This is a genomic window from Sphingopyxis sp. HIX (assembly GCF_001468285.1).
Classification (GTDB): Bacteria; Pseudomonadota; Alphaproteobacteria; order Sphingomonadales; family Sphingomonadaceae; genus Sphingopyxis.
This window is the reverse complement of the sequence record NZ_LNSB01000001.1, coordinates 1-115,343: the sequence shown is the minus strand read 5'-3', so window position 1 is coordinate 115,343 and position 115,343 is coordinate 1. Positions and strand designations below refer to the sequence as shown.

General features: G+C 65.8%; 94 protein-coding genes, 4 tRNA genes and 1 pseudogene (1 of these 99 running past the window's edge). 45 read left to right on the top strand and 54 right to left on the bottom strand.

The features are described 5' to 3' along the window. A protein-coding gene (locus ATE62_RS00470) for a CC_3452 family protein (protein WP_058806644.1) crosses the window boundary here: on the top strand, positions 1 to 36 show its 3' end. The gene continues 294 nt to the left of window position 1, outside the view; the window shows 36 of its 330 coding nt (coding positions 295–330); its start codon lies off the left edge, out of view; the stop codon is at positions 34 to 36. 469 nt (positions 37 to 505) lie between these two features. Here ATE62_RS00470 and ATE62_RS00465 read toward each other — a convergent pair whose 3' ends face one another. Further along, positions 506 to 1,390, bottom strand: a complete 885-nt coding sequence (locus ATE62_RS00465; RefSeq protein WP_082662540.1) for a glycosyltransferase family 2 protein — start codon at positions 1,388 to 1,390, stop codon at positions 506 to 508. Between the two features lie 126 nt (positions 1,391 to 1,516). Here ATE62_RS00465 and ATE62_RS00460 point away from each other — a divergent pair, with 126 nt between their 5' ends. Both ATE62_RS00460 and ATE62_RS00455 read left to right on the top strand, forming a co-directional pair. After that, a complete protein-coding gene (locus ATE62_RS00460; protein WP_058809503.1) occupies positions 1,517 to 3,610 on the top strand; it encodes a RelA/SpoT family protein in 2,094 nt (697 codons plus the stop codon). Next, the gene (locus ATE62_RS00455; RefSeq protein WP_156420624.1) at positions 3,607 to 3,957 is read left to right on the top strand and encodes a hypothetical protein; all 351 of its coding nucleotides are present in this window, start codon (positions 3,607 to 3,609) and stop codon (positions 3,955 to 3,957) included. Before ATE62_RS00460 ends, ATE62_RS00455 begins: the two co-directional genes overlap by 4 nt. Here ATE62_RS00455 and ATE62_RS00450 read toward each other — a convergent pair. Genes ATE62_RS00450 through gdhA form a run of 6 tightly spaced genes read right to left on the bottom strand, consistent with a single transcriptional unit; the run spans position 3,954 to position 15,803 of the window. Beyond that, positions 3,954 to 4,520: a hypothetical protein gene (locus ATE62_RS00450; RefSeq protein ID WP_058809501.1), complete on the bottom strand. Its 567-nt coding sequence runs from the start codon at positions 4,518 to 4,520 to the stop codon at positions 3,954 to 3,956. The two genes, ATE62_RS00455 and ATE62_RS00450, sit on opposite strands and share 4 nt — an antisense overlap. A gap of 53 nt (positions 4,521 to 4,573) precedes the next feature. After that, positions 4,574 to 8,902 carry a hypothetical protein gene (locus ATE62_RS00445; protein ID WP_058809523.1) on the bottom strand — a complete coding sequence of 1,443 codons (4,329 nt, stop codon included), beginning with the start codon at positions 8,900 to 8,902 and terminating at the stop codon, positions 4,574 to 4,576. An 8-nt stretch (positions 8,903 to 8,910) separates the two neighbouring features. Beyond that, the gene (locus ATE62_RS00440) at positions 8,911 to 10,878 is read right to left on the bottom strand and encodes a hypothetical protein (protein WP_058809500.1); all 1,968 of its coding nucleotides are present in this window, start codon (positions 10,876 to 10,878) and stop codon (positions 8,911 to 8,913) included. 3 nt (positions 10,879 to 10,881) lie between these two features. Beyond that, positions 10,882 to 12,900 (bottom strand): heme-binding protein, encoded by a 2,019-nt coding sequence (locus ATE62_RS00435; RefSeq protein ID WP_058818404.1) that lies wholly within the window; start codon positions 12,898 to 12,900, stop codon positions 10,882 to 10,884. A 9-nt stretch (positions 12,901 to 12,909) separates the two neighbouring features. Further along, positions 12,910 to 14,397, bottom strand: a complete 1,488-nt coding sequence (locus ATE62_RS00430; RefSeq protein ID WP_058807351.1) for a multiheme c-type cytochrome — start codon at positions 14,395 to 14,397, stop codon at positions 12,910 to 12,912. A 50-nt stretch (positions 14,398 to 14,447) separates the two neighbouring features. Next, positions 14,448 to 15,803, bottom strand: a complete 1,356-nt coding sequence (gene gdhA / locus ATE62_RS00425) for an NADP-specific glutamate dehydrogenase (protein WP_058807350.1) — start codon at positions 15,801 to 15,803, stop codon at positions 14,448 to 14,450. Between the two features lie 160 nt (positions 15,804 to 15,963). On the opposite strand from gdhA, the gene ATE62_RS00420 reads away from it, so the two are divergent. Beyond that, a complete protein-coding gene (locus ATE62_RS00420) occupies positions 15,964 to 16,914 on the top strand; it encodes a tetratricopeptide repeat protein (protein WP_231736020.1) in 951 nt (316 codons plus the stop codon). Positions 16,915 to 17,094: 180 nt separating this feature from the next. Here ATE62_RS00420 and putA read toward each other — a convergent pair whose 3' ends face one another. After that, complete coding sequence (gene putA, locus ATE62_RS00415; RefSeq protein ID WP_058807364.1) at positions 17,095 to 20,184, bottom strand: bifunctional proline dehydrogenase/L-glutamate gamma-semialdehyde dehydrogenase PutA; 3,090 nt, start codon at positions 20,182 to 20,184, stop codon at positions 17,095 to 17,097. 98 nt (positions 20,185 to 20,282) lie between these two features. On the opposite strand from putA, the gene ATE62_RS00410 reads away from it, so the two are divergent. Beyond that, on the top strand, positions 20,283 to 20,753 hold the full coding sequence (locus ATE62_RS00410) for an Lrp/AsnC family transcriptional regulator (protein ID WP_058807349.1): 471 nt from the start codon (positions 20,283 to 20,285) through the stop codon (positions 20,751 to 20,753). Here the strand turns inward: ATE62_RS00410 and ATE62_RS00405 are convergent. Continuing rightward, entirely contained in the window at positions 20,750 to 21,694 is a 945-nt protein-coding gene (locus ATE62_RS00405; protein ID WP_058807348.1) for an acyl-CoA dehydrogenase family protein, read from the bottom strand. The two genes, ATE62_RS00410 and ATE62_RS00405, sit on opposite strands and share 4 nt — an antisense overlap. After that, complete coding sequence (locus tag ATE62_RS00400) at positions 21,694 to 22,797, bottom strand: acyl-CoA dehydrogenase family protein (protein ID WP_269433353.1); 1,104 nt, start codon at positions 22,795 to 22,797, stop codon at positions 21,694 to 21,696. The genes ATE62_RS00405 and ATE62_RS00400 overlap by 1 nt, the downstream gene beginning before the upstream one ends. A 533-nt stretch (positions 22,798 to 23,330) precedes the next feature. On the opposite strand from ATE62_RS00400, the gene ATE62_RS00395 reads away from it, so the two are divergent. The 6 genes from ATE62_RS00395 (at position 23,331) to ATE62_RS00370 (ending at position 30,374) form a co-directional block, all read left to right on the top strand. Next, a complete protein-coding gene (locus tag ATE62_RS00395) occupies positions 23,331 to 25,553 on the top strand; it encodes a TonB-dependent receptor (protein WP_058807346.1) in 2,223 nt (740 codons plus the stop codon). A gap of 2 nt (positions 25,554 to 25,555) precedes the next feature. After that, positions 25,556 to 26,767, top strand: a complete 1,212-nt coding sequence (locus ATE62_RS00390; RefSeq protein ID WP_058807345.1) for a cytochrome P450 — start codon at positions 25,556 to 25,558, stop codon at positions 26,765 to 26,767. 9 nt (positions 26,768 to 26,776) lie between these two features. Next, a complete protein-coding gene (locus ATE62_RS00385) occupies positions 26,777 to 27,661 on the top strand; it encodes a helix-turn-helix domain-containing protein (protein WP_058807344.1) in 885 nt (294 codons plus the stop codon). Positions 27,662 to 27,673: 12 nt separating this feature from the next. Then, positions 27,674 to 28,786 carry an NAD(P)-dependent alcohol dehydrogenase gene (locus ATE62_RS00380; protein ID WP_058807343.1) on the top strand — a complete coding sequence of 371 codons (1,113 nt, stop codon included), beginning with the start codon at positions 27,674 to 27,676 and terminating at the stop codon, positions 28,784 to 28,786. 11 nt (positions 28,787 to 28,797) lie between these two features. Next, entirely contained in the window at positions 28,798 to 30,231 is a 1,434-nt protein-coding gene (locus ATE62_RS00375; protein ID WP_058807342.1) for an aldehyde dehydrogenase family protein, read from the top strand. Between the two features lie 68 nt (positions 30,232 to 30,299). Further along, a tRNA-Thr gene (locus ATE62_RS00370) sits at positions 30,300 to 30,374 on the top strand. A gap of 239 nt (positions 30,375 to 30,613) precedes the next feature. On the opposite strand, the gene ATE62_RS00365 is transcribed toward ATE62_RS00370, so the two are convergent. The 4 genes from ATE62_RS00365 to ATE62_RS00350 form a co-directional block, all read right to left on the bottom strand. After that, positions 30,614 to 31,411, bottom strand: coding sequence for a phosphosulfolactate synthase (locus ATE62_RS00365; protein ID WP_197411630.1), 798 nt, complete (start codon positions 31,409 to 31,411; stop codon positions 30,614 to 30,616). A gap of 32 nt (positions 31,412 to 31,443) precedes the next feature. After that, positions 31,444 to 32,838: an MFS transporter gene (locus ATE62_RS00360; RefSeq protein ID WP_058807340.1), complete on the bottom strand. Its 1,395-nt coding sequence runs from the start codon at positions 32,836 to 32,838 to the stop codon at positions 31,444 to 31,446. Then, positions 32,838 to 34,364, bottom strand: a complete 1,527-nt coding sequence (locus ATE62_RS00355) for a carboxylesterase/lipase family protein (RefSeq protein WP_197411629.1) — start codon at positions 34,362 to 34,364, stop codon at positions 32,838 to 32,840. Before ATE62_RS00355 ends, ATE62_RS00360 begins: the two co-directional genes overlap by 1 nt. 157 nt (positions 34,365 to 34,521) lie before the next feature. Continuing rightward, positions 34,522 to 36,963, bottom strand: a complete 2,442-nt coding sequence (locus ATE62_RS00350; protein ID WP_197411628.1) for a TonB-dependent receptor — start codon at positions 36,961 to 36,963, stop codon at positions 34,522 to 34,524. A gap of 250 nt (positions 36,964 to 37,213) precedes the next feature. Between ATE62_RS00350 and ATE62_RS00345 the strand changes: the two genes are divergently transcribed. Then, positions 37,214 to 37,807: a TetR/AcrR family transcriptional regulator gene (locus ATE62_RS00345; protein ID WP_058807337.1), complete on the top strand. Its 594-nt coding sequence runs from the start codon at positions 37,214 to 37,216 to the stop codon at positions 37,805 to 37,807. On the opposite strand, the gene ATE62_RS00340 is transcribed toward ATE62_RS00345, so the two are convergent. From ATE62_RS00340 to ATE62_RS23095, 4 genes are all read right to left on the bottom strand, one after another. Further along, complete coding sequence (locus ATE62_RS00340; protein WP_156420471.1) at positions 37,804 to 39,156, bottom strand: alpha/beta hydrolase domain-containing protein; 1,353 nt, start codon at positions 39,154 to 39,156, stop codon at positions 37,804 to 37,806. The two genes, ATE62_RS00345 and ATE62_RS00340, sit on opposite strands and share 4 nt — an antisense overlap. Positions 39,157 to 39,264: 108 nt before the next feature. After that, positions 39,265 to 40,680 (bottom strand): alpha/beta hydrolase domain-containing protein, encoded by a 1,416-nt coding sequence (locus tag ATE62_RS00335; RefSeq protein WP_156420470.1) that lies wholly within the window; start codon positions 40,678 to 40,680, stop codon positions 39,265 to 39,267. 23 nt (positions 40,681 to 40,703) lie between these two features. Continuing rightward, positions 40,704 to 42,125 carry an alpha/beta hydrolase domain-containing protein gene (locus ATE62_RS00330; protein ID WP_058818402.1) on the bottom strand — a complete coding sequence of 474 codons (1,422 nt, stop codon included), beginning with the start codon at positions 42,123 to 42,125 and terminating at the stop codon, positions 40,704 to 40,706. A 97-nt stretch (positions 42,126 to 42,222) separates the two neighbouring features. Further along, positions 42,223 to 42,828, bottom strand: coding sequence for a hypothetical protein (locus tag ATE62_RS23095; protein ID WP_156420468.1), 606 nt, complete (start codon positions 42,826 to 42,828; stop codon positions 42,223 to 42,225). A gap of 119 nt (positions 42,829 to 42,947) precedes the next feature. Between ATE62_RS23095 and ATE62_RS00320 the strand changes: the two genes are divergently transcribed. Then, positions 42,948 to 43,169, top strand: coding sequence for a helix-turn-helix domain-containing protein (locus ATE62_RS00320; protein WP_058818410.1), 222 nt, complete (start codon positions 42,948 to 42,950; stop codon positions 43,167 to 43,169). 328 nt (positions 43,170 to 43,497) lie between these two features. On the opposite strand, the gene ATE62_RS00315 is transcribed toward ATE62_RS00320, so the two are convergent. The 9 genes from ATE62_RS00315 to ATE62_RS00275 all read right to left on the bottom strand — a co-directional run bounded on the left by ATE62_RS00315 (position 43,498) and on the right by ATE62_RS00275 (position 61,716). Beyond that, positions 43,498 to 43,836: a hypothetical protein gene (locus ATE62_RS00315; RefSeq protein ID WP_058807331.1), complete on the bottom strand. Its 339-nt coding sequence runs from the start codon at positions 43,834 to 43,836 to the stop codon at positions 43,498 to 43,500. Positions 43,837 to 44,249: 413 nt separating this feature from the next. Further along, positions 44,250 to 45,026: an HNH endonuclease gene (locus ATE62_RS22670; protein ID WP_082662537.1), complete on the bottom strand. Its 777-nt coding sequence runs from the start codon at positions 45,024 to 45,026 to the stop codon at positions 44,250 to 44,252. 3 nt (positions 45,027 to 45,029) lie between these two features. Beyond that, a complete protein-coding gene (locus tag ATE62_RS00305; protein WP_156420467.1) occupies positions 45,030 to 46,964 on the bottom strand; it encodes a hypothetical protein in 1,935 nt (644 codons plus the stop codon). Beyond that, positions 46,942 to 51,444 carry an N-6 DNA methylase gene (locus tag ATE62_RS00300; RefSeq protein ID WP_058807328.1) on the bottom strand — a complete coding sequence of 1,501 codons (4,503 nt, stop codon included), beginning with the start codon at positions 51,442 to 51,444 and terminating at the stop codon, positions 46,942 to 46,944. The genes ATE62_RS00305 and ATE62_RS00300 overlap by 23 nt, the downstream gene beginning before the upstream one ends. Then, positions 51,444 to 54,044: a DEAD/DEAH box helicase gene (locus ATE62_RS00295; RefSeq protein WP_231736018.1), complete on the bottom strand. Its 2,601-nt coding sequence runs from the start codon at positions 54,042 to 54,044 to the stop codon at positions 51,444 to 51,446. Before ATE62_RS00295 ends, ATE62_RS00300 begins: the two co-directional genes overlap by 1 nt. Before the next feature lie 155 nt (positions 54,045 to 54,199). Further along, entirely contained in the window at positions 54,200 to 59,269 is a 5,070-nt protein-coding gene (locus ATE62_RS00290; protein ID WP_058807326.1) for a DEAD/DEAH box helicase, read from the bottom strand. 470 nt (positions 59,270 to 59,739) lie between these two features. Beyond that, positions 59,740 to 60,363: a hypothetical protein gene (locus ATE62_RS00285; protein WP_058807325.1), complete on the bottom strand. Its 624-nt coding sequence runs from the start codon at positions 60,361 to 60,363 to the stop codon at positions 59,740 to 59,742. 281 nt (positions 60,364 to 60,644) lie between these two features. Continuing rightward, a complete protein-coding gene (locus ATE62_RS00280) occupies positions 60,645 to 61,112 on the bottom strand; it encodes a hypothetical protein (RefSeq protein ID WP_156420466.1) in 468 nt (155 codons plus the stop codon). Positions 61,113 to 61,152: 40 nt separating this feature from the next. Further along, positions 61,153 to 61,716 (bottom strand): helix-turn-helix domain-containing protein, encoded by a 564-nt coding sequence (locus ATE62_RS00275; protein ID WP_058818400.1) that lies wholly within the window; start codon positions 61,714 to 61,716, stop codon positions 61,153 to 61,155. Between the two features lie 41 nt (positions 61,717 to 61,757). Between ATE62_RS00275 and ATE62_RS23495 the strand changes: the two genes are divergently transcribed. The 3 genes from ATE62_RS23495 (at position 61,758) to ATE62_RS00265 (ending at position 63,265) form a co-directional block, all read left to right on the top strand. After that, entirely contained in the window at positions 61,758 to 61,952 is a 195-nt protein-coding gene (locus tag ATE62_RS23495) for a hypothetical protein (RefSeq protein WP_156420465.1), read from the top strand. Beyond that, on the top strand, positions 61,949 to 63,043 hold the full coding sequence (locus ATE62_RS00270) for a tyrosine-type recombinase/integrase (protein WP_156420464.1): 1,095 nt from the start codon (positions 61,949 to 61,951) through the stop codon (positions 63,041 to 63,043). Before ATE62_RS23495 ends, ATE62_RS00270 begins: the two co-directional genes overlap by 4 nt. Before the next feature lie 148 nt (positions 63,044 to 63,191). Beyond that, positions 63,192 to 63,265: transfer RNA gene (locus ATE62_RS00265), tRNA-Gly, on the top strand. Between the two features lie 98 nt (positions 63,266 to 63,363). On the opposite strand, the gene ATE62_RS00260 is transcribed toward ATE62_RS00265, so the two are convergent. Continuing rightward, positions 63,364 to 64,140, bottom strand: a complete 777-nt coding sequence (locus ATE62_RS00260; protein ID WP_058807321.1) for a transglutaminase-like domain-containing protein — start codon at positions 64,138 to 64,140, stop codon at positions 63,364 to 63,366. 96 nt (positions 64,141 to 64,236) lie between these two features. On the opposite strand from ATE62_RS00260, the gene ATE62_RS00255 reads away from it, so the two are divergent. Continuing rightward, entirely contained in the window at positions 64,237 to 65,475 is a 1,239-nt protein-coding gene (locus ATE62_RS00255; RefSeq protein WP_058807320.1) for an MFS transporter, read from the top strand. Here the strand turns inward: ATE62_RS00255 and ATE62_RS00250 are convergent. Continuing rightward, complete coding sequence (locus ATE62_RS00250; protein WP_058807319.1) at positions 65,448 to 66,209, bottom strand: competence/damage-inducible protein A; 762 nt, start codon at positions 66,207 to 66,209, stop codon at positions 65,448 to 65,450. The two genes, ATE62_RS00255 and ATE62_RS00250, sit on opposite strands and share 28 nt — an antisense overlap. Before the next feature lie 103 nt (positions 66,210 to 66,312). Between ATE62_RS00250 and ATE62_RS00245 the strand changes: the two genes are divergently transcribed. Then, positions 66,313 to 66,954, top strand: a complete 642-nt coding sequence (locus ATE62_RS00245) for a glutathione S-transferase family protein (protein WP_058807318.1) — start codon at positions 66,313 to 66,315, stop codon at positions 66,952 to 66,954. A gap of 8 nt (positions 66,955 to 66,962) precedes the next feature. On the opposite strand, the gene ATE62_RS00240 is transcribed toward ATE62_RS00245, so the two are convergent. After that, positions 66,963 to 67,661, bottom strand: coding sequence for a DUF2785 domain-containing protein (locus ATE62_RS00240; protein WP_058807317.1), 699 nt, complete (start codon positions 67,659 to 67,661; stop codon positions 66,963 to 66,965). Positions 67,662 to 67,937: 276 nt separating this feature from the next. Then, the gene (locus ATE62_RS00235; RefSeq protein ID WP_058807316.1) at positions 67,938 to 68,666 is read right to left on the bottom strand and encodes a Bax inhibitor-1/YccA family protein; all 729 of its coding nucleotides are present in this window, start codon (positions 68,664 to 68,666) and stop codon (positions 67,938 to 67,940) included. A 140-nt stretch (positions 68,667 to 68,806) separates the two neighbouring features. On the opposite strand from ATE62_RS00235, the gene thpR reads away from it, so the two are divergent. Next, positions 68,807 to 69,412 carry an RNA 2',3'-cyclic phosphodiesterase gene (gene thpR, locus ATE62_RS00230; RefSeq protein ID WP_058807315.1) on the top strand — a complete coding sequence of 202 codons (606 nt, stop codon included), beginning with the start codon at positions 68,807 to 68,809 and terminating at the stop codon, positions 69,410 to 69,412. Here the strand turns inward: thpR and ATE62_RS00225 are convergent. Further along, positions 69,331 to 69,810 carry a low molecular weight protein-tyrosine-phosphatase gene (locus tag ATE62_RS00225; protein WP_058807314.1) on the bottom strand — a complete coding sequence of 160 codons (480 nt, stop codon included), beginning with the start codon at positions 69,808 to 69,810 and terminating at the stop codon, positions 69,331 to 69,333. The genes thpR and ATE62_RS00225 overlap by 82 nt on opposite strands. Positions 69,811 to 69,917: 107 nt before the next feature. Between ATE62_RS00225 and ATE62_RS00220 the strand changes: the two genes are divergently transcribed. Next, positions 69,918 to 71,507: a spinster family MFS transporter gene (locus ATE62_RS00220; RefSeq protein ID WP_058807313.1), complete on the top strand. Its 1,590-nt coding sequence runs from the start codon at positions 69,918 to 69,920 to the stop codon at positions 71,505 to 71,507. Positions 71,508 to 71,544: 37 nt separating this feature from the next. Here the strand turns inward: ATE62_RS00220 and ATE62_RS00215 are convergent, their stop codons facing one another. From ATE62_RS00215 to ATE62_RS00190, 6 genes are all read right to left on the bottom strand, one after another. Continuing rightward, positions 71,545 to 72,120, bottom strand: a complete 576-nt coding sequence (locus ATE62_RS00215) for a superoxide dismutase family protein (protein ID WP_058807312.1) — start codon at positions 72,118 to 72,120, stop codon at positions 71,545 to 71,547. Between the two features lie 77 nt (positions 72,121 to 72,197). Beyond that, positions 72,198 to 73,508, bottom strand: a complete 1,311-nt coding sequence (locus ATE62_RS00210; RefSeq protein ID WP_058807311.1) for a UDP-glucose dehydrogenase family protein — start codon at positions 73,506 to 73,508, stop codon at positions 72,198 to 72,200. Between the two features lie 150 nt (positions 73,509 to 73,658). Continuing rightward, positions 73,659 to 74,084 carry an ExbD/TolR family protein gene (locus tag ATE62_RS00205; protein ID WP_058807310.1) on the bottom strand — a complete coding sequence of 142 codons (426 nt, stop codon included), beginning with the start codon at positions 74,082 to 74,084 and terminating at the stop codon, positions 73,659 to 73,661. A 32-nt stretch (positions 74,085 to 74,116) separates the two neighbouring features. Continuing rightward, positions 74,117 to 74,638 carry an ExbD/TolR family protein gene (locus ATE62_RS00200; protein ID WP_058807309.1) on the bottom strand — a complete coding sequence of 174 codons (522 nt, stop codon included), beginning with the start codon at positions 74,636 to 74,638 and terminating at the stop codon, positions 74,117 to 74,119. Between the two features lie 94 nt (positions 74,639 to 74,732). Continuing rightward, the gene (locus ATE62_RS00195; protein ID WP_197411627.1) at positions 74,733 to 75,539 is read right to left on the bottom strand and encodes a MotA/TolQ/ExbB proton channel family protein; all 807 of its coding nucleotides are present in this window, start codon (positions 75,537 to 75,539) and stop codon (positions 74,733 to 74,735) included. Positions 75,540 to 75,606: 67 nt separating this feature from the next. Further along, positions 75,607 to 76,263 carry an energy transducer TonB gene (locus tag ATE62_RS00190; protein ID WP_058807308.1) on the bottom strand — a complete coding sequence of 219 codons (657 nt, stop codon included), beginning with the start codon at positions 76,261 to 76,263 and terminating at the stop codon, positions 75,607 to 75,609. Between the two features lie 267 nt (positions 76,264 to 76,530). On the opposite strand from ATE62_RS00190, the gene ATE62_RS00185 reads away from it, so the two are divergent. The 3 genes from ATE62_RS00185 to ATE62_RS00175 all read left to right on the top strand — a co-directional run bounded on the left by ATE62_RS00185 (position 76,531) and on the right by ATE62_RS00175 (position 79,903). After that, on the top strand, positions 76,531 to 77,412 hold the full coding sequence (locus tag ATE62_RS00185; protein ID WP_058807307.1) for a hypothetical protein: 882 nt from the start codon (positions 76,531 to 76,533) through the stop codon (positions 77,410 to 77,412). A 211-nt stretch (positions 77,413 to 77,623) separates the two neighbouring features. Further along, positions 77,624 to 78,943, top strand: coding sequence for a homoserine dehydrogenase (locus tag ATE62_RS00180; protein WP_058807306.1), 1,320 nt, complete (start codon positions 77,624 to 77,626; stop codon positions 78,941 to 78,943). Between the two features lie 126 nt (positions 78,944 to 79,069). Further along, positions 79,070 to 79,903 (top strand): hypothetical protein, encoded by an 834-nt coding sequence (locus ATE62_RS00175; protein ID WP_058807305.1) that lies wholly within the window; start codon positions 79,070 to 79,072, stop codon positions 79,901 to 79,903. On the opposite strand, the gene ATE62_RS00170 is transcribed toward ATE62_RS00175, so the two are convergent. Beyond that, on the bottom strand, positions 79,900 to 80,394 hold the full coding sequence (locus tag ATE62_RS00170) for a hypothetical protein (RefSeq protein WP_058807304.1): 495 nt from the start codon (positions 80,392 to 80,394) through the stop codon (positions 79,900 to 79,902). The two genes, ATE62_RS00175 and ATE62_RS00170, sit on opposite strands and share 4 nt — an antisense overlap. A gap of 54 nt (positions 80,395 to 80,448) precedes the next feature. Here ATE62_RS00170 and glpX point away from each other — a divergent pair, with 54 nt between their 5' ends. Beyond that, the gene (gene glpX / locus ATE62_RS00165) at positions 80,449 to 81,420 is read left to right on the top strand and encodes a class II fructose-bisphosphatase (protein WP_058807362.1); all 972 of its coding nucleotides are present in this window, start codon (positions 80,449 to 80,451) and stop codon (positions 81,418 to 81,420) included. A 224-nt stretch (positions 81,421 to 81,644) separates the two neighbouring features. Continuing rightward, on the top strand, positions 81,645 to 82,397 hold the full coding sequence (locus tag ATE62_RS00160) for a hypothetical protein (RefSeq protein WP_058807303.1): 753 nt from the start codon (positions 81,645 to 81,647) through the stop codon (positions 82,395 to 82,397). A gap of 4 nt (positions 82,398 to 82,401) precedes the next feature. Here ATE62_RS00160 and ATE62_RS00155 read toward each other — a convergent pair whose 3' ends face one another. Then, on the bottom strand, positions 82,402 to 82,887 hold the full coding sequence (locus ATE62_RS00155) for a flavodoxin family protein (RefSeq protein WP_058807361.1): 486 nt from the start codon (positions 82,885 to 82,887) through the stop codon (positions 82,402 to 82,404). 65 nt (positions 82,888 to 82,952) lie between these two features. Here ATE62_RS00155 and ATE62_RS00150 point away from each other — a divergent pair, with 65 nt between their 5' ends. From ATE62_RS00150 to ATE62_RS00130, 6 genes are all read left to right on the top strand, one after another. Next, entirely contained in the window at positions 82,953 to 84,914 is a 1,962-nt protein-coding gene (locus tag ATE62_RS00150; RefSeq protein WP_058807302.1) for an alkyl/aryl-sulfatase, read from the top strand. A gap of 24 nt (positions 84,915 to 84,938) precedes the next feature. Then, complete coding sequence (locus ATE62_RS23820) at positions 84,939 to 85,472, top strand: PH domain-containing protein (protein WP_231736016.1); 534 nt, start codon at positions 84,939 to 84,941, stop codon at positions 85,470 to 85,472. Continuing rightward, positions 85,469 to 87,037: a PH domain-containing protein gene (locus tag ATE62_RS00145; protein WP_231736014.1), complete on the top strand. Its 1,569-nt coding sequence runs from the start codon at positions 85,469 to 85,471 to the stop codon at positions 87,035 to 87,037. The genes ATE62_RS23820 and ATE62_RS00145 overlap by 4 nt, the downstream gene beginning before the upstream one ends. After that, the gene (gene recJ, locus ATE62_RS00140) at positions 87,034 to 88,800 is read left to right on the top strand and encodes a single-stranded-DNA-specific exonuclease RecJ (protein WP_058807300.1); all 1,767 of its coding nucleotides are present in this window, start codon (positions 87,034 to 87,036) and stop codon (positions 88,798 to 88,800) included. The genes ATE62_RS00145 and recJ overlap by 4 nt, the downstream gene beginning before the upstream one ends. Before the next feature lie 80 nt (positions 88,801 to 88,880). Continuing rightward, a tRNA-Glu gene (locus tag ATE62_RS00135) sits at positions 88,881 to 88,956 on the top strand. A 17-nt stretch (positions 88,957 to 88,973) separates the two neighbouring features. Then, positions 88,974 to 89,048 (top strand) — tRNA-Glu (locus ATE62_RS00130). A 272-nt stretch (positions 89,049 to 89,320) separates the two neighbouring features. On the opposite strand, the gene ATE62_RS00125 is transcribed toward ATE62_RS00130, so the two are convergent. The 3 genes from ATE62_RS00125 to traA form a co-directional block, all read right to left on the bottom strand. After that, positions 89,321 to 89,923, bottom strand: a complete 603-nt coding sequence (locus ATE62_RS00125; RefSeq protein WP_058818399.1) for a glutathione S-transferase family protein — start codon at positions 89,921 to 89,923, stop codon at positions 89,321 to 89,323. 113 nt (positions 89,924 to 90,036) lie between these two features. Continuing rightward, positions 90,037 to 90,741: a DUF6118 family protein gene (locus tag ATE62_RS00120; protein WP_156420463.1), complete on the bottom strand. Its 705-nt coding sequence runs from the start codon at positions 90,739 to 90,741 to the stop codon at positions 90,037 to 90,039. Positions 90,742 to 90,750: 9 nt separating this feature from the next. Continuing rightward, positions 90,751 to 93,690 carry a Ti-type conjugative transfer relaxase TraA gene (gene traA, locus ATE62_RS00115; protein WP_058807297.1) on the bottom strand — a complete coding sequence of 980 codons (2,940 nt, stop codon included), beginning with the start codon at positions 93,688 to 93,690 and terminating at the stop codon, positions 90,751 to 90,753. 171 nt (positions 93,691 to 93,861) lie between these two features. On the opposite strand from traA, the gene traD reads away from it, so the two are divergent. Together traD and ATE62_RS00105 are read left to right on the top strand one after the other, a co-directional pair. Then, positions 93,862 to 94,167, top strand: coding sequence for a conjugal transfer protein TraD (traD, locus tag ATE62_RS00110; RefSeq protein WP_058807360.1), 306 nt, complete (start codon positions 93,862 to 93,864; stop codon positions 94,165 to 94,167). A 37-nt stretch (positions 94,168 to 94,204) separates the two neighbouring features. Beyond that, positions 94,205 to 94,426, top strand: coding sequence for a conjugal transfer protein TraD (locus tag ATE62_RS00105; RefSeq protein WP_058807296.1), 222 nt, complete (start codon positions 94,205 to 94,207; stop codon positions 94,424 to 94,426). Positions 94,427 to 94,432: 6 nt separating this feature from the next. Here the strand turns inward: ATE62_RS00105 and ATE62_RS00100 are convergent, their stop codons facing one another. Genes ATE62_RS00100 through ATE62_RS22665 form a run of 3 tightly spaced genes read right to left on the bottom strand, consistent with a single transcriptional unit; the run spans position 94,433 to position 96,518 of the window. After that, a complete protein-coding gene (locus ATE62_RS00100; RefSeq protein WP_231736012.1) occupies positions 94,433 to 95,326 on the bottom strand; it encodes an NYN domain-containing protein in 894 nt (297 codons plus the stop codon). Between the two features lie 9 nt (positions 95,327 to 95,335). After that, positions 95,336 to 95,923, bottom strand: coding sequence for a hypothetical protein (locus ATE62_RS00095; RefSeq protein ID WP_058807295.1), 588 nt, complete (start codon positions 95,921 to 95,923; stop codon positions 95,336 to 95,338). Between the two features lie 10 nt (positions 95,924 to 95,933). After that, positions 95,934 to 96,518, bottom strand: coding sequence for a hypothetical protein (locus ATE62_RS22665; RefSeq protein ID WP_082662535.1), 585 nt, complete (start codon positions 96,516 to 96,518; stop codon positions 95,934 to 95,936). 159 nt (positions 96,519 to 96,677) lie between these two features. On the opposite strand from ATE62_RS22665, the gene ATE62_RS00085 reads away from it, so the two are divergent. Beyond that, positions 96,678 to 96,923, top strand: a complete 246-nt coding sequence (locus tag ATE62_RS00085; protein ID WP_058807293.1) for a hypothetical protein — start codon at positions 96,678 to 96,680, stop codon at positions 96,921 to 96,923. A 15-nt stretch (positions 96,924 to 96,938) separates the two neighbouring features. Here ATE62_RS00085 and ATE62_RS22660 read toward each other — a convergent pair whose 3' ends face one another. The 4 genes from ATE62_RS22660 to ATE62_RS00075 form a co-directional block, all read right to left on the bottom strand. Next, positions 96,939 to 98,294: a tetratricopeptide repeat protein gene (locus ATE62_RS22660; RefSeq protein ID WP_082662534.1), complete on the bottom strand. Its 1,356-nt coding sequence runs from the start codon at positions 98,292 to 98,294 to the stop codon at positions 96,939 to 96,941. Positions 98,295 to 98,402: 108 nt separating this feature from the next. Continuing rightward, on the bottom strand, positions 98,403 to 99,320 hold the full coding sequence (locus ATE62_RS23090; protein WP_156420462.1) for a hypothetical protein: 918 nt from the start codon (positions 99,318 to 99,320) through the stop codon (positions 98,403 to 98,405). Continuing rightward, positions 99,317 to 99,649: a helix-turn-helix domain-containing protein gene (locus tag ATE62_RS00080; protein WP_058807292.1), complete on the bottom strand. Its 333-nt coding sequence runs from the start codon at positions 99,647 to 99,649 to the stop codon at positions 99,317 to 99,319. Before ATE62_RS00080 ends, ATE62_RS23090 begins: the two co-directional genes overlap by 4 nt. After that, positions 99,627 to 100,067, bottom strand: a complete 441-nt coding sequence (locus tag ATE62_RS00075) for a type II toxin-antitoxin system RelE/ParE family toxin (protein WP_231736009.1) — start codon at positions 100,065 to 100,067, stop codon at positions 99,627 to 99,629. Before ATE62_RS00075 ends, ATE62_RS00080 begins: the two co-directional genes overlap by 23 nt. A gap of 401 nt (positions 100,068 to 100,468) precedes the next feature. Here ATE62_RS00075 and ATE62_RS00070 point away from each other — a divergent pair, with 401 nt between their 5' ends. Both ATE62_RS00070 and ATE62_RS22655 read left to right on the top strand, forming a co-directional pair. After that, positions 100,469 to 100,702, top strand: coding sequence for a helix-turn-helix transcriptional regulator (locus ATE62_RS00070; protein WP_439512233.1), 234 nt, complete (start codon positions 100,469 to 100,471; stop codon positions 100,700 to 100,702). Then, entirely contained in the window at positions 100,699 to 100,893 is a 195-nt protein-coding gene (locus ATE62_RS22655; RefSeq protein WP_082662533.1) for a helix-turn-helix domain-containing protein, read from the top strand. Before ATE62_RS00070 ends, ATE62_RS22655 begins: the two co-directional genes overlap by 4 nt. Here ATE62_RS22655 and ATE62_RS00065 read toward each other — a convergent pair. Both ATE62_RS00065 and ATE62_RS00060 read right to left on the bottom strand, forming a co-directional pair. Beyond that, entirely contained in the window at positions 100,868 to 102,064 is a 1,197-nt protein-coding gene (locus tag ATE62_RS00065) for a tyrosine-type recombinase/integrase (RefSeq protein ID WP_082662532.1), read from the bottom strand. The genes ATE62_RS22655 and ATE62_RS00065 overlap by 26 nt on opposite strands. Before the next feature lie 283 nt (positions 102,065 to 102,347). After that, positions 102,348 to 103,874, bottom strand: coding sequence for an AMP-binding protein (locus tag ATE62_RS00060; RefSeq protein ID WP_058807291.1), 1,527 nt, complete (start codon positions 103,872 to 103,874; stop codon positions 102,348 to 102,350). 149 nt (positions 103,875 to 104,023) lie between these two features. Between ATE62_RS00060 and ATE62_RS00055 the strand changes: the two genes are divergently transcribed. Beyond that, positions 104,024 to 104,662: a response regulator transcription factor gene (locus ATE62_RS00055; protein WP_231736007.1), complete on the top strand. Its 639-nt coding sequence runs from the start codon at positions 104,024 to 104,026 to the stop codon at positions 104,660 to 104,662. Between the two features lie 185 nt (positions 104,663 to 104,847). Here ATE62_RS00055 and ATE62_RS00050 read toward each other — a convergent pair whose 3' ends face one another. Next, the gene (locus ATE62_RS00050; protein ID WP_058807290.1) at positions 104,848 to 105,894 is read right to left on the bottom strand and encodes a hypothetical protein; all 1,047 of its coding nucleotides are present in this window, start codon (positions 105,892 to 105,894) and stop codon (positions 104,848 to 104,850) included. Continuing rightward, a complete protein-coding gene (locus ATE62_RS00045) occupies positions 105,891 to 108,092 on the bottom strand; it encodes a dehydrogenase E1 component subunit alpha/beta (protein WP_058807289.1) in 2,202 nt (733 codons plus the stop codon). The genes ATE62_RS00050 and ATE62_RS00045 overlap by 4 nt, the downstream gene beginning before the upstream one ends. Before the next feature lie 164 nt (positions 108,093 to 108,256). Between ATE62_RS00045 and ATE62_RS00040 the strand changes: the two genes are divergently transcribed. From ATE62_RS00040 to ATE62_RS00005, 8 genes and pseudogenes are all read left to right on the top strand, one after another. Further along, on the top strand, positions 108,257 to 108,961 hold the full coding sequence (locus tag ATE62_RS00040; protein WP_058807288.1) for a DUF4129 domain-containing protein: 705 nt from the start codon (positions 108,257 to 108,259) through the stop codon (positions 108,959 to 108,961). Then, the gene (locus tag ATE62_RS00035; protein WP_058807354.1) at positions 108,958 to 110,196 is read left to right on the top strand and encodes a DUF4350 domain-containing protein; all 1,239 of its coding nucleotides are present in this window, start codon (positions 108,958 to 108,960) and stop codon (positions 110,194 to 110,196) included. Before ATE62_RS00040 ends, ATE62_RS00035 begins: the two co-directional genes overlap by 4 nt. A gap of 85 nt (positions 110,197 to 110,281) precedes the next feature. Beyond that, positions 110,282 to 111,178 carry an AAA family ATPase gene (locus ATE62_RS00030; protein ID WP_156420472.1) on the top strand — a complete coding sequence of 299 codons (897 nt, stop codon included), beginning with the start codon at positions 110,282 to 110,284 and terminating at the stop codon, positions 111,176 to 111,178. Continuing rightward, positions 111,175 to 112,506, top strand: a complete 1,332-nt coding sequence (locus ATE62_RS00025) for a DUF58 domain-containing protein (protein WP_058807287.1) — start codon at positions 111,175 to 111,177, stop codon at positions 112,504 to 112,506. The genes ATE62_RS00030 and ATE62_RS00025 overlap by 4 nt, the downstream gene beginning before the upstream one ends. Further along, entirely contained in the window at positions 112,506 to 113,543 is a 1,038-nt protein-coding gene (locus tag ATE62_RS00020) for a stage II sporulation protein M (RefSeq protein ID WP_082662547.1), read from the top strand. The genes ATE62_RS00025 and ATE62_RS00020 overlap by 1 nt, the downstream gene beginning before the upstream one ends. Further along, positions 113,540 to 114,409, top strand: a complete 870-nt coding sequence (locus ATE62_RS00015; protein WP_058807286.1) for an RDD family protein — start codon at positions 113,540 to 113,542, stop codon at positions 114,407 to 114,409. Before ATE62_RS00020 ends, ATE62_RS00015 begins: the two co-directional genes overlap by 4 nt. Beyond that, positions 114,396 to 115,097: a nitroreductase gene (locus tag ATE62_RS00010; protein ID WP_058807285.1), complete on the top strand. Its 702-nt coding sequence runs from the start codon at positions 114,396 to 114,398 to the stop codon at positions 115,095 to 115,097. The genes ATE62_RS00015 and ATE62_RS00010 overlap by 14 nt, the downstream gene beginning before the upstream one ends. Further along, positions 115,094 to 115,343 (top strand): annotated as a pseudogene (locus ATE62_RS00005) (hypothetical protein); the annotation flags it as partial. The gene ATE62_RS00010 and the pseudogene ATE62_RS00005, both read left to right, overlap by 4 nt.

The following is a 115,343-nucleotide window of genomic DNA, read 5'->3' as shown; positions in this document are numbered from 1 at the left end:
GCCGAAGACCTGGCGCGCTGCAACGGCGCAGCCTGACCGGCCGGGCGGGCGGCTCTCCCCTCCCCCTGCCGCCCCGTCCGGTCCTAGAGAGGACCGCCCGCCGCCCTCCCTCCCGGGGCGGTGCGGCGGTCCTTTTTCGTTGGGTTTGGGGGATGTCCGGAATCGGGCGGGAGCTGCCTTTGGGGGGCTAAACTATTTTCTCCTCCCGCTTGCGGGAGGGGCAGCGAGACTTGGGCGCTTGCGCCCTAGTCGCAGCGGGGTGGGCCATTGCAGCGTTGCTGCCCACCCCCAACCCCTCCCGCAAGCGGGAGGGGAGATCGACGTCCGCTTCCCACCCCAAAGCCGCCGCCGTTAAAAAAAGGCTTTCCTACATTATCCGGCTATGCAAGCGTCGATCCCAGTTGTTCCACCCGGTGAATAACGCAGTCACCGAAGTCTCTGTCGGCAGGCACACGGGGCTGAACTTTCCTGAACTTTGGAATGAGGCAGCGGCAGCATATCGCCCTTAAGCCGTCATCCGGTTGCGCGCGACGACGAGGGTCCAGCGTGCGAGCGCGGGCAGGCGCGCGGCGACCGAGGGCGGGTGCGCGGCGAGCGCGCGGCGGACGAGGTCGAAGCGCCAGCGGCGTTGGGTCTTGAGCGCGAGGCCGAGCAGGATTTCGCTGCGGCTGCGCGGCGGCAGCTGGTCGGGCAGCGCGCGCTCGACGATGAGCGCGGTGAGCGCCTGTATCTGGTCGGCGCGCTTGCTCGTCAGGCTGCCGCCATGCTTGCGGTAGCGGTAGAGATCCTCGTGCAGCTCGACGAAGGCGAAGCGCTGCGCCGCGCGCAGCCAGAAATCATAATCCTCGACCCCGAACAGCCCGATGTCGTAGCCGCCGAGCGCCTCGGTCACCTCGGCCCGATAGAGGAAGCAGGCGCCGATATTGTTGCCGTGGAGCAGCCGTTCGACCGGTCCGACGCGCGAATAGCCGAGATCTTTCCCCTCGTCGTCGATGAGCGTGAAGTCAGCGAAGGCAACCCCGGCTTCGGGATGAGCGTCGAGCGTCGCGACGAGCCGGTCGAGCATCGCCGGGCGCAGCAGATTGTCGTCCGAGGTCCAGCTGTGCAACTGCCCACGCGCCTGCGCAAAGCCATGGTTGAGCGCCGCCGGCAGCCCGACATTGGTGTCGAGCCGGACATGGCGGATGCGCGGGTCGCGCGCGGCGGCGGCGGCCATGATCGCCGGGCTGTCGTCGCGCGAGGCGTCGTCGACGAGGATCAGCTCGAAATCGGCGAAGCTTTGCGCCAGAACCGAGTCGATCGCCTCTTCGAGCCAGCGCGCACCATTGTGCACGGGCATCACCATCGACACACGCGGTGCGGCCGAATCGGAAGGCGCGGTCCCTGTCATCGTCCCCGCTTTATCGCGCGCGCACGATGCTTCCAAAGCCGTTTACCAATATTGCGGGGCAGGGCGGGTGCCGCGTAACCAAGTTTCGCATTGCATTTATGCCCGCATGCACGACATTGGGACAGGATGCTGCGTCAATATGAACTTGTCGAGCGCGTGCGCGCTTATGATCCCGACGTCGATGAGGCGCTGCTGAACCGCGCCTATGTCTTCACCGTGCAGAAGCACGGTAGCCAGAAGCGCGCGTCGGGCGACCCCTATTTCAGCCATCCGGTCGAGGTCGCGGGCATTTTGACCGACCTGCACCTCGACAGCGAGACGATCGTCACCGCGCTGCTCCACGACACGCTCGAGGACACGCTGACGACGCCCGACGAGATCGAGCGGCTGTTCGGCGCCGACGTCGGGCGACTGGTCGATGGCGTGACCAAGCTCAGCAAGATCGAGGCGCAGACCGAGAATGAGCGCGCCGCGGAAAACTTGCGCAAATTCCTGCTCGCCATGTCCGACGACATCCGCGTGCTGCTGGTCAAGCTCGCCGACCGGCTGCACAATATGCGGACGCTGCATTTCATCCAGAACCCCGACAAGCGCCGGCGCATCGCCAGGGAGACAATGGATATCTATGCCCCGCTCGCCGAGCGCATCGGCATGTATGAGTATATGCGCGAGATGCAGCTGCTGGCGTTCCGCGAGCTCGAGCCCGAGGCCTATGCCACGATCACCGGGCGCCTCGCCAAGCTGACCGCGGGCGGCAAGGACAAGGTCGCGGCGATCACGCGCGAGTTCAAGGAGCTCTTGGCGAAGAACGGGATCGAGGCCGATATTTCGGGGCGCGAGAAGCACCCCTATTCGATCTGGCGCAAGATGCAGGAGCGGCACGTCAGCTTCGAGCAGGTGACCGACATTATCGCCTTCCGCATCATCACCCCGACCGATGCCGACTGCTATGCCGCGCTGGGGCTGCTGCACCGCAAGTGGAAAATGGTCCCCGGGCGCTTCAAGGACTATATCTCGACGCCGAAGCGCAACGGCTACAAATCGCTGCACACGACGATCATGCACCAGCAGAATATGCGCATCGAAATCCAGATCCGCAGCCTGGGCATGCACCAGCAGTCCGAGTTCGGGCTCGCCGCGCATTGGGCGTATAAACAGGGCGGCGCGGTGCCCGACGGGCAGGCGGGGTGGATTCGCGACCTGCTCGAAATCCTCGAGCAGACGCACGACCCCGACGAGTTCCTGGAGAATACGCGCATCGCGATGTACCAGGACCGCATCTTCGCCTTCACCCCGAAGGGCAGCCTGCACCAGCTGCCCAAGGGCGCGACCCCGGTCGATTTCGCCTATGCCGTGCATACGGGGCTCGGCGACCGCACCGTGGGGGCCAAGGTCAACGGCCGGCTGGTGCCGCTGCGCACCCAGCTCGCCAACGGCGACACGGTCGAGATATTGTCGTCGGACAAGCAGACCCCGCAGCCGGCCTGGCTGGGCTTTGCGGTGACCGGCAAGGCGCGCGCCGCGATCCGCCGCCATGTCCGATCGAAGGAAAAGGTCGAACTCGCCGCACTCGGCCGCAAGATGTACGACGAGATCGTCGCGCGGCTGCCCGGCAAGGTCGGCGACAAGGCGCGCGAGGCGGCGCTCAAGCGGCTGAAGCTCGACGACGACACCTCGCTCTATGTCGCGATCGGCAAGCGCCGCCTGTCGGACAATGCAGTGCTCGAGGCGCTGGTCCCCGGCATCACCGCCGAGATGAAGTCGAAGCCGGGCAAGCTGGCGCAAGGCGCCGCGGTGTCGATCGAGGGGCTGACCCCGGGGGTCGCCTATCAGCTCGCCGATTGCTGCCACCCGGTGCCCGGCGATCGTATCGTCGGGCTCGCGCGGCCGGGCGAGGGGATCGAGGTGCATGTCATCGACTGCCCGAGCCTCGCCGACGGGGTCGACGCCGACTGGATCGATCTCAGGTGGCAGGAGGATAGCGAGGGCGGCAATGCGCGGCTGTGCGTAGTGATCCTCAACGAACCCGGCACGCTCGCCGAAATGTCGGGTATCCTCGCCGCCAATATGGCGAACATCACCAATTTGCGGCTGTCGAACCGCGAGGGCGGCTTCCATACCTATGACGTCGTCGTCGAGGTGCGCGACGTCCACCACGTGATGCGCATATTGTCGGCGCTGCGCGCGTCCGACACGGTAGTGCAGGCCGAGCGGCTTTGAGGCAGGAAGCGGCCCAGCCCGATCCCGTCATTCGCGCCGAGATTCGGTTGCTCACTCGCGATGAAGGCGGACGCAAATCGCCGCTGATCGCCGGTAGCCGCTATCGTCCGAATCATAATTTTTTTGGCGCGCATGATATCAATATGTCGGTCGGTGAAATTCGCATCCCCGAGGACCGTGACATCCATGGCGGCGAAACCTTCGAGGCAACCATCCGCCTCCTCCATTGGCCGGGGCTCGATGAGATCATCCGGGTGGGCCGAACATGGCGTATCCAGGAGGGGCACCAACTGGTCGCGACGGGTCGCATATTGGAGATGCTCGCGCCGGTCTGGCCGGGAACCTAGCCCCCCGGGCGCATCGAGCCGTCGGCGAAATCGGAGAGCCCGCATTCGCCGACCGGCACCGCGGGATTGCCGCCGACGATGGTGTTCCGCGCGACGTCCTTGATCACCACCGCGCGCGCCGCGGCGACCGCGCCGTCGGCCAGCGTGACGCCGGGGCCGATGAAGGCGTCGGCGGCGACCCAGGCGTTGCGGCCGATCGCGATCGGGGCCGCGGTGAGCGCGAAACCGGGGGCGTGGATGTCGTGGCTGGCGGTGCAGAGATAGGCGCGCTGGCTGACCACCGACCAGGGGCCGAGCGTCACGCGCGCGACGCTGTAGATTTCGCTGTGCGGCCCGAGCGTGCTGCCCGCGCCCATCTCGAAATTCCACGGCGCCCAGATGCGCGCGCTGGGATAGGGCCGCGCGCCCGCGCCGATGCTGGCGCCGAACAGGCGCAGCAGCAGGCGGCGCAAAGCGTGCAGCGGGATCGGGCTGGGGCGATAGAGCAGGAGCCAGACGGCGTTCCAGACCGCGCGGCGGAGCTTGTCGCCGAGGCTGGGGTGGGGAATGACCTGGGGTCGCATGCTCTGCGTCTCGCACAAGCCGTGGGCGGCGCCAAGGGGGTTAACCCCGCGCCTCAGTTCGCGAAGACATCCCCCGCGCGCCAGCCTGTCTGGTCGACCTCGTCGCGGACCTTGTAGACGAGGCCCTGGCGGTTGAGGAACAGCCGCTCCATCTCGGGGCGGGTGAAAGGGCGCGAGCCGAGGCGGCCGAACACCGCCATCTGGCCGCCGGTCTCGTCGACCGCGCGGTCGCGGTCGAGACCCTTCGACAGCGCGAGCGCCGGCGAGGGGGTCTTCGCCCAGGCGATCAGTTCGGGGGTCGGTTTGGGCGAGAAGCCGTAGAGGCCGGGGTTGTCGGGGCTGGTCAGCTGGATCACCTTGATGCCGTTCCGGCCGTCGGCGACATAACCGAAGAGCGAGGCGTTGGTCGAGGCGACGATGACGTCCTCGGCATCGGTCATCGCGCCGCCGAAGGTGAGTGCGGGCCAGACCTGCGGCGCCGCGGGGCGCGTGACGTCGACGATGACGAGCCCGTCCGCCTTCGCCGCGACATACATATAGGTGCGCGCGAGATAGATCTTCCGCGCATTGGCGAGCCGCACCGTGCCCTCGGGCACCGGCACCGGCTGGGTGAGCCGCGTGACGTCGAACAGCTTCACGCCCTCGGCGTCGGTGACCCAGAGGTAGCGGAACTGCACCGCGCTGGCGCGCGCGTCGGTGAGCGGAAGCTGCGCGGTGACCTTGGGCGTCAGCGGATCGGTCAGGTCGAGCACGACCAGCCCCGCGTCGGTGGTGATATAGGCGATGCTGCCCGCGAGCGTGATGTGCCGTGCCCCGGCGAGCACATTGCCCTCGTTCCAGGTCAGCGCCCGCGTGAAGCGGTTGTTGCGGAATTCGCCGTCGGCCAGCGTGTCGATATCGACGAGGATCAGCCCCTCGACGCTGTCGGTGATCACCGCATAGCGATAGATGGGGTGCATCGCCTGTTCGTGGTTCTCGGGGAAATTCTTCACGATATTGTCGTTGCGGCTGACGCTGATCGGCTGGGTCGTCGCGATCGCCATGCAGGTCGCATTCTTCGTCTTCACATGCGTGCTGTGGCCGAGCCCGGCGAAAGGCGCGCGGATGATGCGTTCGGAGAAGCCCTTGTTGCCGATCGACGCGACGTCATAGACGCGGAAGCCGCCCTTGCCCTCGGCCACGAACATATATTCGCCGCGCTGCTGCAGGCAGTTCACCCGGCCGCTGGTATCCTGGACGATGTTCGCGAATTCCTCGAGCGCCTGGGTTTCGCCCGAGAATTTCTTGTCGAAGGTCTTGCCGCGCACCCAATTCTTGAGTTCGCGGCCATTCTGTTCGACGTGCAGCTTCCAATAGTCGGGATAGGCATATTTCTGGAGATAGCTGCCGATCACCGCCTGCGGCTCGTCCCATTCGGTGACGCGCGTCGCCTGGAAACCGTCCTCCATCCCCGACCAGACGTTCAAGCCCACGAAGTTGACGAAATTGGTGCCGAGCAGATTGAGCTGCGCCATGATCGCATTATTGTCGTCGTTCGCCGACAGGTGGCAGTCCGAGCATTGCTTGGTTTCCTGTCGCCGCACGGTGTGCGGGAAGTGCGGCGCGAAGGCCTGGCTGGAATAGCCCGCGGAACTGATCGGCGGCTGCTGCACATAGATGCGCTCGCGGTTGATGTTGGTCGACGACAGCACCAGCGCCGAGGTCGAGCGCACCGGGGTGATGATGCCGCGCACCTCGCCGTCGGGACCCGGCTCGCCGGGCTTGGTCAGTTGGTGTCGGCCGAGCTGGAACATCTCGTCGCGCGCCACTTGCGGGTTGTAGGTCGCGAAGTTGCGCGTCTCCTCCCCTTCGAAATGGTGCATCTTGGTCTTCCAGTTCGCCTCGATCGGCAAATGGCAGCCGCCGCAGCTGGTGGTCCACGACAGATGACAGGTGAAGCAGGTCATCTTGTCGTCGCCGTGCGCGCGCTCCTCCTTCGCGACGCCGGGGCCCCATTGGAACTGGCCATCCTCGGCGCCCGACCGCGCCATCAGCTTGGCGCGTGCCGCCTTGGCGTTGAAATGCGGTCCCGGGGTCACCGCCTGCTTGACCAGGCTGACCTGCCATTCGAGCTTGGGATCGACGATCGAGCGCTGGATCAGCCCGGTGACGTCGCCATTGTCGTTATACTGGAATTCGAAGCGGCGGCGCCCGTCGGGGTTGCGCAGCAGCGCGAGGTTGGTGCCCTGCGGCCGCGCCGCGACGTTCGACGTCAGCAGGTTGGGCAGCGCGTCGGCGGTGCCGTGGCAATCCTTGCAGCCGATCTCGACCGCGTTCGCGACCTCGCCCTGGATATAGCCGTTGCCGTGGCTGTCCTGGCTGAAGTGGCAGTCGGCGCATTGCATGCCCTTTTCGGCGTGGATGTCCATCATATGGACCGCCTTGCCGGGGTTGAGCCCGGGCGGGACGAACTTGCCCTCGACGCCGGGCCGTCCCGGGTCGGCGCTGGCGAGGCAGAGTTCGCGCTGCTTTTCGTCGATGTAGCTGGCGCAGCTCTTGCGCCATTTCTCGGGGTCCTTCGGGTCGATGATGTTGGCGGTGTCGGTGCCATAGGTCGACATATTGCCGTCGGCGGTCAGCAGGTTTCCGTTGCGGTCGCGCTTGAAAATGGCGCGGAAGTTCCAGCCGTGGCCGTGATAGTCGGCGAACTGCGTGTCCTCGTTTGTATCGTTGACGTCATAGACGTCGCGCAGGAATTCGACATCGGCCCAGAGCCCGCGTGCCGCCGCGGCCTCGGGGTTGCGCTCGAGGACCTGATGCACCTCGGCGGCGGTCGGATAGCGCTGCTGCTTGAACTTCTTCTGATACTCCGCGTCGCTCATCCCCTCGGGGCGCGGCGCCGTGTTGTGGGGGCCGGGCCACATCTGCGGCGCGTCCGATTCATAGTCCCACATCGTGTAGCCGAGGTAGGAGTTCAGGAAGATGTTCGGCTGGTGCATGTGGCACGACATGCACTGCGAGGTCGGGATCGAGCGCGTGAAGGCGTGCTTGATCGGGTGGCCCGATTCGAGCCGTTCCTTCTTGGCGAAGACCTGCGGCCCCGCCTTGGCATCGGCGGGATCGATCAGCGCGCCATGCTGGTCGGGGTCGGGGGCGTGCTTGGCGGCGTCGCCGTGGCCCGACTCGCCGCCGCCATGGCCGTCGTCGGCCTTGTGCTTGCGGTCCTTGATCGTCGGGTCGACCGTCGCGGTTTCGCCGTCGCGGCCATATTTCGAATAGGTCAGGCTGTGTCGCGGCTCGCGGTCGTTGGCGTAGATGACGTGGCAGCCCGAACAGCCCGAATGACGATAGTCGCCCGGCTGGTCGTTGGTGCCCATGAACCACATCAAGGGATCGTTGAGGCGCGTCTTGTGGATGTTGAGCACCGGGATCGATACGCGGAGGCCCGTGCCGGGGCCGCGGTTCGACTGCTTGAGGTCGGGGCGGCCGGGCTCTTCCAAACGCTGGATGCTGCCGGTCGGGTTGGGCAGGCCGATTTCGGGGAATTGCGTGTTGATGTTGCGCCCGCCGCGCTCGAACACGCGGAAGACGTCGCCCGGCGGGAGCACGCTCCAGCGCGGCAGTGGATACATCTTGCCGAGCGCGCCGCGCGCGCGTTCCTTGTCTGACAATATCTTGTCCGAGGGCACCCTGGGATCGCAGGCCTTCTTGTAGTCTTCGGCGCTCATCGTCGTCGTCGGCGACAGGATGCAGGCGGGATCGCCGCCGCGCGTATAGGCCTCGCCGAACAGATAATTCTTATAGGGGACGATGCCGTTGTTATACGCCGCGCCGCCCCACAGCATCGCGCCGGTCGACATCATCGACCGCTCGGTCGCCTCGATCACCTCGAGGTGGCACGACCCGCACGCCTCGCGCGCGACGCGATAGTCGCTGGGGTTGATGAAGCGGATGAACTCGGGCGATTCCTTGTTGAGCAGGGTGTAGCTGCGCTTGGGGTTCGCCGAGCTGTGCCCCCAGCTGTTCGGCAGCGTCGGCTGCGGGTGCGCGATCTTCATCGCCGCGAGATTGTACGGATTGTCGTAGCCGAGCTTGGGGTTGCCGAAGGCCGCGGCGCTTTCGGCGTCGCCGCCGTGGCAGTCGGTGCAGCCGAGCTGGACCGCCGGCGTCGTGTGCATCGACGGCGCGTCGGTCTGGGTGTGGCAGCTGTAGCAGCCCTTCGACTTTGAGAGCACCGCCGCCTCGCGCTCCTCGAAGGTCGCGCCGGGCTGCTCGCGCGGCGCGGGGGGCGAGAAGCGATATTCGACCTTCACCGGCTTTTCGCCCTCGGCGGCGCGCACCATCGAGATGGCGAGGCTCGCGCCCATCAGGACGAAGGCGATAAGGGCGAAGAGCTTGCGCATCGGCATCGTCAGAAACTCAAGATCGCGTTGGCGAGGATCGACACATAGACATCCTCGCGCTGTTTGTTTTCGAACAGGTCCTTGAACCCCTTGCCCGGGACGAGCACCGCGGCGCTCAACCGCCCGACGATATTCTGCGTCGCCTTGGGCCGCCAGATCGTCGCGACCGACAGGTCCCAGCCGATATCCTTGGGGATCGAGCCCTCCATGCGCAGCGCCTGGAGCGAACTGGTGTTGGCGAACCACAGATGGTTGACGTTGGTGCTGACGCGGAACTGCGGCGAGATGTCGAAATCGGCGCCGGCGCCGACGAAGACGGTGCCGGGGTTGTTGAAGTTCGACTGCCCCTCTTCCTTCGATGAGCGCAGCGAATTCAATATGCCGTTGCGGCCCGAGATCGCGATGACGCGCCCGCCGCCCGCGAAGGGAATGGTCTGGCGAATCCAGTAGCTGGTGTCGGCGCCGCCGAAGATCGGGTTCTCGAAGATCGCGTCGAAGCCGCCCTCGGTATTGTTATACGGATCGCGGTCGCCGGTGGCGTAGAGGCCCGACAGGCGAAAGCGCATCCAGTCGTGATCGTAGCTGAGCTCGACCGCGCCGAAACCCCCACGAATCTCGGCGGGCTTGCTGGTGAAGAAGCTGTTCCGGTCCTCGCCGAGCGCGGCGTAGAAGCTGGCGGTCAGGTTGATCCGCCCGATGCGTCCGTCGGCGCTGTAGCCGAGGTACACGACATCATATTCGCGGCCCTTGAGGTCGCCGAGCAGCGCGGGGCGCACCGGGAAACCATTATGGTCGATCTGGATGTCGTTCTTTTCGCGGTTCATGTTGTACGTCACGCTGACCTGGCTCGTCAGCCCGACGAAGGGGAAATCCTGGCGATAGAGATTGCCAGTGAAGATGAAGTCGTCGCGTGGCGTCTGGGTGATGTCGTTCAGGCCCGAGTTGGTGTCCTTTTCGAGCCGCCAGAAGGCCGCGAGATTATATTGGAAGCGGTTGTTGTCGCGATTGCCGAACAGGCGGATGCCGAGCTGCGAATCCTGGAACAGGAAGCCGCGAAAATCGCTCTGGAACGGCTGGATGCCGACGCGGATCGAATAAAAGTCGTAGCGGTCCGACGTGTTGCCGAGGTGCTTGTCGACGAACAATTCCTGCACGCCGATAAAATGGTCGAAGCGGTTGCTCTTCTTCGACGGGCGCACGTCGAGCACGCGCCGTTCGGGCACGTCGACATAGTTCGCCTGATAGGCGAGCGTCAGGCGATATTCGATGTCGGGCGGCTTGAACGCGGTCGAGCCCTTGATCAGCGCGGCGCCGACGATGAAGGTCTGCGCCGCGACGAAGCTGCGGTTCTTGCCGAAGACATCGAGGCTGCCCGGCCGCGAGGTCGTCTGGACGCCGACGGGGATCGGGAAGGTGCGCGGTTCGAACACGCTGTCCGAGACGGCGTTGACGACGAAGAACCAGTCCTCGCCCTTCAATCCCAGGAATTTCGGGGTCTTGCAGCGCGCCTCGCCGCCACGTGTGCGAAGTTCCTGTGCTTCCTTGGTCGGGATGCAGAGCGCCCGGTCGCCCTTGTAGGTGTTCTGGTGATAGGGGTCGAACCAGCGTTCCTTGACCACCCCCAGGCTCTCGATCAGGCGCCAGCGGTCGGGGACCGGCAGCTGGTCCTCCATCCCCGGAAAGGCCTCGGGCGGCGGCGGACGGAGCGCGCCGACATTGTCCTGCGTCAGCTGGTCCGGCAGGTCGGGGCGGTAACCCGGGCGGCGGCGGCCGTCGATGATCTGGGTCATCAGATCGTCGCTCATCATCTCCTGCCAGTCGACCGGCGGCGGCGGCGGCGTGAGGTCGTCGAGCGAGGGTTCGTCCGCAGGAGCTTCGGCCTCGGCCGCGGGCGCAGGCTCGGCCGCAGCCTCGGGCGCGCCCTGCGCGGCGAGGCTGGCGATGATCGGCCAAAGGCTGCTTCCCGCGAGGCTCATCGTCTAGAGCCCGTCGCAGACATTTTGCTGCGCCGTGTCGAGGAAGGGCGCGAAGGGGCAGGAGACGTAGCGCAGCCGCACGCTCGCGCCGCCCGACAGGTTGACGACGACGCGGTCGGCGCGGATGCCGGTCGGCGCATTGCCGATACCGCCGATACGCGCGCCGCCATTATGCGTGCCAAGGAAGCTCACCATATCGTCCTGGTCGATGCCGTCGCCCGACACGCCGACCGCGCCGACCAGCGTGCTGCCGCGATAGATGGGGACCGATCCCGGGAAGATCTGGATGCCGTTCGCCAGCCTTTTATGCCCCGGGGTGACGTCGGGGATCTGCGTGCATTGCTGCGCCGTGTCGGGGCTTGCGCCGCCGCTGGCGACGAAATTGAGGTGCTGGACGATGTTGAGCGCGACGAGATCGACCTGCAGCCCGACCGCGAAGGGGCTGAACTGCGCCGATTGCTGGACCGACAGCGGCCCCGGCGGGCGCGAGACTTCGCCGTCGGGGAAATAGGGACGCGCGAGATTGCCGCCCGAGCGGTCGGCGAAGGCGACCGTGCCGGTGAGCGCCGCGGGATCATTGAGGAAGCTGCGCACGCGCGGGACATAGGCGGCGACGTCGGCGACGCCCGGGATCGCCGGCGTCGCGGACAGTTCGGGCGCGGCGTGGCTGCCCGAGAAGAAGGCCGCGGTGCGCGCCTTTTGCAACGAGACGTCGGTGCCGAAGATCGGGCCGTCGGGCGAGCGCACGATGCCGAGAATCTCGCCGCGCGTGTCGACGAGGCTGATCGTCGCCTGCATCCGGCTGTCGAGCGGGCGGCGGATTTGCGCGCGCGCCCGCGACAGCACGGTGAACGCCTCTTCGAGCACCGCGCGCACCTCGGCGGCGGTGAGCGGCTGCGCGACCGCGGCGCCGTCGGTGCCGGCGCGGATCGGATAGCGCGGATTGCCGTTGCCGTCGGTGAGGACGAAGGCATCGCGGTTCGAGAATTCGGCCGGCGTGCTCGCGCGGATGCCCGACGCCTCGCTGCCGTAGACGGTGCCGGCAACCAGCGTGCCGTCGGTATAGCCGGTGACCGCGATCAGCGCGCCCTGCGTGCCGTTGATCGCGCCGAAATTGGTCTGGAGCGGCGCGAGGCTGGCGGTGGTCGCGTCGCTGAAGCGCAGCGAGGTGCCGTCGACGGTGATCCTTTCGGCGCGGATTGCCTCGGCGGCGGCGTAATTCTGCGTGCCGGCGAAGGCGATCGCTTCCTCGTCGTCATTTTCGGTGTCGAGGATATTCTGGTCGAAGCCATAATCGCCGTCGGCCATCACCCCGATGCCGCCGACGACGACGCCATTTTTGTAGAGCGGGAAGCCGCCGGCATCGGCGGCAAGGCCGAGCGGCGAGCGCTTCGGCCCGATCAGCGCGCCCGTGCCGCCGCCGGGGACGAAGCGCCGCGACAGGTCCGAGCAGGGCAGCTGGCTGAACTGCACCCCAAAGAGCGGCCCGCTTTCGAGCCCGACGGTAGTCGGCGCAGGCGGAAAATGTTCCTGGACGATCTGGCTCGCGGTGCGGCTGGAGAAGGCGTTGCCCCCGCTCGAAAGATAGGCGCCGGTGATCGCCTTGGCGATCGCGGCGGCGGCGGCGGGGATCGTCGCGCCCTGCAGCGCGATCTCGCTGCCCATCGGCGCGGGGCCGCCGATGCGCTTGCGGCTGACCACCGCGGTGTCGGGCGCGCCGGTCATGCGGAAGACCGCGAGGACGTTGCCGACGCGGTCGGTCACCGCGATGATCGACGGACGGCTGCGCGCGCGCGCCTCGCCCACCGCCTGCGCGATGATCTGCTGGACGTCGGCGCTGCTGAGCGACTCGGCGGCGGGCGGCGTGAAGAGCCCGCCGGTCGGGGTGGGCGTGGGGGTCGGCGTGGGCGTCGGGGTCGGCGTGCCGCCGCCTCCCCCGCCGCCACCGCCGCACGAGGACAGGAGCAGCGCGGCCATGGCGGCAAAGGCACTCGAGCGGAAGAGGCGGGTTCGGTTCTGCATATCTTGTCGTCAGCGCAGCGCCCGGATCGCGCGCACGGCGTTGCCGAGCGACTGCTGGAATTGCACGGGCTTATAGGCGTTGGGGTCTTTCACCGCGGCATAGGCGCGGTCGATGTCGCCGCGGATGCCCGCCGCCGCACCGACGGTGACGCGCCCCGACGAGACCATCGCGTTGAGCAGGGTGTCCACCCCCATCACCGCCTGCTGCGAGCCCGAGAAGTCGGTGAAGCGGTCGCTGATGGCGGTCGCCGAGATCGCATCGACGAGCGCGAAGGCGTCGGTGCCCGAGAAACTCCGCGAGGCGAAGGCGCGCTTCAGCGCCGCGACGGTCTGGCCCAATTGCGCCGCCGCCGCCTTGGCGCTGTCGCGGTCGACCGCCATCGCGCGGTGGAAGGCCGCGGTGCGCGTCGCGAGCTGGTCGGCGAGCCCCGGCGCCGCGATCCGCGCCGCGGCAGCCAGCATGATCAGATTTTCGTCATTATAGGGCGGCATGCCCTCGGGAATCTGGCGCCCCGGATTGTTCAGGCTGGTCTTCACCGGCTTCGCCTGGTCGAAGATCGGCCGATGGCAGCTGTGGCAGTCGAGGAAGTAGAATTCGGGGAACATGCCCTCGGTCCCGCGCTTCGACTGGAAGAGCTGGAGGCTGCGCTCGAGTGCCTCGGCCTGCCCGACCGCCCACATCTGGACATGGTCGGTGCGCGCATTCGCGACGCCGAACTTGCGCCAGCTATAGTCGCCATCCTCTTGGTGATGCGCCTGGAGCGAGGAGAAGAGGTCGAGTTCGAAGGCGATGCGCGGATGCCCCGCCGCCATGATACGGTGGGTGACGAACTGGCCTTCGCCCGACGAGCCGAAGTGGCAGTCGACGCACACCCCCGCGCGCACGACGGGATCTTCGAGCTTTTTGAGCCCCGCCGACAGGTTGGCGAGATGCTTGTCGCGCATTTCGCGGTCGGGATCGGCGTTGGTGCCCACCCCCGCATAGTGGCTGGCGATCCAGCCGCCCGCGGGCCCGTGGCACGATTCGCAGCCGACGCCATCCTCGAGCGGCACGGTGCCGCGCATCGCGCCGCCCGCGGCGTCGATCGCACCCTTGGTGCTGTGGCAGCCGAGGCACATCGGCGCGGTCGCCGCGTCCTTGAGGCCGAGGTTGCGCGCGATGAACTGGCTGCGGCTGTTGCTGAGCACCGCCCAGGCGCGGCTGTGTGCGCCGCCGGGGGTCGAGGGCTCCTGCCATTTCATCAGCTCGTCCTGGCGGACGACGGTGCCGTCGCCTTCCATCCGGCCGTGGCAGGTCGAGCCCGCGCACGAGGCGACGCCGGTGTAGCGATCGGCGACCTCGCCCTGCGACCGCGCGGGCGGGGCTGCAATGACGGCGGCCACGGCAAGCGTCGCCAACATCAGCACAAGGGCGGCAAGTGCCGCGAGCGGACGCCGGACGGCGGCCAAGGCCGCCGAGGGCCGATCGCGGCGCTCCTGTCCAGCGTGCGTCGTCATCGCAGAACCCCTTTTACCCCGCCGGGCGCTTTTGCGCCTCGACCGCCGTCTTACACCACTCCGAACGCGAGCATCGCGTCGGCGACCTTCTTGAAGCCCGCGATATTGGCGCCCTTCACATAGTCGATATAGCCGCCGCCCTGATCGCCATAGGTCAGGCAGCTCTTGTGGATGCCCGCCATGATGTCCTTGAGCATCTGCTGCAGCTCTTCTTCCTTCCAGCTGCGGCGTTCGCTGTTCTGGCTCATTTCGAGGCCCGACACCGCGACGCCGCCGGCATTGGCGGCCTTGCCCGGCGCGAACATGATCTTGGCATGTTTGAAGACATGCACGCCGTCGAGGTTGGTCGGCATGTTCGCGCCTTCGCTGACCGCGATCACGCCATTGGCGACCAGCGCCTTGGCGTCGTCGCCGAGCAGCTCGTTCTGCGTCGCGCAGGGCAAGGCGACGTCGCATTTGACGCCCCACGGGGTCTTGCCCGCGGTGAAGCTCGCGCCCTTGAACTCGTCCACATATTCCTCGATCCGGCCGCGGCGGTGCGTCTTGTGCGCCTTCACCCAGTCGATCTTTTCCTGGGTGATGCCGTCGGGGTCGTGGATGAAGCCGCCCGAATCGGACAGCGTCAGCACCTTTCCGCCCAGCTGAACGATCTTTTCGGCGGCGTGCGTCGCGACATTGCCCGATCCCGAGATGACTGCGGTCTTGCCGACCAGGTCCATGCCCTTCACCGCGAGCATGTTCTGGAGGAAATAGACCGCGCCATAGCCGGTCGCCTCGGGCCGGATCAGCGAGCCGCCCCATTCGATGCCCTTGCCGGTCAGCACCCCGGTGAATTCGTTGGTGATGCGCTTGTACTGGCCGAACATATAGCCGATCTCGCGCCCGCCCACGCCGATGTCGCCCGCGGGCACGTCGACGTCGGCGCCGATGTGGCGATAGAGTTCGGTCATGAAGCTCTGGCAGAAGCGCATGATCTCGCGCACGCTCTTGCCCTTGGGGTTGAAGTTCGAGCCGCCCTTGCCGCCGCCCATCGGCAGCCCGGTCAGCGCGTTCTTGAACGTCTGTTCGAAGGCGAGGAATTTGAGCACCGATTCGGTGACCGACGGGTGGAAGCGGATACCGCCCTTGTACGGGCCGATGGCATTGTTGTTCTGGACGCGCCAGCCGCGCTGGACGCGGACATTGCCGTTGTCATCCTCCCAGCAGACGCGGAACGAGACGACGCGGTCGGGCTCGGCGATGCGCCGCAGGATCTGCTGCGCGTGATATTCTTCCTTGTCGGCGATGAAATCGAAGATGTCCTCGGCGACTTCCTGGACAGCCTGGACGAACTCCGCCTGCCCCGGGTTGCGCTTCGACACCCCTTCCATGAACGTCTTGAAATCGACGTGATCTGAAACTGCCATGCACCCCTCCCCTGTTGGCCGGGAAAATTTCGGTGCGACCCCTTTTGCGATTTAATCGTTGACCGACCTCGCCCCTCAAAGGCTACACCATCGGGGAGCAAAGGCAAGCCGGGACCGCGCGAGGCGGTTATTTTTTCGCACGCGCACAAGAGGGGCAAAAATGAACGAGAGCAAAGAGATGGCCAAGCCCGCCGGCACTGGCCTGACGCGCATGAACGGCCTGATCCTGATCGCTGCCTTCCTGCTTCTGGCGGGCGCGATCGGCTATGCGATCTGGCGCGACCGCGCGCCCGAAGCTCCCGCGGCCGCCGCAGAAGCCGGGACGCTGCCCGGCGACCAGCTCGCCGCGCTCGAGGCGCGGACCAAGGCCGAGCCGAACAGCGCCGACGCATGGATGCAGCTCGGCGCGGCGCGCTTCGACCTCGGCGATTTTGCCGGCGCGGCGGCCGCCTATGAGAAGGCGACCGCGCTGTCGCCCGATTCGGCGGGGCTCTGGTCGGCGCTCGGCGAGGCGCGCGTGATGGCGAGCGAGCGCGAGCCGATGCCCGCGGAGGCGCTGCAGGCATTCGAAAAAGCCGTCGCGCTCGACGCGAAGGATCCGCGCGCGCGCTATTTCATGGCGGTGAAGAAGGATATCGGCGGCGACCACAAGGGCGCGATCGAGGACTGGTTCGCGCTGCTCGCGGACACACCGCAGGGGGCGCCGTGGGAGGCGGACCTCCGCCGCACGATCGAACAGGTCGGCGCGATCCACAAGATCGCAGTCGCAGACCGGCTGGCAAGCACCCGGCCGCGCCCGCTGACCGCCGACGAAATGCCCGTCGCCGCACGCGCGATCCCGGGGCCGAGCCGGTCGGACATGGAAGCCGCGTCGCAGCTGCCCAAGGGCCAGCAGGATGCGATGATCCAAGGCATGGTTGACGGGCTCGAAGCCAAGCTGAAGGCCAATCCCGCCGACGTCGACCGCTGGATCATGCTGATGCGCAGCCGCATAACGCTTGGCGAGACCGCGAAAGCGGCGCAGGCGCTGAAGGACGGCATCGCGGCCAATCCCGGCGCCGCGGCGCGGCTGAAGGCGCAGGCGCAGCTCCTGGGCGTGCCGGGGGCTTAACGAAGACTCGCACAAAGCCACGAAGCCACAAAGAAGGGCTCCTCGATCCCCGTTCGCCCTGAGCTTGTCGAAGGGCCGTTCTTCCCTCGGACACCAAAGGAAGGACAGTGCTTCGACAAGCTCAGCACGAACGGAGTTTACTATTCCCTTTGTGGCTTCGTGGCTTTGTGCGAGCCAATTCTATCCCGCCATCAGCGCCGCATTGCCGCCCGCCGCGGTAATGTCGGTCGAGATCGACTTTTCCTCGGCGAAGCGGAACAGATAGTGCGGGCCGCCGGCCTTCGGGCCGGTGCCCGACAGGCCGCGGCCGCCGAAGGGCTGCGAGCCGACGATCGCGCCGATCTGGTTGCGGTTCACATAGACGTTGCCGACCGCCGCGCGCGCCGCGACATGCGCCGCGACGCCGTCGATGCGCGTGTGGACGCCGAGGGTGAGGCCATAGCCCGAGGCGTTGATCGCATCGATCAGCGCGTCGAGCTCGCCGCCCTTCCACGTCGCGACGTGCAGCACGGGGCCGAAGATCTCGCGCTTCAAATCGGTAACATGGCCCAGGCGAATCAGCGCCGGGCGGACGAAATGACCGCCAGGGGGCAGCTCGCCGCCGGCCTCGGCGAGCACGCGGCCCGCGGCGCGCGCATCGGCGACGTAAGTGGCGATATTGGCCTGCGCTTCCTCGTCGATGATCGGGCCGGTGTCGGTCGCGAGCTTTGCCGGGTCGCCGATCGCGAGTTCGGCCATCGCGCCCGCGACCATCTCGATCACCCCTTCGGCGACATCCTCCTGCACGCACAGCAGCCGCAGCGCCGAGCAGCGCTGGCCCGCCGACTGGAAAGCGCTGGCGACGGCGTCGCGCGCGACCTGTTCGGGGAGCGCGGTCGAATCGACGATCATCGCATTGGCGCCGCCGGTTTCGGCGATCAGCGTCGCGATCGGGCCGTCGCGCATCGCGAGGCTGCGGTTGATGAGGCGCGCGACCTCGGTCGAGCCGGTGAAGGCGACGCCGATGACGTCGTCATGCCCGGTGATCGCCGCGCCGACGGTCTCGCCGCCGCCGGGGAGATAGTGCAGGATTTCCACGGGGATGCCCGCTTCGTGGAGCAGTTCGACCGCGGCGTGCGCGATGAGCGGGGTCTGTTCGGCGGGCTTGGCGAGCACGGCATTGCCCGCCGCGAGCGCCGCCGACACCTGCCCCAGGAAGATCGCGAGCGGGAAGTTCCACGGGCTGATGCAGGCAAAGATGCCCTTGCCCTCGAGCATCAGCTCGTTGCGCTCGCCGGTCGGGCCGGGGAGCGGCAGCGGGTGGGTGAAATGCGCGCGCGCCTGCGCCGCATAATAGCGCAGGAAATCGACCGCCTCGCGTATCTCGGCGACGGCATCGACGAGCGTCTTGCCCGCCTCGTCGATCGCGAGGCCGAGGAACAATGCGTCGCGCTCCTCGAGCAGGTCGGCGGCGCGTTCGAGCCGTTCGGCGCGGAAGGCACCGCCTGCGAGGCTCCAATCCTCCTGCACCGGGTTCGACGCGGCGACGGCGGCGTCGACCGCGGCGGCATCGGCCTCGATCACCGAGCCGATGACGGCGCCGGTTGCGGGGTTGTGGACGGGCAGGGCGGTGCCGGTCAGCGTGCGGCCCGCGACGATCGGAGCCGCGACCGGGTTCGCGCGGCGCGCCTGGGCGATCGCGGCCATCAGTGCCTCGGGCACGCCCGGCTCGCCGAGGTCGTAGCCGCGCGAGTTGCGGCGCTCGGGATCGAGCAGGGTACGGCCGGTGGCGATCGTCGAGGCCTTGCTCGCGATGCTGCGCGGATCGACCGCGAGCTGCTCGGCGGTCACGTCGGGGTCCGAGAATTGGTGCACGAAACTGGAGTTCGCGCCATTTTCGAGCAGGCGGCGGACGAGATAGGCGAGCAGGTCGCGGTGAGTGCCGACGGGGGCATAGACGCGCACCGGGCGCGGCGGCGGGAAGAGGCCGACGATGGCATCGTGGGCGCCCTCGCCCATGCCGTGCAGCCGCTGCAGCTCGTAGTCGGCGCCCGCGAACAGCTCGGCGACGAAGGCGAGCGTCATCGCATTGTGGCTGGCGAAGGCGGGGAAGATCGCGTCCTGCGCGTCGCGGAGGATCTGGGCGCAATGCATATAGTTGAGGTCGGTGTGGTTCTTCGCGGTGAAGACCGGGAAGTCGGCGAGGCCCATGGTCTGGGCGCGCTTGATCTCGGTATCCCAGTACGCGCCTTTCACCAGCCGCATCGACAGCTTGACGCCGCGCGCGCGCGCCTTGGCGGCGACCCAGCGGATCACCTCGGGCGCGCGCTTCTGATAGGCCTGGATCACGATGCCGAGCCCGGTCCAGCCGTCGGCGATCCCGGCGTCGATCAGCGCTGCATAGACGTCCATATGCGGCTCGAGCCGGTCGCTTTCCTCGGCGTCGATCATCAGCGGGATATTCACCGCGCGCGCGGCGCGGGCGAGTTCGATCACGCGCGGGATCAGTTCCTCGCGGGTGCGGGCAGGCTGGAGATATTCGTAGCGCGGGTGGAGCGCGGAGAGCTTGATCGAGATGCCGTGGTTGGCGTGCGGGTCGCCCGCCCTCGCATGTTTCCCGATGCGCGTAATGGCACCCGCATAGCTGTCGTAATAGCGCTTTGCGTCTTCCGCCGTGCGCGCAGCCTCGCCGAGCATGTCGAAGCTCGCGAGTTCGCTCTTTTCCTTGTCGGCGCGCTTGACCGCGGCGTCGATCGTCTCGCCCATCACGAACTGCTGGCCGAGCATCTTCATCGCCGCGAGCGAAGCCTGGCGGATCACCGGCTCGCCCGAGCGGCGGATCATCGATTTGAGCAGCGCGAGCGGGTTGGCCTTGCTGCCCATCGCGCCCAGCATCAAAGTCGCCGACCCCAGCGACAGGCCGCGCGCCGAGAGCGCGACGATCAGCGGGCTGTCCTCATCCTCGCCCTCGTTCCAGCGGCGCCCGGCGATCTTGTCGCGGATCAGCGCATTGGCGGTCGCGCTGTCGGGGACGCGCAGCAGCGCCTCGGCGAGGCACATCAGCACGACGCCTTCCTCGGTCGACAGGCGGTAGCGGTTCATCAGCTGCGCGACGAGTGTCTCGCGCTCGCCCTCGGCCTTCGCCTTGCGGATGAGCGCGAGCCCACGCGCGGTGGTGGCGTCTACCGTGGCGCGCGAGCGCGCGAGCTCGGCGCGCAGGTCCGCGACGATATCGGCTTCGGGGCGGCGGGCGAGGGCGCGGATGGCAGCGCGATCGATGGGCTGGGTCATGGCGACTCCATAGCAGAATGCGCGAAGTCGATTCGACTTCATTGCGCTTCATTGATATATATTTTGACCAAAGATATTTAAAATCTTAGTCTGAACATATGAAAAATGCAGTACCCCTGGTCGATCTGGACGAATTCGACCGCAAGATCCTGACCATCCTCGGCCGCGACGGGCGGATCACCTACACCGATCTCGCGGCGCAGGTCGGGCTGTCGAAGACGCCGTGCCAGGCGCGCGTGAAGCGGCTGGTCGACAGCGGGCTGATCACCGGCTTTCGCGCGATCGTCGATCCGGCCAAAGTCGGCCTCGACCATGTCGCCTTTACCGAGGTCAAATTGTCCGACACGCGCGAAGACGCGCTGCGCCGGTTCAACGACGCGGTGCGGCAGATCCCCGAGGTCGAGGAATGCCATATGATCGCGAGCAGCTTCGACTATCTGCTCAAGGTTCGCACCCCCGACATCCGCCGCTATCGCATCGTGCTGGGCGAGAAGATCTCGAGCCTGCCACATGTCGCGAGCACCTCGACCTTCGTGGCGATGGAAACGATCCTCGAATCGGCGCGCTAGGCGAAGGCCTCGCGCACATAATCGACCGAGCGGCCGGGATCGGCCAGTCGCGCCGCGCCGAGAAGGCGATTCCAATAGTTTTGCGACCCGTCGGCGAGGCGCCATTCGTGGAGGCGGCGGGTGAAGCGCTGGAGGTCGTGCTCCTCGCTGATCCCGATCGCGCCGTGCACCGCATGCGCGGTCGCGGCGACGCGCGCGGCAGCCTTGCTCGCGACCGACTTGGCAGTGGCCGCAGCGACGAGCGAGGGCGGGAAGCTGCCCGCGCAGCCGAGCTGCGAGGCGATGCGGGCGGCGACCATTTCCTCGGCCATCACCGCCATCTGCTGCTGCAGGGCCTGCTGGCGGCCGATCGGCTTGCCGAACTGGATGCGCTCGTTCGCATAGGCGGCAGTCATTTGCGTGAGGCGTTCGGCGGCACCGGCGATCAGCGCCGCGCGAAGGATCGCGGCGAGGCTGCGGAGGCCGCCTTCGGGTGCGGGCGCGACAGGCGCGGGCAAGCGGCCGGTATCGAACCGCGCGGCGAGGCTGGCGGGTACGCCGGTTGCGTCGCCTTTCGTCGCGACGAAGTGGAGACCAGCCGCCGATTCGATCAACAGCTGCGCCGCGACGAGGCCACAGGGCACGACGGTGCCCGCGCCATCAGCGACCGTCAACGCGATCGGGCCGTCGGGCGCATCGGCGAGCAGCGCGCGCGCGATCATCGTCTCGCCGACCGGCAGCGGCACCGCATGGCGACCGAGCGCCATCCACAGCGGATGCGCGTCGGCGAGCGACAGACCCGCGCCGCCGCGCTCCCCGGGCACCAGTGCGTCGAGGAAGCCCGATTCGGCGAAGGCGCCCCACATCGCATGGGTGCTGCCGCCATGCTCGATCGCACGCACCGCGGCGGGGGGCGCCACATCCTCGAGCATGCGCTCGAAGGGTTCGAGAAATTCGCTCATCAACGTAGCCCCATTCCGCGCGCGATGATGCCGCGCAGCACCTCGCGCGTACCGCCGCGCAGCGAGAAGCTGGGCGCCACATAAGTGACGAACATCAGGGTGCGATAGAGTTCGGCATCGACCGCTTCGTCCGGATGCGCCGCGAGATCGTCACCGATCGCCACTGGCAGCTCCTGTTCGAAGGCTGTGCCGAGGTCCTTGACCAGCGAGGCCTCGGTCACCGGGCTTTCGCCGAGCGCGAGCCGCGCGGTGCAGGCGATCGACATCGCGCGCAGCGTGGCGAGGCGCGCGGTGAAATCGCCGACGAGCGCCAGCGTCGCGCTGTCGGCGCGGCCGACGGCGCGCAGATGCGCGATCCACGCGTCGAGCAGGACGACGCTCGAATAGATGCGCTCGGGCCCGCTGCGTTCGAAGGCGAGTTCGGCGGTGACCTGTTTCCACCCCTCGCCTTCGTTGCCGATCAGCGCGTCGGCGGGCAGGTCGACATTGTCGAAGAAGACCTCGGCGAAATGCGCGTCGCCCGCGAGGTCGGTGATCGGACGGACGGTGACCCCGGGCGCCTTCAGGTCGATGATCAGTTGCGACAGCCCGGCGTGGCGATCCTCGCTGGTGCCCGAGGTGCGGAGCAGCGCGATCATATAATCGCCGTGCATCGCGTTGGTGGTCCAGATCTTCTGCCCATTGACGCGCCATCCGGTTTCGGTGCGGTCGGCGCGCGTGCGCACGCTCGCGAGGTCCGAGCCCGAGCCCGGTTCGCTCATCCCGATGCAGAAAACCAGCTCGCCGCGGCAGATACGCGGGATGTAGAAATCGCGCTGCGCCTCGCTGCCATAGTTCAGCATCAGCGGCGCGCTCTGGCGGTCGGCGATCCAGTGCGCGGCGACCGGCGCACCCGCCGACAGCAGCTCCTCGACGACGACGAAGCGCGCGAAGGGGCCGCGCTCCTGCCCGCCATAGGCCTTGGGCAGGGTCAGGCCGAGGAAGCCGGCGGCGCCGAGGCGGCGGCTGAAGCCGGGATCGAACCCCGACCATGAGCGCGCGCGGACATCGGCAGGAGCATTGGCGGCGGCTTCGTCGGCGAGCGCGCGGATCGCGGGGCGCAGCGCCTCGTCGGCCGCGGGCAGGCTCGCCAGGGTGAGCGTATCGAACAGCGGTCGTCCCCTTCCCTTTGTTTTCGCCTGTGCGCCTATTGCGCCGGGGGGCGGGCGGCAAGGGTCTATGTGAATAGTGGCCTGTGAGGATGGCGGCTTTGGGGGTGGGGAGCTGCCACTTGTCCGGTCGTCATCCCGGGCTTGACCCGCGACCCGCCTTCCTTTTTCCGTCGTCGGATCAAAGAAAAGGCAGGCCCCGGGTCAAACCCGGGGTGACGAAAGTGGGTTACGCCAACGTCGCGTTTCGCCCGAAGCCGGCCGAACCGCACTTGTGAAATGAATTCGCGCAGAGGCGCAGAGGCCGCAGAGAGGAAAGGCCCTCCTTCTCTGCGCCTCTGCGCGAATAGGAAATAGCCTGCAGCGACTCCCGCCCCCGCGCAAGAAATGTCAAAACTCGTTGCAAGCGGGGCTAAAGCCAGCGGGAGGGCGAGCGGCTAATTTCCTGAAGATCAGGCTCGCAGAAGCCGGTTTACGGGAGAATTTTCATGGCCGTTTCGCCCCACGCGCGTGCATTTCTTGCGGCGCTTTCGCTTTCGACATCGACGTTGGCGCTCGCGCAGGAGGCACCGCCCGCCGAGGATGGCGCGGCGAGCGACGGCGATATCGTCGTCACCGCGCAGCGCCGCGAACAGTCGCTGCTCGACGTACCGCTCGCGGTCACCGCGCTCGGCGGCGACAGCTTGGCCGAGCGCGGGATCACCAACTCGGCGCAGCTCGGCGATGCGGTGCCGAACCTGCAGATCAACAGCCCCTATGGCGACACCCAGCCCAATTTCTCGCTGCGCGGGATCGGGGTCGCGAACGAATATAACAGCAATCAGGCCTCGCCGGTCGGCGTCTATCTCGACGACGTCTATCTCGCGCCGCGCACGAGCCACGGCATGGGCCTCTTCGACCTCGACCGCATCGAGGTGCTGCGCGGGCCGCAGGGGACGCTGTTCGGGCGCAACACCACTGGCGGCGCGATCAACTTCATCACGAAGAAGCCCGATCTCGCGGGCACCAATGGCTATGCGCAGATCGGTTACGCCAATTTCGACACCTTCACCGCACAGGGCGCCGCCGAAGCGACGCTCGCAGAGGATGTCGCGGGGCTTCGCCTCGCGGTCAATTATGCCAAGGGCGACGGGCAGATAAAGAACGTCTTCCCCGGCGGGCGCGACGCCGCGTCGGTCGATACGCTGCAGGGCCGCGCGTCGCTCCGCGTCAAACCCACCGAAACGCTCGACGTGGTGCTGCGCGCCTATGCCGGGCGCGACCGCGGCACGCAGGCCGCGGTCCATGGGCTCGGGGCCTTCCGCACAGGGCTCGATTTCTTCGAGACCAACGAGAATCGCATCGGCGAGAACCGCACCGACGCCTGGGGCTTTTCGGCGAATATCGCGCTCGAACTTTCGGACACGCTCAGCCTGACCTCGATCACCAGCTTCGACGGCGGCAAGCAGAACCTGCAGCAGGCCGCCGATGGGGCGCCGCTCGACATCCTCGACATCAACTGGCGCTCGAAATATCGCCAGTTCAGCCAGGAGTTGCGCGCCAATTACGAGGGCGACGGGATCAATTTCGTCGGCGGCCTCTTCTACGGCTGGGACCGCAATATCACCGACAACAGTTTCAACCTGCCGCTGCCGCCGGCGGGGGGCTTCTTCCAGCATTACCGGCAGGTCCGGAAGAGCTATGCCGTGTTCGGGCAGGCCGATATCGACCTGACCGAGAAGCTCGTGCTGACGCTCGGCACGCGCTACACCAAGGACAAGTCGCGCTACGACGACGCCTTCGCCTATCTGTTCGTCGGCGGGGTCGACGATCCGCAGACGCCGATCGCGACGACGGTACCGTGCCCGGGCGTCGCCGGCACCTGCGCCTATGATCCCGCGGCGCGCTTCGCGCTCGCCGACACCAACAATGCGCTGACCGGGCGGATTGCGCTCAGCTACACCTTCGACGACGGCCCGCTGGTCTATGCGAGCTACAACCGCGGCTATCGCGCGGGGGCCGTCAACGGCGGCGGCTACACCTCCTCGTCGGGCATCGGCTATATCGAGCCCGAACGCGTCAACGCCTATGAGATCGGGATCAAGGGGCGCACCGCCGACCGGCTGCTGACTTACGCGGCCTCGGCCTTCTATTACGACTATTCGAACCAGCAGCTGCAGGACACGCGCGCCGGGCCGGTTTCCTTCCTGGTCAATGCGCCGTCATCCGAGGTCTATGGCCTCGAAGTCGAAACGACCTTGCGGCCCACCGACGGTCTTCGCGTCAACGCGTCGCTCGGCTGGCTGCATTCGAAATATAAGGAGCTGACGCTGCAGGGCGCCGACCTCTCGGGCAACGAACTGCCCTTCGCGCCGAAGCTCACTGCGCAGCTCGGTTTCGAATGGGATGTGGTCGAGGTCGCGGGCGGCACGATCACCTTCGCGCCGAGCATGGCCTATTCGAGCCGGCAATATTTCTCGCCGTTCAACGACATCGACGCGCCGGGCACGCCGCAGGTCAACAGCGAGCTGCAGCAGGGCGCCAATGCCAAGGTCAATGCTTCGCTCGGCTGGTCGAACGACGCGCTGACGATCCGCGCGTTCGCGAACAATATCTTCGAACGCAAGACCTATGGCTATGGCCTCGACCTGCGGGGGGCGGGTTTCCCGTACAACTTCCTCGTGCCGTCGGCGCCGCGCACCTATGGCGTGTCCCTGCGCTACAGCTTCTGACGATGACCGACCTGAAGGACCCCGATCTCTACGTCGGCGGCATGCCCTATGCCGAGCTCGCGGCCTTGCGCGCCGCGGGCCCGGTCCACTGGAACCCCGAGAGCGATGGCGCGGGCTTCTGGGCGGTGCTGGGGTTCGAGGAGATCAACCTGGTATCGCGGCAGGCCGATCTCTTTTCGTCGGCGCACGAAAATGGCGGGCACCGCATCTTCAACGAAAATGAGGTTGGGCTGACCGGCGCGGGCGAATCGGCGATCGGCATCCCCTTCATCTCGCGCGATCCGCCGACGCACACGCAGTACCGCAAATTCGTGATGCCCGCGCTCTCGCCCGCGCGTCTCGAAGGGATCGAGGCGCGAATCGCCGAACGCGTCGAGCGGCTGTTTTCAGAGGTGCCGCTGAACGAGACGGTGAGCATCCTGCCGCTCCTCACCGTGCCCCTGCCGCTGCTGACGCTCGCCGAACTGCTCGGCGTGCCAGCGGAGATGTGGCACGATCTGCACCGCTGGACCGACGCCTTCGTCGGCGAGGACGACCCCGATTTCCGCCAGTCGCCCGAAGCGATGGCGGCGGTGATGGGCGAGTTCATCGCCTTTGCTTCGGCCCTGTTCGAGGAACGCCGCGCCAATCCCGGCCCCGACATTGCTTCGTTGCTCGCGAACACGGAAATCCATGGCCAGCCCGTCCCGCTCGGCGACTTTATCGGCAACCTCATCCTCGCGCTCGTCGGCGGCAACGAGACGACGCGCAATTCGATCAACCACAGCCTGATCGCCTTCGCGGCCAACCCCGAGCAATGGGATGCGATCCGCGCCGACGCCGCCCTGCTGCCGAATGCGGTCAAGGAGATGGTGCGCCACGCGAGCCCGGTGATCCATATGCGCCGCACCGCGACGCGCGATACCGAGCTGGGCGGGCAGGCGATCCGCAAGGGCGACAAGGTCGTCGTCTTCTACCCCGCGGGCAACCGCGATCCCGCGGTGTTCGAAAATCCTGACGCCTTCGACATTGCGCGCCCGATCCGCCAGCATCTGGCGTTCGGCGCGGGGGTGCATGTCTGCGTCGGATCGCGGCTCGCCGAGATGCAATTGCGACTCGCCTTTGCCACCATGGCGCGCCATGTTCGGCGGATAGAGATCATGGGAGAGCCGGTCCGCGTGCGGTCGAACTTCATCAACGGCTTCAAGCGGCTCGAGGTCAGGCTGGTGGCCTGAGGAAGAAGAATGCAGACCGAGAGCATCTGGGACAACAAGGCGATCATCTGCGACGTGCTGGGCCGCGCCCCCGACGTCGAGATGGGGTCGATCGGCGACGGCTGGTCGCTCTGCCGCTGGCGCCAGTTCGTCGGCAGCTACACCCTGCCCGCGCTGCCGCAGCCGATCTTCACCGTCCATGTCGCGGGCAAACCGCAGGTCAAGACCTGGGACCGCGACGGCTGGACCGAGACGAGCTCGATCCCCGGCTGCGCGACGATCGTCCCCGCGGGGCAGCCGACCGGCTGGCTGGTCGACGGCGAGCTCGACGTCGTCACGCTGTCGATGTCATCGGACGTGCTCGCGGGGCAGCCGCACGCCGAACAGTTCAGCAAGATGCGCTTCGCTTTCGCCGATCCACTGGGCGTTGCGCTGACGCGCCAGATCCTGTCCGAACTCTATGCGCCGCAGGCCGAGGAACGCACCGCCTATGTCGCGGCGATGGTGGGCGCGCTCAAAGCCCACATCCTCTCGGGCCCGCCCGCGCACGGCAACCCGACCGAAATCCCGGTCTCGGATTTCTCGGCCTACCGCCTCCACAAGATCATGAACGCGGTGCTCGCCAACCCCGCCGAAGAGCATAGCCTGGAGGCGATGGCCGCGGTCGCGGGGGTCACGCCGTCGCATTTCTGCCGCCTGTTCAAGAAGGCGACGGGCATCTCGCCGCACCAATATGTGATGAAGGCGCGGCTCGACCGCGCGCAGCAGATGCTCGTTCAGACCGACCTCAGCCTCGCCGCTTTGTCCGAGGCGACCGGCTTTACCAGCCAGAGCCATTTCAGCCGCGCCTTTCGCGCCTGGTTCGGCATGGCGCCGAGCGATTATCGCCAGCAGGAACGGCGCGGGCTTTACTGAACGGAGAAGGACATGACAAAAGCGATGGCGGCCGTGGTGCGCCAACCCGGCAGCGATTTCTCGGTGGAGATGATCGAGGTCGAAACGCCGCGCGCGGGCGAAGTACGGGTGCGTATCGCCGGCGTCGGCCTCTGTCACACCGACCTGATCTTTCGTGACCAGTTCGCCCCCTTCGCGCTGCCCGGCGTGCTCGGCCACGAGGGCGCCGGGGTGATCGAGGCGGTCGGCGAGGGCGTCGAGGGACTCGCGGTCGGCGACGAAGTCGTGGTCGGCTTCTCAAGCTGCGGCGCCTGCCCGCGCTGCGACGAACATCTGCCGAGCTATTGCCAGAGCTTCGTGCCGCTGAACTATGCCGGCATGCGGCTCGACGACGGGTCGACCGCCTATGCGAAGGGGGGCGAGCGGGTAACCTCGCATTTCTTCGGCCAGTCGTCCTTTTCGGCGCTCACCGTCACGCGCGCGCGCAATGTGGTGAAGGTCGATACGTCGCAGGTCGCGCTCGAACTGCTCGGGCCGCTCGGCTGCGGCTTCCAGACCGGAGCGGGCGGGGTGATGAACTCGCTCGCCTGCCCCGCGGGGTCGAGCATCGCGATCTTCGGCGGCGGGCCGGTCGGGCTCGCGGCGGTGATGGGTGCGGTGATCCAGGGCTGTTCGACGATCGTGCTGGTCGAGCCGGTCGCGGCGCGGCGCGACATCGCGCTGGAACTCGGTGCGACGCATGTCATCGACCCCGGCCCGGTGGAGAATCTGAGCGAAGCCTTGCGCGCGATCGTGCCCGCGGGGCTCGACTTCGCCTTCGATACCAGCGGCGTCGTGCCGGTGATCGAGGCGGGGCTCGCCGCGCTCGGCAGCCGCGGTGCGATCGGGCTCGTCGGGGTGCCGTCGAAACGCGAGGCGGCGCTCAGCGTCAACATCGCCGCGCTGATGACCCCCGGGCACCGCATTATCGGGATCATCGAGGGCGACAGCGACCCGCAGGCGTTCATCCCCGAACTGATCGCGCATCACGCCGCGGGGCGCTTTCCCTTCGACCGGCTGATCCGGACCTTCCCGCTCGCCGAGATCAACGAGGCGCTGGCGGCGCAGGCGCGCGGCGAATGCATCAAGGTCGTGCTGATACCCTGAGGAGACGAAATATGGATTTCGACCGCGACTATGCGATGCTGATCGACGGCCGGCTCGATGGCGGCAGCGCAAGTTTCGAGGTGCTCAATCCCGCGACCGAACAGGCGATCGGCAGCGCGCCCGATGCGACGCCCGAGGATCTCGACCGCGCGATCGCCGCGGCGCGCGCCGCCTTTCCGGGCTGGGCCGCGACCCCGATCGCCGAGCGCAAGGCGGCGCTCGTCGCGATGGGGCAGGCGGTCATGGCCCACGCCGACGCCTTCAAGCGCCTGCTCACCGCCGAACAGGGCAAGCCGCACGCCGAGGCCGAGGGCGAGATCATGGGCGCGGGCTATTGGCTGATGGGCGCCGCGAGCCTCGACCTGCCGGTGACGGTCAACGAGGACAGCGACGATCGCTACAGCGAGACGCGGCACGTGCCGCTCGGCGTCGTCGGCGCGATCGCACCGTGGAATTTCCCGATGATCCTGGCGATGTTCAAGGTCGGCCCGGCGCTGCTCGCGGGGAACACGATGGTGCTCAAACCCTCGCCCTTCACCCCGCTCGCGACCTTGAAGTTCGGCGAGCTGGTCAAGGACATGCTGCCGCCGGGCGTGCTCAACATCGTCACCGGCGGCGACACGCTGGGGCCGTGGATGACCGCGCACCCCGGCTTCGACAAGATCAGCTTCACCGGGTCGACCGCGACCGGGCGGCGCGTGATGGAATCGGCGGCGCCGACGCTCAAGCGCGTGACGCTCGAACTCGGCGGCAACGACGCCGCGATCGTGATGCCCGACGTCGACGTCGAAAAGGTCGCCGAGGAGCTCTTCTGGGCCGCCTTCCGCAACAACGGCCAGATCTGCATCGCGACCAAGCGCATGTATGTGCACAAGGACATCTACGAACCGCTGAAGGAAGCGCTCGTCGTCTATGCCAAGACGGTGAAGGTCGGCGACGGCTCCGAGCAGGGCACGCAGATCGGCCCGATCAACAACGAAGCGCAATACCGCCGCGTGCTCGAGCTCATCGCGGACGCCAGGGACAAGGGATACAAGTTCCTCCTCGGGGGCGAAGCGGCCGATGTGCCGGGCTATTTCATCCCGGTCACCATCCTCGACAACCCGCCCGAGGACAGCCGCATCGTGCAGGAGGAGCAGTTCGGCCCGGTGCTGCCGCTGCTGAAGTTCGACGATCTCGACGATGTCGTCGCGCGCGCCAATGCCACCGATTATGGCCTCGGCGGGTCGGTGTGGGGGCAGGACGAGGACAAGGCGTTCGAAATCGCCCAGCGGATCGCGAGCGGCACCGTCTGGGTCAACGAAACCCAGCACCTGTCGCCCACCGCGGCCTTCGGCGGGATGAAGCAGTCGGGCGTCGGGGTCGAGGGCGGGCTCGAAGGCCTGCTCGAATATACCAATGCGCAGACGATCGTGCGGCGAAAGAAGGCGTCCGCGCCCGCTTAGGAATCTGGCGCGCGCCGCGTTCGGGCGCTTGTGTTCGCGGGGCGTCGCTGTTAGAGGCGCCCCTCGTTGCCGCTTTAGCTCAGTTGGTAGAGCACATCATTCGTAATGATGGTGCCACAGGTTCGAGTCCTGAAGCGGCACCATTTTCCGCGGATTGCGGGTGTAGCTCAATGGTAGAGCAGAAGCTTCCCAAGCTTACGACATCAGCGGAAATTCATCGATTTTTGTGTAAACTATCGAGAAATCGACTGATTATAAATCAAAGACTTAGCGATATGGTGTAAACCCAATGGCGCGACGGATCGGGTTTCCCTCGCGCTATTCTGGGTCCCGCATCCCGCCAAATTCTCACCTTGAAACTGGCGGGCTTGTTCCCCTCTATTCAGCCGTTGAACGCCGCAATATTCATCGCGAAAGTGCCCGAACGGAAGGCGGCGATATAGCCGAGATCCTCGGCACCGGCGAAGATATTGACGTCCGAGCCGAAGCTGTTGAGCAGCCAGCGGATGATCGTCACTGAGCTGGCCTCCCAATAGAGCATTTCCTCGGGCAGGCGGGAAGCGATGCGCCACACGGCGTCGCGGTTCCAGTCGCTTTCGTCGTTGGCGCTGTTGCCGCTCGAGAAGAGGCCGTCCTCTTCGATCATGATCGTCCAGGCGCCGGCTTCGACCATCGCCTCGGCCTCGCGGATCATCTTCTCGGCGCTGACCTTGCCGCGGTCGCCGGGGCTCCATCCGGTGATCTCAGGCTTGGCCTTCATGCCGAGCGCGTTGACCGCCTTCACCAGCCGCGCCTTGTCCTGCACCGAGATCGAGACGAGCGCCGACGACAGCTCGACGATGTCGAAGCCGAGTTCCTTCGACTGTTCGAGATAGCGGTGGACCGCGACCTCGCCCAGGGGCAGCACAGTTTCGATCAGCCCGCCGGTCGACACCTCGATCTGATTGGCGTGGAGATAGGCGTTGATCTCCTTCACGGTATCGCGGCTCAATAGGCGCTGGGTGCCGCAGGTCCATTTGACGCTGTCGATGAAGTCGCCGAGCCCCTCGACGATCCCCGTCAGCTGGTGGAGCGAATAGGCGGGCGAGCGGATTTCGGTGAGCCCGACGCTGCGCGGCTTGGGCTTGGGCTCGACGATCGGCACGATGTCGCTGAACGCCCTCTCCCTGGCGTCGGTCATGCTCTTCTGCTCCTGAAGCGGGCGCTCGATATTCATGGATTTTCTTTCTGAGGTGCCTCGGACGGCTTTACTGTCGAGAGCAGCGCCAGCCCGATGGCCAGCAGGACGATCACCGGCACGAAGCCGGCTTGTTGGGATTGAGTGGCCGCGGTCGCCCAGCCGATCGCGAGTGGCGCGAGCCAGGCGGTAACGGTGCCGGCCATCGCATAGAGGCCGAAATAGGCGCCCGCCTCGCTGGCGGGGCTGAGCGATGCGAGCAGCGCGCGGCTCGACGCGGTGGTGCCCGAGGTCAGCCCGGTCATGGTGAGAAGTAGCACGAGGAAGACGATATCGGTGACGCGCGCAAAGACCGGCCCGTCCCAGGCGAGCGGGCTGCCGTCGAGCGGCACGAAGAAGATCCGGTCGGGCGATGTGCCGACGATGATGAGCAGCGCTAGAATCATCCCGCTGAGCATGATCTGCAACGTCCGTTTCGACCCGATGCGCATGTCGAGCCGCGCGAGAAAAAAGGCCCCGGTCGCCGCCGCCGCCAGTTGGCCGATGCCGAGCAGAAGAAGCTCGGTCGCGCTCCACCCCATCACTCCTGCCGCGAGCACGCCGGTGAAGATCGAGATGGCGGTGATGCCGTCGGCATAGATCATCCGCGCGAGCAGGAATTTGGCGGCGTTGGGCCGTGCCTTCAGATGCTGCGCAAGCCCGCCAAGATAGGCGAAGGCGCCGCCGAACGACGCACCCCAGCTCTTGTTCGTCGGCGGATAGTCACGCGCGTAGAGCAGGAGCGGCACGCTGGCCGCGATCAGTAGCAGCGCCGCCATGACTGGGACAATTCGCAGATGCTGGAAGCTGGCGGTGTCGAGCCCGAAGAGCGGCACCTCCGGCTGCACGAGCGCGAGGAGGATGAAGATCAGGAACAGGAAACCGCTCGACGAGCCAATGGTGATCGACAGGCCCGAGAGCCGCGCCATCGACCCGCCCGATGCGGCGACGGCGAGGAGCGAATTATGGAGCATCTCGGTGTAGGTGTAGAAGAGCTTGCCGAGCACCAGCAGCGTCACGATCACCGCGATCGGCAGCCCGGCGCCGCCGGGCTTTGCGAACCAGAGCGAGGCGACGACAGCGACGAGAATCGCCATGAAGGCGACGATCCACGGCTTGCGGCGCCCGCGCTGGTCGAGCAGCGCGCCGAGCAACGGCGCAGTGCAGGCGGCGGCGAAGCCCGCATATTTGGCGAAATTCGCGACCTCGGCCTGCCCCGCGACTGTGTCGCCGACGACAGTCTTCGCGAAATAGGGCATGAAGACGACGCCGAGCATCACGACGTAAGGAATGCGCCCGCCCTCGAACAACGCCCAGGCGAGGCCGGGACGATCGAGACGCGCGGGTGCGGCTGCAGCGGGCGTGATCTCGGACGCGGCCGTGCTTGCCATCAGAGGGCTCCCATCGCTTCCCGGTCTTGGAACGGGTTGTCCACGACATGCGGCTTCACCTCGAGCAGCATCGTCTCGCGCTTTTTCGCGGTGTAGGCGGGCCAGTGCGGAAGCAGCTCATTGTCGGGTTTGCCATGGCGCGCAAAGCCGGCCCAGGTGCGGCCCATGATCCGGCTCATCTCGGCAACCTGTGGCGAATCCGCAAACCACGGCGTGCGGCTCATCTCGGTGAGATTGTCGTAATTGCCCATGACGAGCGGCACGTCGGTCCCATGCCCCGCGCCACGCGGGCCATCGGTCGTCCCGCCGGCATAGGTCATCACATAGACAAAGGTCGGCGCCGCCTTGGCCGACGCCTTGGCATTGGCGAGCTTGTTGGAGAGATAGCGCCAGCTGCCCGCGGTCTCGACACGCACCATCAGCGCGCCAGCCGAAAGGCCGGGCCAGATTTTGCGGTAGTGCGCGAGCACCGCATCGGTGCGATCACCGAGCTTGACGAAGGGACCGTCGGCGAGCCGTGCGCGCACTTCGGCCAGGGTCATCGTTTCGAGCTGCTTCAGGCCTTCGGGGCCTTGATAGCCGGCAATCGGTTCGTCGAGCGTGCTGCCGATCATGGTGGGGATCGTCCCGGACGCGCCCGCTGCGACGGCCGCCCCGGGATGCTGGAGCAGGGTCACGCCGTCGACGAGCGGTTGCGGGCCACCGCCGCCGCCATAGCCGCCCTCGGGGTCCTGCCCGGCCTTTGACAGAGCCGCGACGGCTTCGAGGATCGGCGCGGCGGGCATGGTGAGCAATTCACGTGCCCGCGCGCAGTCAAGACCAAGCTTCGCTAGCAGGCGTTCTGTATAAGCCGTCGCGGCAGGCTGCTCGATTGCGGTCGAGAGCGCCCCGCTCATCACGATCGCGCGATGGAACAGGCCCTCCGCGGCGGGCATCGCAAGCAGATGGCTGATCTTCTTGCCGCCACCCGACACGCCGAAGATGGTGACATTGCCCGGATCGCCGCCGAAGGCCGCAATATTGTCCTTAACCCATTGTAGCGCGAGGATCAGGTCGAGATTGCCAGCATTGCCCGATGTGTAAACGCCGCCAAGGATATCGCCGAGATAGAGATAGCCGAGCGGGCCGATACGGTGGTTTAGCGAGACGACAACCACATCTTCGGTCAGTGCGAGATGCGTCCCGTCGCTCATCGGAAGCGACCCTGATCCGGTGCGGAAACCGCCGCCGTGGAGATAGACCATCACCGGACGCTTCGCCCGGTCGGTGGCCGGCGTCCAGATGTTGAGCACCAGGCAGTCTTCAGCGCCAGACAATCCCCGCCCGCCGAGTTGCGGGCAGCTCGGGCCATAGGCCGCGGCCTCGATCACCGCACCGCGTGGCTTGAAGGGCTGCGGCGGCAGGAAGCGCGCCGCGCCGCCCTTCGGCTCACCATAAGGAATGCCCTTGAAGATGCGGACGCCGCGGTCACGGGTCCCGCGCACCTTGCCAGACGTCGTCTCGATCAGCTCCATTGAGTCGTCCATCGCCCTCGCTCGGCCCACCGTGACAGCCGCCGCCAGCCCCGCCGCGCCGCCGAGGAAGCGGCGGCGATGAAGGGGAAGCGCCAATGGCAATGTTGACCTGATTGTCATGGACGCCTCCCCATCGACCGGCACCGCCAGGTTGCCGGTATTCGATCGCTCAGAATTGATAATTGAGTTCGAGATACCACTGACGCGGCGGCGCATAGACATCGATATTGATGCCGTTCGTCGCTCGCAGTTCGTTGCCGCCGACCTTGCCGTTGAAGTTGGTGACGTTGGTCACCGCGAAGGCGGCGCTGAAATTGGTGTCGGCGATGTTGCGCCAGTCGAGCCGGAGGTCGAGCTGGGTGTTTGCCGGGATCGTGCGCTGCGCCTCGATATCGGTGTTGGGCTCGCTCGAATAGAAGGTGCCGCGGTGGTAGATATTGCCCGACAGCGATATGTCCGGGATATCGCCGCCCATCTTGCCGAAGTTGATCGTCGGCCGGATGCCCCACACCCATTTCGAGATGCCCGCAAGGTTGAAGAAGGTAAGGTCGGGGAAGGTTGCGACCGGATATTGCGGAAAATTGCCGCCGTTCGGATATTCGCGATATTTGCCGTCGGTCAGCGTCACGAAGGCGCCGAGATTGAACCAGCCATAATTGACGTTGGCATCGAAATCGAAGCCCTGAATTCGCGCCTTGGCGACATTCGCGAGGAACACCGTCGGCGTGCCATTGACCGGCTGGGTCACACTGCGCTGGGCATTGTTGTAATTGTCGCGGAAGATGTCGAACGAGACGAGGCCCCGCAGATCGCCCGAATGCCAGCCGATCTTGGTGCCGATCTCGTAGTCGGTCACCGTCTCGGGCGCATAGAATTCAAACCCCGGCGCGAAGCGGCTGTTGCGGCCGCCCGGATTATAGCCGCTGCGCGTCGTGGCATAGACCATGAAGTCTTTCGAGAACTGATATTGCGCGGCGAGCGTATAGGTCCCTTTCTCTGACTTCACCGTGAAATAGGTCTCGCCGGGGATCGACCGGATCCGCGAGCCGGGGACGAGGAACGGCGGCGCGCCATTCATCGTCAACATCTGCGACGCGATCGTGCCATTGACGAGCAGCGGCGAGAGCGACGAGATCGTCTGCGACGCCGACTTGCGGCTGCTCCACGTATAACGATAGCCGCCGGTCAGCGAGAATTGGTCGGTGATGTTGATCGTCGCTTGGCCGTAGAGCGCCTTGTCGATGCCGCGCGTCCGGCTCACCGTCGTCTGAGCGCCGGTCCAGCAATAGAAGGCGCCGTCGGGTCCCGCGTCAGCGCGCGCGCCGAGCGCGCCGCAGCCCGCCGCGGTTGTCGACTGCGCGATATAGCCGCCGTAGAAAACGTTGGAGCCACCAAGATAGAAGGGCGTCCAGTTCTTCTCATAATAGCCGCCGGTCGTGAACTCGATAAGGTCGTCGAACAGGCTGCCCTGCAGCTGCAGTTCCTCGGTCAGCCCGTCGCTCGGCCCGCGCGTCGCGTTGATCTGTTCGAGCATCGGCAGGCCGAGGCCGTCGATATTAACCGACGTCGGCCCCTGCCCCTTGGTGCGCTGGCGGCTGAAGATATTCTTGATCGAGATATCGGGGCTGAGTTCGACCACCGTGGTGTTGATCAGCCCGAGCTGGCGCGAGTTCGGATTGCCGTAATTGACATTGTTTTCGTTCACGACATAGGGCGAACGGCCTGCTGCCGCCACCACCTGACCCTGCGCATATTCGAGCCAGGTCGGGCAGATATTGCCGGGGCAGGCAATACCGTTCAGCTGCGCGATGATCGGCGCGATGCGCTGGGTGTTGCCGCGATTGAGCGCGGCGCTGCCCGAGTTGAACTGGCGCGCAATCGTCGCGACACCCGAGCGCGTCGGGTCTTCGACATAGTCGGCGACGAGGATCGTCGTGTTGGTCAGCCAGTCGGCAGGGGTGAACTTGACGATGGCGCGATAGGATTGGCCGTCGCGGCCGTCCTGCCGGCTGTCGTTGTAGAGGTTACGCGAAAAGCCGCTACTCTTGAGGAACTGCCCCGCGAGGCGGACGGTCAAGAGGTCAGGCGCAACCGGCACGGTAACCCCGAACTCGAGGTCGCGGCGGCCATATTGGCCCACCTTGAAATTGCCATAGCCCTCGAACTCGTCGCCCGGCATCTGCGGCGTGAAGAGGATCGCGCCGCCGGTGGTGACGCGGCCGAACAGCGTGCCGACCGGCCCCTTGAGCACCTGAACATTCTGCAGGTCATAAAAGGGCGTGCCGATGTCGGGCACTTCGGCGAAATAGGTTGCGACACCGGCAAGGCCGGTCGTGCCCTGCCCGCGGATTGCGAAGCGCGAAGTGCGGCGCGACTGGTTGGCGCCGAGCTGCGCGGTGAGGCCGGGAGTCACCTTGATCAGGTCGGGCGCGGTGCTGACATCCTTCTCGCGCAGCATTTCGCCCGAAGCGACACTGACCGCGACCGGCGTTTCGAGGATCGATTCCTCGCGGCGCTGCGCGGTGACGATGATCATCGTCGGATCGGCGTCACTGGCGGCCTGCTCTTCGTCGGCAGGCGGCGTAGCCTGCGCGAACGCCGCTGCCGGCATCAGGGCCGCCAGGCCGGCCGCGGCCAGCAAGGCCGCCCGAAAATTGCATGCGCCGCGGGCGCCGTCCTGCTTCCCAGTCATCCCTCTCCCTCCCTGCTCGTTCAAAGTTGAGCATGTGTCAATTTTGGAACTCGCAATTTACTGGCTGGCTGTCAAGCAAGTTTTTGCTGTCCAGCCAGCCAATGCTTGCCTAGGCCCCTGCCAAGGCCCATAGACGGGTCGTTTTCGGGACAATGATTCAGGGGGTTGGGTGCGGCGCACGCAGGAAGAACGGCGGCAGGAGTCCGAAAGCCGGTTGCTCGCGGCAGCGGTCAAGCTGATCGCCGAAAAGGGCGCGAACGGCTTCACCCTCGCCGAGGTCGGGCACGAGGCAGGATACAGCCGCAGCCTGCCGGGCCATTATTTCGAGACCAAGGAAGCGCTGCTCGCGCGCGTCGTCGAGCATATCACGCGCGACTCGCTCGCCGCGATCACCGACCCCGACGCCGAACCCGGCATCGAATCGATGCGCGCGCGCTGGGGGCGTGCGCTGGCCGCGGAAGGCGCCGATTCCTTTCGCACGCGCGCGCTTTATGCGCTCTTCCTCGGCGCGATGTTCGACCCCGAACTCGCAAAGATCATGGCGCGCTACAACCAGGCGACAGTCTCGCGCATCGCCGACAGCCTGCGCGAGGCGATTGCGCGTGGCGACGTGCGCAGCGACATCGACGTCGAGGTCGAGGCGCAGGCGCTGCTGCTGTTCCGCCGCGGGTCGGCGCTGGTCCATTTCACCGACCCCGCGCTCGACCTGGTCAGCATCCTCGACGGTTATCTGACGCAGGTCGCCGAGCGGCTGAAACCCTAACCCGCCGCGACCGGGCCTTTCGCAGCCTCGGCGAGATATTCCTCGGCGCGATAGGGCAGGATCAGGTCGCCAAGCAAAGCGCCGTCGACCGCGGCGCGGACTGCGTCCCTATAAGCCTCGTCGGTCGGGTAGAGCCGCCGCAGCGCGTCTTCGGCGAGCGGCTTACGCCCGCCGCGCGCGGGCGACGTCTTGGTGTCAAACATCGCCGTCGGTGCCTCGACCTCGGGCAGGCGCACGCCGCCGAGCGCATTGCCGTGGACGTCGGTGACGATATCGCGGAGCGTCGCGCCGCGCAGCAGTCGCGGATGCCTCGCGAGCGGCGCACCGCCCTCCTTCCAGCGGACGAGCGCGAGCCCCGCGGCCGCCATCGTCGGCATAAAGCGCACCATCCGCGCGTCCGAGCCGCCGACCGAATCCTTGATCCCGTCGCGCTCCGCGACGCTCGCGCGATAGCCGGTATCGCACGCCGAGCCATGGACGCTGCACGCCAGCTCCCAAAGGCGCAGCTTCGCGGCATCCGCCTGCGGCGGCACGCGGTGCATGCGCGCTTCGGTTTCCGACAACATGACCAGGATCGGCACGTCGAGGTCATCGCGGATCACCGTCTCGACGATGCGCGCGAAGAAGCGCTTGTTGTAGTCGGCCGCGCTCTCGCCCGGAATGATCTCGGGGTTCGCCAGCTCGCTGCCGCCGCCGACGAGCACGCAGGGGATGAAGGCTGAGAAGAATTGCGCGAGCGGATGCACCGCGTTGATATAGGTCGCGAGCCGCGCCGCCGACTGCGACTCGCCGGTCGCGATGACATGCCTGGCGTTGAGTCCGGCGAGCGGATCTGGGCCGCTCCGTCCCTTCGCCGAGACCAGCGCCTGCGCCACCTGGGTGAAGATATCATAGGAAAAGGCGTCGCCCGGATGGACGAGGCCGCCGTAGCGATCTCTGTCCCACGCCTTCAGCCCGGCGGTCGGCACGCTGTCGAGCCCCTCGATCCCGACGCGCTGCGCCGAGATCGCGACATAGACATAGCCGCTTTGCCAGAAGCTCTGGTTTACCGCATTGTTGAGATCGCTGAAGGTTGAAACGTTAGTCCATTCTGCCATTACGACGCCGTTGAACCTCGCGGGGTCCTTGGGGCGGTGAACGATGACGCGCGTCTTGTATGCGGCGCGGGCATCGGGGGCGACCTTCCACCGCCCATCCTTCGTCAATTCGCCGACCGGCTTGAAGCTCTGCGCCGTGCCCGAGACGAAATACTCCTCCTCAACATAGCCGTGCGCCACCATATCGCCATAGAAGGCGCCGTAAATTTGGCCGCGCTTGCCACCTGAAACAGGGCCTTCGATTTTCGTCACGGCGGGCGATTTCGCAGCGGCGGCGGTCGCGGTAAGGGCGACAGTTCCAGCGGCGGCCGCGGTCAGGGCAAATTCTCGGCGTGACAGCATGTCTTCATCTCCGAATGATCAATTGGTCGGCGGAATGTCGGCGGCGCGCGCCTGCGCGGCATATTCCTCCGCGCGCGCAGGCAGGATGACGCCTGCCGCGAGCGCGGCATTGGCGGCAGTGGTGACGCGGTCGACGTAGTCCATGTGGTTCGGGTAGAGCCGCTTCAGTTCGTCAGTTGCGAAGGGATGCGTTTCGCCCGCGAGGAAATGCTTCGTCCCTTGCCCTCTGTAGCTCGCGATCGGAACTTGAAGCTCGGGGAGTCGCACCCCGCCCATCGCATTGCCATGCGCGTCGCGCGAGATCGTCTTGCCGTCGGCCTCGAAGGCGATAGGCGGCTGTGCGGGCGGCGGCGGACCGCCGGCGAGCCAGCGATGGACGTGATGGATCGCGGCGTCGGAGGTCGGCTGCCACGACACATTGCTCGCCGCATCGAAGGCGTGCCAGCGGCTGCCGACGCCGTCGCGATCCTCCTTGCCGTGGATGATCTTGAGCAGCTCGGCGGGACCGTGCGACGCTCCCGCGACTTCCCAGCTGCGATAGGAGGGCGTGTCGGGCTGGCGGTTCGGACGGAAGAATGGAGCCTCGAACTCGGTGTTGAGCTGCATCGCGGGAACGGAGAGATCGTCGCGCACCCGCGTAAACAACGGCCGCGCCCGCGCCGCGGCGACACCCGGCGCCGCGCCGCCCTCAAACGGCGCCGCCGCGCCCGCGCAAAGCATCGGCATCAGCGCGTCATAGGTCCGCGCGAGCGGCTGGACGCCGTTCGCATAGGCGAGGATGCGACTGCCCGATTGCGACAGTCCTGCGCCAATCAGCTTTTTCACCCTGAAGCCGTGGAGCGGATGCCCGCGCGCACTATTGGCGCGCAGCGCCCGCCCGGCCTGGGTGAAGATGTCGTAGGACCAGTCGTCGCCGGGATGAACGAGCATGGCATAGCGCTCAGCGTCCCAACTCTTCAGCCCCTGCGGCATGTCACCCTCGCCGATCACGCCGCCATATTGCGGCGTCACCCCGACATAGGCGAAGCCGTCGTAGAGCCCGTCGCCGTCGAGAAAGCCAACGTCGAAGCCGAGGCTGACGTTCAGCCATTCGACGAGGATCGTGCCGTTGAACTGCTTCGGATCCTTCGGCCGCCGCACATAGAGGCGCGTCACATAGGGGCGCCGCTCGCCGGGTGTCAGAGTCCATTTGCCGTCGGGGTTCAGCACGCCCGCGACGCCATAGCGCTCAGCCTCGCCGCTCAGCAGATATTCCTCCTCGACATAGCCTCGCGCGGCGAGGTCGGTCAGCGTCGTGCCGAATATCCGGCCGCGTCCCACCACGGGCATCAGGCGAAGCCCGGCGCCCGCGTATTCCGCCGCGCGGGCGCCGACCCCCATCGCGCCGAGCGCCGCCCCCACTAGCGCCGTCGCGGCAAAACTGCGTCTGCTCATCCGCATCATCCGCTCCTTGTCGATCAATAGAAGGGGGTCGGGCCGCCGGCGGATTTGGCGACATAATGGTCGCGGTGGCGCGGCAGGATCAGCCCCGCCTCCAGCGCCCAGTCGGCCACCGCTGCGATCCGCGCCGCATAATCAGCGTCGTCTCGGTAGATCGCCTTCAGCGTCGCTGCGTCGAAAGGCTCGAGCCGCCCGGCGGCGTCGTTCGTCTGCGTGACATATCGCGCCGCGGGCACCATGATTTCGGGCAGGCGGACGCCGCCCTTCGCATTGCCGAAGTCGTCGATAACGGGAGCATTCTTATCGCCCGAAACTTCGATCCGGTCGAAGCGACCGAGCGATGCGCCGCCCGACAACCAGCGGTCGAGACCCACCGCGGCCGCTTCGAGGATCGGAAAAAGATCGACCATCTTCGGCCAGCGGGCCGCCATGTTCGGCACCCCGTCGCGCGCCGAGATGTCAGGTCGCCGCCCGCCCCCGATCGCCGACGCATGGGTCGCGCCCGCGACCTCCCAGAAGCGATACCACTCGGTGTCGGGCTGGCGGCTCGCGACGAAATATGGCGTTTCGGTCTCTGAATTGACGATCAGCACCGGCACCTTCTGGTCGGTGCGCACATGCGTCTGCACCGTCCGCGCGCGGCGGATATTATTGTTCTCGTCGAGCGTCTTCGCCGGATCGTAGACAAAGTCGCCGAACTCGGTCGAGCGCCCGACAGCAACGACGATCATGAAGGCATCAAAGACATTGGCGAGCCGGTGCACCGCGTTGACATAGGACAGAAGCCGCGCCGCCGATTGCGATTCGCCAAGCGCGAAGAGGCGCTTCACCGCAAGTCCGCCCATCGGGTCCAAGCCGCGCGTCGCGCGTTTCGGCCCAAGTGAGCGGGCAACCTGCGAGAAGATGTCGTAGGAGAAGCTATCGCCCTCGATTGCCAGCGATCCGTAGCGCTCGGCATCCCATTGCTTGACGCCGAGCGGGCGTTCTTTCGTCCCTTCAAGACCCATGCGCTGCGCCGAGATGGCGGCATAAGCATAGCCGTCTTTCCAGAACTGCTGGTTCACCGCCGACGAGACTTCAAAGCCCGCCGACACGTTGGTCCATTCGCAAATGAGCGTGCCGTTGAAACGCGCAGGATCGCGCGGGCGCTGGATAACGACCCGAGTTTTGAAACCCGATGATCGATAGGGCCGGACCGTCCAGGCGCCGTCCGGTCCAAGGTCGCCATCCGGGGCGTAGGATTCCGCCATGCCGGATAAGAAATATTCTTCCTCGACATAGCCATGTGCCGCAAGATCGTAGGCATACGCCCCGAAAATCCGGTCACGCACTCCGCCGACGATCGGCCCTTCAAACGCTGTTTGGGAGGCCGCCTCAACGGGGAGTGCGCGGAGTGCCAAAGCGGTCGCCGCCGTCGCACCAATATATTGCCCGAACATCCGGCGATCCAATTGTTCTCTCCCGCAACCCAGCCTGCAGATATATACTTGCTTGCCATCAAGCAAGTATATATCTGCAGGAGGATACTAGGCGACGCTACCGTCCGCCTAGGCTTTCATATTTCTCTCGTAGCGCGGGGATGGCCTGGCATAATTCAACTCGCGTCCGCTGAAGGGCGTCGTCGCGCTCCTTGAGCAGCCTTCGAGCCTGTTCAGCGCGACCTCGGTAGATATCCTTCCAGCCATCCACTTCCGACGGCGCCAGCCCCATCTCCGCTCCGATGGACTTTCTGATCCGCCATTCCTGCTCAGGGGAAACATTGTCGATGTTGTCGGCCATTGCGATATCGACTTCCGCTAGGGCGTATTTTCCGGTCGGGTCGCCGCCGCTAGCGCCATTTTTACAAGCGTCAACGGCGTGATCGAGGCGATCCTTCGCGACCTTAAGATCGTCATCCATACTGACCGGAGCAACCGCCGGTTCATCCAGAGATGCACTTGAGCGATCGCACTGGCTGAGAAGAAAGATGACGCCGAAGAACGGCAGAGCAATTCCCCCAAAGACGCCCAGCGCACGAGCAGCGCTGTCCCCGCCGACACCACGCGAAAGATCGGTGGACAGTCCAAATCGTTGGCCGCAGCGCTGGCAAGCTTCATCGGCGGCGACTGCTGACGCACCACAAGCCGGACAATTTTCCACCATTGAAACTACCCCGCGATGTGAATGCCCCCTTTTCCGAGGGCGAAGGGGCAACGAACGTGGGGCACCGTTACATATTATAGTTGATAAATTTCAACCCCCTGCTGCGGCAGGGGTGCGCCATGGACGTGCGCCTTCAGGTCGGACTCAATTTCAGACGGCTCCGGCTGTCTAAGGGGCTGACACAGGAGCAGGCTGCGGACGCAACAGGCGTCAGCCAGCAATACATCAGCGGCTTGGAGCGAGGCCGCCGTAACCCCACCGTCCTGACTCTCCATGAGTTGAGTGGACCACTCGGCGCGGCACCCGTCGATCTATTGCGGATGGTTGACGAAGCTGATTAGCGTCGAGGTCGGCTCGAAAGCGATCAGCACCAAAAGCTAAGTGGATGGGTCGGATGCGCGAACACCCGGCTGATCGGCGCGATCCGGGTGGCAGAACGCAATTCGAGCTAGGACCTCTCATTCCCGAAACCGACCTGGATGCAATCGCAGCCGTATCTACGGCGTGGAGGTGAGAGGGCGCGCGGGGATAATTCGTGCCCCTCCGGCTCGCACCAATGATCGACAATCCAAAGGACGCTGTAGCGTGCGTGGGCGTCGGGCGAGCCACTGACTGTCTCCCATTGCCAGTCTCGAACTTAGATCGGCATTCGGGCGTCGCATTGTCGGCTCACCCGGTGTCGAACACCGTCTGCTTCTCCATCGCTGCTTCGCCCATTAGCCCCGCGACAATGTCAGCTACCTCAAGCTCACGATCTCGACATATTGTCGCGACTGTATCGATCACCTCTACTGCGATGCGCAGCGCTTGTGCGTCTTCGTGATCGGTCACAGTGTCGAACAACGCTGCGTCGCCCAGGAGATCGGTTAATGCTGCGAGGCGAGCTCCTCGGTCAGAGAGAGTCAAAAGCCACTCCTCCAACGACAGCTCTGCCGCACCGTGCTCGAAGCGATAAGCGATCTCAAGACCGCGGACTGCGAGCGGCTGTAGGTTTCTGAGTCTAACCAATGAACAATCTCCTTCAAGGCAGCTCCCGGGTTGGGAGCGGCGGAAGGAGGACCAACTGTCGGCGACTTCTTCAGATGTCCAATGGCAAATGTTGGCAAATGCAATCTCTGCAACGGGTTGTGTCTATGCCGGAGCCTGACGGTGACGCCATGCCTCCACACGCCTCGAAACGGCGGACTGTATGCCTGAACTATCCCCGATTTGCCCATTTACGTTCGCGGCTACCATACCTCGTTGCTGTTTCGACGAGGTAACATGTGCGATTTCGAGATAAAAATCAGGTGACAATTCTTAACCAGATCAAGAATTTCGAGTGGCCCCGGTGTTACGAGCGACGCTTGTCGTAGGGGGATACGCCCGGACCCGCGAAGAAGACTTCGCCGATGCAGGCTCCGTGCCGGCACATCGAACGACTAGGTAGTTTGAAAGCCGTATCGCTGTCGGTGCCATGCCAAGTTGGATCGATGCGCCGCCGTAAGCGGCAGGATCGGCGGGGTGCCGAGCACGGCTCGCGCTGCTTCGCCCAGGGCTGGCGCGAATAGGGCGGCCCCGTCATCGTGGAACGCCACCAGCCCTGAATCGAACGCAGCGTCCCAATGTGCCGCCAGCAACAGACCATTGTGAACGTCGAGCCGCTCCGCATCACTCGCACATTCGGCCCAGGGCACAATGTGGCTCGCGCGAAGCAGCGCTGGCTCGTCGATTCCCGTCAGGGGACAGCGCGCGTCCCAATAGCCCAGCAGCGCACGGCGAAAATGATCCTGACCTATCCGCATGCGGGTCAGACGCTCGACCTCGGTGTCGCCAAGCCCGGCGACGGCCGCTTCAAACTCGTGAAGCGGAAGCGTCGGCAGCGTGCTGGCGAGCGCATACGCTCGGTGCAAAGCGGTGCGAAGCGCACTCTGTTCGGCGAACCCGAATGCGGCCCGCATACCCTGCGGGACCGGTTCTGCAGGGGGCGCATCGAGCTCCGCAGCAACGCCGAAATGCCCTACTGACAGGAACCACGCCTTGCCATCCTCGGCCACCGCCAGTCCGATTTCGCCTGGAACGTTGATATCGGATCGGAAATAGAGCCAGCCATCGGCTTCGCCATACTCGCTACGATACCCGTGATTATAGGCCGCCTCGTTCAGCTCAGAACGTAGTGCAGCAGAAATGACACGGGCGCGTGATTGGGTCGACAGCACGTCCTAGAGGTCCTTTCTGAACAGTCGCGAGTCCCGCGGTGCACTGCTCAGGTGCAACACCGTCCAAGGTTGCTCCCGGAGCTTCTCTGGCGGCGCCGTCGTGGTGGTGATGATGTATTGAAACTGTGGCTCGTCCGACCGACTCTCCAGCCATAGAGCCAGATCGAAAATCCGATGATAGATGCCAAGTCCCAAGTCTGCCTCACGGGGACTGTCGTGCAACCAGAACCCCGGCAGTTCGGTTTTGCCTTCCATCGTCAATAGCAGAGCTGCGAGGTCAAACGCGACGACCTTTAGCGAATCGACGGCTGCAGTCGTCAAATCACCGTGAAGCGATATCACCGGCTGGATTCCATTTTCAGTAAGCTGCACGCTGCCGTGGGCGCCCTCGGGGACCAGAAAGCGTATCGTCATATCAAACAAGGAAGATAGCCGCTCCACGATCGCTTGCGCTTCCCGGCGGATGGATGCGGCCGAGCTTCGTTCCCTTACCTCGGCAGCGCGTTCGCGCTGAAACTCCACATCATGCTTGGTGATTGCCACAAGATATTCAGGGTATCGCTTCGTCAGCGTGACGTAGCCGGTCGCGGATGCGAGAGCTTCTTTGGACTTTGTCGCGATTTCTTCCAGCGCTTTATGCGCAGACTTCGACTGCTCGAACCGCTGGCGTGCGATGGCGGCATCAGGTTTCAACGTCCTTTGTTCGTCGAGAAGTTTGCTTTTCCGATCAACCGCCTTGCCGTGGTCTTCACGCAGGCGCGTCAGCAGCACAACTTGTTGATCGAAAAATTGCTGTGCTCGGGGTGGCATCGGCTCCCCACAGGTGGGGCATAGCGGATTTGATGCGTCTTGAGCGCCAGCAGCCGCACGAGGCACCTGAACATCTAGTGCTCGAATAGCCGTATCAATTTCGGGTAGGGTCGCGTCGATCTCCGTTAAGCGAGTTTCGATCGTTCGAAGTTCTCGTTCCTTGTCCTCAACGAGCTTCGCCGCCTCCTGCAGTTTCTGTTCGATCTGCGGGTCGGCTCGCAGCTGTTCGGCGCCGGCGGCTGCTGTTGCCCTGTCGACCCATAGATCGACTGTGGCATTTTCTCCGGGATCTCCTCCGAACATATCTTGCAGGTTTCGGGCCACATCATCGCGCACCCATTCAACCCGCTGCTTCCGCCGCGCTGCCTCCTCGGCCTTGCGCTGGTGTTCTTGCGCCCGCCTCAATGCGTCGATTTCGTCCTGCTGGAGCGCTTTCAGCAATAGCCGGATCACCCGCACGCGATCAGGCTTGGACATGTTCCGAGAGGGAGAGCGCGACTGGGTTTCCGGTGCACGCCAGTCGAGGATATCGAGCAGGCGGCATTCCTGATCGCGGGTCAGCCAAGCAAGTGTCGATTCCCAGGCGTCGTCGAGACTACTGCCGGTCGGCATATACGGCGCCGCAGAGGGTAATACCGCACTGGCAATCGCTTGGCGCAGAGGGCTGATAGTCGAATTGGGAATCTCGCCTTTGGCCAAAGCATCCAGCGACCCGCTCTGCTGCGCGTAATGTCTGCTGTTTCCGGCACCGGCGCCGATCGGGCGAATGACATTCCACAATTCACCGTCGAGCATGACCTCCGCGCCGACATAGGAGTCGGGCATGGCGTTGGCGATGCGCTGACGCTGGGCATCGGTGCCGTAGCTATCTTCGCCCAGGCAATAACGGATTAGGCGGCAGAAGCTGGTCTTGCCCCCGCCATGCCCCATGTGGCCAGCCTCTCCTTCGGCATCAGGTGACCATATGATGTTGAGACCGGGGCGCAGCCGGATATCCCGCACTGGAGGATCATCCATCTTTTCCCATATCACGAGCCGCCTGATCCATAGGCGTGGTCCATTACCGCCCGTGGCCTGAAAGCCATCCAACGAGGTTGCGAACAGATCAGGCTGCGGCGGCTTGGGCAACGAAGGCTCGCTCCTCTTGGCTCAGCGCAGCCGTGGACGCATCAAGGTTGATCGAACGAAGCGCGTGCCAGACGAAGTCCGCGCGGCCCTCGGCCCATGACGGCAGCAGATTGTCATAGATTGCTGCCCCGCGTTCAACGGTAGAGGTTTCGACGTCGAAGCGCCATGCACGCCGTGCTGCGAGTTGCGCCTGCGCCGTGGCGAAATGCACAAGCCGAGAAGCCGAAAAGGATGGCACACTTGACGAAACAGGCAGCGTCGCGGCATCGCCGACGAGCCGCTGCCATTCTGCTGCCGCAGCGGCGGTGAGATGCGGCGTCAACAGATGGGGCTGCGCCGCATAGAGGAAGGCGAAGGTCACCTCGCGTAGTGGACGGGGCTGTCGCATCCGCTTGAGGATCGCCGCAAGAAGCAGGCGCACGTCCAACTCGTCGTTGATCACACCCTGCCACTGACTATCGGCGAGCGAAACGGTATCGGGTGCCGCCGCGACCTGCGCGTCATAGGCGGCGAGGACGAGACGGCGGGTGCGGTATTCGCCATATTTGGCGATCTCGTTCTTTTGGAGGACGCGGAAGGTTTCGGATGGGTAGTCGGCGCCCATCACGTCCTTGGGATCGAGCACATAGCGTAGCTCGTCGCGGGTCAGGCCATAGGCGAGCGCATACCAGGCGTCGAGCTCGGCACGCAGCTGCGCGCGGCGATCCTCGTCCCAGGCGAAGGGTGCGCCATCATAGCCCAAGTCACGCGCGAAGGGAGCCATGGCGTGGCTGGTATAGCTCAGCTCCAGCACGCGCGGGGCGATGAAGGCGAGGTCGGCTTCGGTGTAGGCGGCGGGGGGGAGGACGGGGAATTGCTTGAGGTAACCGTAGGTGAGATGGAGACCGGCGACCTTGGAGCGCGCCATGTTATCAAGTGCGAGTGAGTTGAGGTTAGCGAGCAGCGCTGCCTGACGCGGCGCTGGCTGGTCACTGGACATTAGCGGCGATGTGTGTCCTACGGCAACTCTGGGGATTGCAGACATGATCACGGTCCGCTCGTTGGTGGGAGCGGTCACATCCTTGAACGTCAACAACCATCTCAAATTAGTGAAGCGACCGAGACGTTCATCTGTGTCGCGGTCCGGCGCCCAATAGAATGGCTCAGGCTCGAATGTGGGGTCTTGGTAGCGCTCGATCGGCGTCTCGGGCATGACCCGATAGCCTCGATCGTCACCGCGAGAGCCGTAGTCACCAAAGCGGTGGTCGAACTGGTGGATCATCTTGGCTTCATAGAGGGGAGCGTAGCGCGCCTCGGCGGGGGCATTGCTGCCGGTCGAGAGGTCGAGGTGGTGCGTGTCGCGGCCGCCGGTCATCGCCAAACCCGGCGCGCGCGGCTGGGCGGCGTCGGGGCGCACCCAGTCGGTGCCGTCACGCACCCATCCCTCGCCGGCAAGCTGCGCGGCGGTGCGAAACAGGCCGCTGTCGCTGGTCATGTTGAACAGGCCTTGGCGGAACTCGACGCCCCACGGATTACCCGCCGCCCCCTTCGCCTCGTCGATGAGCACCGGCACGCGGTCGTAGATCGCGGCGGTCAGCCGCGCGTCCTCGCGCGCGCGGAAGACGGGGGCGGTTTTCGTATTGGGATTGATCCGCGCGATGTCGTGCGGCGACAGGGTGAAGCGGCGGCGGTCGTCCTCGAGGTGCGCCGGATCGGCAAGGAAGAAGGCGAACTCGGTCTCGCGCACCTCGCTGCCGACGGTCAGCAGACAGAACTTCATCCGGCTGTCGACAGCCGGGAACAGCTTCTCGCGGTTCTCGAAATCGCACAGTCTCGCTAGCCGCGCCGCGCTGACCAGATGGCCGAAAAAGGGCGCGGTGGTTGCGTCGGTGGCGATACCCGTCGGCACGATCACCCCGGCGCGGCCGCGCTCTCGGGTCAGATTGAGGAAATGCTCGGCGAACAGTCCATAGGTGTTCACCTTGCCGCGCGCGGTCAGTTCGAACCTTCCGCTGGCCCGGGCGAAATCATTCATCGCCTCGAATTGACGCTTGTCGCGCGCGAACTCGGCGAATAGCTCCGGGCGCTCGGTCTCCAGCGCGGCGATCGCTCGCTTGCGGCTCGCTCCCTTCATCTCGGCAATCTCGGGCGCTCGGCTCTCGAAATACTCTTCCTCGCCAAGCTGCACGACTTCCCAAGGCGGGTTGCCCAATACGACGTCGAAGCCGCGCTCGGGCCGCAGCAGCACGTCGGGGAACTCTATGGGCCAATGGAACGCGCGGGCGCCAAAGACGGCGCTGTCGACCGTTGCGGCAAGTTGGCCCTGCATCGCCCCAGTGCCCAGCGTCATTCCACCCGACAGGATGTCCCGAAGGTGGCGAGTGGTCGGCACCAGCGGTTTTGCCTGCGGGCTCGGTAGCGGCGGTTTGGGCAGCAGAAAAGCGGCGACATAGGCATCGCAGGCCTGACGCATCGCGACCCAATCGGGGGAGTGGCGGATACGGGCATATTCCTCTGCGCGCGCCGCGACTTCGCGCGGGGTTGTCTCCGGCATCGAGTGGAAGCGCCGAAAGGAGCGGCTCAGCTTGTCAGGTTCGATCGCCAGGCGCAGCAGCCCGGATTCGCGCTCCGCCTGGTTCAGCTTCTTTAGGCCGTTAGCGGTGGCCTTGTCGTCGCCGGTCAGCGGCTTGTAGGCGGCGTCGGGCACGCCTTCCTCCAGCGCGTCGAGGCTGAACACGCCGAGCAGCGCATCGCCGCAGCGGATATTGGCGTCGAGGAAGCCCAAAGGCTGCCCCGGCGACACGCTCTCGATCCACAACGCCACCTTGGCGAGTTCGACTGCCATCGGGTTGCGATCGACGCCGTGGATGCAGCGGCTGACAACATCGCGCAGCGCCGCCTGTTCATCGGGTGCATCTGGATCGCGCAGTTGCGCAACCTTGCCCGCCATGCGCCGCGCGGCGCCGAGCAGGAAATGGCCGGAGCCGCACGCGGGGTCGATGATCTTCAAATCGAGAATGGCGCCGAAGCCGCCATTTGCCTCGGCCTGTTCCAGCACCGGATCGAGCGCGCTGTCGAGCAGCGTTTCGACCAGACTGTCGGGGGTATAATAGCTGCCGCTGGTCTTGCGGGCATTGCCCTTGGCGGCCGCGAGCGAAAATTCGCCCGCTGGGGTCAGGGTGGGGCGTAGCTCGAGCAGGCTTTCATAAACGCTACCCAGTTCCTCGGTGCGCATGTCGCGCCAGTTGATGCGCGTGCGGGTGCTGTCGACCTCGATGAAGCCGAGGCTCCAGACCGCGCGAAGGAAACGGCGGTTGGGGATGCGCGCGGCGTTCATGGTCGGCGTGCCCCCGCGCGCGAACAAGCCGCCGAGCGCAGGCAGTCCGAGCAGCGGCTGGCCCTGTTCGAGCGCGCCGAGGGTGACCTTCATCCCCTCCCACGCATCATGGTGCGCGTCATAGGCGGCGCGGCGTGCGGAGCGGTCGCGCCAGAACGCGAAGCTGTAGCTGCCCTCATACAGCGCACGCGCTTCGCGCCCGGTCGTGCGCGGGTGGAGCAGATCGCGTTCCTCGGCAACGGCGAGGAAGATCAGGCGATAGACGGTGCGCAGTAGCTCCTCGAACAATCGCATGGTCGTGGCGGGATCGGCGGCGAGCTGCTCGCGGATCGCGGGATTCTCTTCGATCAGCCCCTGGCCAAGCTCGGTCAGTGCCGCCTCGACGCCTTCGCGCAGCCGCTCGCGCGCGGCGGTGCCCTGCTTCAGCCCCGCCTCACGCGCCTGTTCGAGCGGCGCATTGCTGGGCGGCGCGCCGGCGGGACCGAAGCGGCTGGTATGGGTGAGCAGCCACCAGGCGGTGAAGTCCGCGAACATCTCGTCGCGGAACATCGCGCCCAGATCGGCCTCGATCCATGCTGCGCGCGTCAGGCTGGCATTGTCGCGCATCAGCCGCACGCGATCGCCCGCGAAGACGAGTCCCCAATAGAAGCTCGGATTGGCGTTGAGCCAGTCCTGGAGCAGCACGATCGGTGCGCGTCGCGCGCGGCCTTCACTGCCGTCGCCGAATTCGGGCAAGGCGCGCGTGAAGCCGATCGGCCGGCCGCGTTCGTCCTGCGCCGGCGGTGCGACTACAATCGGCACCCGGCCGCCGCGCGCCTCGAGCGCGATACGATAGCGGCGGGTGCCTTCCCGATGCTCGACCGGTCCGGCTAGATCGTCGAAGCCAAAGACTTTCGCCAGCAGCTCGTGCACGAACGCGGCGGTCTGCGTCGTCGTCGGGGCTTCGATCCGGGCATAGCCGCGCCAGATACCCTGCCCGATACGGAAATAGCGCGAAATCTCGTCCGCGAGCGTCAGGCCCTTAGGCACCTCGTAACTCGCAGCTAGTTTCGCGTCGCGCGTCGCGCCTGCGATGGCAGCGACCTGTTCAGGCGCGATCAGCCCGCCTTCAATGGTGATCGCGTCGAGGCCGAGTTCGGCCGCCTTCCTCAAATGCCGGGCCATCAGTTCGCCTCCGGCACGAGGACATAGAGACCGATCACGTCGGCGGGCAGCACGGGTGCGACCTCGGTCGTCGCGCCTTCGCCGCGGGTCGCGGCCTTCACCCGGTCGTGGTCCTCGCGGAGCGCTGCCGCGCGTTCGTCGGCATAGGCGCGGATCGCGGATTGATAGCCCGCGACGCGTCCGCGCGCGGCTTCCACCTGACGCGCGATGACGGAGGGATCGAGGTTGCCCGAAGCCTCCAGTTCGAGCAGCGCCAACGCATCCGCGCCGCTTACTGCCTCTCCATCGGGATCGAACGCCAGCGCGGTCGCTTCTTCGGCCAGCAGCGTGCGCCGTCCGCTGGTCACCAGCGTGAAGCGCAGTCGCAGGAGCAGCACCGTGGTGAGCTTAGCAACGCCGCGCGTCCGCCACGCGCCGGCGCGCCCCAGCGGAGCTTCGCCATCGACTCCGCCGGGATCGAGCGCGCCTTCCGCCATCGTCTCGGCCAGCATCGCGACGAGGGGATGGACGCGCCCGACGTGCGCGACATCGGGCGGCGGCATGTCGGCGAAGCTGATCGCGCGGGCGCCGGTAAGGCCGCGTGCGGCAAGCCGCTCGCCCACACGTTGCGGGAGGCGGTCATAATGCAGACGCCAATAATTCCCGTCCTGCCCCAGTGCGGCGTTGAGGCGCGACAGCGCGCGGCGTGTAAACCGCTCGACCTCGGCAGGGCCGCCGTTGAGGGCGCGAAGACGCTGCCATTCGGGGAGCACCTCCTCGGGTTTCAGGGCATTCTGGGCAAAGATTGCGCGGCTCCGCTTCATATTTTCCTCGGCATCGCGCCATATCGTCTCCACGTCGGTCGTAGCGCCGCCGAAATCGAAGGCTCCCTGCGCGCGCGGACTGTTCGATCGGAGCAGCATTGCCTGCATCAGCGCGCTGGTAACGCTGGCGCTGTCTTCGGGCACCGGCACGGTGACCCCCGTCGCCTCGCGAATGCGCTTTGCCTTGTTGGTGATGACCTCGATAACCGCGCCGTCGATCATCGAATTCTCGCCAAACATCATGACCGCCCAAACCGTCGGCGATTGTTGGCCGAAGCGGTCGACCCGTCCTTCGCGCTGCTGATGGCGGGTCGGGTTCCAATTGAGGTCGTAGTGGATGACGGCATCGAACAGCATCTGGAGGTTGATGCCTTCGGATAGGCAGTCGGTGGCGACCAGGATTCGTTGATCGCTATCCACCATCGCTTCGACGCGAGCACGTCGTTCCTCGGGCGTCCGCCGCCCCGTCACGACCTGAACGTCGTGCTTTTTGAACGCTGACCTGAGCGCCTCGCCGACCGCATCGGCGGTCGAGATGAAACGGCAAAAGACCACCGGCCGCGCGCCCTTGGCAATCAGGGCCTTCGCTTCCTTGATCAAGGCGCGCATTTTGGGATCATTCTCCGGCGCCGCGGCAAGCGCATCGGCTTGGACGATCAAGGCATCCAGCGCGGCACGTTCTTCCGCGTCGATTGCGGTAGCAGGCTCAACGTCGGTGTCGCTGAATGTGCCTTCGTCCTCATCGAGGAGCATCGGTTCGAGCACGTCTTCTTCAGCCATGCCGCCCAATCGGTTGCGAAGCGCACTCGCCGCCGCCGCCGGGGAAGAGCCTACGCAGCGCATCAAGGCCAGAGTGCCCCAGAATGCCAATCGGCGGGCTCGCTCGCCGTCGGCGCGGGTGGCGACGCCGACACAGTAATCGAGCACGTCTTCCTGAAAACGCTGATGCGCCCCTGTCAGTTGGTAGGGGAGCTCGGCGGTTTGCGCTTTGGCGAAGGCACGAGCCTCGCCCCAGCCGTCCTGAATGTCGGGCCGGCGCCGCTGAACGAAATGCCGGGCCAGTCGTCTGCGCCAGGCTTCACCTGTGTCGGGCACGGCGAGCGTGGGATCGAGCAACCCAAGGAGTCGCTGATAGGCTTCCTGATCGCCGCTATGCGGCGTTGCTGTGAGCAACAGAAGATGCCGGGTCGGGTCATCGGCCAGTTCGCGGAGCAACGCATAGCGCTGCTGCGTTCCGCCTTCGCCCCCGCCAACGCAAGTGTGCGCCTCGTCGACGATTACGAACGGAGGGCATGCCCGCGCAAACTCCGCGCGGCGCCCCTCGGCCTTTATGTAATCGAGACTGACGACGGTCGCCGAATAGGCGGTGAAGATGCTCTCCGAGACCGCCAACCCCCGCTCAAGCGAACGCGCGCGCGCCGAAGTTACTGCGACAGCGTCGATGTCGAACTTGGTCGCTAACTCCTCGACCCATTGCTCGACCAGATGAGGAGGGCAGAGCACGGTGAAGCGATCGACTTCGCCACGATCCATGATCTCGCGCAGGATCATGCCGGCCTCGACCGTTTTGCCGATGCCTACGTCGTCCGCAATGAGGAGCCGCTTCACCTCTTGCCGAAGCGCCATCAGGAGCGGCACCAGTTGGTAAGCGCGGGGTTCGACACCAAGGTGGGCGGCGCTGCGGAACGGCCCGGCACCGCGGCGGAGTGACAGCCGCAAGGCATCGGCCAGCAGACGGGCTGCGTCCTGTGTGTCGCTTTGCTCGGCAGCCGGCAACGCGAACGCCGCGCTAGACATCGGCACGGCTTCGAGAGCCGGTGCAAATGTGATTGCATCCTCTTCCGACCCTGAAAGCGGTCGCACGCGGACAAGACCTTCGCCTGGCTTGCTCACCACGATCCACTCGCGTCCCCGCGCAGTCACCAGGTCCCCGGTTTGAAGTTGCGAGGGGGTCATACGAAAATTCCGAGTGCTTTGGCGAGCGCCGGCGGGATGGCCGGAGGCGGCACGGCTGGCAATTCGATCAGGTCACGCCCCCAGTCAAGGCACCGCGCGATCAAAGAAGATGGCGGCGCGCCGGTCACTGCCATCACCATCATGTCCGGCCAACACAAAGGATAAGGGGTGCCGTCGATCGTTTCGACGGACGGGACGGGGACGTTCCACGCTGCCAGCGCTTTCGGCCACGATCCCGCATCGCTGTGCGTTGTAGCGCCGATCTCGCTTCGCGTCATGCGATCCAGAACGGCATGCACATCCGTGTCGCGACGGTCGATCAGCAGGTGGTCGGGTTGGTTGTAATAGGAGAGGATGCAGCGATAGCAGCCGGCTACACAGGGTTCGGCCGTCGGGTCATCGACCAATACGCCGTCCTCGCGATGCAGATGCATCAATTCCAACGCTACTTCGGCAAGCCGCTGCCAGCACCCGGCGTCTTCCACGAGCCGCTTTAGCACCCCGGCACCTCCTTCGGATGCTTCGTAGAGAAGAAGTGCGTTGCGTTCATCACGAGTGGGTAGCGGTTCGCCGAGCAGCTCGCCTGCTTCCAAGACATGCTCGGCCTCGATGGCTCGGACCAATACATGCTGGAGGGTAGCCATTTGCGCCGCGGAGAGGGCGAGGCCGTCGTCGAAGCGAACGAGAAGGGCATTTTTGGTATCTTCAACCATCGGGACGATGGTCTGGCGGCGCGTGCCCTTGACCGGATCCGCCCCTTCTTCCTCACCCTTGGCTTCATTTTTTAGCCAGCGTCCCGTCACGGTGTCGATGTCGAAGCCGAAATGATTGGGTTCTGCCCGCCGGCGCAGGCCGAGGTTTACCCGTGACAGGCGCGTCTGCGGACCGTAGCGCGCTTCCAAAAGGGGGGCGCCATCACCGATCAGCGATAGCTGTTGATCGCCAGAACCCGTTTTGCGCCAGCGAAATACTGTTCGTATTTCAAACCCGCGGCGTTGACGATCCTCGTCATTGGCGGTGATCCGTGCGCCAGGTTGTGCATCGACGTTCTCCACCCGAAAGAGTTCGGCGATCCGCCCCTCGCTACTCAGCGGATCGCCGCACACCGCGCAACGCTCCTGCGTCACCTCTTCGTGCGCTGCGCCGCATTTCTGACAGCAAGTGAAGGTTTGGGTCGCGAGCCGTTGTTGATCGTCGAGCGATCCTGCCGGCAACTTGGCACGGTGGCAGCGATAGGCCTTGCCCTCGTGGTAGACGAGCGCATTGGGTCCGAACTCCGCTATCGCAAGGAAGCGCGGCCGCTGCAGAACCGCCGACGCTTTCTGTTGATCGATAAAGGCATAGAGCGGTAGTCGTGGGAAATTGTAGCCAGGCAGGAAGCCTTCGGTCGCGAGATAGCGATAGGTGTAGAAGTCAGAGCCCGACGAACTGGTGCCGGTCTCGAGCAGCTGCACTTGGCGATCGGCCGCGAGATAGCGACTGCGGGCTTCAGCACGATCCTTTGCAGAAAGGCCGGTGCGTTCGGCGATCGCATTGGCTGCCTGGCGTTCAGCAACTGCGGAGCGGTAGAGTGTGCGCCAGCGTTCGAATGCCGTATCAAAGGCGGTGTGGGCACCGGCCCAGAGCGCATTTACGAAACCCGCGGCATCTGCAAGCTCCTCCGGCGGTTCTTTGGGCAGCGCAGACCGCACTACTGCAATCGCTCGTGCCCGCGCAGTATCGTTGCCGGTAGCTGCGGCGAGCGCCGGCTGCAGACAGCCCGCGATCGGATGCCCCTCCTCGTCCATCTGCAAATTATCTGGAATGGCGGTGCCGATCGGCTCGGTGACGCTCGCCAGCCACTCCGCCTGGACATGACTTGCCAGCAGGTCAGGATTGACCAGATCGATTGCGGGCGCCTTTACGACACCCGCCACCAGCGCCTCACGCCGTTGGAAATAATATTGGTCGTGCGGGCTCTGTGCAGCACAATAGGTCACAACCAGCGCCGCCTGTCCACTCCGGCCGGCGCGCCCCGCTCGCTGAGCGTAATTGGCAGGGGTGGGAGGTGCGTTGCGCAAGAACACGAGGTTGAGCTGCGAGATATCGACACCCAGCTCCATCGTTGGAGAACAGAACATGAGCGGCAAGAAATCGGTGCGCTCGCCCCCCTCGATCATCTCATGACGCTGCTCGTTGATACGTTTCTTGTCAGGCTCGCCATAGCGGAAACGATCTTCCCGCCATTGGCGCGTTTTGATGTCCACCTGCGCAGTATGCTCACGCCCTTCGAAAGCGAAGGGTAGTCTTCCGCTCTCCGCCAGCCGTTCCGCGACGTCGGCGTAAAGACCGGAGAAGAAACGATTGTCTTGACCGGCTTCGGCATTGCCGTCGCCCGGATGCAGCCGAACTGCTCCGGGGGCGAGGCGCCAGCCGCCTTGGCCCACACGGCGCACGATTTGGTGCGCCTCGGCTGCCTCGAGCATCGCTTGGATCAACGGTTCGCGCTCTTTCGCCGGCACGCCGCCGAGTCCGCCTTGTTTCAAGGTCCTATCCAGCGCGCGACCGAGTGCACTCTGCGCCGAAGCCTTGATCGTGCCAGGATCTATCCGGCCGTCGGGTTTGCCAACGACAAGCGTGCCCTGCCTTGCGAGATCGCGCTCCTCTTCCTCGCGGGAGATAGACCAGGGCGCCTTCACGTGCTCGCGAGACCGCTGCGCGACTTGCTCCAATGCGGTGCGGTCCAGCGCATCAACTTGAATTGCCAATCCTTGCCGCATCGTATCGAATAAGCCGCGAAATAATTCAGCTCGCTTCTCCGGTGACGCGGCAGCGAGATGCGGGTGGCGTCCACACTCCTCCTCATCGGAAGAAAGCATCGGAACCCCAGGATAATGCACCTCGATCAGAGCGAGTTGGTTGAGGTTGGGATTAGTGTAGCGCCAGCCACGCCTTAGATCATTCCACAGCCGGTGGGCCAGCACCTGATTAATGGCGCGCTTCGCCTCGTCGAGCGCCGCGAACCCTTTCGGTTCCGGGTTCGCCATCCATTCTTCTCTCCGCGTGACAAACGCAGGATCGAAGCCGAGTGCCTGGCGCAGTGCGTCCCCGAACTGCTCGTGGGCCAGTCCTTCTACGCCTGCTTGTCGGACCGCCTTCAGCATTGCTGAGCGCAGCAACGTTACGAAAACGAAGTCATTGAAATGGCCAGACTGAAGCGCCGCGTCTTGGCGATTGTCGGTGAAACCGAGCAGCTTGCGCCGATACCGGTCACTTGGGCTATTCTGCTGTTCCATCCAGTCAAGCGCCGCTGCCGTTATCAGTGTCGTCGCCGAACTGCGCCCCTCTGCCGACAAGCTGGCAAGTTTGTTGATATCGCGCGCCTGCGCAGCCGGCTGATAACCGCAATGTGGACAGAAGCGGAAGCGGCCTGGAAAGAACCACACCGTGACACCCTCGGTCGAAGCTTGGCCATCGGAGCCGAGCGTGAGCCGATCTGCTTCGTGTTTGTCCCGGTGGCTCGACTTCAGGCGTCGGCCATTTTTGCTCTCCTCTATCCAATCGTCGGGATAGCCCTCGATGCCTCCGTCGAAATTCAGATCGCCGCTGGCATCGGGGACCATAAAGCCGTGACGACTGCCGTCATGATCGGCCTCATCCTTCGCGGTCTGGTCGATCGAACGGGGGAGCACTTGCCCCGAGCGTGTCACCGAGACGCTATGGACTTCCTGTCCGCACTGGCGGCAGAAGAAGAGCGGATAGAGGCGTGCTTGCGGCGTCTCGCGATCGAACTGTTCGGCGGCGAGTTGAACGCGGCGCACTCCCGCGGGCTCCAGGGTCGCATGTGCATGCCCGGCGCCCGCAAGGAAGCGGTGCAGCTTGAACGCCATGAAGGCGCTGTCGCTGCCAGGCCCCGGGGTGCTCATTGCGACCAGCCGGCGACGGAGCGCCTCAGCGCAGAGTGCGACTTTAAGTCCGGTCAATTCTGCGAGATCCGCAGCCGCGTCGGTCAGCGTTCGCGGCGTGCGGCGTTTCAACGTCTCATCGGCATCCAACCCAATGTTGAGTTCGATCCATACCGCTAGCGCATCGGTGCGCCACTCGCTCTCGGCGGTTGGGTTTGTCACCGCTTGGGCCAACGCAGCAATAAACGACGATTCGCTGCCGCTCCACTCGGTCGCGCGGTCAAGCGTTTCGGTAATTACGTCGTCGGGCAACACCGAGCTGCCGAACAACATCGTGCCAACGCGGGCCACAGTCTCACGACCGCCATCCGCTTCACCCGACGACATTGTCGCCGAGGTGCCGATGCACAGCATGTCGGACGAGCCCATTCGTTCGCGCACGCGGCGCACCAGCATCGCGACGTCCGCGCCTTGCCGCCCGCGGTAGGTATGAAGCTCGTCCAGGACAAGAAATTCTAGCCCTCGCATGTGGTCGATGACCTGTCGATCGAGATCGTCCTGGCGCGTCATGAGCAACTCGAGCATCATAAAATTGGTCAGAATGATATCTGGTGGATTGGCAGCCACCTCGCGGCGCTCTGATTCATTCTCCTGCCCGGTGTAGCGTTTGAATGTCGGTTTGAGGTTGTCAGCCAGATCGCTTCCGCCGATGAACTTGTCGAGTTCTTCGAGCTGCGAATTCGCAAGAGCATTCATTGGGTATATGATGATCGCTCGTGTCCGCCGCGTTTCTCTTGCGCGGCGCGCTTGCAAGATCCGATCGATGATTGGCACGAAGAAACACAGCGACTTGCCCGAGCCAGTGCCGGTGGTAACTATATAGTTCTTTGATAGCTTTGCCTTATGAAATGCCTGCTCCTGGTGACGATGCAGAGTGATGGGCGTGCGCGGCCACCCGAGCGAGAATACATTCGCTAGCTCTGGATCGCCGCCAATCGTGGCTACCGACCCGCCCACGCGATAGCGCGGATTGAGCCCGATTAGCGGTTCGGGCCAAAATATCTTGCTGTCATATATCGAGTCGATCTGCTGCTTGAGATCGGGGCTGCGGATGTCGGTGAACGAACGTGCAAACTGTTCGTAGCGTGTGATAAGGTCATTATCGAGATCAAAGACATTCATGAATTCAATGCTGCCCCTTCTGGCGAATTTCTGCGCACATTCTAGTTCATTTTAGACGCGCTCCGAAGGTCGTCATTGTGATTGGCTTGGCAGCGAGAGGCGTCGCTGTCGAGGTATTCGAACTTATAATATCCATGACTTCAGCTCTCCCCGCCAAGACTTGACCCTTGGTGTGATATCAAGTCTGTCCTATCGCGTGCTACCAGCATCGTGCCCCGATTACCAACAGGGCCATGGCGATGCTCATCGGGCATTCGATAATTTGTGCCGCCGAACAGCTGTGCCTCGGGAAGGATGTAGACCCCTTTGCGCCGTCGAAGGTTCCAAAGGAACCTTGCCTCGGAATCGTCCTTTCCCCAGCAGTTGCAGAAATCCCCCTGTTATGAAGGGACAGGTGTTAGTCTCGAACGAATGGAACGATCATTTTCATCGAAAAGCTGGAAACAAGGTGGAAACAACGTGACCACTTTTCAGATGAGGTCGCCGGGAAACCGAGTGGAATCTTGCCACGAGCCTTGCGTGAAATCGCCGGCATAGGGGTGCCAGGGCGGAACGACCTCCCACCCCGCGATACCAGACCGAGCGAGGCCGACGAACCCGAGCGCCTGGTCAGTGCGCAGCCGCATTCGGCGATCGCGCGTGGTTGGCGGCATAATGCCTGCTTCTGCCCGCCACAGACGATCCTCCGTCCGGCCGTGAAGCTCCTTCCATGTATCGAAGACGAGATTTGCATTAGCCCTCGACGGGGCAAAGATGAGCGTCCGAGCGTCTTCCCGACTGGTGACGAACTCGTAGCAGAGGACTCGCGGTAGCGATCGATAGTAGGCACCAGGATCATCGAAATCCGGGGGGACGACAATCCAGCCTTGTTCGCGCTGCCAATAAGCGATGCCTTCGTGCCGGGCGCGAGGAGAGAGGGTATGTGCCCCGAGCTCCCAGTCGGTATTGTTGGCATCGATCGCGATGTCACTGGGTTCGCGATGAAAGCGATGCCTGAACCAGACGAGGGCGAGACGGCGTGCCCTGATATCGGCATCAGCGATGATGGTCAGGTAACCCGATATCTCGGGGAAGCGAGCGGTATATATATTCATCCATGGTCTCTCTTGTTGATCGTGTAGAGACCTTTTGAACCAGCATGCTGATGGATGCGGGTGGGTAATCTATTGGGATCATATTCCCATGGTGGGTGGTCCCGTTGTTCCCACTGCCGCGGTTTCTCGGTGTCCCTTGGATACATCTCTTCTAATGCCCGCCCTGCTGAGCGGGCGAGGTGGCAGTCGATATAGACGGAACTGCGTAAGGAGGGGACGACCGGCGGTCGCATCCTTGGTCCGCTGCCAGAGGGGGCACCGCGGCTATGGAAGATGAAGATCTAGTTCGGGTGGAAGTCGGTCGAGATGAAGTAGAGCGGATCGCTCCGCTCAGCCTTCTTGGTCATGTATGCGGCCCATCCCTGCGTGGTCATTTGCGTTACATAAACGCTACCTGCCCTGCGGCTGGCCTTATGCCATATCTGCTCGAGGGTGGGTGCATCGGCCCGTCTGACCCGCGCCTCGAACGCTCTGAGATCTGCCGCCACATGGAGATGGGCATTGGTAGTCAGGTTCTCGGGCCAGGCGATCGCGAGAAAGCGCTGGTGGCTGGGGATCTTATCGACCCGTTGCTTGGAGTGAGTGACGCGGTCGACATTCATACAGAAGGTGCCGAAAATCGACCGAAGTCTGGCCGCGGTAAGCTCCCTGTCGGTGTTCAGCGTGACAGCATGAGGAAATCGGCCAGATGACAGGAAATCGATATGGGCGCCTCGTAGCGACGCAGGCGTGATGATGCGTGCGTTCATACGGACATAATACGTGCTTATCAGCACGCATGCAAGTGGGTTACGAGAGGGCCCGCTCGATCGCCGACAGTTCGTGGCGCTGCAGCCCGTTGCGGCCGAGACTCGGTCGCAGCCGTCGCAGCATCAGCATGAGCGGGATCTCGGCGGGCGACAGCCATCTCCTGGCGGCATTTCTGTCCAGTGCCACCTCTCGGAGCACCTGCTTTTGCTCCTCACTCAGGTCGTCAAGCGAGCTACCGGCGAGTTCGACGAGCTGCGTCGCCATATTCATGTGCCCACCTGCTTCCTGGCTCGCGGACCCATGCGGCTCCAGGAGGCGCATTGCTGCCGGATTTCTTTGAGCCACCGCAGCGCGAAAGAAATCCGCTGCCGGCATGTCAACGGCCTCGGCGATTTCCGTCGCGCGCTCCAAGGGGATCGGTATGCGGCCATTGGCCATGTGGCTCAGGACTGTGGCTTGCTTGTAGCCCAGCACCTTGGCCAAACGTCGCAGCGATAAGCCGCGCTGCTCACCTGCCCGCTGCACCGCCGCTCTAAGCATGTCGGCGGCGATGGTGTCGGCATATGGATATGGATTCTCTGGCAATACTCGTTCGCGCATCATGCCCTCTTGCAATCGACAACGTTGTGTGTATATACGCACACATGAGTGCGACTAAAAATGCGTATGCCAGTAGTGCCGTGGTCCGTCGAGCGATTTCCGCCGTTAAGTCGACCGGCATGATCATAGGCGGCGTCGAGCTCCTGCCTGATGGGACAGTTCGCCTCGTGCCGGCCGACACACCTCGCAGCGAACCGGCGAACGAGTTCGACAAGTGGGATGCCGCAGGCCAGCTGTGATCGCCGGTGTCCATTACATCAAGAAGCCGCGCAAAGACGGCCCACCCTGTTGGTATGTCTATGCTTACCGCGGTGGGCCGCAGATCGCACGGCGGATCGGCTGGCACCGTCCGACGTTGTCGGTTGCCGAGCTCCGCGAACTAATCGCTGCCTCCAAGCCGGTCACGATCGAACCCGAACCCAATCTTCGACTACTCATTCGAGCTTGGAGACCCGCTAGTCCCGACTGGGCCTCATTGGCCACAACGACCCAGAAAACGTGGGGCTCGGCACTCGATCGCATCGAAGAAAAATGGGGCAATACCCCGCTCACCGTCTGGGCCGACCCGAGAATGACGGCAAAGGTCGTCGCATGGAGAGATTCTCGTGCCGACACGCCGCGCGGCGCCGACATCGGCGTGACCGTTCTACGAGCCCTCCTGGAGTTTGGTCGGCTGCGAGGACAAGTCCCGATCAATGTCGCCGCCCGCATCCCCAAGCTCTACAAACTCGGCGCCAGGGCGGAAATCATTTGGTCCGATCATGACATAGATCGGTTTGTTCAGGCCGCTGACGAACTCGGCCTGCCCCACATTGCCGATGGAGTGAAATTGGCGGCCCTCACCGGACTTCGTCGCGCAGACCTTGTCTCGCTGACTTGGGACGAAATACTCACTCACGCGATCAAGAAGAAGGCCGCGAAAATCAGCAAGGGTAAGCGTCGCTTCGCGGTGATCCCTCGCATTCCCGAGCTCGACACACACCTAGAACACCTCAGCCGTCGGATGCGAAAGCCCGGCGTGAACAATGTCTTGGTGAACAGCCGCGGCATGCCTTGGAGCGGCGACGGATTTGGAACGAGCTTCAATCGCGTGCGTGACCACGCCGGCATCGTCCACGTCGACCAGGAAACCGGCAAGACCGCAGCGATGCACATACACGATCTGCGTGGAACATTCTGCACGAAGCTGCTCCGTGCTGGACTGACCAACGAGGAGGTGGCCGAGATCATGGGCTGGGCACCGGATCAAGTCGCGGGCATTCGGCGTAGCTATGTCGACCAGAGCGCGATCGTGCGCGCGATTGGCGAGCGTATCAGAGGAGCCGTGTGATGTTTTCTGCACTTGGGAGCGCACGCCAATGCAATTGGGATATTGACGCCGGCACCATCGACGTGGCACTCGCCGGGCGCTCTTCGAGGCCACCGCTGTAAACCGCCCTGTAAACTTTTGGGTCAACATGCAGCTAAACCCTTGAAATGCGGGTGTAGCTCAATGGTAGAGCAGAAGCTTCCCAAGCTTACGACGAGGGTTCGATTCCCTTCACCCGCTCCAACTTTCGCGGCGATTTAGCCACGCCAAATCTCGATCAGCGAAAGTTCGGCCAGCCCTGCGCAGCAGGGACTGACGGCGTGGCTTTGCCACGCCGGAACCTACCCCGCCTTCACCGAAACCGACTGGCCGACGAGTTCAATCTCGCGATAGGCGGTGAGGAAGGCGATGTCGGCGGCGTCGCGGCCGACGCAGATGCGCGCCATCGCGTCGGCGGTCGCCATACCGGTGGCGTCGACCGGGTGCCAGTCGCCCGCCAGATAGACTTCGGCGACGGCGTGGAAATCCTGCGGCTCGACGCCGAGCGCATAGGCGCTGGCCATGCGCGCGGGGATATGCGCGGCGCGCGCGAGCGCGATCATCACATGCGCATAGTCGCGGCACACGCCACGCCGCTCGACGAAGCTGTCGAGCGCGCCGGTCTCGGCATCGCTCGTCCCCGCGACATAGGTGAAGCGGCTTTCGATCCAGTCGCGCATCCGCGCGATCTTCGCGCCGCCTTCAAGCTCGCCGAAGCGTCGCTCGACGAAGGCGTGGAACTTGTTCGAGGGACAGTAGCGCGATTCGTTGAGATAGGGGACCGCCTCGGCCGGCAGCCGGTGCAGCGGCACCGCGGCGAGGCCCGCCAGATCGGCGGCGGGGCGGTCGATCGCGACGAGCGCGCGATAGGCGACGCGCAGATGCCCTTCCTCGCGCAGCCAAATCGGATCGCAGATGCCGTTCGCGGTCGGCACGCGCGCCAGCAGGTCGGGCCGGCCGAGATCTAGCGAGGCGTCGAGCACGCGTTGGCCATGGCCGTCGGCGGCCTCGATCTGCAGCATCAGGTCGACCGGTTCGGGTAGCCGGTAATTTAGGGAGGCGGAGATTTCGAGTTTCATCTATCGACAACGCATGGGGGAGGGATCGGTGCCGCTAGTCGCGGCGACGCGCCAGCGCAAGCCGCATCCGCTGTCCCGCCGGAACAGGACGATTTCGTGACCGCTTCGCGTACCATTCCCTTCATCGTCGCCACCATCTTCGTCGATGCGGTCGGTTTCGGCATCATCATGCCGGTGCTGCCGCAGCTGGTGATGGAGGTCGGGCGCATCGACCTGCCGCACGCGATCGAGGTCGGGGCGTGGATCGGGCTGGTGATGGCGGTGGCGACCTTCCTCGCCTCGCCAGTGCTCGGCAATCTGTCCGATCATTATGGGCGGCGGCGCGTGCTGCTCTTGTCGCTCGGCGGCCTGACGGTCGATTATGCGCTGCTGACGATCGTTGATACCTTGCCATGGCTGTTCGTCGCGCGAGCGCTGTCGGGGATTTTCGGCGGCAGCTATGCCGCGGCGCAGGCGGCGATCGCCGACATCACCGAGCCCGAGCAGCGCGCGCGCAATTTCGGCTTCGTCGGCGCCGCCTTCGGGGTCGGTTTCGTCGCGGGACCCGCGATCGGCGGCTTCCTGGGCGAGATCGGGCCGCGTGCGCCCTTCGTCGCCGCGGCGCTGCTCGCGGCGGCGAACATGCTCTACGGGATTTTCGTCTTTCCCGAGACTTTGCGCCCCGACCGGACGCGCGCCTTCGACTGGCGGCGCGCCAATCCGCTGGGCGCGTGGCAAACGATGCGCGGCCTGCCCGGCATGGGCGGGGTCGCGAGCGTGCTGGTGCTGTGGCAGATCGCGAGCCTCGTCTATCCGATGACGTGGAGCTTCTATTGCATCGCGCAGCTCGGATGGTCGCCGGGGATGATCGGCGCCAGCCTAGCCGCGGTCGGCGTGGCGATCGCGCTGGGGCAGGTCTTCGTCGTCGGCCCGGCGGTCGCGCGCTTCGGCGAGCGCGACGCCGCGACTTTGGGCATCCTGATCGCGGTCGCGGTCTATGTCGGCTATGCCTTCACCACCTCGACGCTGGGCGCCTTCCTGCTGCTGATCCCGGTTGCCTTGCAGGCGCCGGTCCAGCCCTCGCTGATGGCGATGATGTCGCGCCGCGCCACGGCCGAGACGCAGGGCGAGGTGCAGGGGATTTCGGCGATGGCGATGGGGCTGGGCCAGCTCGCCGCGCCGATCCTGCTGACCGGGACGATGGCCTGGTTCACCGCCGACGGCGCGCCGGTGCATTTCCCCGGCGCCGCCTTCATCGTCGCGGCGATCTTCGGCCTGCTGGCGATCGCGATGCTGCGCCGGCTGCCGCGCGCGACGCGCGACGCCGATCAGATACCGCCGTCAGTCACCGTATAGCCCGCGGCCTCGATCCCCGCGGTCACCTGTGCGACGCATGCCGCGACGCGCGCCGCATCGGTCGAGCGAATCACGAAATTGGCGCCGACCTTGCCGTCGCGGAAAAAGGGATAGCTGCCGATCGCGACGCCGGGGTGATCCTTTTCGCCCTGGCGCAGAAGGTCGGCGACCTCGCTCTCGGGCGACCAGGCGCCGATCGTATGCGCGACGAGCGGCGCACCGCCCTCGAGCGCGCCGGTCAGCGCGTCGAGCATGCCCGCGGTGATATGCGGCACCCCGGCCATGACGAAGAGATTGCCGATGCGGATGCCCGGCGCGCCCGACATGCGGTTGGGAATCAGCTCGGCGCCGTCGGGAGTGCGCGCCATGCGCAGCCGCGCCTCGGTGCGTTCGATCCCGCGCCCGGTGTAATAGCGCTCGAGGATCGCGCGCGCATCGGGATGGATGATCACCCCGACGCCGAGCGCCTTGGCCACCGCGTCGACGGTGATGTCGTCGTGCGTCGGGCCGATGCCGCCGGTGGTGAAGACATAGTCATAGCGTGCGCGGATCGCGTTGAGCGCCTCGACGATCTCCTCCTCGACATCGGGGACGATGCGCACCTCGCGCAGGCGGATCCCCTGCACGTCGAGCCAGGTCGCGATCTGCGTGACATTCTTGTCCTGCGTGCGGCCCGAGAGGATTTCGTCGCCGATCACCAGCACGGCGGCGGTCCAGATGCGTTCGTCGCTCATCGCTTTGCCTTAGCCGGACCGTATGACAAAACAAGCCCGCTGGACCGATCCTGATGTTCCCCTTATGTTCGATCCATCGATTCGCAATCATGGGAGACGCACGATGGCCGACGAGCTGATTTTCTACACCAACCCGATGTCGCGCGGGCAGATCGTCCGCTGGATGCTCGAAGAGGTCGGCGCCCCCTATGAGACGCACATCATGGACTATGGCACGACGATGAAGGACGCGGCCTATCTGGCGATCAACCCGATGGGCAAGGTTCCCGCGGTGGTCCACGACGGCAAGACCGTCACCGAATGCGCCGCGATCTGCGCCTATCTGGCCGAAGCCTTTCCCGATGCGGGTCTCGCACCCGATGCCGATGCGCGCGCCGATTATTATCGCTGGATGTTCTTCGCCGCTGGGCCGGTCGAGCAGGCGATCACCGCCAAGCATTTCGGGATCGACCCCGACGCCGACCAGCAGCGGATGGCCGGCTTCGGCTCGCTCGAGATGGCGCTCGACGCGCTTGAGACCGCGGTCGCGGGCAAGAGCTTCGTCGCGGGCGACAAATTCACCGCCGCGGACGTCTATGTCGGCAGCCAGATCGACTGGGGGCTGCAGTTCGGGACGATCCCGAGCCGCCCGGCGTTTGAAGCCTATGCCGCTGGCTTGCGCGAACGCGCGGGCTACAAGCGCGCGAAGGAAATCGACAACGGCCTGATCGCCGAGATGCAGGCGGCGGGGACCGCGCCCGCCTAGGACGAGCCCTAAGGCAGCGTCTTGATCAGCTCGACCGCGAGCGGGGCGAGGCGCTTGATCTGCGGGTCCGCGGTTTCCGATGCACTGACGTAGACCGCCTGCGCGAAGGCGCTGCTGTTGTGCACCGCCGCCAAGCCCGGCTCGCCGGCATGGGCGTCCTGCCAGCGGACCGATGTATCGGGGTGGAGCGTCTTGAACCACGCCGCCCAGGCGTCGTCGTCGATGTCGGGCCGTTTCGCGAGATAGAGGATCGGCCGCGCCAGCCGACCCGGCTCGCCATGCACATAATAGACCGGCCCCGCCGGCGCGACCTGCGCCGCAACCGCGCCGAGCAGCAGTTCGGCGTCGGCGCGCCCCAGGCGCGGGTTGAGCGCGAGCTGGAGCATCAGGTCGGCGCCATGCGCGACGCCGTGGCGCCAGCCTTCGCTCGCGACGAAACCGCGATAGTCGGTGACGCCGCGGAGATAAGCGGCGGCCGAGGCGGCGAGTGCGTGCAGCTCGGCCTCGGTCAGGAAAGGCGCGATGCGGTCGGCGCGCGCGACTTCGGACAGTGCGAGCGCAGCGAAGGGCTTTCGGAAACCGGCCGCGTCGTCAGGCTCGGCGAGTGCCGCCTGTAGCCGTGCGTTGGCGTGGCGCAGCAGCGCGGGCGAGAGGTGCCCGCCGCGCAGGCCTTCGCTCCACAGAGTGAAAGCGAAGCCGTCGCGCACCGCCGGGTCGGGATTGCCGAGGCAGGCGAGCAGCGCGTCGATCGCGGCGCTGTCGGCAGCAGGGAAGAGGCGCGCGGCGTGCGCCTTCAGTCGCCCTCGGCGGGACGTTCGACCTTGCAGGGCGCGGTTTCGGCGGCCATCGCCGGAGTGGCCAGCCCCATCGCCGCGGCGGCATATGCGCCCCAGATCGCTTTCATCCCCGCCCCCTTCCGCGCAAAGAAAGAGCCCGGCGAATCGCTCCACCGGGCTCCCTTGTTCAGTCGTTCATCCGTCCGCTCAGTCGCGGCTGCCCAAGAGGTTGAGCAGGAAGGTGAACATGTTGACGAAGTCGAGATAGAGGTTCAGCGCCCCCATGATCACCGACTTGCCCATCATGTCCGACCCGCGGACATAGAAATACATGCTCTTGATCTTCTGCGTGTCATAGGCGGTGAGGCCCGCGAAGATGAGCACGCCGATGATGCTGATGCCCAGCATCAGCGCGCTCGACTGGACGAACAGGTTGATCACGCTTGCAACGATGATGCCGACGACGCCCATGATCAGGAAGGTGCCGAAACCCGATAGATCCTTCTTGGTCGTATAGCCGTAGAGGCTGAGCCCGATGAAGGCCGCCGCGGTCGCGAAGAAGGTCTGCGCGATCGAGCCCATGCCGAAGCGCAGGAAGATCGTCGACATCGACAGGCCCATCACCACGGCGAAGGTCCAGAAGATCGCCTGCATCGCGGTGGTCGACAGCTTGTTGATGCCGAAGCTGAGTACCAGCACGAAAGCCAGCGGCGACAGCGCGACGACGAACCACAGCGGGCTTTGCACCAGCGAGAGCGTCACGCCCGTGTTGAAGGCGAGCAGCGCGACGATGCCGGTGAGCAGCACGCCCGACGCCATATAGTTGTAAACCGACAGCATGTACGACCGCAGGCCGGCATCGACGGCCTGGTCCCTCGCGTCCGCGCCGGCGCCAAAACCGGAAGCCGCCATATTGGGGTCGTTCCAATTAGCCATTGTTTTCACTCCATAACCGGCCAGCCCATACCGGCCGTAGCCCGCAATATCGGCATTTTTCCCCTTGCTTTCAAGCGAAACCGGAAAAGGGGCTTCTTTGCGGTTTCGGCGCCGCCAGAAGGGCTTATGCTGGCGCCACCATGTCGACCCACCGCCTATTCGTCGCGCTGCGCCCGCCGCACTCCGTAAGGGCCGCGCTGATCGCCGCGATGCACGGCATTTCGGGCGCGCGTTGGCAGGACGACGACCAGCTCCACCTCACCTTGCGCTTCATCGGCGAGGTCGACCGCCACCGCGCCGAGGATATCGCCGCGGCGCTCGGCGGACTCCACGCGGCGGCGGTGACCGCGCGCATCGCGGGGGTCGGCCTGTTCGAGCATCAGGGGCGCCCGCATATGGTGTGGGCGGGGGTCGAGCCGCAGGCGCCGCTCGCCGCGCTGTACCGCAAGGTCGACCAACTGCTCGCGCGCGTCGGGGTCGAGCCCGAAACGCGCGCCTTCGTCCCGCATATCACGCTGGCGCGGCTCAATCGCGGTTCGGGACCTGTCGCGCCCTTCCTGGCGCTGCACAGCGACCTTGCGAGCACGGACTTCGCCTTCGGCCATGTCACGCTCTACGAGAGCGAGATGGGGCACGGCGGCTCGCGCTATCACCCCGTCGCACGTTATCCCCTCGACGCGACGAGTGCCGCGGCGACCGCCGCGACATCGTCCCACGTTGCCGCAAAACCGCCGTCGTCGCCATAATAGGGGTCGGCGACGCTCTGACCGGTGCGGCCGGGGACGAGGTCGAGCATCAGCTTGAGTTCCGCCCTCGCATTCGCGGGGCGGAGCGTGCGGGCGTCGCGGAGGTTGGTGTCGTCGGCGGCGAGGATCAGGTCGAAATCGGCGAAGTCCGATGCGCGGAGCTGGCGCGCGCGGAGGTCCGAAATGTCGACGCCGCGGCGGCGCGCCTCGGCCACCGCGCGGCGGTCGGGTGGATGGCCGACATGCCAGTCGCCGGTGCCCGCCGAATCGAGCGCCGCCTCGATCCCCGCGGCGGCGAAGGCCGCGCGCGCGGCGCCCTCCGCGAGCGGCGAACGGCAGATATTGCCGAGGCAGAGGAACAGGATCGCGGGTTTCCGAACATCGCTATCGTTGCGCATATCGTCCTTCCTCGCGCCCAAAGTTGAACCGACTTTCAACTTGCGCCTTTTTCCGGCTCTGCTAGCCATGGCGGCCAACGATAGAGGGTCAGGGAGAGGGTTGCCAGATGGTCGATACCGACAAGGACAGCGTGTCGGCAGCGGGCGCGTCCGAGCCCCGCGCCACCGGCTATAGCTGGTACGTGCTGTCGGTCCTGGTCGTCGTCTATATCCTGAACTTCATCGACCGGCAGGTGATCAGCATCCTGGCGGTCGACATCAAGGCGCATCTGCAGCTGACCGACAGCGACATGGGGTTTCTGGGCGGCGCGGCCTTTGCGGTCTTCTATGCGCTGTTCGGCATCCCGCTCGGCCGCCTCGCCGACAATTGGAGCCGGGTGAAATTGCTGTCGATCGGGCTCGCGCTCTGGTCGGCGATGACCGCCCTGTCGGGTTTCGCGCGCAACCAGTTCACGCTGACCGCGGCGCGCATGGGGGTCGGCATCGGCGAAGCGACCGCGAGCCCCACGGCTTATTCGCTGATTTCGGACTATTTTCCGAAGCGTCAGAAGGCGACTGCGCTCGCCATCTATTCGTCGGGGCTGTACCTCGGCGGCGGCGTGTCGCTGTTCATCGGCGCCTCGATCGTGCAGGCGTGGAACCAGGCCTATCCGGGCGGCGGGCCGATGGGGCTGGTCGGCTGGCAGGCGGCCTTCCTCGCGGTCGGCATCCCCGGACTGCTAGTCGCGCTGTGGGTCGCGACGCTGAAGGAGCCTGTGCGCGGCGCGATGGACGGCGTCGCCAGCCCCTGTTCGCCGACGCCCTTCCGCGAGTTCGCGCGCGACCTGTCGACCATCGTGCCGCCCTTCACGCTGATCGGCGCGGCGCAGCGCGGGATCAGCGCGCTCGCGATCAACATCGGTTTCGCCGCCGCGATCGCCGCCTTCGCCTGGTGGATGATCGCGCTGACGGGCAATCTGCCGCAATGGTCGGCCGTCGGGCTCGGCTATTATGCGGTCTTTTCGTGGGCCTGCACCTTGCGCGCGCGCGATCCCGCGACCTTCCGCCTGATCTGGGGTACCCCGGCCTTCATCTGCACGACGCTGGGCTATGGCATGGTCAGCCTCGCCGCCTATGCGCTCGCCTTCTGGTCGGCGCCCTATGCCGAGATCGTGCTGGGGCTGCCCAAGCAGGAGCTGGCCTTCGTGCTGGGCGCCAATGGCGCGATCAGCGGCTTTATCGGGGTAATCATCGGCGGGCGAATCGCCGACGCGCTGCGCGCGAAGAATCCGGCAGGGCGTATCCTGATGATCATCTTCGGCGTCGTTGCGCCAATCGTCCCGATCTGGATCGGCTATACGACCCCCGATCCGGTGCTGTTTTACACGATGAACTTCCTCGCCGGCATGTTTGGTGCGGCGGCGCTGGGCGCCGCGGCGGCGACGACGCAGGACTTGGTGCTGCCGCGCATGCGTGGCACCGCGACGGCGGCCTTCTTCCTCGGCACGACGCTCGTTGGGCTGTCGTTCGGGCCCTATATGGTCGGGCAGATTTCGGACTTGGCGGGCACGATCGTCGACGGCAAGCCGGTGGGCGACCTGCGCACGGGCATATTGTCGCTGATCGCCGTCGCGCCGATCGCGCTGGCGCTGCTGATCTACGCCTATCGCGCGGTGCCGCAGGCCGAGGCGACGATCGAGGAACGCGCGCGGGTTTGAGCCGTACCCGCCCCGCCTGCACGAGGGCTACGTTATACTACCCCGCCCGCGGCGTAATCACGCCGCAGACGATGCGGTCGCCGCTGTTGCCGCTGGGGTCGGTCTTGTAATCGTCGGGCTTGGCATGGATCACGAAGGCGGCGCCGTCGGCGTCGAGCAGCGCACCGTCGCCCGAAAGCCGCGAGCCGACGAGGCGCAACGTCGCGCGGCCGATCATGTCGGGTTCGATCACGAGGTTGGGCATGTCGCCATGATGCGCGCCCATCGGATTGTCGCGGCCGTGCTGGACGTTGGTCGGGTTCCAGTGCGGGCCGGCGGTCGTATATTTGGGGGCGTCGCATTTGCCGACGGCGTGGACGTGCATGCCATAGGTGCCTGCCGCGAAACCGCGCGCGACGAGTTCGAGGCGGAGACCGTCGGTGTCGCGGTAGATGTCGACGCGCCCGCGGTCGGCTCCGCGCGCGTCGAACAGCGCCGCGCTGGCGTCGGGGAGCGGCAGGTTCGACTCGGGGTCCTTCTTCTTGCCGAGCGTGTCGCAGCCGCCGAGCGCGAGCGCCGACAGCGCGAGCGCGCCGATGGTGAGATTACGGCCCATGGTCGAACGCATCGTCATTCCTGTGCTCCCCGGAAAGTTCGTCGGACTCGCAATGCCGCGACGGCGGATTCGTTCCGTCCGACGCGACGATGTACCTATTCGCCGCTGGTGCCAATGGCGATATGGCGGAAACCATGGCGCGCGACTTCGTCGCGGCGATAGATGTTGCGGAGGTCCACGAGCAATTTTTCGGTCATGCCCGCGCCGAGCCGCGCGAGGTCGAGCGCGCGGAACGCGTCCCATTCGGTGACGATCGCGACGGCATCGGCGCCCTCGACCGCGGCATAGGCGCTGGCCTTCATCTCGACCTCGGGCATCATCGGCGCGGCGATCTCCATGCCTTCGGGGTCGTAGGCGGTGACGCGCGCGCCGGCGTCGAGCAAGGTCTGGACGATCGCGAGGCTGGGCGAATCGCGCATGTCGTCGGTGTTCGGCTTGAAGGTCAGGCCGAGTAGCGCGACCGTCTTGCCGCGCGCATTGCCGCCGAGCGCGGTGACGATCTTGCGCCCCATCGCGCGCTTGCGGAGGTCGTTGGCCTGCACCGTCGCCTCGACGAGGCGGAGCGGCACGTCATTGTCCTGGGCGGTCTTCAAGAGCGCGAGCGTGTCCTTGGGGAAGCAGCTGCCGCCATAGCCGGGGCCCGCATGGAGGAATTTGGCGCCGATGCGATTGTCGAGCCCGATGCCGCGCGCGACGTCCTGCACTTCGGCCCCGACGGCTTCGCACAGGTCGGCGATCTCGTTGATGAAGGTGATCTTGGTCGCGAGGAAGGCGTTGGCAGCATATTTGATCATTTCCGCGGTGCGGCGGCGGGTGACCAGGATCGGCGCTTCGTTGAGGAAGAGCGGGCGATAGATTTCGCGCAGCACCGCCTCGCCGCGCGCGTCCTCGGCGCCGATGACGATGCGGTCGGGGCGCTTGAAGTCGCCGATCGCGGCGCCCTCGCGCAGGAATTCCGGGTTCGAGGCGACGCTGTGCGTCCGGCCCTGCGCACCACCCTGCAGGATACGCTCGACCTCGTCGCCGGTGCCGACGGGCACGGTGGACTTGGTCACGATCACGCAGTCGTGATCGAGCGTCGCAGCAAGCTCCTCGGCGGCGCCGAAGACATAGGAGAGGTCGGCGTGGCCGTCGCCGCGGCGCGACGGGGTGCCAACCGCGATGAACACCGCGTCGGCATCCGCGACCGCGGGGGCGAGTTCGGTGGTGAAGGAGAGGCGGCCCGCGGCGACATTGGCGGCGACGAGCGCGTCGAGCCCGGGCTCGTAGATCGGCATGCGCCCGGCGTGGAGCGCGTCGATCTTCGACGCATCCTTGTCGACGCACACCACGTCATGGCCGAAATCGGAGAAACAGGCACCCGAGACGAGGCCGACATAGCCCGTTCCGATCATGGCGATTTTCATGCTTCGAAGCCTCTTGCTTTGGTGGAGCGGACCGGCGCGCGAAGGCGGGTCCTGCGGAGAGAGTGTGCGCGTTTAAAGCCAAACCGCGCAAAGGAAAAGGGCCGCGAATTGCTTCGCGGCCCTTGCCTTTTCACGCGGTCCGATCAGCGATCAGAAGACGCGCGCATATTGTTCGTTGCCGACGAAGCCGAGCTTGCCGACGCCGCTGCGCTTGATCACCGCCATCACGCGGTCGACCACGATGTAGCGGGCATAGGGGTCGGGCTGAACCTGAAGTTCGGGCTCGACCGGCAGCGCCTTGGTCTGGAGCAGATAATTTTCGAGCTGCGCCAGGTCGACCGGCGTGCCGTTCCAAGTGATCGTCCCCGCGGGGTCGATCATCACCTTGTTCTTTTCCGGATCGACATTGCTTTCGGCATCGGTCGGAACCGGAAGGTCGATCTTCACCGCGTGGGTCTGGACCGGGATGGTGATGATGAACATGATGAGGAGCACGAGCATGACGTCGATCAACGGCGTCGTGTTCATATCCATCATCGGTTCATTTTCGTCCCGATCGCCAACGGCCATGGACATAGGATTATTCCTTCATAACTGGCCGGGGTGCCTTACAGGCGGCCCACGGTGCCCGAACCAGGAGCCGGTTCGGAAATGAACCCGATCTTCTGGAAGCCGGCAAACTGCATCGTGTAGATCACCCCGCCGATGCACTGGTACGGCGTGTTGACGTCGCCGCGGACGTGCACTTCGGGGAAATTTTCCTCGGTGATGTTCTCGACCCCGCCGATGTCGGCGATCAGGTCTTCGAGCTTCTTTTGCCCGCGTTCCAGCAGCACCTTCGAATCGACCGGGGTCTGGCCCCAATAGACCTCGCATGCGGTGCTTTCGGGATTGGGTTCGCCGTCGCCGTCGGTGTCCGCAGAACGGACCGAGAGCAACACGTTTTCGGGCTTCGTCGTCGTCACTTCGAACGCCACATCGGGCAGCTTGAGGTTCACCGTTTCCAACACCACGGGAACCGTGATGAGGAAGATGATGAGCAACACAAGCATGATGTCCACGAGCGGCGTCGTGTTGATTTCGGACATCGGGGCGTCTTCGCCACCGCTTTCGCCTACACTCATCGACATAGGATCAGCATCCTGTCACAAATTGTTTCATGGGACGATCCGGCCCCCGAAGCGCCGCCCGGAGGCGGCGGCGACGGGCGCCGGATTGCCGATCTTACTTCTTCGGCGCGGCCGGGGCAGCGGCCTTGGCCGCCGGGGTCACCGGCTTCACCTGGCCGCCCGACATGATCGAGCCCAGAACGTCGTTCGAGAAGGTCGACAGACGGCGGGCGATCGCCTTGTTGCGGCTCTGCAGCCAGTTGAACGCGAGCACCGCGGGAACCGCCACGATCAGACCGATGGCGGTCATGATGAGCGCTTCACCAACCGGACCGGCGACGGTGTCGATCGAGGCCTGACCCGACGCACCGATCTTCACGAGGGCGCGCAGAATACCGATAACGGTACCGAACAGGCCGACGAACGGCGCGGTCGAACCCACGGTCGCGAGGAAGGCGAGGCCGCCGTTGAGCTTCGAGTTGATGTGGTTCTGCGAACGCTCGAGCGTGCCGTGCATCCAGTCGTGGGCTTCGACGGGGTCGGTGAGCTTGTTATGCTCTTCGTTGGCGCGCAGACCGTCTTCGACGACCTGGCGATAGGCACTGTTCTTTTCGAGCTTCGCCGCACCTTCGGCGAGGGTCGGGGCGCGCCAGAAATTGGCGTCGACGGCCTTGCCCTGGTTCATCACCTTATTCTGTTCGAACAGCTTGGTGAACAGGATGTAGAGCGTGCCGACGAACATGATCAGCAGGATGAGGAAGGTCAGCTGCGAGACGACGCCGCCTTCACAGAGCGCGGGGACGAGACCATAGGGGCTCTGACCCTCTTCCTTCACGCACATCGATGCGGGCATCAGGCTGAGGCCGGCGTCGTGGGCCGCCGCGGGAGCGGCAGCAGCTGCATTTGCGATCAGATTAAACATACTGGAAATTCCCTCTCAAAGTCCGAAAATCGAGAAACTTGGATATGGAGGCCGAACCCTGCGCCGATCAGCGCGGAATCTGCCACCGGATACGATTGCTGTATTGGCCGCCCGTGGGGTTGCCCGCACGGTCCTTGCCCGGGTTGAAACGGCCGCGGCGCGTGATGAGCTTGCAGGTCTCGGCATCGAGGTCGGCATGGCCGCTCGATGCGGTCACGTCGCACGACGTGATGCGGCCTTCGGCGTTATAGGTCACGCGGAACCCGGTCGTCCCCTCACGCTCCTCGCGCATGGCACGGGCCGGATAGTCGTCGTTGGTCGCCCAGCGGCCCGGGTTGCCGCGCGGCGTACCCTGTGCGCTGAGATCCGGAGCCGGCGGCGGCGCCGGCGGAGCGGGCGGCGTGTAGACCGGCGGCGGCGGAAGCCGCGGCGGAGTCGGCACCGACTGCACGGTGTTCGTGCTCACCGGCGGCGGAATCGGCGACGGCGGAGTCACGACCGGCGGCGGCGGCGGCAGGACATTGTCCGGCGGCGGCGGCGGCGGCGGCTCCTCGGGCGGCGGCGGCTCTTCGACGTCCACCACGTCCAATTTCTCGGCAAGCTTCTTGACGATGCTGATGTTCAAGCCGTTGACCAGGCCATAGCCCAGAACAGCGGTGAACAGACCGACCAAGACGATTGCCACTACCCTGTTTTTAGGGTCGACATTATCACCATAAGCCATTCAGGGACGACGCTCCTTGCTAGATCATCCTGACACCAATCCATACCGTCGGGGGGAAGTTGCCAAATGCCCGGATGTTTTCCGATGCGTTCCGCAGACCCGGCGGGCTAGCGACCGGCTGTTCTGTTCTTACCGGCCGCTTCGTCGCACGTCCTATCGCGGTGGCGGCGAGTTCGCAAACCCTTTATCAGCGGTTAATGTGGGGCGCGCCATGATGGCACGCCGCCGGGTCAACCGGTGTCAGAGACAGAGCAAAAAGGACCAAGCATGCGTATCCTCCTCCCCGCCGCAATCGCCGCCCTGACGGGCTTAACTGCTGGAATCCCGGCCGTTTCGGCGATGCAGGCGCCGGCGGCGGCGACGCCCGCCAGCCCGTACAGCTATGCCGACGTCGCCGACCTCGCCACCGCCGCGCCGATGGCGATCCATGCGCGCGTCGCCTCGGCCAGCGTGCTCAAGCCCGAACGCGCGCCGGGCGTCGCGGCGGGGCACAGCCGATTCTATGTCGAGGCCGACGTGATCAGCCTGATTCGCGGCAGCGGCCCGCTCGCCGCGCGCATCGCTTACCTGGTCGACCTGCCCAACGCCGCGAACGGCAAGCCGGTCAAGCTCAAGAAGAAGCAGCCGCTGCTGCTCTTCGCGCGGCCCGTCGCCGGCGCCACGGCGGGGAGCAGCAACACCGGCAGCGTCCGGCTGGTCGCGCCCGACGCGCAGCTGCCGTGGGACCCCGCGGCCGAGGCGCGGCTGCGCGCGATCCTGACCGAGCTGGTCAAGCCCGGCGCGCCGCCGGCGATCACCGGGGTCGACAACGGATATCACGTCCCCGGCTCGCTCCCCGGCGAGGGCGAGACGCAATTGTTCTTCAACACCGCGACGGGCGAGCCGATGTCGCTGACGATCCTGACCAGCGCCGACGGATCGCGGCGCTGGGCCGCGGCGTTCGGCGAGATCGTCGACGGGTCGGCCGCGGTGCCGCCGCGCGACACGCTCGCCTGGTACCGCCTCGCCTGCGGGCTGCCGCGCCAGCTGCCGATGAGCAAGCTCAAGGGCACCGACGCCGCCGGCCAGCGCAAGGCGGCGTCGGACTATGCGGTCGTGCTCGGCGCGCTCGGCGACTGCACGCGCACGCGCAAGCCACCGGTGGGATAAAGCCGAGCTAGGGCCGCAGTTATCTCTCTTCGCCTGACGGCGAAGGCGGCACCGGCCCGCTCCCCCACCCGACCTCCCCAACGATAGTAACCTAGGGAGGCCGGGTGGGGGAGCGGGCCGGTGCCGCGCGTTTCCGCGCAGCGGAAACAGACAGCTTGTTTCAGCGCGAAAAGCCGATAGGGGCGCAGGCATCATATATAGGAGTGCCTGCATGTCGCCTTCCCCTGCCCCCGCTGCCCCCCGTCCGCCGCTGCGCGTCGCGCTCGCGGGGCTCGGCGTCGTCGGCGGCGGGGTCGTCAAGCTGTTGCAGGCGAACCGCGAGCTGATTGCAAGGCGCGCGGGGCGGGCGGTCGAGATCGTCGCGCTGTCGGCGCGCGACCGCCACAAGGACCGCGGGGTCGATCTCTCGCCCTATCGCTGGGAAGACGACCTCGAAGCGCTGGTCAATGCCGACGACGTCGACGTCGTCGTCGAGATGATCGGCGGTGCCGACGGCATGGCGCTGACGCTCGCGCGGCACACGCTCGGCGCGGGCAAGGCGCTGGTCACGGCGAACAAGGCGATGATCGCGCATCACGGGCTGGACCTCGCGCGGCTCGCCGAGGCGAAGGACACGCCGCTGAAATATGAAGCCGCGGTCGCGGGGGGCATCCCCGTCATCAAGGCGATTCGCGAGGGTGCGTCGGCGAACGAGATTGCGCGCGTCTATGGCATCCTCAACGGCACCTGCAATTATATCCTGACGCAGATGGAGCGGAACGGCGCGAGTTTCGCCGACGCGCTCGCCGCGGCGCAGGCCGAGGGCTATGCCGAGGCCGACCCGACCTTCGACGTCGATGGCATCGACGCGGCGCACAAATTGTCGATCCTGGCGGCATTGTGCTTCGGGACCAGGCTCGACATCGACGCGGTCGCGACGGGCGGCATCCGCGACCTGATCGCCGCCGACATCCGCGAGGCCGAGGCGCTCGGCCACCGCGTCCGCCTGATCGGCATGGCCGAGCGCGACGGACAGGCGCTCTATCAGCATGTCCAGCCGTGCCTCGTCCCCGCCGACCATCCGCTCGCTTATGTTCCCGGCGCATTGAACGCCGTCGTCGCCGAGGGCAATTTTGTCGGGCGGCTGTTCTTCGAGGGCGCGGGCGCGGGCGCGGGGCCGACCGCGTCGGCGATCGTCGCGGACATCATCGACATCGCGCGCGACGAATATGGCCCCGCCTTTGCGATGCCCGTCGACGCGCTCGACCAGGCGCCCAAGGCCGACGCCGGCGCGCGCGTCGGCAAACATTATGTCCGGCTGGTGGTCGAGGACCGCATCGGCGTGCTCGCCGAGATCGCGACCGCGATGCGCGACGCCGGGGTGTCGATCGAAAGCTTCATCCAGCGCGGCACCGACGACCAGGACGGCGTGGTGATCGCCATCGTCACGCACGAAGGCCCCGCGCGCGCGATCGCCATGGCGCTGGCGACGCTGGCGGCGTCGGACCATGTCGTCGGCGCGCCGATGCATATGCCGATCCTGGCGTTGTAGTGTTCCCCGGCGAAAGCCGGGGCCCATGGCGATACAACTGGGCCCCGGCTTTCGCCGGGGAACACGACCTTGAAATAACGCGCACCCCTGTTACCCATGGTGCGGGGAACAAAGGGGGGCGTTTTCATGGACATCGGGATCGGGCGCGGGCTGGGCGAGGCGCGCCGGCTGGCGGGCGAGCATTGGCAGGCGCTGCTGGTCTATACCGCCTTGGGCGTCGCCGTGCCCTTTCTGCTGCTGTCGAGCGAGCCGATCTTCAGCCTGCGCACGCTGATGGCGATCGTTTCCGACCCCTGGACCTATCGCGTCGGCGGGTCGATCACCGGGCCGCTCTACCTCTTGGGCATCGTCGCGGTCATCGCCGCGGGCGCGATGCTGGCGACGTGGAACGCGATCCTGACCGAGATGCGCGAGGGCTATATCAGCGAGCTGATGTACGGGATGGTCGCGGGCTTCGCCTATCTGCTCGCCAACAGCGTGCTGGCCGTCGCCGTCGGGCTGATCGCGGTGCTGCCGCTGATCCTGATCGGCTTCGAGACGGTGGCGCGGGGCACCGGCGGGGTCGGCATTGCGCTCGAAGTCTATCGCTTCCTCCTCTCGCTCGTCGGCGGCTGGATCGGCGCGCGGCTGTGCCTCGCAGGGGCAATCATGGGCGCGCGCGGCAAGCTGGAGCCGGTGTCGGCGTTCGTCGAATCGTGGCGCCTGACGCGGCCGGCGCAGTGGCGCATCTATGGCTTCTATCTTCTCTACGGCTTGGTCTTCACCCTGCTCTTCGCCGCGCTCGCGGGGCTGCACGGCGCGATCATCATGACCAATGCCCCGGGCGGCGCGCTCGAAATGCTGATGAGCCTCGGCTGGGTGCTGCTGTTCGCGCTCTATTTCCTGGCGCAGATATTGATCCCCGCCGGTCTCTACCGCGCGGCGCAGCCGGGCGTGTCGGCGGCCGAGGTCTTCGCCTAGGGTTCTTCCTCGGCGGGCGGCGGCGGCACGCCGGTGTCGGGGTCGGTCGCGCGCTTCGCCATTTCGTAGAGATGATTATATTCGGGGCCCGGCTTCATCCGCCCGCCGATCGACACCCAATTATAGGGCAGGCGGTCGAGCGTCATCGCGCTGACCGGTTGGTGCGGGATGCTGTCCTTGGTCGAAGTACCGATGCCGGCGATCGCGCGCAGTTCGGGCGACAGGCGGTGGCGGTCGGTGTCGCTGCCGCACACTTCGATCGCGCCGTCCTCGCCGGGCTTGCAGCGCTTGATCGGGTCTACCAGCTCCTTCGCCTTGGCCGCCGCGCTTTCGGCATCGCGCGGCGGCTTCGGCGCGGGCGGGCCATATACCTTCGGTGGAGCGGCGGGTGCCTCCTGCGCGGCAACCGGCGTCACGATCACGACACAGGCGGCGGCGAAAGCCGCGGCGAATCGCGCGATGGTTCCTCGACAAGCGGCGTTACCGACCATATGGCGCCCACCATGCCGACGGGGCGGAACAAGTAAAGACGGAGAGTGAGCGACATGACGAAGACCGGCAGCAACCTCGACCGGGTGCTCGTGCTCGAAATGGTGCGCGTCACCGAAGCCGCGGCGATCGCCGCCGCCAAGCTGATCGGGCGCGGCGACGAGAAGGCGGCCGACGCCGCCGCGGTCGAGGCGATGCGCGACGCGTTCAACGACCTCTATATGGACGGCACGATCGTCATCGGCGAGGGCGAGCGCGACGAAGCGCCGATGCTGTTCATCGGCGAAAAGGTCGGCAACGCGCCCGGCAAGGGCCCGAAGATCGACATCGCGGTCGACCCGCTGGAGGGCACGACGATCACCGCCAAGGCTGGCCCCAACGCGCTGGCGGTGCTGGCGATCGCCGAGGAAGGCTGCCTGCTCAACGCCCCCGACGTCTATATGGACAAGCTGGCGGTCGGCCCGGGTTACTCGCCGAACATCGTCAATTTCGGCAACAGCATCCGCGAGAATGTCGAGGCGGTGGCGCGCGAGAAGGGGTGCAGCGCCAAAGAGATCATGGTGTGCGTGCTCGACCGCCCGCGCCACGAGGCGATGATCGCCGAACTGCGCGCACTCGGCTGCGGCGTCGCGCTGATCCCCGACGGCGACGTCGCCGGGGTGATCGCGACCACCAACCCCGAGACCAATATCGACATCTATATGGGTTCGGGCGGGGCGCCCGAGGGCGTGCTGGCCGCCGCGGCGCTGCGCTGCGTCGGCGGGCAGTTCAAGGGCCGCCTCTTGTTCCGCAACGACGACGAACGCAAGCGCGCCGCCAAATGGGGCGTCGAGGATCTCGACCGCGTCTACGACCTCGAGGACCTCGCCAAGGGCGATGTGATCTTCGCCGCGACGGGGGTGACCGACGGGTCGCTGCTGCGCGGCGTCAAGCACCGCCGCGACGGGGTGATGACGACCGAAACGGTGGTGATGCGCGCCTCGTCGGGCACCGTGCGCTGGGTGAAGGGCGAGCACCGGCTGGGGTGAGGGTTGCGCCCGGTTTTGGGCGGTTTCGGCCCTTTCCTTACCTCGTCATTCCCGCGAAAGCGGGAACCCAGTGTAGGGTCAGCCTACGGACGCTCTGGGTCCCCGCTTTCGCGGGGATGACAAACATGGGGGCAGTTCCCCACCCCAAAGCCACCATCGCGACCGCGGCACCTTGACCGCCACCCTCCAACTGTATTACCACCACAATACAGTTGGAGTTTCCGATGCTGTCGCTGCTCTTCGCCCTCGCCACCCCCGCCGCCGACCTGCGGCCGGTGTTTCATTATCGCCGCACCAATGGCGACGGCAGCGAGGCCGAGGATATTTACGTCTTTGCCGAGGCGCCGGGGCGCATCGCGGTGGTGAAGGAAAAGTCGCGCTGCACCAACGCGGCTTATGTGACCGCCGACATCGATCCGGCGAGCGGGCAGGCGACGGCGCTGACCGGCGGGCGGCTGACGCGCGACTTGACGCAGCAGGCCTTTGCGTGGCTGACCACCGCCGAGGGCGGCACGAAGCTGCAGGCGCGGATCGGGTCGCGCGAGGCTGTGCCGACCTACGAGCTGACGGCAGCGCCATCATGGCGCGTCTATGATTTCGATTTTGCCGATATGGCGGCCTATCCGCCGAAGGGCGTGGGCGCGCGCGCTGATTTTGGCTTCGACCTGCCGCTGATCCTGAGCGCCGGCGACGGTTTCAGCTTCAGCAATCGTGGGCGAATGACCCTGGCGGGCGCCACGTCCACGCGGCATTTCGGCGGGCCGGCGGTGCGCTATCGCGCATCGGGCGCGGCGGGGAGCGGGACTTTGTGGTTCGATGCGCGGTCGGGGGTGCTGCTCGAGGCGCGGCTGCCGCTGGCGAACCATAGCGAATATCGCGACTTCCGGCTGCGGCTGATCCGGACCAGCTATGGCGAGGTAAGCTGGAAGGCGAAGCTCGCCGATCATTGGCGGGGGTGTCCGCCCGCCGATGGCTGAGCGATCAGAATATCCCCGCCGCGATGCCCTCCGCCAGCGCGGCGCCGAGGTCGCGGGCTTCGGCGAGGCGGCCTTCGGCGATCGTCTTGGCGGCGAGGATCGCTTCGGGGGTCTGCGCCGCGGTGTTGACGATGGCGGGGTCGGCGACGCGCTTCAGCCGCCAGCCGGTCGCGATGCGGTCGAGCTGGCGCTGCGCACCCTCGCCGTCGGAGCCCGCGCAGATGATCGTCGCATAGGGACGGCCTTCGAGCCTGCCGAGGCAGGGATAATAGTTGCGGTCGAACATCTCCTTCATCGCGCCCGACAGCGCGGCGAGATTTTCGGGGCCGATAAAGAGGTAGCCGCCGGCAGCGATCAGATCGTCCGGCGTCACATCGCCTACCGCGAGCAGCTGCGCCGTCGCAGCGCCCTCGGCAGCGGCGCGCGCGAGCGCTTCGCTGCCGCCGGTGCGGCTGTGCCAGACGATCAGAAGGTGCGGCGCGGCGCTCATGCGGCGATGCTTGCCAAGCCGCGGCGCGGCGCGCAAGCTGGCTCCCGAAGAGGGGGAGACATATCATGCGCCGACTGACCACCGTGCTGCTTGCCAGCTGCCTGCCGTTCGCCGCAGCCGCGCAGGACGCCGCGAGCGAGGCGACGCGCACCGCGCAGGCCGAGCTCGCGAAGCGCCTGCCGCTCGACGATCCGCGCGACATGGCCAATGCGACGCGGGGCAAGCTTGGCGAGATTGCGGCAGGGGTGATCCTGGGCAAGGACGGCAAGACGGTCTGGGACCGGCGGCCCTATGAATTTCTGAGTGAAGCGCAGGCCCCCGACACGGTGAATCCTTCGCTGTGGCGGCAGGCGCGGCTCGATGCGGTGCATGGGCTGTTCGAAGTCGTGCCGGGCAAGATCTGGCAGCTGCGCGGCTACGACATCTCGGTGATGACGATCGTCCGCGGCAAGTCGGGGTGGATCGTCGTCGATCCCCTGCTGTCCGAGGAGGCCGCCGCGGCGGGGTGGAAGCTGTTCGCCGACACGGTCGAGGCGAAGGAGGGCAGGAAGCCGATCAAGGCGGTGATCTTCAGCCACAGCCATAGCGACCATTTCGGCGGGGTCGGCGGCATCGTCACCCCCGAGCAGGTGGCGAAACAGAAAATCCGGATCATCGCGCCGCACGGCTTTTCGGAGGAAGCGACCGCCGAGAACGTCCTTGCGGGCACCGCGATGGGGCGGCGCGCGCTCTATATGTTCGGGTCGATCCTGGCGCCGGGTCCCGCGGGGCAGGTCGATACCGGGCTGGGGCCCAAGCTGTCGTCGGGAACGATCGGCTATATGGAGCCGACCGAGACGGTGTCGGAGAAGGGCGGCACGTTGACGATCGACGGGCTGGCCTTCGACTTCCTCGACGCGGGCGGGACCGAAGCGCCGTCGGAGTTCGTCTTCTATATCCCCGCCTATAGGGCGCTGCACACCACCGAGGTCGTCACCCACACGCTGCATAATGTGCTGACCCTGCGCGGGGCGCAGGTGCGCGATGCTTTGCACTGGTCGAAGGTGATCGACGCGACCTTGGTCAAATGGGGCGGCAAGGCCGAGGTGGCGATGGCGTCGCACCATTGGCCGACGTGGGGCGCCAGCGAGGTCAGCGAGTTGCTCGCGAACCAGCGCGACGCCTATCGCTACGTCCACGACCGCACGCTCTTCCTCGCCAATCGCGGCGCGACGCTGCACGAGCTCGCGGACGCGACCGCCGAGGCGCCGGTGCAGGCGCGCGACTTCGCGACGCGCGGCTATTATGGCACGCTGAACCACGACATGAAGGCGGTCTATCAGCGCTATTTCGGCTGGTGGGACGGCAATCCGGCCAATTTCAACCCGATCCCGCCCGAGCAGTCGGCGCCGAGATATGTCGCACTGGCGGGCGGCGCGGAGAAATTGCTGGCGGCGGGGAAAAAGGCGATCGCGGCGGGCGACTATCGCTGGGCGGCCGAGCTGCTGAACAAGCTGGTGTTCGCCGAACCCGACAACAAGGAGGCGAGAAACGCGCTCGCCTCGGCCTATGACCAGCTCGGTTATCAGGCCGAATCCGGCGCGTGGCGGAACTATTATCTGGCCGCGGCGGCGAGCCTGCGCGGCAACGCGGTCGAGAGCGTGTCGGGCAACGGCCAGAGCCGCAGCTTCGTCAGCGCGATCCCGACCGCGGTCTTCTTCGACGCGCTTGCGACGCGCTTCGATGCCGCGAAGGGAAGCAGCCTCAAGGGCACCTTCCAGTTCGTGCTGCCCGACAGCAAGGAGACGGTCGCTGTGGTCGTCGGCGGCGGGGTCGAATTCCCGCGCTATGGCTTCACCGAGCCCGCGCCGACCGCGACGATCACCATCGACCGGAAGGTGCTCGACGATGTCATGCTGGGGCAGGCGCAGTTCCCGGCGCTGATGCAGTCGGGCGCGATCAGGATCGACGGCGACCGGATGGCGTTCCTGTCGTGGTTCGCGCTGCACCCGCCCGCCGACCCGCGTTTCAATGTGGTTGTCCCCTAAGCCCCTGACCGACTACGGAGGATCATGACCGACACCGACGCCCCGGCGCACCCGACCGACCCCTTCGACCCCAATGCGCTCAACACGAGCGAGGGGCTGAACCCCGTCGACCCGCGCTATACCCATGTGCTGCGCGTGACGACCGCGATGAACCTGGTGCCGATCGCGATTGCGGCGAGCGTGTTCGACGCGCTGCTGATCCGGCACCTCGATGGGCCGTACGGGCTGATCACCGCGCTCGCCTGGCTGGTCGCGATCGTCATGATCGTCAGCTTTCCGGCGCGGCGCATGCAGCGCTGGGGCTACCGGATCGGCGAGGGGCAATTGCGCGTCGCGCGCGGCTGGATGTTCCGCACCGACACGATCGTGCCCTTCGTGCGCGTCCAGCATATCGACGTCGGGCAGGGGCCGGTCGAGCGCTGGTTCGGCCTGTCGCACCTGATCGTCCACACATCGGGCACGCACAACAGCACGGTCACCCTGCCCGGCCTGCCCGCCGACCTCGCCGCCGCGATGCGCGAGACGATCCGCCGCCATATCCAGACCGATTTCGCATGAGCGAGAGCATCGCCGCCGATCCTGCCGCCGCCCCGCCGGTCGCCCCCGCACCCGCCGGCGCCGAGCCGGACTGGCAGCGGCTGCACCCCGCGACGCTGGCGCTGGCGATCGTCAAGCTGGGGCCGCGCAGCCTGAATTTCCTGCCCGCGGTCGCGGCGCTGGGCTTTACCGGCAACTGGGTCTGGATCGTGCCCGCGATCCTCGCCTTCGTCCTGATCTCGCTCGCCTTCGCCTGGGCAAACTGGCTGCGCTTCCGTTTTCTGGTCGGCGACGACGAGGTGGTAATCGAGAGCGGTGTGCTGTCGCGCCAGCACCGCACCATTCCCTTCGACCGCATCCAGGACGTCGGCATCGAACAGGGGCTGGTCGCGCGCGCGCTGGGCATCGCCAAGGTCGGGTTCGAGACCGGCGCGGGCGGCGCGGGCAAGGAGAATGAGGCCAATCTCGACGCGATTTCGCTCGAAGCGGCGCAGGCGCTGCGCACGACGATCCGCGCGCATCGCAGCGGCGCGGTCGCAGCGCCCGCAGCGGCTCCGGCGGGCGAAGCGGCGCCCGTGGCCGCGCCTCTCGCCGAGGAGGAAGACCGGCTGCTCTTCGCGATGGGGCCGCGCCGGTTGCTGGTCGCGGGGCTGTTCAACTTCTCGCTCGCCGCGCTTGCGGTGGTCGGCGCCACGATGCAATTCTTCGACGATCTGCTGCCCTTCGATTTCAACATGTTCGATCCCACCGACTGGATCGACCTCGCGGGACAATATGGCCTCGACCAATGGGTGATCGCGCATCGCTGGATCGCGGGGCTCGGCGCGCTGTTCTCGCTGCTGCTGATCGGCTTTATCAGCGGCATCGCGACGATGGTCTTCGCCAATTGGGGCTTTCGGCTGACGCGCGAGCCCAAGTCGCTGCGCCGCACACGCGGGCTGACGACGCGCACCGACGTCGCGATCCCGGTGCGCCGTGTGCAGGCGGCGATCCTCGTCACCGGCTGGCTGCGCCAGCGTTTCGGCTGGCACCAGCTTCGGCTCCAGAGCCTGGCCAGCGACGGCGGCAAGGAGAAGGACCATGAGGTCGTGCCCTTCGCGAAACTGGCGGAGATCGACCCGGTGCTCGGCGAGATCGCGATTCCGCGTCCCGCGAGCGACGCCGACTGGCAGCACAGCCACCGCATCGTCGCCTTGGGCGGTTTTGTCGGCGCGGTGGGCGCGACGCTGGGCGGGCTGACCGCCGTGTCCTTCGGGCAGCCGCTCGGCTGGCTGGGCCCGGTCGCGGGGGGGCTGATCGCACTCGGGTCGCTGTTCGGCGCGCGCTTCCACCGCTGGGTCGACCTCGGCGACCGCGTCGCGATCCGGCGCGGGATGTGGAAACCCAAGACGACCTTGCTACCGCATGCGTCGGTGCAGAGCGCCGACCTCAAGACCGACTTCGTCCTGCGTCCGCTGGGCCTCGCGACCTTGGTGTTCGGCGTGCCCGGCGGGAGCTCGCTCGCGACGCATGAGATCCCCGCCATCCCGCGCGGCGTCGCAGAGGAGTTGCGCGCGCGCATCCTGACCGCCAAAGCAAGGGCATGACCGACACCGCTCTGGGTATCACGCGCTCGATCGCCGGGCAGCCGTGGCATTGGCGCCGCGCGAGCGCCGATATGGCGTCCGAGAATCTGGCGCCCGACGACCTCGTCACGCAATTGCTGCTCGCGCGCGGGGTGCCGCGGGGCGACCTCGAGCGCCAGCGCGTGCCGACGCTGCGCGGCTTCATGCCCGACCCGGCGCTGTTCAAGGACATGGACAGCGCCGCCGCGCGCCTCGCCGACGCGGTCGAGGCGAAAGAGGCGATCACCATCTTCGGCGATTATGACGTCGACGGCGCGACCTCGGCGGCGTTGCTCGTGCGGCTGCTGCGCGACTTGGACGTGCCCGTAGGCGCCTATATCCCCGACCGGCTGATGGAGGGCTATGGCCCCTCGGGCGCGGCGCTGGTGAAGATCGGCGAGGCGGGGTCGAAGCTGGTCGTCACCGTCGATTGCGGCGCGCAGGCGTTCGAGGCGATCGCCGAGGCCAATGCCGCGGGGGTCGAGACGATCATCGTCGACCATCACCAATGCGCGACCACGCTGCCCGCCGCCTTTGCGGTGGTGAACCCGAACCGGCTCGACGAGGTGCCCGACGCCGCGGTGCACGGCAATCTGGCGGCGGTCGGCGTCGCCTTCCTGCTCGGCGCCGCGCTGCTGCGCGAATTGCGGGCGCGCGGCTTTTTCGCGAACCGGCCCGAGCCCGCGCTGATCGAACTGCTCGACCTCGTTGCGCTGGGCACCGTCGCCGACGTCGCGCGGCTCACCGGCTTCAACCGCGCGCTGGTGACCCAGGGCCTCAAGATCATGGCGCGGCGCGGCAATATCGGGCTGGCGGCGCTGATGGACGCCGCGCGGCTGACCAAGGCGCCGACCGCGACCGACATGGGCTTCGCGCTGGGGCCGCGGATCAACGCCGGCGGGCGCGTAGGCAAGTCGGACCTGGGCGTGCGGCTCCTCACCACCAGCGACCCGGACGAGGCGGCGGAGATTTCGCAGGAACTCAACCGCCTCAACGAGGAGCGCCGTGCGATCGAGGCGGGGGTCCTCGAGGAGGCGCTGGTCATGAGCGAGCGCGCGGGCAATGCGCCGGTCGCGATCGTCGCAGGCAGCGGCTGGCATCCCGGCGTGATCGGTATCGTCGCGGGGCGGCTCAAGGAGAAATTGCACCGCCCGGCGATCGTCATCGCGGTGGGCGAGGACGGTGTCGGCAAGGGGTCGGGGCGCTCGATCAGCGGCGTCGACCTGGGCGCGGCGATCCTCGCGGCGAAGGAGACAGGGCTGCTCGTCGCGGGCGGCGGGCATGCGATGGCGGCGGGTCTGACCGTCGACGCGGACAAGCTCGACGCGCTCGGCGCTTTCCTCAACGAGCGGCTCGCCGCCGACGTCGAGCGCGCGAGCGGCGACCGCTCGCTGCTGATCGATGCGGTGCTCGCGCCGCGCGGCATCTCGCCGCTCTGGTGCGAGGCGATCGAGAGCGCGGGCCCCTATGGCGCCGGCTGGCCCGCACCGCGCGTCGCGACCGGGCCGGTGCGAATCGTCGAGGCGGGGATCGTCGGCACCGACCATGTCCGGCTGATCGTGTCGGGCGACGACGGCGCGCGCTTCAAGGCGATCGCCTTCCGCAGCGCCGAGACCGAGCTGGGGCAGACGCTGCTCCACGCGCGCGGCCGCAAATTATGGCTCGCGGGGCGTGCCAAACGCGACGATTGGGGCAGCCGGCCGGCGGCCGAGCTGCATCTCGAGGACGCCGCCTGGGCCGATTGAGGCCGGCCCGCGCACCAATATTGCGCGAACGGGTTGACCGCAAAGATATGCCCGTCTAAGGCGCCCGCTCACCGAACGACGGCCCCTTCGTCTAGCGGTCTAGGACGTCGCCCTTTCACGGCGAAAACACGGGTTCGAGTCCCGTAGGGGTCACCATCGGCGGTCGTTAGCGCGGCCCCTTCGTCTAGCGGTCAGGACGCGGCCCTCTCACGGCTGAAACACGGGTTCGATTCCCGTAGGGGTCACCAGTCAAGCGGTTTATCGCGTTGATTTTGCGCGAGAATTTCAAAATTGCCCAAACCTGACACCACAGACGTTCCCACATTTCCCGTGGGCCGAAATGATATGATTCGGAACGCGACGGGACGGAAACAGCGCTGCTTCAAATTTTATTTTAGGCCAGTGGCCGCTCGGATAGCGAATGATGCTCAACTATTTGGCTCACGTCCCACCGGAAATGGTAAAATCTGGACTATCGAATTATCGCCAATCGCAGACCAAGGCAGCCAAATTGGCGAATTTAGCTAAGCGACTTTTGCAACGCCGGGCGGGCGAATAATCTGTCAACATACTCAAGCGTTTTGGGATGCGCATCGGTGAGCAGTTGAAGCCACTTCGCGGACCCCAGTGTAAAGCCCATCATGATGTCAGCAGCCGAAAAATCGTTTCCGGTAATATATGGCTGGGTAGCGAGGGCTGCTTCAACCTTGTTAAACACCGTGTTTGCGCTGTCACGCACCGCGCTGATGATTTCCTGATGTCGATCCGCATCATCCCGGTAGACTGTCAACCAAACGGTCGTATTGATGGCATTGGCGGCTGTGCCTTCTGCAAAATGCAGCCAGTAGAGATAGGCGGCACGATCCTTTGATCCGATAGGCGGCTCGAGCTGCCCATTTCCATACCGCTCCAAGAGATATTGGACGATCGCCCCCGACTCTGAAAGAGCGACATCGCCGTCTTCAATGTATGGGTATTGGCCTGACGGGGTATTCTGGGCGAATCCCCTGCTACCGTCTCGATTATACTCTGAACGTAATAACTCGTATTCGAGCCCCAACTCTTCCAAGAACCATCGGATTCTGACGGAGCGAGTAAGGGGAGCAAAGTGCAGTTTTAGCATCCACCGATGCTGTCACGAACAGCAGCTTTTGCGCAACGAGATTTTGTTGTCGGAAAGCCGTTATCGGCCGTTTGCTGACAGCAGGCTCCGTCGGGCTGCCCCGCGCGGTTTGCTCAAAGTTGCCGGTTCCTCACTCTAATCGTGCACCGCACCGGCTGCCTGACCTTGGTGGCCCGCTGCAAGCAAGCGTCGATCACCTCGCGGTTATCACGGCGCATCTCGGCGGCCTCGGCGATGGCCTGCCACGCCGCCGGACTATCAGCGTGCATGATCCGAGTCCCCGCTTCCCATAGGGTCGGCTCACGAACGGTGCGCGCGGCGATGCGTTCCGGCAGGTGCCAGCTTGTCGGAAGGGTGCGCGCGACAAATCCGGGAAGCACCGACCACAGGAGGCACCCGGCGAGCAAGCCGCCGCCGACATACCACCAACGAAGTCTTTTTTGCTCGTAGATGGAGTTGGCCGTGCCGATGATCGCCCGCAGATCGCGGATTGCCTCGCCACGCTCCCGCTTCGCAGCCACAATCAAGACCTCGTCGTCGCGTCGCGCTCGCGCCGCTGCCGCCGTCATCCGCGCCTCGAAGTCCTCCGGAGTCATCTGCAAGGCGGGCTGGCGCTCGATGGAGACAAGCCGGTTGGCCATCTCTCCCAGCGTCTTGCTGTAATCTGGAATGTCGATTTCGGCTTTCTCGGTCGCCAGATGCTCGACCGCGCGGCGCATCATCGCCATTTCGCCTTCTAGCCGGTTGAACGCCCGCGTCGCCGGATCGGAGTCCGGCTCGTCATAGGGCAGTCGGGGTAGCTGTCTGTCACTATTCATGCTGTCCTCCTATCGGCTCATGCCAAGGTTGCGGCCGTGATCGAACGGCACCGAGTCCGCGAGATCGCGCGCCACACTGCGGCCTGTGGCCGCATCGATGCCCAATTCCCGGCTGCGCCCGCGCAGCAGCGATTCGACCTGCGCGTCGCGTTCGAGGCTCTTCGCCATGCCCGCCATTTCCTGCCCGACGCGCTTCGCACCCCGGAAATCGCCGTCGCGCCGTAGACCGTCCTGCGCCTGCCGGAGCTGCTTCCAGCCCTCGACAAAGCGATCGGCGCGCTGGAACGGATCGGCCCGCAGTTCCGCTTCCTTGTTCATCGCCTGCACCGCAGCCTGGCTGCGCCCCTCCGCGGCCTCGTGGATAAGCTCCGGCTGGCGCTGGAGGGCGTTCTGCAAGTCGGTGGAGGCGTGAGGTCGGATCGCGTCCAATGCCTCTCCTGCCCTGTTTAAGGCGTCGTGCTGGTGAGGCAGCACCGGGAAGCCCCGGTCGCGCATCCGGGCGACCTCGCTGACGGCGCGCGCATAGCGTTCGACGGCGCGGCGCTGGCCCGTGGCATGGGAGGGCTGGGCCTGCGCCTGTTCGCGCGTCCGTTCCGGCGGACGGAAGCCCGCGAACATGCCCTGCTCGCGTGACTGGCCGGGGAGCGAGAGGCGCAGCCCGTCGAAGATCCCGCGCGCCTTCGCCGCACCCGCGCGGGCGATTTCCGCGACGCGCTCGCCAATGCCGCGCCGCTCGGCGAACTCCTTGGCCGGATCGACGCGGGCATAATCGCTCGCCATGTCTTTCGCGCGCTCGCGGGACAGGGTGCGGGCAAGCTGGGCATCGTCCTTGAAGTCGTCGCGGCCATAGTGAAGGGCCAAGCCATCGCGGTGGCGTGTCATACCGACATAACTGCTATGACGGTCCATGCCGGGTGTCGCCAGCACATGGCCACGGTCGACGGTCATGCCCTGCGCCTTGTGGATCGTGGCTGCATAGCCATGATCGACATGAGCATAATCCTTCACGTCGAATGCGACGGAACGCCCGTCATCGGTGCAAACGGTCATGCCCTGTTGATTGACCTGTTCGACGGTGCCCAGCGTGCCGTTCTTCACTTCAAGGCCGCGCTCATTACGCAGGAACATTATGCGGTCGCCCGATGCGAAGGCACGGTCGCCGCGTTCGGTTTTCACGCGAACATCGTCGCCCAGTTCGCCCGCCGCGCGCATCCGGTCGCGCGCGGCCTCGTTGAGTTCGCGCACCTCGGCATTGGTGTGAGTGAGGATGATCCGGCTGGCGTCGGGGTTCGCTTGCCGGTCGCGATCCCACCGCTCGACAAGATCGCTCCGGGCCTGTTCGCGCGTCTCGGCGGTGTGAACCATACCGTGATCGGCGTAGGCGTTGATCGCCTCGCCGGTTCGGCCGGTCGCAAGATGCCGGGTAGCGTCCTGCTGCCAGCCCTCATGCTGGCGGCGAACCTCCGTAATCTCGACGCCGCCATGCCGTTCGTGGATCGCCCGGAACGCCGCACCCGCCTCGATGGCCTGCAACTGCTGCGGGTCGCCGACCAGCACGACCTTGGCGCCGGCGTCGGCGGCATGGGACAATACGCGCTCCATCTGGCGGGTGCCGACCATGCCAGCCTCGTCGATCACCAGCACATCGCGAGACGTGAGCATGTCGCGCCCCTGCGACCAACCATGTTCCATGCTGGCGATGGTGCGCGAGGCGATGCCAGAGCCATTCTCAAGCCCTTCGGCTGCGATGCCCGACAGCGCGACGCCGCGCACATTGAACCCGGCCTCTTCCCATGCCTCCCGCGCCACGCCCAGCATCGCGCTCTTGCCGGTCCCGGCGTAACCGACGACGACACTCAAACCCCTGCCATCGCTCGCATGTTCAAACGCCGCGCGCTGCTCGCCTGACAGGTCCAGCCCGCGCGCCGCCGCCGCGCGAAGCGCGCTTTCCCGGTCGCCCTCCGACACGCGATGTCGTTCGCGCTTCGCCATCAATTCCGAAGCGCGCTGCAACCGCTGTTCGGTGTCGATCATGTCGCGGCTGGTGAAGCGATCTTCGCCGCGCCCGTCCTTGCCGAGTTCGATCAAGTCGGGCGAACCGCGAACAGCGCTCATCGCCCGGTCGTATTGATCCTTCCCGTCGGTGTGGTGATGCACGAACATCGCAAGGTCGCGGTTGGTGAACGTCGCCTGATGGTGGGTGATTGCGTCGAGCGCGACACGCGGCTCCGCGATGATGCGTTCGCCGTTGCGCTGCGCGACGGCGCGATGATCCTCGATGCGCTCGGACTCAAGCCCGCGCTCACCCATGCGCGAGGCTGCGGGGCCGATCTTGTCTTGCGGCTCAAGGTCGATGCCCTGCGCTTCCAAGGATCGGTGATCGATGCGGGCGTCTATATCGAGTTCGGCAAGCCGCGCGTTGACGTGATTGGCCCAACGCTCGCGCCACTGCTCGACAAGTTCGGTGCGGTTCCACTCGCGGACCTTCTGCCCAAAACCGTCCTCACCCACCTCGCGCATGGTGAGCATGACATGGGCATGGGGTTTGGGCTGGCCGTCCGCACCGATGTCCCAATGCACATTCAAATCCGCGATCATCCCGCGATCGACAAATTCGGACTGCACGAAATCGCGGGCAAGCTCGATGCCATCGGCCTTGGTCATCTCGCGCGGAATGGAAAATTCCACCTCGCGAGCAAGCTGCGCGTCCTTGCGCTTCTCGCATCCCTCGACCTCGTTCCAGAGGGTTGCCCGATCCGAGAAGCGTTCGGGCGCGCCTTCGGGCAACATGATCTCGCTATGCTCGACGCCGGACTTGGCGCGGAAATCATGGTCGCGGTCGAGCCGTTCATCGTGCAGCCGCTCGCCTGCGCGATAGGCGGCAGCGGCGACGGCGCTGCGTCCGGCGGCGCGCCCGATGACTTTCGCGGAGAAGTGAAAAATTGCCATGGCGGCAATCCATCTACGCCACCAAGCGCACGTCGGCACGACGTATAAGCGCGCCCTCCTCGAATAAATTCTCGGCAGGGACTAGGCGGTGTCAGACTGTCCCGGCGACGCTACTGCGCTACGCAAAGCAATACTTTAGAATCACTCCATCCGCAAAGAATGGAGAATGTCATGCGTAAACCCCGCGACTTCGATTCGGAACTCAAAGCCCTTGCCGACAAGGCCAAGGTCATCAAGGAACGGCGCGTGCGCCAGCTTGGCGAATTGGTCGCGGCAACCGGGGCGGATGCGCTCGACGCCGATCTGTTGGCGGGCGCGCTGCTTGATGCCGTCGCGAACAAAGACGCGGCAACAAAGGAGGGCTGGCGCAAGGCGGGCGCGGCGTTCTTTCGCGGCAAACAACGCAAGCCTGCGCCGCGACCTGACAGGCAGCCGGAAAGCACTCTACCGCTCGAAGGCGGCGCGGCATCGCATTGAGGCAAGCAAGGCGAGAACCGACACGCGGGAATGGGTGATGAAACGACGCGAGCGCACACGGCATTTGATCGAATTGGGCGGGCTCGCCGTCAAGGCGGGACTGGTCGATCTGACCGACGATGATCGCGCCACCCTCTACGGTGCGTTCCTCACGGTTGCGGACAAACTGCAAGGCGAGGAACGCGGCAACGTGCTTGTCTTGTGGCAGCGCAAGGGCAAGCGCGCGTTCGAGGCGGAACAGGAGGCGAGGAATAACTAACCCCGCCTATCGGCTCGGTTGTGGCGTTCGGTCCCTGTTACGCTTGTCGGCGACATAGCTCTGTCCATTCTCGACGCGAGCTATGTCGAACAGCCCCGTTGCCTCAAACAACGCCGTAAAATTCCGCACACCATAATTGCGCGGGTCGATCGGAGCTTGCCGTCGTGCGGCAAGTCCCGCCGCTGACATCGCGGCCCAACCATCCTCGCGGGCTGTGGCCTCGACCGCGCCGCGCAATATGGTGACAATCTTGGTATCTTGCGACAGCGGTTTGCCCGCTGGCTTTGCGGCGGGTGCTGGTTTTGCCTTATCCTCCGCTTTGGCCTTGGCTTTGGGCGTTGTCGCGGATTCCATTGGTGCGGCGGCAACAAGCGGCTCGTCCAATGTGTCGAGATAGAGGAAGGCGGTGCAGGCGTTGACGAACGGCGCGGGCGTCTTGCGTTCGCCGAAACCATAGACCTCATGCCCGTTGGCCTTGAGTTGCATCACCAATGGCGTGAAATCCGCATCGCTCGACGCGAGGCAGAAGGCATTCAACTCCTGCGTGTAGAGCAATTCCATAGCGTCGATCACCAACGCAATGTCGGTGGCGTTTTTGCCGGTCGAATAGCTGAACTGCTGAATGGGCCGGATCGCAAAATCGTGCAGCTTGTCTTTCCAGTTTTTGAGACCCGCGCTGGCCCAATCGCCATAAGCGCGGCGAATGTTGGCGGTGCCGTATTTGGAAAGCTCCGCAAGCATGTCGGCGATCTTGCTATGCGGTACATTGTCCGCGTCGATCAGCAATGCGATCCTGCGATCCGAGCCGTTCCGCGCACGATCATCTATTTCCATTATTCCGTTCGTCTCCATCGCCATAATATTGCGGTCATCATTGCGCGGAAGCGAGACAAACGCCATCCGCAATAACTAGGCGGCGGCTGGCTTCTGCAACGGCCCGGGCTTTGGTGTCGTGCAATCCGGCGGCTCCCATTCCTGCCGCATCCACGCCTCGTTCGATCTGCGGAAAAGGACGCGCGATCCGTGACAGTAATTGATGCCAACGCCCTCCCTCAAATCGATGGCGCATAGGCCCGCGTCCCCGGCCAGCAGGCGCACGGCGTCAAACGGCCTGAACCAACCGCGCAACGCGCGTGATCGCTTTCCCGTCACGGAATCCGTTGCCATGATTATCTCGCGAAAGTGGGGGCCTGCGGCCTGACGTATCCGATCAATTGTTGGGCCGGGCTTTATATCGAAATAATGATATTCGGCGGGAGCGTTGGGGTCGCATATCTCGCCTACGAGACGCGGTGGCTTGCTCGGCGTAGGCGGAAGCTCAGCCAATAAATCGACAATCAAAACGTCGATCTCTTTCGGCGGTTCCGCTTGCTTCTCCGGCGGCTGCGAAATCGCGCAACCGGGAATCGAGAGCGGCACCAATAGCGCAATGTGCGCCAGCGCCGACAGCAGCAGGGGACCGACCACCTTCTTCCTGCCGTGCCGGTGGTCCGTCATGGCTATGGCATCAACTGCGCCGTCCTCGGGGGCGAGGATGGCCGGTCACGTCTCGCACACGGTCGAGCAGGGCGCGGAGTAGCGCATGAACCTGCGGGACTGTCAGTCCACCGTCATCGGGTTCCGGCTCGCCAAACAGGCGCACTTGGTTCCATCGCCAATAGGGCGTGAGGACTGTCGCCAGCCGCGCCATGTCGGGGCAGTCATGTCCCAACCCCGTCGCATTGGCGTAGGCGAGCGACTTGGCGACGCGCAGGCCGATATGACGGGCGCACCAGTCATCGGCAAAGCCCATGTCCAGCAAATGAGAGGACAAAGCGAGTTGGGCGGTAATCCCGGCCCGATACAGATAGCCGCGCCAATCCGCCCGTTCATGCTCGGCGGGAAAGAATCCCTCTGCGACATGATAGCGGCGGCGGCTCAAGGCTCGCCCCTCTTTAGTTCGGACGATCGCGGCGGGATCGTCGCCATAGTCCGCGTGAAGCGACGCTAGCACCGCACCCCAGGGCGACGGCACGGCAAGCGCCGCAACGGGCGCGGCGGTCAATGCGCCCAAGAGCGCACGGCGCGACGTGGTAGGGACAACACGGCCCATATGCACCTCCGTTCCGCATCCTTGGCGGTAGAGCGGGAGCGACGGGCGGATGCGGCACGGCCCCGACACTCCCGCGCGATTCGCGCTGCCGGATTGCCGATAGGCCAGATGAAGGAAGGGCCATTGCAGCAATATACGACACCGTTTATCGGATAAACGATGGCGTATATTCAAATAAACGGTGTCGTCAACGTGTTTAGCTTGGAGATGACAGATATGACCGATAGCGACGAGACGATGGGACGCCCGCCGCTTGGAATGAAGCCGACGACGATCAGGCTATCGGCCGACACGATCCGCCGTATCGAGGCGCTTGTCGGCAACCGGCGCTTGGCGCTATTTATCCGCGAGGCGGTGGAGAATGAGTTGCAGCGCCGGGAAAACCCGGAGCTGCCCACTGAATAAGGATGAAGAAGCCCGCTATTTGTCACCCAACTCGCGGGCGACCCGAGCGAGATTTTGCCGTGCCTCTGTTAATCCCGGATTTATTTCCAACGCGCGGCGAAAATTGTCCGATGCCAAACGCGGATTACGCTTAACTCCGGTCCCATTGTAATACATGACCCCTACATTCTGGCAGCCAATTGCAAGCCCGTTACGGCACGCTTTCGAGTATAGCTCAACCGCTTCGTTCGGATCACGCGCAACACCCATCCCATCCTCATAAAGAAGCCCGAGATTGAAGCAGGCAAGATCAGTGCCGCCCTCACAGGCTTGGCGATATAGACTCGCAGCGTGGGAGGGTTTCGCGGCGACGCCAACGCCGTTCTGGTATGCCACCCCCAAATTGTAGCAACCGTCCGACTGCCCTCCATCGCAGGAGCGCCGGTAAAGTCTTGTTGCTTCAATGGGATCGCGGGGCACTCCTACGCCGCGTTCATACATGCTGCCCAGATTGCTGCACGCTCTTGCATGGCCGCCATCACAAGCCTTGCCGTAAAGGTTGACGGCGCGCGCGGGATCGCGGGCAACGCCCTTTCCATTCTCGAACAGCGCCCCGAGGTTGTTACATCCGGGGGAAAAGCCTTTGTCGCAGATATTCGAATATATGCTGGCCGCGCGCGTCGCATCCTGTACGACCCCTTGCCCTCGTTCAAGGAGCGTGCCCCAATTTAAGCAGCCACCCTCCATGCCGAGTTCACATGCTTTAGAATAGAACGATACTGCGCGCGGAAAATCTCGGTTCAACGCCTCTCCCTGTTCGTAAAGGCGTCCCAAATTATTGCATCCGAGCGCGTTGCCGCGCTCGCAGGTCATACGATATAGGTCAGTGGCTCGCGTTCTATCCTGAGAAACGCCAGCACCATTGTCATAAAGAACCCCTAGATTTGCACACCCCTGCACGTTTCCTAAGTTGCAGGCCCGCATATATAACGACGCTGCATAGCTTTCATTTCTCGGGATGCTGCTACCTTCGCGATACATGACAGCTAAGTTGTTACACGCGCTTGGGTAATCCCCTTCACATGCGCGGGTGAATAACCCGAATGCTCGATTTGCGTCTCTTGGAACACCAGCGCCATCGTTATACATGACGCCTAGATTGTAACATCCCGCTGCGCCGTCGAGGTCACACGCGCGTTGAAACTTCTCGGCGGCGTCGGGCAAGTTTCCGGCCCGATAGCTCGCCATCCCAGATTGGAATATAGTGCGGGCATCATCTGGTGAGGCAGGACGTCCCTGAGCAACAGCGATCGCCGGAGAAATACAAAGCTGAAAACAGAGAAGCGAGAGGATCGCCACTGCGCGTGGCAACATTTCTTTTGCACGGAACATGCGTCGGCACCTGATGTGTTATGGTGCAGATAGCCTAGCAGAAAAAATTAAACGAGACGTAATGACACGCTGCATCATCGCCTAGAGGTTCCGAATATGCGCAATCACTTAGCCTGCTGAAGCGGGAAGGCGCGTCAATTCAAGATTGCCCGGTTCGTTCTTTGTAACGGCAAATTCGATTGAATTTGGCAGCCACGGCTTGGGCAACGGGTTCTGCGCCATCGGATTATGCACAATATAATAGGGTGGCTGGCCGCAGAATTTTTCGCGGTCGGCGTCTGCGACATAAAATCCTGAGCAGCCGAGCAGCGCACTTACGCACCTATATTCTTCGTTCAGAAAGCTATCCGTGGGAATAGACTCTCCATTATGTTTGAGGATTGAGTCCTGCCATGCAAGGTGCCACCCACCAATCGCTTCCCCGGTTTGCGCGTCAATATGCGCGGTCGGATTGCCAAATGGCAAAACGGCCATAGCGGCGAGTGGCACGCCACCAACGCCGTGCGTATCACCACCAAGCCGACAGGAGTTCACCGCAATGACAAAGGGCAGGTTGGGGTCAATTCGACCACCTTCAATGTCCTTTAGATGTTTGTCCTTTTTGGTTTTCAAAACAGAAGTCCAGCGCAAGAGCATCATCTCAATAGGGACGATGCAAGCCGATCCTTCCGCTTGTTCCTGCCACTCTTTGGGCAAGCCCCCGTTATCTGGATTGCCCGGCTGCGCAGTCACAGCTTCAACGTAAACATTTCCATTCAGCAAGAAGTCCGGTCCCTTCCCAGCATTAGAAGCGGCCCAACCCACGCCGTGAAAGCGGTCGTAAAGCATGGCTTCCCACATGCGGGCGGCGACTTTCGAGAGGTCCCCGCTTTGCAATTCGTCGAGATAATGATCGTCCCGGCAATCGGATTGCGCGAAGGCCGCAATCATCGGCGTCAAATAGTCTCGAATGGACGCATCGCCAGTCGGCCAAATGCTTTTCAATGTCCCCTCGATGATCGAGGCGAGTTCCGAACTATTGCTCATGCCACGCCCTGCAAGCCCTTGCGCTGGATGATGGACAGCAAACGCAAGGCGGGGCCACCGGGACGCTTCACGCCGCGCTCCCAATCCGACACCAGATTGCGCGATACGTTGAGATAGGCGGCGAACACTGGCTGCGAGACATGCTCGCGTTCGCGGATCGCGCGGATTTCATCGCCCGCCAGCACCGGGACCGGAGCAAGGCACGCCTCGTCGAACGTGCGCAGCGTTGCTCGCGAGATGACGCCCGCGTCGTGCGCGTCGTTCATCATCTCGTGGATCGCGCCCGCGATCTCGCTGCGATAGCCCTTATCCTTCGTCGTCGTTGCCATCTTCAATCTCCATCAGCGTTCCCGACGCCACCAGCCGATCCAGTTCCTCGCCGCTCCATTCCAGCGCTTCGGTTGCAGCGTCACGCAACAGCGCCAGGTCGGCTTTCGATATGTTCGCCTGTGCGCTCTTGGCGAACCCGAAAGCGAATATCGCGCGGTCGCCGTGCCGGAACAGGATCAACGTGCGATAGCCGCCTGATTTGCCCTGACCGGCACGCGCCACGCGCTGCTTGATGACGCCGCCGCCAAGGTCGGCGTCAATCAGCCCGCTTTCGGCCCGCTGCACGGCGTCACGAAGGGCCGAATCATCTATTCGCTCCTTCCGCACAAAGCGCTCGAACCAGCCATTCTTGAAAATGCGCGTTATGGCCGGTTCTCCTGCTTGACGGCATATATAACACTTAGCGTTATATTTCAATATCGGGCATCGGCATTCAAACGTGCCGAAGTGCCGAAATCTGCTGCGATCGGCACTGTAGTGCCTCACCTCTTGTGCGGCGGGCCAAGGCGATACAGCGTGCACCGTGGCGAGCGGACCAGTCGATGGAATATTCGCGATGATGCAAGAATCGGTCGCTTCAACAATTGGTCCGACTCGCAGGCAAGCGCCTGTCATACCGAGCCGGATGCGGACGGCAGACCCCAAAGCGCGCGGGCTGGGACGCAATGGGAAAAAATGTTCGCAACGCTGTCACACGACAGGAGACGACGGGGGACGCCAGCGGACGACAGAGCCCTACGACACCATTTTCGGCACTCTTGCGCCATGTCGCAGAAGCGCCAACTTTCAACCCAAGGGGCACCATCGACAACCATAGCATGGAGAAGAAGCGCCCCGTGTCCCAACGCGAAAAAATCATCCGCCTCAAGACGGTGCTACTGCGCACCGGACTTTCCCGTTCCACCCTCTACCGCAAGATCGCAGACGGGACGTTCCCCCGGCAACTGCCGATCAGCATCAACGGCGCTGGCTGGCATGAGTCCGCCGTCGATCGCTGGATTGCCGATCCGGGCGGCTATCGTGCCAGCGATAGCGAAAGGGCTACGCGGTGAAGACCGCGCCTTCTCCCGTTCCGATCTGCGTCCGCGTTAATGACGCCGCACGTATGATCGGCGTCGGGCGGACCAAGCTCTACGAGCTGATCGCGGCCGGTGAAGTCGAGACGGTGAAGCTCGGCAAGGCCACCCGTATCACCACCGCCAGCCTGCATGACCTCATCAGGCGGCAGCGCGGAGCGGGATAGGCTCAGACGCAGTGGCGGCGGCGTCCTTCCCCTTGCGGTCCAGATACTCGGCCCAACGCGCCATCAGGTTCCGGCGCTTCTCGAAAAAGTCCGTGCGGCGATAAGCGGCCTCGACCTTGTTGGGCAGCTTATGCGCCAACGCCTTGTCCGCAACCTCCTTGGGGAAGCGGGTGCGCTCCGATGACCAGTCGGTGAAGGCGGAGCGGAAGCCGTGAACGGTCACGCCCTTGATGCCGTCATCGCGGAGCAGCTTGGTCATGGTCATGTCGCTGATCGGCTTTTCGCCGTCATTGCTGAATACAAGCCCGGTGTCGCTGGTGCGCTCGTTCCACCGCTTGCGGAGCAAGGCGACGGCGGGCGCGGACAGCGGCACGACATGGGTTTCGCCCGCCTTCATGCGCTCGCCGGGAATGGTCCATATCGCCTTGTCCAAGTCAAACTCCGTCCAGACGGCAAAGCGCGTCTCGTTGGAGCGAACGGCATTGTATATCGTGAAGCGCAAGGCATCGCGCCCGGTCGTGGGCGAAGCCGCCGCCAGCTTCTGCATGAGGATTGGCACGTCCGCATAGGGCATGGCTTCCAGATGCCCGCCCTTGTCCACCTGACGGGGAAGTCCCTTGCGGACGGAGCGCAACGATACCTCGCCCGGGAGCCATCCCTTGATATGGGCGAAGTCCAGCACCGCGCCGATGCGCTGCAATATGCGCCGCGCCGTATCGGGTATCTCAAGCCAGATAGGCGAAAGCACCTCGACCACGGCGGCGCTGTCCACCTCGTTCACCGGCTTGGTGCCGACGATCGGAAAGACATGGTTCTCAAGGCTGGAAATCCAGTTGGCATGACGGCGGTTCTTCCAGCCCTCTTTCAACGCCTCGTAGCAGTCGCGCGCCACCGTCTCGAAGCTCGGCACGACGTTGCGCGACTTGCGCCGTTCCGCAACCGGATCGACGCCTTCGCGCACCTGACGGCGTAGCGCCGATGCGGCATCGCGCGCCTCTGCCAGCGACACGTCCAGCACCGATCCCAAGCCATAGTCGCGCCGCTTGCCATGCCGCTGCATCCGCAGCACCCATGTCCGCGCGCCGCTTGGCTTCACCAGCAGGCAAAGCCCTCGGCCATCGACATGCCGACCGGGCTTCGCGTTCTTCACCTTCAATGCCGTGAGGGCCATCGGTTCTATTCCCTGCCTGAAATGATCCCACAATCGTTCCCACATTTCGGTGGGAATTCAGGCAAATCAGGGCGACCGACCGCGAACACATTACAACATAAATCGCTGATTTTACAGTGTAGTTATGGACGCCTTGAGCTTGCTTGACACAAAAGTTCTACACTCGTAGGGGTCACCAAAAAATCACCGACATCGTAGCGAACTCGTGATTCTTCGTGGGCGGATCGGCAACAGCCGACCCGCCGCGGTTCGATTCCCATAGGGGTCACCAAAACCCATCCGATCAAATGCTCCGCCCCGCCGCGGCCCAGTGGGGATCGCGCAGCAGGCGCTTGCGGATCTTCCCCGTCGCCTCGCGCGGGAGCGCGTCGGTGAGTTCGATCCGTTTCGGGATCTTGTAGCCTGCGAGCCTCCTTCTCAGACCCTCGCGAATCGCCTCGGCGGTGAGCGCCGCGCCCGCTGCGGGTTCGACCACCGCCATCAGCGCCTCGCCGTTCACTTCGTCGGGGATGCCGAACACCGCGCAGTCGGCGACGCCCGCGACGGTCTGCAGCGCCGCCTCGATCTCCGCCGGGTAGATGTTCACTCCGCCCGAGATCACGAGGTCGCGCTTGCGGTCGCAGAGGAAGAGCCGGCCGTCGGCGTCGAGATAGCCGAGGTCGCCCGAGGCGAGCAGGCCGTCCCGGTCGAGCGCGGCGCGGTCGGCGTCGCGGCCGAGATAGGTGAAATCGGGATAGCCCGGGTTGCGCGACTGGACCTCGCCGACCTCGCCTGCGGGCAGGCGCTGCCCGGCGTCGTCGACGATGACGATCTCGACCCCCGGGATCGCGCGGCCGACGGTGCCGGGAAACGCGCTCCATTCGGCGCTCGACACATGGGTGATCGGCCCCGCTTCGGTCGAGCCATAATATTCCTCGATCACCGGGCCGAGCCAGTCGATCATCGCCGCCTTGACCGCGGGCGCGCAGGGGCCGCCGGCGTGGAGGACGAATTGCAGCGACGAAAGGTCGTGCGCGGCGCGCTGCGCCTCGGGCAGCGCGAGCAGGCGGGTGAACATCGCGGGCACGGCGTAGAGATGCGTGATGCGGTGGCGCTCGATGTCGGCGAGCAGGCCCGCGGGGTCGAAGCGCGCGGGCAGCACGAGCAGCTCGGCGAGCGCGGCGGCGCGATGCGCGAAGAGATTGGGCGCGGTGTGATAGAGCGGCGCGGGGACGAGCACGCGTGCGCCGGAACAGATGCCGTAGATCAGCGCCCGCATCGCGTCGCTCGCCGCCGCTTGCTCCGCGGTGGCGGGGCGGCGCTTGACCCCCTTGGGATGGCCGCTGGTGCCCGAGGTGTAAATGAGCGATTCGGCGGCGGGGGGCGACGGCTGCGTCCAGGGGGTCGCGGCGGCGAGCACGGCGTCCCAATCTTCGCCGCCGGCCGCGGGGGCGGCAATGCGATAGGCCGAAGCGATCGCCGGCGGCACGGCGACGGCGATCGCGGGGCAGGGCAGAGCGTCGGCGACGCCGGCGAGCAGGTCGGCATGCGCGATGAGCAGTCGCGCGCCGCAGTCGCGCACGACGTAAAGGATTTCGTCGGGGGCGAAGTGCCAGTTGACGGGCACGCAATAGGCGCCGAGGCGGCGGCACGCGAGGCTGGCCTCGAGAAATTCGATATCGTTGCGCAGCAGCAGCGCGGCGCAGTCGCCCGGCCCGACCCCCCGCGCCGCGAAGGCGCCCGCGGCGGCATCGACGCGCGCGGCGAGGTCGGCGCCGTCGAGCGTCCGGTCGTCGGTGATGATGCGCAAAATGCCTCTCCTCTTGGCCATGTCGCCGGATTTAATTAGCATACTAATCACTGCGCGCGCTCGCGCCAGCGGGAAATCGGGGCGGTGCGGATTTGTCTCTTCTCCGATCTGGCGCCGGGGCGGAAGTATCTGCGCTGTCCGGCCGCGGCAGGGCGCGGCAGCTAGGAGGGGTGAGCGAGGACCAGGGACAGATTCAGCTGATATTGCCCGACGCGATCGAGCGCAGCGCCTGTTTCCGCGCGCTCGTCGAGGGGGCGTCCCGCGTCGTGCGCGGCTTTGCGAGCGGCGAGGATTATCTGGCGGCGGGGGCCGAGGCCGCGGGGGGCATCGTGCTGATGCGCTGGGAACAGCCGGGGGGCGCGGGCGGCGCGGCCTTGCTCGAGCGGCTTTGCGGGCGGACGGACATCGTGCTGCTGGTCGCGGCCGAGCGGCTGAACCTCGCCGAATCGCGGACGATCCTGCGCAGCGGCGCCTATGACCTGCTGCCCGCGCCGCTCGATCCGCGCGCCGTGCGGCCGGCGGTCGACGCGGCGACGGGCGAATGGCGGGCGCGGCGCGAAGCCGAGGCGCGGCGGCGGGAGGCCGCGGCACGGCTCGCGGCGCTGACCCCGCGCGAGCAGGATATCCTCGAGGCGATCGCGGCGGGACTGGGCAATAAGGCGATCGCCCGCAGGCTCGAGCTCAGCCCGCGCACCGTGGAGGTGCACCGCGCGAACATCATGCGCCGCGCCGAGGCGGGGAGTATCGCCGAACTGCTGCGGCTGCGCTTCGTCGCCGAGGCGGGCGATATGGTCCGAAGCGGAGCATGATCGGCGGCGCGGCGTGACCGGACGTGCGGCACGCATCCTATAGAGAGGATGAGCGGCGCGTGTCCCTGAGTTGGTCCCCGGGGGTTGCTGCCGTTCGATCGCGCGGCCGAGCCACCCACAAGGCCGTTCCAACCACCGGCGGGGCCGGCGAGGGTCCCCCTTCGCCGGCCCCAACTGGTGTTGCCTTAGGCCGCGACGAGCGCGCGCTGTTCGGCGCGGCCCATCGAGAGCAGGATCGGGTCCGATGCCTGCCGCGCCATGAAGTCGGCCTTGCCGGCGATCCCCTGCCATTGGATCCCGATCAGCGACTGCGCGATCGCGCCGCCCAATGTGTCGCCGGGGCCGGGCAGGATGATCACGTCGGGGGCGAACTCCTTGACCGCGACCTGCACCGAGAGCGCGAAGTCGTAGGGCGCGAGGATCTGGTGGCCGAAGGTGTAGTCCCAGACCTGCGCGGGATCGGACGCGAAGCGGCGCCAGATATGGCCGCGGCCGTCGACCATCGGGATCGCGGGGCTGGAGAAGAGCGAGGCGGGGAGCTCGGCCTTGGCCTTGTCCGAGCTGCCGAACATCAGCGGGGTATGGAAGGGACCGTGCCCGGCGAGGCGCAGCGGGTCGCGGCCGGGGGTTGGCGGGGCCCCGGCGAGTAAGGCGGCAAGGCCTTCCTCATTGCCCGCGAGCACGAGCATGCCGGCGAGATCGATCGAAAGCGCGAGGTCGTGGCCGGGGCGGGCATCGATATTTGCGACGAGATCGAGCAGTTGGTCGCAAAGGCCGGGGACGGGGCGCCAGTCTTCGTCGACGACCTGCAGCAGAATTTGCCCGCCGGGGCCATGGGTCTGGCTGTTGAGGCCCATCGCGTTCGAAATGCGGAAGCCGTCCGCGACCGACACCGCGCCGCCGAGCGCGAGCGCGCTGTACCAGCCCATCGAATTGCCCGCGACCGCGACGATGTCGTATTTCTCGCGGTCGATGCTGAGCCAGTCGAGCGCGGTGGCGGTGTAGATGAGCGGTGCCGCGACATCGCCGCGCATATGGGTCGCGACGCTGAAGCGCTCGGCGCCGTCGAGTTCGGTCACCGTCGGCTGGCTGCGCTCGGCGCGCTGCGCGTCGAAGTTCGCGATCAGCTCGGCGAAGCGCGTGCCGTGGAGCCGCGCGATGCTGCCGAGCTCGCCCTTGCCATAGGTGCCGCGGCCGGGCGCGACGACGAGCGCGGTCTTCTTCGCGCTCATGCGAGCAGCTCCTTCGCGGCAGCATAGATGCCGTCGCGGCTCGGCAGCGTCAGCGTCGCGGCGCGGCCGAGCGGGATGAAGCTGTCGTCGGCGGCGATCCGCGCGACCTTCTTGTCGGGGGTGCGTTCGACGAAAGTCGCCATCAGCGCCTCGCTCTGCGAGCCGGTGATGCGGCATTCGTCGACGATCAGGATGCGCTTCGCATCGCCGACCGCGGCGACGAGCTTGTCCTCATCGACCGGGCCGAGCCAGCGCAGGTCGATCACGCGCGCCTTGACCCCATCGGCGGCGAGCGATTTCTCGGCCTGGCGCGAGAGATAAGTGCCGTTGCCATAGGTGACGATCGCGAGATCCGTCCCGTCGCCATGGACGCCGACGTCGCCGAAGCCGATCGGCGCGCCCTCGCCCGGCGCCTCATAGACGCTGGTCCAGAGGCCGTCGCCCTCCTCGTGCAGGTCGCGCGTCATGTAGAGCGCGATGGGTTCGACAAAGACGACCACGCGCTGTTCCTCGCGCGCCAGCCGCACGCATTCGCGCAGCATCGCGACGGCATCGCGCCCGTTCGACGGCACGGCGAGGATGACGCCGGGGATGTCGCGGAAGACCGCGAGGCTGTTGTCGTTGTGGAAATGGCCGCCGAAGCCCTTCTGATAGCCGAGCCCCGCGATGCGGATCACCATGGGGTTGGTGTACTGGCCGTTCGAGAAGAAGCTGAGCGTCGCCGCCTCGCCGCGGATCTGGTCCTCGGCATTGTGGACATAAGCGAGGAACTGGATCTCGGGCATCGGCACGAAACCGTTATGCGCCATGCCGATCGCGAGCCCGAGGATCGCTTGCTCGTCGAGCAGGGTGTTGATCACGCGCGACGAGCCGAAGCGCTGATGCAGCTTCGCGGTGACGTTGTAGACGCCGCCCTTGGGTCCGACATCCTCGCCCATGACGGCGATTTCCTTGTGCGCGAGCATCAGGTCGGCGAGCGCCCAGCTCAAAAGGCGCGCCATGTGCATCGGCTTGTCCATCTGCCCCGCGTCGCTGCCGAACATCGCCTTGCGGTCCTCGGCCGAGGGGGTGTTGGCGCGCACCACGTCGCGCCTGGGCGGGACGAGGCTCGCCATCACATGCGCGGGCGTCGTGATCTTGGGGCGTAGAATCGCCGCCTCGGCCTGCCGCGCGAGGGTGGCGCCGATGTCCTCATAAGTTTCTGCGATTTCGGCTGGGGTCATCCAGCCCTGCCCTGCCATCAGCGCCGCGCCCTTGAGCAAGGGATCGCGCGCTTCGTCCGATTCGATCAGCGCTTTGGGGAGATAGGCGCCCTGCACGTCCGACCCGGCGTGGCCGTAGAGGCGCACCGTCGCCATATGGAGAAACACCGGCCTCCGCGTGCGGCGGGCGTAATCGGCGGCTTCCTTCGCCCCCGCATAGGCCGAGGCGAGGTCGGTGCCGTCGCACTGGATATAGTGGAGCCCGGCGCGGTGGCGGAACTGCGCCTCGATCCAGCCCGTCGGCGTGCGCGTCGAGATGCCGATGCCATTATCCTCGCAGAGGAAGATGAGCGGCATCGGCGAGCCCTGGAACGCCGCCCAGCCCGCGGTATTGAACGCGCCCTGCGCGGTCGAATGATTCGCCGAGGCGTCGCCGAAGCTGGTGAGCACCACCGCATCGTCGGGCAGCGGCAGGTCCTTCATGCCGTTCCGGCGCGCGATCCCGATCGAGAAGGCCGCGCCGACCGCCTTGGGCAGGTGCGAGGCGATCGTCGAGGTCTGCGGCGGGATGGCGAGCGGTTTCGATCCGATCACCTTGTGCCGGCCGCCCGAGATCGGGTCCTCGCTCGACGCGGCGAAGCTCAGCAGCATGTCCCATGTCGCGCTTTCGCCGGGAAGCTGGCGCGCGCGGTGGAGCTGGAAGGCGTTCGAGCGATAGTGGAGGAAGGCCATGTCGGTAACGCGGAGCGCCGCGGCGACGGCGGCATTGCCCTCGTGCCCCGACGAGCCGATCGTATAAAAGCCCTCGCCGCGCGCCTGGAGATGACGCGACAGCCGGTCCATCTGGCGGCTGGTCAGCTGCGAGAGGAAGATGTCGGTCGCCTCGGCGCGCGAAAGCCCGACGAGCGCGGGATCGGGCGCGTCGGCGCGGTCGGGCAGCAGCCCGCCCGCCAGCGCGGCGAGGAATTTTTCATGTACCGCCTGAGCCGCGTCCACGCCGTGTCTCCCATCGTCTCTTCGTTGCAGGCGCAACCATCGGCCCGCCCGCCGCGGCGCGCTATTATGGCGCGCTGGCGCTTGCAAGCATCTCTTGCCATTGCGCCGCCGGGCGCGCTACCACCAACGGCGATGACGATCCGGGGCTGGGCCAGTTTTTCAACATGATATCGCTGTGGATCGCCCAGGCGTCGGCCGCCGCCGAAACGCCCCGCGAAGGCGGCGAAGGCTGGCTGGTCGACCCCGAACTCGTCGATCCCGGCTATGTCCAGACGATGGCGGGCGACACGATCCAGACCGCCTTCCCGCCCCCGCCGCCGGTGCCCGAGACTCCCGGCTGGCTGATGGCGATCGGCCGCGGGATCCGTAACCTGTTCGACTTCCTCGCCCCCGCGGCGCAGCCCTTGCTGTGGATCGCCGGCATCGCGCTGGTGCTGCTGCTGCTTTACCTGTTCGTCCCCGCCTTCGCGACCTGGGTCGACGACCTGCGCCTGCGCCGCAAGCGCGGCGCGGTGGATGAAGAGGAACTGGTCGGGCAGGCCGAGGCCGGCGCGGCGCGCGCGCTGCTCGCCGAAGCCGATGCGCTGGCGGCGGCGGGGCGCTTTGCCGAAGCGGCGCACCTGCTGCTCTATCGCAGCGTCGAGGATATCGAGGGCCGCCGCCCCGGGCTGGTCAAGCCCGCGATGACGTCGCGCGAGCTGGCGGGAGCGACCGACCTGCCCGCGGTCGCGCGCGAAGCGTTCAGCCGCATCGCGCGCGCGGTCGAGATCAGCCTGTTCGGCGGCCGCGCGATCGACGCCGGCGCGTGGGAGCAGTGCCGCGCCGCCTATGCCGAGATGACGGTGCCGAAGAATTGGGCGCGGGCATGAGCGGCGACACGGCGAACGGCGAGAGCGCCTTCAACCCGCGGCTGATGGCCGGCGTCGTGGTGATCGGCATCATCGCCTTCATCGCGCTGTGGGCGCTGGTCGCGCTCGGCCCGCAGTTCAGCACCGGCAAGAACGTCCAGGGCCATGCGCTGTCGAAGGCCGCGCCGGGCTATGCCGGGATCGTCGACCTGATCGAACGCGCGGGGGCGACCGTCGACATCCGGCGCGGCGTCGAAACCTATGCCTATGACGATTATCAGCCGCTGATCGTCCTGACCCCGACGCACGAGACGCGCGCCGAGGAAATCGCCGAACTGCTGACGAGCGCCGGGGGCGCACCGGTGCTGATCGTGCTGCCCAAATGGCGGGCGATGCGTATCCCGGGAAGCGACACCAAGCCCGGCTGGGTCAGCGTCGGCGCGCCGGTCGCGCCGCCCGCGAAGCTGCTGCCCGAGGCGCCCTTTGGCAAGGTCGCGATCGCGGCGTCGAAGGGGCAGGCGGCGGAGGCCCCGGCATGGGTCGCGGGGCGCGAGATCAGCCTGTCGCTGCCCGAGGGCGTCCAGACGGTGTCGGGCGACACGATCGAGACGCTGGCCGCGGCGCCGGGCGGCGGCGCGGTGCTGGCGCGGGCGCGCGAACGCGACGTCTATATCCTCGCCGACCCCGACCTCATCAACAATTTCGCCTTTGCCAGCCGCGATGGCGCGCGCGGCGCGGCGATGCTGATCGACGGCATCGCCGAGGATGCCGACGCCGACAGCATCGCCTTCGACGTGACGCTGAACGGGCTGGGCGCCGGGCGCTCGCTGCTGCGCTTCGCCTTCGTGCCGCCGTTTATCGGCATCACCCTGTGCCTGATCGCGGCGGGGCTGTTCGCGCTGTGGCAGGCATGGGCGCGCTTCGGCCCGGCGCTGAAACCCGCGCGCGCGATCGCGGTGTCGAAAGCCGCGCTGATCGCGAACAGCGCCGACCTGATCAAGCAGGCCGATCGCGAGCTGGAGGGCGCCGACTCCTATGTTGCGAGCCTGCGCGCCGCGATCGCGCGCCGACTGCACGCGCCCGCGGGGCTCGATGCTGCGGCGACCGATAGCTGGATCGACCGACATCTGCCGCCCGGCGGCAACCTGTTTTCCTCGCTCGCGCGGCGGCTGCCGCTCGCGCGCAACAAGCATGAATTCCTTGCAGACGCGCAGGCGCTGCACGACATCAGGAAGGACTTAATCCGTGACAGCTGATCTACTCGCCAAGGGCGACGGGCCCCAGGGCGTCGCGCGCGTTCAAGCGCTGGGCGCCGCGATCGACGCCGAGGTCGCCAAGGCCGTGTTCGGCCAGCAGCCGCTGACCCGGATGGTGACGATCGCGCTCCTCGCGGGCGGCCATGTGCTGCTCGAAGGCCCGCCGGGAACCGCCAAGACCCTGCTCGCACAGGCCTTTGCGCGCGCGACGGGGCTCGATTTCGGGCGCATCCAATTCACCCCCGATTTGATGCCGGGCGATATCCTGGGGTCGAACCTGTTCAACTTCCAGACGTCGAGCTTCACGCTGACCAAGGGGCCGATCTTCACCGAGCTGCTGCTCGCCGACGAAATCAACCGCACCCCGCCCAAGACGCAGGCCGCGTTGCTCGAGGCGATGCAGGAGCGGCGCGTGACGATCAACGGCGAGCCGCATGTGATGAGCCCGCGCTTCACCGTGCTGGCGACGCAGAATCCGATCGAGCAGCAGGGCGTCTATCCGCTGCCCGAGGCGCAGCTCGACCGCTTCCTGTTCAAGCTGGTCGTCGATTATCCGGCGATCGAGGAGGAACGGCGGATCGTCGCCGAGCATGGCGGGCGCTTCAAGAGCCCCGCGGTCGGCGATTTCGGCGTGGCGCAGGTCGCCGATGCCAAGGCGATCGGCGAGGCGATCGACATCATCTCGAATGTCCGGCTGGCCGACGAGATCGTCGATTATATCGTGCGGCTGGTGCGCGCGACGCGCGAGAGCGCAGATTTAGAGTGCGGCGCGAGCCCGCGCGCGGCCTCGCTGCTCGCGCGTGCCGCGAGCGCCGCGGCGGCGCTCGACGGGCGCGACTATGTGATCCCCGACGATATCCAGCGCCTCGCTGCCGGGGTGCTGCGCCACCGCGTGATCCTGTCGGCGGCGGCCGAGATCGAGGGGCGCAGCGTCGAGCAGGTGGTGAGCGCACTGCTCGAACGCGAGGAGGTGCCGCGTTGATCTACCCGACCCGGCGGGCGATCCTTCTGCTGCTGGCGGGTGCGCCGGTCGCGCTGCTGCTCGGGCTGATCCGGCCCGAGCTGTGGCTGTTCGCGCCCGGCTGGATCGCCTTCCTGGTCGCCTGCCTTCTGATCGACGCGCTTGCGGGCGCGCATCCGCGCCACCTGAAGCTCGATGCGAAATATCCGCACCAGGTCGGGGTGGGCGATCCGTTCGACCTCCGGCTGACCGCGGCGAGCGAGCGCGGGGTGCCGCGGCACGCCGAGGTCGCGCTGGCGGTCGACGAGAGGCTGGCGGTCGGCGGGCGGCTGACCGACGCAATGCGCGCCGTGGACGCCGGCACGGGGAGGGCGCGAACGCTCGCCCGGACGATGCCGCTGTCGGCGAGCCGGCGCGGCAAGGCCTTGATCGACGCCGCGTGGATTCGCTGGCGCGGGCCGCTGGGGCTGGTGTGGAAACAGCGCAAGTTCGGCGTCGACGGCGCGATCGCGGTGGTCCCCAGCCTGCGCGCGGTGATCGAGGAGGGCAGCCGGTTGTTCCAGCGCAACAGCTGGTTTGGTCTGCGCCAACAGCGCATTCGGGGCGAGGGTGCCGAATATGAGGCGCTCGCCGAATATCAGCCGGGCATGGACCGGCGCGCGATCGACTGGAACGCGACCGCGCGGCACGTCAAATTGCTCGCCAAGGAATATCGAGTCGAACGCGACAATCGCGTTGTGCTGGCGATCGACGGCGGGCGGACGATGGCCGAGCCGGTGGACGGCATGCCGCGCGTCGACCGCGCGGTGTCGGCGGCGCTGCTGCTCGCCTACGTCGGGCTGAAGATGAACGACCGGATCAGCCTTTTCTCCTTCGCGGCCAAGCCGCAGGCGATGACACCGGCCTATATGCACACGCAGGATTTCCCGGCGCTCCAGCGCGCGGCGAGCCTGATCGACTATGCCCCGGTCGAGAGCAATTTCACGCTGGCGCTGACGACGCTGTCGGCGCAGCTCAACCGCCGGTCGCTGATCATCTTGTTCACCGAATTCACCGATGCGACGAGCGCCGACCTGATGATCCGCGCCGCCGGAAGGCTGGTGAAGAAGCACCGGTTGCTGTTCGTCGTGCTGAAGGATGAGGAGCTGGAGAGCGAGGAGAAGCGCCGCCCCGAAAGCGCCGCCGACGTGACGCGATCGAATGTCGCGGCGGCGATGCTGCGCGACCGCCAGCTGGTGATCGCGCGGTTGCAGCGGCTGGGCGCCGACGTGCTCGAAGTGCCCGCCGACGCGATGGCGGGCGGGGTGATCGACGCGTACCTCGGCATCAAGCGCGAGGGCAGCTTGTGATCGTACCGACGCTCCCCGCCGCCGCGATCGACGCGCCCGCTTTCTCGACCATACGCTTCCGCGCCGAGCGCGAGGCCGACTGGATCGCTTTCGACGCCTTGCTGACGCGGCTCGAGAAGAGGGGCGCCAAGGGGCTGTCGAGCGAGGAACTGCTCCAGCTGCCTGTGCTCTATCGCGCGACGCTGTCGTCGCTGTCGATCGCGCGCGCGACCAGCCTCGACAAGGCGCTGCTCGATCATCTCGAGGCGCTGTCGATGCGCGGCTATTTCCTGATCTATGGCGTGCGCCAGTCGCGGCTCGACCGGCTGGCGCGCTTCTTCGCGCGCGACTGGCCGCTGGCGGTGCAGGCCGTGTGGAAAGAAACGGTCATCATTGCGCTGATCATCATTCTCGGCGCGGTGACCAGCTGGTCGCTCGTGACGAGCGATCCGCAATGGTATTACAGCTTCGTCGACGAAAGCATGGCGGGCGGGCGCGACCCGCGCGCGACGGTCGAGTTCCTGCAAGCGACGATGGGGCACGGCAAGGCGGCGGCGGGCGAGGAGGAGGGCGCGCTGCACGTCTTCGCCTCCTTCCTGTTCACCCACAACAGCGGCGTGTCGATCATGTCCTTCGCGCTGGGCTTTGCCTTCGGTATCCCGACGATGATGCTGGAATTCTACCAGGGCATCAACATCGGCGCGATGGTCGCGGTCTTCACCTCGAAGGGGCTGGGCTATGATTTCGCCGGCTGGCTGTTCATCCACGGCACCACCGAGCTGTTCGCCGCCGCGCTGTCGGGCGCCGCGGGGCTGCGCATCGGCGCGGCGGTGGTCTTTCCGGGCGCGCGCAGCCGCTTGCAGGCGGCGTCCGACGCGGGGCGCACTGCGGGCAAGGTGATGGTGGGGGTGATCATCATGCTGCTGGTCGCCGGGCTGCTCGAAGGTTTCGGACGCCAGCTGATCACCGACACGGTGACGCGCTATGCGATCGGCACCGCGATGCTGCTCTTCTGGCTCGCCTATTATTACCTGCCGCGCCGCGAGGAGGCCGCATGAGCGCCGCATCGAACGCGCGCGAGCGGCTGGCGCGGCAGGGCAAGCTGCGCCAGTTCATCACCCCCGAGGGGGTCGACCTCGAGCTCAGGATCGCGAGTTCGGGGCTGCGGTTCGGCGCGCTGATCGTCGATCTCGGTATCATGCTGGTCGTGCTGTTCGCCTTCACGCTGCTGATCGGCTGGCTCGGCTATTCGAGCCGGTCGGATGTGTTCGAGAGCATCTGGCTGCTCGGTTTCTTCTTCCTGCGCACCTTCTGGTTCATCGGGTTCGAGCTGGGGCAGCGCGCCGCGACGCCGGGCAAGAGGCTGATGGGCATCCGCGTCGTCGCGCGCGACGGCGGGCGCCTGACCGCCGACGCGGTGTTCGCGCGCAACCTGATCCGCGAGCTGGAGATTTTCCTGCCGCTGATGATGCTGGGGTTCGGCGCGGGCGAGGACCGCGTGTCGGGGCTGACCGTCGCCGCGGGCATATTATGGTCGCTGACGCTCAGCCTGTTCCTGCTGTTCAACAAGGACCGGATGCGGATGGGCGACCTGATCGCCGGGACCTGGGTCGTAATGGCGCAGCGCTCTAAGCTCGACCAGGATATCGCCGCCGAGACCGATGGCGCCGCGACGATGGCTTTCAGCGAAAACGAGCTCGCGGTTTACGGCATTTACGAGCTGCAGGAGCTCGAGCGGGTCTTGCGCGCCCGCGATCCGCGCGCCATGCGCGAGGTCGCCGACACGATCCGCGCCAAGATCGGGCGACCGGTGGCAGAGGAGGACGATGTCTTCCTGCTGTCCTACTACCGGCAATTGAAGGCGCGGCTCGAACGCAAATTGCTGTTCGGCAAGCGGCGAGAGGATAAATATGCCAGCGACTGACCCGTCCGCAGCTTCGGTGACCGAAGCGCTCCACAAGCGCCGCTCGGTGCGCGCCTTTGCCGACCGGCCGGTCGATCCCGCGCTGCTCGAGACGATTTTCGCCGCCGCGCAGCGCGCGCCGTCGGGCGGCAACCTCCAGCCGTGGCAGGCGGTGGTGCTGGCGGGCGAGCCATGGCAGGCGGTGAAGGACGCCGTCGCGGGGCGCATCGCGATGGGGCGCGAGGGTTACCAACCCGAATATGACATCTATCCCAAGGGGCTGACCGACCCGTGGGAGACAAGGCGCTTTGGCGTCGGCGAGGGGCTCTACGCCGCGCTCGGCATCCCGCGCGAGGACAAGAAGGGCCGGCTCGGCCAGTTCATGCACAATTATACCGGCTTCGGCGCGCCGGTGATGCTGTTCCTCCACTGCTCGCGGATCATGGGGCCGCCGCAATGGTCCGACATGGGGATGTGGCTGCAGTCGGTGATGCTGCTGCTCGTCGAGCATGGCCTCGCCAGCTGCCCGCAGGAATGCTGGGCGATGTACGGCGAGACGATCCGCCAGACCCTGGGCCTTGACGACGGGCAGATCCTCTTCACCGGACTCGCGATCGGTTACGCCGACGAGGCGGCGGCGGTGAACCAATGGCCGGTGCCGCGCGTTGGCCTCGATGAAGTGATCGACTGGCGGGGGTTTTCCCGATGAGCAAGAGACGCGCCTGGTGGCGCTATGGCACGGCGCTGCCGATGACGCTGGCGATCGCGAGCTGCGCCGCGGTACCGACCCCGGCGCCGGTACAGCAGCCGCGCCCCGTCGCGGTCGCGCGGGCGGGCACCGCGTCGCCGCTGGTGACGATGGCGTGCAGCGGCGGATCGATCGAGCTCGGCGCCGGGCTGGGCGCGGCCGACGCGCCGCTCGACGTGCAACTGAGGACCAGCGCGGGGACCGACC

Excerpts from the sequence above, each read along its gene's own strand:
- ATE62_RS00405 (WP_058807348.1), bottom strand. The coding sequence starts at position 21,694 with ATGAGCGAATTTCTCGAACCCTTCGAGCGCATGCTCGAGGATGTGGCG.
- ATE62_RS00060 (WP_058807291.1), bottom strand. The coding sequence starts at position 103,874 with ATGGCCAAGAGGAGAGGCATTTTGCGCATCATCACCGACGACCGGACG.
- glpX (WP_058807362.1), top strand. The coding sequence starts at position 80,449 with ATGACGAAGACCGGCAGCAACCTCGACCGGGTGCTCGTGCTCGAAATG.
- ATE62_RS00215 (WP_058807312.1), bottom strand. The coding sequence starts at position 72,120 with ATGACGATGCGTTCGACCATGGGCCGTAATCTCACCATCGGCGCGCTC.
- ATE62_RS00035 (WP_058807354.1), top strand. The coding sequence starts at position 108,958 with ATGAGCGGCGACACGGCGAACGGCGAGAGCGCCTTCAACCCGCGGCTG.
- gdhA (WP_058807350.1), bottom strand. The coding sequence starts at position 15,803 with ATGGCAGTTTCAGATCACGTCGATTTCAAGACGTTCATGGAAGGGGTG.
- ATE62_RS00355 (WP_197411629.1), bottom strand. The coding sequence starts at position 34,364 with ATGGACGACTCAATGGAGCTGATCGAGACGACGTCTGGCAAGGTGCGC.
- ATE62_RS22665 (WP_082662535.1), bottom strand. The coding sequence starts at position 96,518 with ATGGGCCGTGTTGTCCCTACCACGTCGCGCCGTGCGCTCTTGGGCGCA.
- ATE62_RS00320 (WP_058818410.1), top strand. The coding sequence starts at position 42,948 with ATGGACGTGCGCCTTCAGGTCGGACTCAATTTCAGACGGCTCCGGCTG.
- ATE62_RS00285 (WP_058807325.1), bottom strand. The coding sequence starts at position 60,363 with ATGAATATATATACCGCTCGCTTCCCCGAGATATCGGGTTACCTGACC.
- ATE62_RS00460 (WP_058809503.1), top strand. The coding sequence starts at position 1,517 with ATGCTGCGTCAATATGAACTTGTCGAGCGCGTGCGCGCTTATGATCCC.
- ATE62_RS00300 (WP_058807328.1), bottom strand. The coding sequence starts at position 51,444 with ATGGCCCGGCATTTGAGGAAGGCGGCCGAACTCGGCCTCGACGCGATC.
- ATE62_RS00420 (WP_231736020.1), top strand. The coding sequence starts at position 15,964 with ATGAACGAGAGCAAAGAGATGGCCAAGCCCGCCGGCACTGGCCTGACG.
- ATE62_RS00375 (WP_058807342.1), top strand. The coding sequence starts at position 28,798 with ATGGATTTCGACCGCGACTATGCGATGCTGATCGACGGCCGGCTCGAT.
- ATE62_RS00275 (WP_058818400.1), bottom strand. The coding sequence starts at position 61,716 with ATGATGCGCGAACGAGTATTGCCAGAGAATCCATATCCATATGCCGAC.
- ATE62_RS00360 (WP_058807340.1), bottom strand. The coding sequence starts at position 32,838 with ATGGCAAGCACGGCCGCGTCCGAGATCACGCCCGCTGCAGCCGCACCC.
- ATE62_RS00150 (WP_058807302.1), top strand. The coding sequence starts at position 82,953 with ATGCGCCGACTGACCACCGTGCTGCTTGCCAGCTGCCTGCCGTTCGCC.
- ATE62_RS00190 (WP_058807308.1), bottom strand. The coding sequence starts at position 76,263 with ATGGCTTATGGTGATAATGTCGACCCTAAAAACAGGGTAGTGGCAATC.
- ATE62_RS00350 (WP_197411628.1), bottom strand. The coding sequence starts at position 36,963 with ATGCCGGCAGCGGCGTTCGCGCAGGCTACGCCGCCTGCCGACGAAGAG.
- ATE62_RS00465 (WP_082662540.1), bottom strand. The coding sequence starts at position 1,390 with ATGACAGGGACCGCGCCTTCCGATTCGGCCGCACCGCGTGTGTCGATG.
- ATE62_RS22660 (WP_082662534.1), bottom strand. The coding sequence starts at position 98,294 with ATGTTCCGTGCAAAAGAAATGTTGCCACGCGCAGTGGCGATCCTCTCG.
- ATE62_RS00120 (WP_156420463.1), bottom strand. The coding sequence starts at position 90,741 with ATGAATAGTGACAGACAGCTACCCCGACTGCCCTATGACGAGCCGGAC.
- ATE62_RS00435 (WP_058818404.1), bottom strand. The coding sequence starts at position 12,900 with ATGCAGAACCGAACCCGCCTCTTCCGCTCGAGTGCCTTTGCCGCCATG.
- ATE62_RS00235 (WP_058807316.1), bottom strand. The coding sequence starts at position 68,666 with ATGGCTAATTGGAACGACCCCAATATGGCGGCTTCCGGTTTTGGCGCC.
- thpR (WP_058807315.1), top strand. The coding sequence starts at position 68,807 with ATGTCGACCCACCGCCTATTCGTCGCGCTGCGCCCGCCGCACTCCGTA.
- ATE62_RS00430 (WP_058807351.1), bottom strand. The coding sequence starts at position 14,397 with ATGACGACGCACGCTGGACAGGAGCGCCGCGATCGGCCCTCGGCGGCC.
- traA (WP_058807297.1), bottom strand. The coding sequence starts at position 93,690 with ATGGCAATTTTTCACTTCTCCGCGAAAGTCATCGGGCGCGCCGCCGGA.
- ATE62_RS00200 (WP_058807309.1), bottom strand. The coding sequence starts at position 74,638 with ATGTCGATGAGTGTAGGCGAAAGCGGTGGCGAAGACGCCCCGATGTCC.
- ATE62_RS23820 (WP_231736016.1), top strand. The coding sequence starts at position 84,939 with ATGACCGACACCGACGCCCCGGCGCACCCGACCGACCCCTTCGACCCC.
- ATE62_RS00395 (WP_058807346.1), top strand. The coding sequence starts at position 23,331 with ATGGCCGTTTCGCCCCACGCGCGTGCATTTCTTGCGGCGCTTTCGCTT.
- ATE62_RS00040 (WP_058807288.1), top strand. The coding sequence starts at position 108,257 with ATGATATCGCTGTGGATCGCCCAGGCGTCGGCCGCCGCCGAAACGCCC.
- ATE62_RS00145 (WP_231736014.1), top strand. The coding sequence starts at position 85,469 with ATGAGCGAGAGCATCGCCGCCGATCCTGCCGCCGCCCCGCCGGTCGCC.
- ATE62_RS00390 (WP_058807345.1), top strand. The coding sequence starts at position 25,556 with ATGACCGACCTGAAGGACCCCGATCTCTACGTCGGCGGCATGCCCTAT.
- ATE62_RS00330 (WP_058818402.1), bottom strand. The coding sequence starts at position 42,125 with ATGTTCGGGCAATATATTGGTGCGACGGCGGCGACCGCTTTGGCACTC.
- ATE62_RS00155 (WP_058807361.1), bottom strand. The coding sequence starts at position 82,887 with ATGAGCGCCGCGCCGCACCTTCTGATCGTCTGGCACAGCCGCACCGGC.
- ATE62_RS00365 (WP_197411630.1), bottom strand. The coding sequence starts at position 31,411 with ATGACCGACGCCAGGGAGAGGGCGTTCAGCGACATCGTGCCGATCGTC.
- ATE62_RS00280 (WP_156420466.1), bottom strand. The coding sequence starts at position 61,112 with ATGAACGCACGCATCATCACGCCTGCGTCGCTACGAGGCGCCCATATC.
- ATE62_RS00225 (WP_058807314.1), bottom strand. The coding sequence starts at position 69,810 with ATGCGCAACGATAGCGATGTTCGGAAACCCGCGATCCTGTTCCTCTGC.
- ATE62_RS00210 (WP_058807311.1), bottom strand. The coding sequence starts at position 73,508 with ATGAAAATCGCCATGATCGGAACGGGCTATGTCGGCCTCGTCTCGGGT.
- ATE62_RS00015 (WP_058807286.1), top strand. The coding sequence starts at position 113,540 with ATGAGCGCCGCATCGAACGCGCGCGAGCGGCTGGCGCGGCAGGGCAAG.
- ATE62_RS00440 (WP_058809500.1), bottom strand. The coding sequence starts at position 10,878 with ATGAGCCTCGCGGGAAGCAGCCTTTGGCCGATCATCGCCAGCCTCGCC.
- putA (WP_058807364.1), bottom strand. The coding sequence starts at position 20,184 with ATGACCCAGCCCATCGATCGCGCTGCCATCCGCGCCCTCGCCCGCCGC.
- ATE62_RS00180 (WP_058807306.1), top strand. The coding sequence starts at position 77,624 with ATGTCGCCTTCCCCTGCCCCCGCTGCCCCCCGTCCGCCGCTGCGCGTC.
- ATE62_RS00295 (WP_231736018.1), bottom strand. The coding sequence starts at position 54,044 with ATGTCTAGCGCGGCGTTCGCGTTGCCGGCTGCCGAGCAAAGCGACACA.
- recJ (WP_058807300.1), top strand. The coding sequence starts at position 87,034 with ATGACCGACACCGCTCTGGGTATCACGCGCTCGATCGCCGGGCAGCCG.
- ATE62_RS00385 (WP_058807344.1), top strand. The coding sequence starts at position 26,777 with ATGCAGACCGAGAGCATCTGGGACAACAAGGCGATCATCTGCGACGTG.
- ATE62_RS00250 (WP_058807319.1), bottom strand. The coding sequence starts at position 66,209 with ATGAGCGACGAACGCATCTGGACCGCCGCCGTGCTGGTGATCGGCGAC.
- ATE62_RS00445 (WP_058809523.1), bottom strand. The coding sequence starts at position 8,902 with ATGCGCAAGCTCTTCGCCCTTATCGCCTTCGTCCTGATGGGCGCGAGC.
- ATE62_RS00245 (WP_058807318.1), top strand. The coding sequence starts at position 66,313 with ATGGCCGACGAGCTGATTTTCTACACCAACCCGATGTCGCGCGGGCAG.
- ATE62_RS23095 (WP_156420468.1), bottom strand. The coding sequence starts at position 42,828 with ATGGTGGAAAATTGTCCGGCTTGTGGTGCGTCAGCAGTCGCCGCCGAT.
- ATE62_RS00080 (WP_058807292.1), bottom strand. The coding sequence starts at position 99,649 with ATGGCAACGACGACGAAGGATAAGGGCTATCGCAGCGAGATCGCGGGC.
- ATE62_RS00175 (WP_058807305.1), top strand. The coding sequence starts at position 79,070 with ATGGACATCGGGATCGGGCGCGGGCTGGGCGAGGCGCGCCGGCTGGCG.
- ATE62_RS00100 (WP_231736012.1), bottom strand. The coding sequence starts at position 95,326 with ATGGCGTTTGTCTCGCTTCCGCGCAATGATGACCGCAATATTATGGCG.
- ATE62_RS00220 (WP_058807313.1), top strand. The coding sequence starts at position 69,918 with ATGGTCGATACCGACAAGGACAGCGTGTCGGCAGCGGGCGCGTCCGAG.
- ATE62_RS23090 (WP_156420462.1), bottom strand. The coding sequence starts at position 99,320 with ATGAGCAATAGTTCGGAACTCGCCTCGATCATCGAGGGGACATTGAAA.
- ATE62_RS00205 (WP_058807310.1), bottom strand. The coding sequence starts at position 74,084 with ATGTCCATGGCCGTTGGCGATCGGGACGAAAATGAACCGATGATGGAT.
- ATE62_RS00085 (WP_058807293.1), top strand. The coding sequence starts at position 96,678 with ATGGCGTATATTCAAATAAACGGTGTCGTCAACGTGTTTAGCTTGGAG.
- ATE62_RS00065 (WP_082662532.1), bottom strand. The coding sequence starts at position 102,064 with ATGGCCCTCACGGCATTGAAGGTGAAGAACGCGAAGCCCGGTCGGCAT.
- ATE62_RS00095 (WP_058807295.1), bottom strand. The coding sequence starts at position 95,923 with ATGACGGACCACCGGCACGGCAGGAAGAAGGTGGTCGGTCCCCTGCTG.
- ATE62_RS00070 (WP_439512233.1), top strand. The coding sequence starts at position 100,469 with ATGGAGAAGAAGCGCCCCGTGTCCCAACGCGAAAAAATCATCCGCCTC.
- traD (WP_058807360.1), top strand. The coding sequence starts at position 93,862 with ATGCGTAAACCCCGCGACTTCGATTCGGAACTCAAAGCCCTTGCCGAC.
- ATE62_RS00450 (WP_058809501.1), bottom strand. The coding sequence starts at position 4,520 with ATGCGACCCCAGGTCATTCCCCACCCCAGCCTCGGCGACAAGCTCCGC.
- ATE62_RS00170 (WP_058807304.1), bottom strand. The coding sequence starts at position 80,394 with ATGGTCGGTAACGCCGCTTGTCGAGGAACCATCGCGCGATTCGCCGCG.
- ATE62_RS00290 (WP_058807326.1), bottom strand. The coding sequence starts at position 59,269 with ATGAATGTCTTTGATCTCGATAATGACCTTATCACACGCTACGAACAG.
- ATE62_RS00160 (WP_058807303.1), top strand. The coding sequence starts at position 81,645 with ATGCTGTCGCTGCTCTTCGCCCTCGCCACCCCCGCCGCCGACCTGCGG.
- ATE62_RS00050 (WP_058807290.1), bottom strand. The coding sequence starts at position 105,894 with ATGAGCGCGAAGAAGACCGCGCTCGTCGTCGCGCCCGGCCGCGGCACC.
- ATE62_RS00195 (WP_197411627.1), bottom strand. The coding sequence starts at position 75,539 with ATGTTTAATCTGATCGCAAATGCAGCTGCTGCCGCTCCCGCGGCGGCC.
- ATE62_RS00335 (WP_156420470.1), bottom strand. The coding sequence starts at position 40,680 with ATGAGCAGACGCAGTTTTGCCGCGACGGCGCTAGTGGGGGCGGCGCTC.
- ATE62_RS00410 (WP_058807349.1), top strand. The coding sequence starts at position 20,283 with ATGAAAAATGCAGTACCCCTGGTCGATCTGGACGAATTCGACCGCAAG.
- ATE62_RS00260 (WP_058807321.1), bottom strand. The coding sequence starts at position 64,140 with ATGAAACTCGAAATCTCCGCCTCCCTAAATTACCGGCTACCCGAACCG.
- ATE62_RS00185 (WP_058807307.1), top strand. The coding sequence starts at position 76,531 with ATGCGTATCCTCCTCCCCGCCGCAATCGCCGCCCTGACGGGCTTAACT.
- ATE62_RS00125 (WP_058818399.1), bottom strand. The coding sequence starts at position 89,923 with ATGCTAAAACTGCACTTTGCTCCCCTTACTCGCTCCGTCAGAATCCGA.
- ATE62_RS00010 (WP_058807285.1), top strand. The coding sequence starts at position 114,396 with ATGCCAGCGACTGACCCGTCCGCAGCTTCGGTGACCGAAGCGCTCCAC.
- ATE62_RS00380 (WP_058807343.1), top strand. The coding sequence starts at position 27,674 with ATGACAAAAGCGATGGCGGCCGTGGTGCGCCAACCCGGCAGCGATTTC.
- ATE62_RS23495 (WP_156420465.1), top strand. The coding sequence starts at position 61,758 with ATGAGTGCGACTAAAAATGCGTATGCCAGTAGTGCCGTGGTCCGTCGA.
- ATE62_RS00105 (WP_058807296.1), top strand. The coding sequence starts at position 94,205 with ATGAAACGACGCGAGCGCACACGGCATTTGATCGAATTGGGCGGGCTC.